The 115,343-nt window shown below is 64.5% G+C and carries 95 protein-coding genes and 1 pseudogene (1 of these 96 running past the window's edge); 41 read left to right on the top strand and 55 right to left on the bottom strand.

The window, feature by feature from the left end; genetic code table 11:
- The first annotated feature begins 475 nt into the window (after positions 1-475).
- Positions 476-1,306, top strand: coding sequence for a posphoenolpyruvate synthetase regulatory kinase/phosphorylase PpsR (ppsR, locus tag ACP2WS_RS03730; RefSeq protein WP_426459588.1), 831 nt, complete (start codon positions 476-478; stop codon positions 1,304-1,306).
- An 86-nt stretch (positions 1,307-1,392) separates the two neighbouring features.
- On the opposite strand, the gene ACP2WS_RS03735 is transcribed toward ppsR, so the two are convergent.
- Positions 1,393-2,514 (bottom strand): patatin-like phospholipase family protein, encoded by a 1,122-nt coding sequence (locus ACP2WS_RS03735; RefSeq protein WP_426459589.1) that lies wholly within the window; start codon positions 2,512-2,514, stop codon positions 1,393-1,395.
- 282 nt (positions 2,515-2,796) lie between these two features.
- Between ACP2WS_RS03735 and ACP2WS_RS03740 the strand changes: the two genes are divergently transcribed.
- Positions 2,797-3,210, top strand: a complete 414-nt coding sequence (locus ACP2WS_RS03740) for an RNA-binding S4 domain-containing protein (RefSeq protein WP_426459590.1) — start codon at positions 2,797-2,799, stop codon at positions 3,208-3,210.
- An 18-nt stretch (positions 3,211-3,228) separates the two neighbouring features.
- Positions 3,229-3,912: a Smr/MutS family protein gene (locus ACP2WS_RS03745; RefSeq protein ID WP_426459591.1), complete on the top strand. Its 684-nt coding sequence runs from the start codon at positions 3,229-3,231 to the stop codon at positions 3,910-3,912.
- A 36-nt stretch (positions 3,913-3,948) separates the two neighbouring features.
- Here the strand turns inward: ACP2WS_RS03745 and ACP2WS_RS03750 are convergent, their stop codons facing one another.
- The 6 genes from ACP2WS_RS03750 to hisB form a co-directional block, all read right to left on the bottom strand.
- Complete coding sequence (locus ACP2WS_RS03750) at positions 3,949-4,410, bottom strand: group II truncated hemoglobin (RefSeq protein WP_426459592.1); 462 nt, start codon at positions 4,408-4,410, stop codon at positions 3,949-3,951.
- A gap of 48 nt (positions 4,411-4,458) precedes the next feature.
- A complete protein-coding gene (locus ACP2WS_RS03755; protein ID WP_426459772.1) occupies positions 4,459-6,981 on the bottom strand; it encodes an ABC transporter permease in 2,523 nt (840 codons plus the stop codon).
- 156 nt (positions 6,982-7,137) lie between these two features.
- On the bottom strand, positions 7,138-8,022 hold the full coding sequence (locus ACP2WS_RS03760) for a D-hexose-6-phosphate mutarotase (protein WP_426459594.1): 885 nt from the start codon (positions 8,020-8,022) through the stop codon (positions 7,138-7,140).
- Between the two features lie 14 nt (positions 8,023-8,036).
- Positions 8,037-8,786 carry a 1-(5-phosphoribosyl)-5-[(5-phosphoribosylamino)methylideneamino]imidazole-4-carboxamide isomerase gene (hisA, locus tag ACP2WS_RS03765; RefSeq protein WP_374493003.1) on the bottom strand — a complete coding sequence of 250 codons (750 nt, stop codon included), beginning with the start codon at positions 8,784-8,786 and terminating at the stop codon, positions 8,037-8,039.
- A gap of 67 nt (positions 8,787-8,853) precedes the next feature.
- Positions 8,854-9,501, bottom strand: a complete 648-nt coding sequence (gene hisH, locus ACP2WS_RS03770) for an imidazole glycerol phosphate synthase subunit HisH (protein ID WP_374493004.1) — start codon at positions 9,499-9,501, stop codon at positions 8,854-8,856.
- Positions 9,501-10,100 (bottom strand): imidazoleglycerol-phosphate dehydratase HisB, encoded by a 600-nt coding sequence (hisB, locus tag ACP2WS_RS03775; RefSeq protein ID WP_374493005.1) that lies wholly within the window; start codon positions 10,098-10,100, stop codon positions 9,501-9,503. The genes hisH and hisB overlap by 1 nt, the downstream gene beginning before the upstream one ends.
- 401 nt (positions 10,101-10,501) lie before the next feature.
- Between hisB and hisC the strand changes: the two genes are divergently transcribed.
- Together hisC and ACP2WS_RS03785 are read left to right on the top strand one after the other, a co-directional pair.
- Complete coding sequence (gene hisC / locus ACP2WS_RS03780; protein ID WP_426459595.1) at positions 10,502-11,584, top strand: histidinol-phosphate transaminase; 1,083 nt, start codon at positions 10,502-10,504, stop codon at positions 11,582-11,584.
- Between the two features lie 143 nt (positions 11,585-11,727).
- Positions 11,728-12,354 (top strand): Spy/CpxP family protein refolding chaperone, encoded by a 627-nt coding sequence (locus ACP2WS_RS03785; RefSeq protein ID WP_374493009.1) that lies wholly within the window; start codon positions 11,728-11,730, stop codon positions 12,352-12,354.
- 301 nt (positions 12,355-12,655) lie between these two features.
- Here the strand turns inward: ACP2WS_RS03785 and ACP2WS_RS03790 are convergent, their stop codons facing one another.
- Positions 12,656-12,958, bottom strand: coding sequence for an SWIB/MDM2 domain-containing protein (locus tag ACP2WS_RS03790; RefSeq protein WP_374493011.1), 303 nt, complete (start codon positions 12,956-12,958; stop codon positions 12,656-12,658).
- A 323-nt stretch (positions 12,959-13,281) separates the two neighbouring features.
- Between ACP2WS_RS03790 and rraA the strand changes: the two genes are divergently transcribed.
- Positions 13,282-13,782, top strand: coding sequence for a ribonuclease E activity regulator RraA (gene rraA / locus ACP2WS_RS03795; RefSeq protein WP_426459596.1), 501 nt, complete (start codon positions 13,282-13,284; stop codon positions 13,780-13,782).
- A 54-nt stretch (positions 13,783-13,836) separates the two neighbouring features.
- Here the strand turns inward: rraA and ACP2WS_RS03800 are convergent, their stop codons facing one another.
- From ACP2WS_RS03800 to smc, 7 genes are all read right to left on the bottom strand, one after another.
- A complete protein-coding gene (locus tag ACP2WS_RS03800; RefSeq protein WP_426459597.1) occupies positions 13,837-14,811 on the bottom strand; it encodes a DMT family transporter in 975 nt (324 codons plus the stop codon).
- 211 nt (positions 14,812-15,022) lie between these two features.
- Positions 15,023-15,616 (bottom strand): class I SAM-dependent methyltransferase, encoded by a 594-nt coding sequence (locus ACP2WS_RS03805; RefSeq protein ID WP_426459598.1) that lies wholly within the window; start codon positions 15,614-15,616, stop codon positions 15,023-15,025.
- Between the two features lie 14 nt (positions 15,617-15,630).
- On the bottom strand, positions 15,631-16,410 hold the full coding sequence (locus ACP2WS_RS03810) for a patatin-like phospholipase family protein (protein WP_426459600.1): 780 nt from the start codon (positions 16,408-16,410) through the stop codon (positions 15,631-15,633).
- Between the two features lie 272 nt (positions 16,411-16,682).
- Entirely contained in the window at positions 16,683-18,188 is a 1,506-nt protein-coding gene (locus tag ACP2WS_RS03815) for a CYTH and CHAD domain-containing protein (RefSeq protein WP_426459601.1), read from the bottom strand.
- Positions 18,189-18,258: 70 nt separating this feature from the next.
- Positions 18,259-20,367, bottom strand: coding sequence for an NAD-dependent DNA ligase LigA (gene ligA, locus ACP2WS_RS03820; protein ID WP_426459602.1), 2,109 nt, complete (start codon positions 20,365-20,367; stop codon positions 18,259-18,261).
- A 14-nt stretch (positions 20,368-20,381) separates the two neighbouring features.
- Positions 20,382-21,533: a cell division protein ZipA C-terminal FtsZ-binding domain-containing protein gene (locus tag ACP2WS_RS03825; protein ID WP_426459603.1), complete on the bottom strand. Its 1,152-nt coding sequence runs from the start codon at positions 21,531-21,533 to the stop codon at positions 20,382-20,384.
- 84 nt (positions 21,534-21,617) lie between these two features.
- Positions 21,618-25,127: a chromosome segregation protein SMC gene (gene smc, locus ACP2WS_RS03830; RefSeq protein ID WP_426459604.1), complete on the bottom strand. Its 3,510-nt coding sequence runs from the start codon at positions 25,125-25,127 to the stop codon at positions 21,618-21,620.
- Between the two features lie 348 nt (positions 25,128-25,475).
- Between smc and dapC the strand changes: the two genes are divergently transcribed.
- From dapC to ACP2WS_RS03870, 8 genes are all read left to right on the top strand, one after another.
- Positions 25,476-26,696, top strand: coding sequence for a succinyldiaminopimelate transaminase (dapC, locus tag ACP2WS_RS03835; protein ID WP_426459605.1), 1,221 nt, complete (start codon positions 25,476-25,478; stop codon positions 26,694-26,696).
- A 95-nt stretch (positions 26,697-26,791) separates the two neighbouring features.
- On the top strand, positions 26,792-27,616 hold the full coding sequence (gene dapD, locus ACP2WS_RS03840; RefSeq protein ID WP_374493028.1) for a 2,3,4,5-tetrahydropyridine-2,6-dicarboxylate N-succinyltransferase: 825 nt from the start codon (positions 26,792-26,794) through the stop codon (positions 27,614-27,616).
- Positions 27,617-27,928: 312 nt separating this feature from the next.
- Positions 27,929-29,074, top strand: coding sequence for a PilT/PilU family type 4a pilus ATPase (locus ACP2WS_RS03845; protein ID WP_426459607.1), 1,146 nt, complete (start codon positions 27,929-27,931; stop codon positions 29,072-29,074).
- A 301-nt stretch (positions 29,075-29,375) separates the two neighbouring features.
- Entirely contained in the window at positions 29,376-30,548 is a 1,173-nt protein-coding gene (gene dapE / locus ACP2WS_RS03850; RefSeq protein ID WP_426459773.1) for a succinyl-diaminopimelate desuccinylase, read from the top strand.
- Positions 30,549-30,566: 18 nt separating this feature from the next.
- Complete coding sequence (prmB, locus tag ACP2WS_RS03855) at positions 30,567-31,478, top strand: 50S ribosomal protein L3 N(5)-glutamine methyltransferase (protein ID WP_426459608.1); 912 nt, start codon at positions 30,567-30,569, stop codon at positions 31,476-31,478.
- Positions 31,475-33,586 carry an ABC-F family ATP-binding cassette domain-containing protein gene (locus tag ACP2WS_RS03860; protein ID WP_426459609.1) on the top strand — a complete coding sequence of 704 codons (2,112 nt, stop codon included), beginning with the start codon at positions 31,475-31,477 and terminating at the stop codon, positions 33,584-33,586. The genes prmB and ACP2WS_RS03860 overlap by 4 nt, the downstream gene beginning before the upstream one ends.
- Before the next feature lie 86 nt (positions 33,587-33,672).
- Positions 33,673-33,921, top strand: a complete 249-nt coding sequence (locus ACP2WS_RS03865; RefSeq protein WP_426459610.1) for a GlsB/YeaQ/YmgE family stress response membrane protein — start codon at positions 33,673-33,675, stop codon at positions 33,919-33,921.
- Positions 33,922-34,008: 87 nt separating this feature from the next.
- Positions 34,009-34,566, top strand: coding sequence for a hypothetical protein (locus ACP2WS_RS03870; protein ID WP_426459611.1), 558 nt, complete (start codon positions 34,009-34,011; stop codon positions 34,564-34,566).
- A gap of 303 nt (positions 34,567-34,869) precedes the next feature.
- On the opposite strand, the gene ACP2WS_RS03875 is transcribed toward ACP2WS_RS03870, so the two are convergent.
- Complete coding sequence (locus ACP2WS_RS03875; protein WP_374493039.1) at positions 34,870-36,051, bottom strand: branched-chain amino acid ABC transporter substrate-binding protein; 1,182 nt, start codon at positions 36,049-36,051, stop codon at positions 34,870-34,872.
- A gap of 717 nt (positions 36,052-36,768) precedes the next feature.
- Between ACP2WS_RS03875 and ubiM the strand changes: the two genes are divergently transcribed.
- The 6 genes from ubiM to dnaJ all read left to right on the top strand — a co-directional run bounded on the left by ubiM (position 36,769) and on the right by dnaJ (position 45,705).
- Positions 36,769-37,986: a 5-demethoxyubiquinol-8 5-hydroxylase UbiM gene (gene ubiM, locus ACP2WS_RS03880; protein WP_426459613.1), complete on the top strand. Its 1,218-nt coding sequence runs from the start codon at positions 36,769-36,771 to the stop codon at positions 37,984-37,986.
- A 635-nt stretch (positions 37,987-38,621) separates the two neighbouring features.
- The gene (gene rpoD / locus ACP2WS_RS03885; protein WP_426459774.1) at positions 38,622-40,946 is read left to right on the top strand and encodes an RNA polymerase sigma factor RpoD; all 2,325 of its coding nucleotides are present in this window, start codon (positions 38,622-38,624) and stop codon (positions 40,944-40,946) included.
- Positions 40,947-41,070: 124 nt separating this feature from the next.
- A complete protein-coding gene (locus tag ACP2WS_RS03890) occupies positions 41,071-41,436 on the top strand; it encodes an FKBP-type peptidyl-prolyl cis-trans isomerase (protein ID WP_426459614.1) in 366 nt (121 codons plus the stop codon).
- A gap of 295 nt (positions 41,437-41,731) precedes the next feature.
- Positions 41,732-42,292: a nucleotide exchange factor GrpE gene (gene grpE / locus ACP2WS_RS03895; RefSeq protein ID WP_374493046.1), complete on the top strand. Its 561-nt coding sequence runs from the start codon at positions 41,732-41,734 to the stop codon at positions 42,290-42,292.
- Between the two features lie 148 nt (positions 42,293-42,440).
- Positions 42,441-44,372: a molecular chaperone DnaK gene (gene dnaK / locus ACP2WS_RS03900; RefSeq protein ID WP_426459615.1), complete on the top strand. Its 1,932-nt coding sequence runs from the start codon at positions 42,441-42,443 to the stop codon at positions 44,370-44,372.
- Between the two features lie 199 nt (positions 44,373-44,571).
- Positions 44,572-45,705, top strand: a complete 1,134-nt coding sequence (gene dnaJ / locus ACP2WS_RS03905; RefSeq protein ID WP_426459617.1) for a molecular chaperone DnaJ — start codon at positions 44,572-44,574, stop codon at positions 45,703-45,705.
- 234 nt (positions 45,706-45,939) lie between these two features.
- Here the strand turns inward: dnaJ and ACP2WS_RS03910 are convergent, their stop codons facing one another.
- The 7 genes from ACP2WS_RS03910 to ACP2WS_RS03940 all read right to left on the bottom strand — a co-directional run bounded on the left by ACP2WS_RS03910 (position 45,940) and on the right by ACP2WS_RS03940 (position 55,242).
- Complete coding sequence (locus tag ACP2WS_RS03910; protein WP_426459618.1) at positions 45,940-46,626, bottom strand: enoyl-CoA hydratase-related protein; 687 nt, start codon at positions 46,624-46,626, stop codon at positions 45,940-45,942.
- Positions 46,627-46,734: 108 nt separating this feature from the next.
- Positions 46,735-47,199, bottom strand: a complete 465-nt coding sequence (locus tag ACP2WS_RS03915) for a hypothetical protein (protein WP_426459619.1) — start codon at positions 47,197-47,199, stop codon at positions 46,735-46,737.
- 10 nt (positions 47,200-47,209) lie between these two features.
- The gene (gene zapE, locus ACP2WS_RS03920; protein WP_426459620.1) at positions 47,210-48,331 is read right to left on the bottom strand and encodes a cell division protein ZapE; all 1,122 of its coding nucleotides are present in this window, start codon (positions 48,329-48,331) and stop codon (positions 47,210-47,212) included.
- Positions 48,331-49,758 (bottom strand): dihydrolipoyl dehydrogenase, encoded by a 1,428-nt coding sequence (gene lpdA / locus ACP2WS_RS03925; protein WP_426459621.1) that lies wholly within the window; start codon positions 49,756-49,758, stop codon positions 48,331-48,333. Before lpdA (ACP2WS_RS03925) ends, zapE begins: the two co-directional genes overlap by 1 nt.
- Before the next feature lie 67 nt (positions 49,759-49,825).
- A complete protein-coding gene (gene odhB / locus ACP2WS_RS03930) occupies positions 49,826-51,055 on the bottom strand; it encodes a 2-oxoglutarate dehydrogenase complex dihydrolipoyllysine-residue succinyltransferase (protein WP_426459623.1) in 1,230 nt (409 codons plus the stop codon).
- An 86-nt stretch (positions 51,056-51,141) separates the two neighbouring features.
- Positions 51,142-54,018: a 2-oxoglutarate dehydrogenase E1 component gene (locus ACP2WS_RS03935; RefSeq protein WP_374493060.1), complete on the bottom strand. Its 2,877-nt coding sequence runs from the start codon at positions 54,016-54,018 to the stop codon at positions 51,142-51,144.
- A 618-nt stretch (positions 54,019-54,636) separates the two neighbouring features.
- Entirely contained in the window at positions 54,637-55,242 is a 606-nt protein-coding gene (locus tag ACP2WS_RS03940; RefSeq protein WP_426459624.1) for an isochorismatase family protein, read from the bottom strand.
- Between the two features lie 247 nt (positions 55,243-55,489).
- Between ACP2WS_RS03940 and ACP2WS_RS03945 the strand changes: the two genes are divergently transcribed.
- Positions 55,490-56,071, top strand: coding sequence for a C40 family peptidase (locus ACP2WS_RS03945; protein WP_374493064.1), 582 nt, complete (start codon positions 55,490-55,492; stop codon positions 56,069-56,071).
- A gap of 191 nt (positions 56,072-56,262) precedes the next feature.
- Here the strand turns inward: ACP2WS_RS03945 and lpdA (ACP2WS_RS03950) are convergent, their stop codons facing one another.
- Genes lpdA (ACP2WS_RS03950) through aceE form a run of 3 tightly spaced genes read right to left on the bottom strand, consistent with a single transcriptional unit; the run spans position 56,263 to position 62,582 of the window.
- Positions 56,263-58,098, bottom strand: a complete 1,836-nt coding sequence (gene lpdA, locus ACP2WS_RS03950) for a dihydrolipoyl dehydrogenase (protein ID WP_426459625.1) — start codon at positions 58,096-58,098, stop codon at positions 56,263-56,265.
- Between the two features lie 14 nt (positions 58,099-58,112).
- Positions 58,113-59,846 (bottom strand): dihydrolipoyllysine-residue acetyltransferase, encoded by a 1,734-nt coding sequence (gene aceF, locus ACP2WS_RS03955; protein ID WP_426459626.1) that lies wholly within the window; start codon positions 59,844-59,846, stop codon positions 58,113-58,115.
- 24 nt (positions 59,847-59,870) lie between these two features.
- Positions 59,871-62,582 carry a pyruvate dehydrogenase (acetyl-transferring), homodimeric type gene (gene aceE / locus ACP2WS_RS03960; protein ID WP_426459628.1) on the bottom strand — a complete coding sequence of 904 codons (2,712 nt, stop codon included), beginning with the start codon at positions 62,580-62,582 and terminating at the stop codon, positions 59,871-59,873.
- 348 nt (positions 62,583-62,930) lie between these two features.
- Here aceE and ACP2WS_RS03965 point away from each other — a divergent pair, with 348 nt between their 5' ends.
- From ACP2WS_RS03965 to ACP2WS_RS03980, 4 genes are all read left to right on the top strand, one after another.
- Complete coding sequence (locus ACP2WS_RS03965) at positions 62,931-65,426, top strand: PAS domain S-box protein (RefSeq protein WP_426459629.1); 2,496 nt, start codon at positions 62,931-62,933, stop codon at positions 65,424-65,426.
- Positions 65,427-65,484: 58 nt separating this feature from the next.
- A complete protein-coding gene (locus tag ACP2WS_RS03970) occupies positions 65,485-66,111 on the top strand; it encodes a response regulator transcription factor (RefSeq protein WP_374493073.1) in 627 nt (208 codons plus the stop codon).
- 82 nt (positions 66,112-66,193) lie between these two features.
- Positions 66,194-67,057: a bifunctional methylenetetrahydrofolate dehydrogenase/methenyltetrahydrofolate cyclohydrolase FolD gene (gene folD / locus ACP2WS_RS03975; protein WP_426459630.1), complete on the top strand. Its 864-nt coding sequence runs from the start codon at positions 66,194-66,196 to the stop codon at positions 67,055-67,057.
- An 89-nt stretch (positions 67,058-67,146) separates the two neighbouring features.
- Complete coding sequence (locus ACP2WS_RS03980; RefSeq protein ID WP_426459631.1) at positions 67,147-69,234, top strand: M3 family metallopeptidase; 2,088 nt, start codon at positions 67,147-67,149, stop codon at positions 69,232-69,234.
- Between the two features lie 156 nt (positions 69,235-69,390).
- Here the strand turns inward: ACP2WS_RS03980 and hisD are convergent, their stop codons facing one another.
- The 7 genes from hisD to apbC all read right to left on the bottom strand — a co-directional run bounded on the left by hisD (position 69,391) and on the right by apbC (position 76,067).
- Positions 69,391-70,707 carry a histidinol dehydrogenase gene (gene hisD, locus ACP2WS_RS03985; protein ID WP_426459632.1) on the bottom strand — a complete coding sequence of 439 codons (1,317 nt, stop codon included), beginning with the start codon at positions 70,705-70,707 and terminating at the stop codon, positions 69,391-69,393.
- A gap of 111 nt (positions 70,708-70,818) precedes the next feature.
- Positions 70,819-71,484, bottom strand: coding sequence for an ATP phosphoribosyltransferase (gene hisG / locus ACP2WS_RS03990; protein ID WP_374493081.1), 666 nt, complete (start codon positions 71,482-71,484; stop codon positions 70,819-70,821).
- Positions 71,481-72,764 carry a UDP-N-acetylglucosamine 1-carboxyvinyltransferase gene (gene murA / locus ACP2WS_RS03995; RefSeq protein ID WP_426459633.1) on the bottom strand — a complete coding sequence of 428 codons (1,284 nt, stop codon included), beginning with the start codon at positions 72,762-72,764 and terminating at the stop codon, positions 71,481-71,483. Before murA ends, hisG begins: the two co-directional genes overlap by 4 nt.
- A 26-nt stretch (positions 72,765-72,790) precedes the next feature.
- Positions 72,791-73,033, bottom strand: coding sequence for a BolA family protein (locus ACP2WS_RS04000; protein ID WP_374493085.1), 243 nt, complete (start codon positions 73,031-73,033; stop codon positions 72,791-72,793).
- Positions 73,034-73,118: 85 nt separating this feature from the next.
- Positions 73,119-73,859, bottom strand: coding sequence for an ABC transporter permease (locus ACP2WS_RS04005; protein ID WP_374493185.1), 741 nt, complete (start codon positions 73,857-73,859; stop codon positions 73,119-73,121).
- A 104-nt stretch (positions 73,860-73,963) separates the two neighbouring features.
- Positions 73,964-74,905 carry an ABC transporter ATP-binding protein gene (locus ACP2WS_RS04010; RefSeq protein WP_374493086.1) on the bottom strand — a complete coding sequence of 314 codons (942 nt, stop codon included), beginning with the start codon at positions 74,903-74,905 and terminating at the stop codon, positions 73,964-73,966.
- A 61-nt stretch (positions 74,906-74,966) separates the two neighbouring features.
- On the bottom strand, positions 74,967-76,067 hold the full coding sequence (gene apbC / locus ACP2WS_RS04015) for an iron-sulfur cluster carrier protein ApbC (protein ID WP_374493087.1): 1,101 nt from the start codon (positions 76,065-76,067) through the stop codon (positions 74,967-74,969).
- Positions 76,068-76,436: 369 nt separating this feature from the next.
- Here apbC and metG point away from each other — a divergent pair, with 369 nt between their 5' ends.
- Positions 76,437-78,575 (top strand): methionine--tRNA ligase, encoded by a 2,139-nt coding sequence (gene metG, locus ACP2WS_RS04020; RefSeq protein WP_426459775.1) that lies wholly within the window; start codon positions 76,437-76,439, stop codon positions 78,573-78,575.
- Between the two features lie 52 nt (positions 78,576-78,627).
- Entirely contained in the window at positions 78,628-79,410 is a 783-nt protein-coding gene (locus ACP2WS_RS04025; protein WP_374493089.1) for a YoaK family protein, read from the top strand.
- A gap of 99 nt (positions 79,411-79,509) precedes the next feature.
- On the opposite strand, the gene bamE is transcribed toward ACP2WS_RS04025, so the two are convergent.
- Positions 79,510-80,046 (bottom strand): outer membrane protein assembly factor BamE domain-containing protein, encoded by a 537-nt coding sequence (gene bamE, locus ACP2WS_RS04030; protein WP_426459634.1) that lies wholly within the window; start codon positions 80,044-80,046, stop codon positions 79,510-79,512.
- 227 nt (positions 80,047-80,273) lie between these two features.
- Between bamE and ACP2WS_RS04035 the strand changes: the two genes are divergently transcribed.
- Together ACP2WS_RS04035 and ACP2WS_RS04040 are read left to right on the top strand one after the other, a co-directional pair.
- Positions 80,274-80,480, top strand: a complete 207-nt coding sequence (locus tag ACP2WS_RS04035; RefSeq protein WP_374493093.1) for a DUF3460 family protein — start codon at positions 80,274-80,276, stop codon at positions 80,478-80,480.
- Positions 80,481-80,587: 107 nt separating this feature from the next.
- Positions 80,588-81,385, top strand: coding sequence for a segregation and condensation protein A (locus ACP2WS_RS04040; protein ID WP_426459776.1), 798 nt, complete (start codon positions 80,588-80,590; stop codon positions 81,383-81,385).
- Between the two features lie 96 nt (positions 81,386-81,481).
- Here ACP2WS_RS04040 and ACP2WS_RS04045 read toward each other — a convergent pair whose 3' ends face one another.
- The 4 genes from ACP2WS_RS04045 to ACP2WS_RS04060 all read right to left on the bottom strand — a co-directional run bounded on the left by ACP2WS_RS04045 (position 81,482) and on the right by ACP2WS_RS04060 (position 84,046).
- Positions 81,482-82,519: an NAD(P)H-dependent glycerol-3-phosphate dehydrogenase gene (locus tag ACP2WS_RS04045; protein ID WP_426459777.1), complete on the bottom strand. Its 1,038-nt coding sequence runs from the start codon at positions 82,517-82,519 to the stop codon at positions 81,482-81,484.
- A 186-nt stretch (positions 82,520-82,705) separates the two neighbouring features.
- A complete protein-coding gene (secB, locus tag ACP2WS_RS04050) occupies positions 82,706-83,173 on the bottom strand; it encodes a protein-export chaperone SecB (protein ID WP_374493096.1) in 468 nt (155 codons plus the stop codon).
- A 135-nt stretch (positions 83,174-83,308) separates the two neighbouring features.
- Positions 83,309-83,572, bottom strand: coding sequence for a glutaredoxin 3 (gene grxC, locus ACP2WS_RS04055; protein WP_426459635.1), 264 nt, complete (start codon positions 83,570-83,572; stop codon positions 83,309-83,311).
- Positions 83,573-83,647: 75 nt separating this feature from the next.
- Positions 83,648-84,046, bottom strand: a complete 399-nt coding sequence (locus ACP2WS_RS04060) for a rhodanese-like domain-containing protein (RefSeq protein WP_426459636.1) — start codon at positions 84,044-84,046, stop codon at positions 83,648-83,650.
- A 180-nt stretch (positions 84,047-84,226) separates the two neighbouring features.
- Here ACP2WS_RS04060 and gpmA point away from each other — a divergent pair, with 180 nt between their 5' ends.
- From gpmA to ACP2WS_RS04075, 3 genes are all read left to right on the top strand, one after another.
- Positions 84,227-84,970 carry a 2,3-diphosphoglycerate-dependent phosphoglycerate mutase gene (gene gpmA, locus ACP2WS_RS04065; protein ID WP_374493101.1) on the top strand — a complete coding sequence of 248 codons (744 nt, stop codon included), beginning with the start codon at positions 84,227-84,229 and terminating at the stop codon, positions 84,968-84,970.
- A 324-nt stretch (positions 84,971-85,294) separates the two neighbouring features.
- Positions 85,295-86,851 (top strand): S41 family peptidase, encoded by a 1,557-nt coding sequence (locus tag ACP2WS_RS04070; protein WP_374493103.1) that lies wholly within the window; start codon positions 85,295-85,297, stop codon positions 86,849-86,851.
- Positions 86,852-87,000: 149 nt separating this feature from the next.
- Positions 87,001-87,762: a HesA/MoeB/ThiF family protein gene (locus tag ACP2WS_RS04075; protein ID WP_426459639.1), complete on the top strand. Its 762-nt coding sequence runs from the start codon at positions 87,001-87,003 to the stop codon at positions 87,760-87,762.
- Positions 87,763-87,786: 24 nt separating this feature from the next.
- On the opposite strand, the gene ACP2WS_RS04080 is transcribed toward ACP2WS_RS04075, so the two are convergent.
- A complete protein-coding gene (locus ACP2WS_RS04080; RefSeq protein ID WP_426459641.1) occupies positions 87,787-88,236 on the bottom strand; it encodes a DUF4124 domain-containing protein in 450 nt (149 codons plus the stop codon).
- Positions 88,237-88,450: 214 nt separating this feature from the next.
- Here ACP2WS_RS04080 and ACP2WS_RS04085 point away from each other — a divergent pair, with 214 nt between their 5' ends.
- The 3 genes from ACP2WS_RS04085 to ACP2WS_RS04095 all read left to right on the top strand — a co-directional run bounded on the left by ACP2WS_RS04085 (position 88,451) and on the right by ACP2WS_RS04095 (position 92,116).
- Positions 88,451-88,705: a type B 50S ribosomal protein L31 gene (locus ACP2WS_RS04085; RefSeq protein WP_374493108.1), complete on the top strand. Its 255-nt coding sequence runs from the start codon at positions 88,451-88,453 to the stop codon at positions 88,703-88,705.
- Positions 88,706-88,900: 195 nt separating this feature from the next.
- On the top strand, positions 88,901-90,682 hold the full coding sequence (locus ACP2WS_RS04090; RefSeq protein WP_374493110.1) for a hypothetical protein: 1,782 nt from the start codon (positions 88,901-88,903) through the stop codon (positions 90,680-90,682).
- Positions 90,683-90,736: 54 nt separating this feature from the next.
- A complete protein-coding gene (locus tag ACP2WS_RS04095; RefSeq protein WP_426459642.1) occupies positions 90,737-92,116 on the top strand; it encodes an MATE family efflux transporter in 1,380 nt (459 codons plus the stop codon).
- Between the two features lie 66 nt (positions 92,117-92,182).
- On the opposite strand, the gene phoR is transcribed toward ACP2WS_RS04095, so the two are convergent.
- The 8 genes and pseudogenes from phoR to pstS (ACP2WS_RS04135) form a co-directional block, all read right to left on the bottom strand.
- Positions 92,183-93,571, bottom strand: a complete 1,389-nt coding sequence (phoR, locus tag ACP2WS_RS04100) for a phosphate regulon sensor histidine kinase PhoR (protein ID WP_426459644.1) — start codon at positions 93,569-93,571, stop codon at positions 92,183-92,185.
- A 189-nt stretch (positions 93,572-93,760) separates the two neighbouring features.
- Positions 93,761-94,468: a phosphate regulon transcriptional regulator PhoB gene (phoB, locus tag ACP2WS_RS04105; RefSeq protein WP_426459645.1), complete on the bottom strand. Its 708-nt coding sequence runs from the start codon at positions 94,466-94,468 to the stop codon at positions 93,761-93,763.
- 6 nt (positions 94,469-94,474) lie between these two features.
- The gene (gene phoU / locus ACP2WS_RS04110) at positions 94,475-95,176 is read right to left on the bottom strand and encodes a phosphate signaling complex protein PhoU (RefSeq protein ID WP_374493116.1); all 702 of its coding nucleotides are present in this window, start codon (positions 95,174-95,176) and stop codon (positions 94,475-94,477) included.
- Between the two features lie 21 nt (positions 95,177-95,197).
- The gene (gene pstB / locus ACP2WS_RS04115) at positions 95,198-95,995 is read right to left on the bottom strand and encodes a phosphate ABC transporter ATP-binding protein PstB (protein ID WP_374493191.1); all 798 of its coding nucleotides are present in this window, start codon (positions 95,993-95,995) and stop codon (positions 95,198-95,200) included.
- Between the two features lie 28 nt (positions 95,996-96,023).
- The gene (pstA, locus tag ACP2WS_RS04120) at positions 96,024-96,890 is read right to left on the bottom strand and encodes a phosphate ABC transporter permease PstA (protein WP_426459647.1); all 867 of its coding nucleotides are present in this window, start codon (positions 96,888-96,890) and stop codon (positions 96,024-96,026) included.
- Positions 96,887-97,891, bottom strand: coding sequence for a phosphate ABC transporter permease subunit PstC (gene pstC, locus ACP2WS_RS04125; RefSeq protein ID WP_374493120.1), 1,005 nt, complete (start codon positions 97,889-97,891; stop codon positions 96,887-96,889). The genes pstA and pstC overlap by 4 nt, the downstream gene beginning before the upstream one ends.
- Before the next feature lie 111 nt (positions 97,892-98,002).
- Complete coding sequence (gene pstS / locus ACP2WS_RS04130) at positions 98,003-99,115, bottom strand: phosphate ABC transporter substrate-binding protein PstS (protein ID WP_426459648.1); 1,113 nt, start codon at positions 99,113-99,115, stop codon at positions 98,003-98,005.
- Between the two features lie 304 nt (positions 99,116-99,419).
- A pseudogene (pstS, locus tag ACP2WS_RS04135) lies at positions 99,420-100,463 on the bottom strand (phosphate ABC transporter substrate-binding protein PstS).
- Positions 100,464-100,837: 374 nt separating this feature from the next.
- Between pstS (ACP2WS_RS04135) and ACP2WS_RS04140 the strand changes: the two are divergent.
- Positions 100,838-102,337: a Ppx/GppA phosphatase family protein gene (locus tag ACP2WS_RS04140; RefSeq protein ID WP_374493124.1), complete on the top strand. Its 1,500-nt coding sequence runs from the start codon at positions 100,838-100,840 to the stop codon at positions 102,335-102,337.
- A gap of 104 nt (positions 102,338-102,441) precedes the next feature.
- On the opposite strand, the gene ACP2WS_RS04145 is transcribed toward ACP2WS_RS04140, so the two are convergent.
- The 6 genes from ACP2WS_RS04145 to erpA form a co-directional block, all read right to left on the bottom strand.
- Positions 102,442-102,903 carry a SixA phosphatase family protein gene (locus ACP2WS_RS04145; RefSeq protein ID WP_374493126.1) on the bottom strand — a complete coding sequence of 154 codons (462 nt, stop codon included), beginning with the start codon at positions 102,901-102,903 and terminating at the stop codon, positions 102,442-102,444.
- Between the two features lie 124 nt (positions 102,904-103,027).
- On the bottom strand, positions 103,028-105,124 hold the full coding sequence (gene ppk1 / locus ACP2WS_RS04150) for a polyphosphate kinase 1 (protein ID WP_426459649.1): 2,097 nt from the start codon (positions 105,122-105,124) through the stop codon (positions 103,028-103,030).
- A gap of 240 nt (positions 105,125-105,364) precedes the next feature.
- Positions 105,365-106,276, bottom strand: a complete 912-nt coding sequence (locus ACP2WS_RS04155; RefSeq protein WP_426459650.1) for a GNAT family N-acetyltransferase — start codon at positions 106,274-106,276, stop codon at positions 105,365-105,367.
- 219 nt (positions 106,277-106,495) lie between these two features.
- On the bottom strand, positions 106,496-107,440 hold the full coding sequence (locus ACP2WS_RS04160; protein WP_374493131.1) for a cation diffusion facilitator family transporter: 945 nt from the start codon (positions 107,438-107,440) through the stop codon (positions 106,496-106,498).
- Between the two features lie 139 nt (positions 107,441-107,579).
- Positions 107,580-109,019: a multidrug transporter subunit MdtD gene (gene mdtD / locus ACP2WS_RS04165; RefSeq protein WP_426459651.1), complete on the bottom strand. Its 1,440-nt coding sequence runs from the start codon at positions 109,017-109,019 to the stop codon at positions 107,580-107,582.
- A gap of 294 nt (positions 109,020-109,313) precedes the next feature.
- Positions 109,314-109,709: an iron-sulfur cluster insertion protein ErpA gene (gene erpA / locus ACP2WS_RS04170; RefSeq protein ID WP_374493134.1), complete on the bottom strand. Its 396-nt coding sequence runs from the start codon at positions 109,707-109,709 to the stop codon at positions 109,314-109,316.
- 435 nt (positions 109,710-110,144) lie between these two features.
- Here erpA and ACP2WS_RS04175 point away from each other — a divergent pair, with 435 nt between their 5' ends.
- From ACP2WS_RS04175 to ACP2WS_RS04195, 5 genes are all read left to right on the top strand, one after another.
- Entirely contained in the window at positions 110,145-111,461 is a 1,317-nt protein-coding gene (locus ACP2WS_RS04175) for an ammonium transporter (RefSeq protein WP_374493136.1), read from the top strand.
- Between the two features lie 3 nt (positions 111,462-111,464).
- The gene (locus ACP2WS_RS04180) at positions 111,465-111,773 is read left to right on the top strand and encodes a hypothetical protein (protein ID WP_374493138.1); all 309 of its coding nucleotides are present in this window, start codon (positions 111,465-111,467) and stop codon (positions 111,771-111,773) included.
- A gap of 134 nt (positions 111,774-111,907) precedes the next feature.
- Positions 111,908-113,104, top strand: coding sequence for an aspartate aminotransferase family protein (locus ACP2WS_RS04185; protein ID WP_426459652.1), 1,197 nt, complete (start codon positions 111,908-111,910; stop codon positions 113,102-113,104).
- Between the two features lie 59 nt (positions 113,105-113,163).
- Positions 113,164-114,081, top strand: coding sequence for an ornithine carbamoyltransferase (argF, locus tag ACP2WS_RS04190; protein ID WP_374493141.1), 918 nt, complete (start codon positions 113,164-113,166; stop codon positions 114,079-114,081).
- A 27-nt stretch (positions 114,082-114,108) separates the two neighbouring features.
- A complete protein-coding gene (locus ACP2WS_RS04195) occupies positions 114,109-114,426 on the top strand; it encodes a YkgJ family cysteine cluster protein (RefSeq protein ID WP_426459653.1) in 318 nt (105 codons plus the stop codon).
- Positions 114,427-114,503: 77 nt separating this feature from the next.
- On the opposite strand, the gene ACP2WS_RS04200 is transcribed toward ACP2WS_RS04195, so the two are convergent.
- Together ACP2WS_RS04200 and ACP2WS_RS04205 are read right to left on the bottom strand one after the other, a co-directional pair.
- Positions 114,504-114,908: a COG4315 family predicted lipoprotein gene (locus tag ACP2WS_RS04200; protein ID WP_426459654.1), complete on the bottom strand. Its 405-nt coding sequence runs from the start codon at positions 114,906-114,908 to the stop codon at positions 114,504-114,506.
- 69 nt (positions 114,909-114,977) lie between these two features.
- On the bottom strand, positions 114,978-115,343 hold the 3' portion of the coding sequence (locus ACP2WS_RS04205) for an FAD-dependent monooxygenase (protein ID WP_426459655.1). It continues 882 nt past the right edge of the window; the window shows 366 of its 1,248 coding nt (coding positions 883-1,248); the start codon falls outside the window, past its right edge — the gene reads right to left on this strand; the stop codon is at positions 114,978-114,980.

Raw genomic sequence — 115,343 nt, forward strand, 5'->3', positions numbered from 1 at the left:
TCGACGCGAGATGGAAGCAGAGAACTTGCCGTTTCCAAGTGGGTGTGCGTGGCAGAGCCATAAAATGGAACACGCCTGCGACTGATAACTATGAAGGTGGTTGCAGCCGTGTTCATGCCACTGTGACTGGCGTGTCTAGGTCATGAGTGCAGCATGAAACCCACCGAATGATACTACTTAGTAAGTAAGTACATATAAGAAATGCACTTTTATTACCAACATGTACCTGGCAATAAAAGAAATTGCTTCTCATTCAATGTCTAAGGCGACGTATGACCGTGCTGCCCGAACTGTGACGGTCTATCCGCCTATGCAGCCTGGATGCGGGATTCCCTGACCTCGACTTGGTGAATAGCCGAACTGCACTCCCCCGCAGCATTTGACATTCCGGTAGCCCTGCCGGAGGCCTTCGCAGGCTCTACACTTGCTGATTCGATCCCTTCGTTTTCCTCTTTCCTGTCCAGACGAGTCTTCCATGCAGTCCACCGGCCTTGTGCGCACCGTGTTTTTCGTGTCCGACAGCACCGGCACCACTGCCGAAACCTTCGGCAATTCCATCCTGGCCCAGTTCGATCTCACGATCAAGCGGGTCCGCAAGCCCTTTGTCAACGACCTGCAGAAGGCCGAGGAGCTGATCGACGAGATCAACCGCATCTCGGCCAACGGGGCAGACCGTCCCATCGTGTTTTCCACGCTGGTCAATCTGGAAATCGGCCGCGTCATCAACGAGAAGGCCCATGCGCTCGTGCTGGACATGTTTGCGATGTTCCTCAATCCACTCGAAAAGGAGCTGGGGATCAAGTCACACCACCGGGTGGGCCGCTACTCGGACATCAGCCAGAACAAGGCCTATGCCGACCGGATCGAGGCCATCAACTACAGCCTGTCGCACGACGACGGCCAGACCAACCGCGATCTGGCGCAGTCGGATGTGATCCTGATTGGTGTGAGCCGCAGCGGCAAGACGCCCACCTCGCTGTATCTGGCCATGCAGCATGGGCTCAAGGTATCGAACTACCCGCTCATTCCCGAGGACTTCGAGCGCATGCAGCTGCCTCCGGCTCTGGTGCCCTACAAGCACAAGCTGTTCGGACTCACCATTGATCCCGCCCGCCTGAGCCAGATCCGCAACGAACGCCGGCCGCATTCCCATTACGCCAGCCTGGAGAACTGCCGCAAGGAAGTGGCAGCTGCCGAATCGATGATGCGACGCTCGGGCGTGCGCTGGCTCTCCACCACCCACAAGTCCATCGAGGAAATCTCGGCCACGATCCTGCAGGAGATCAAGCCCGAGAAGCTGAACTGACCCCATGTGGTGCCGGCGCCAGCGTCGACCCAGCCAGGCAGCCGGCCTGGCGCCGTCTCCTGCAGTGCGTTCCTCCCCGACGGGCTTCAGGCGTTGATCACCATGTCGTCTGCATAGTCCTTGCGCAGATTCACGCTGCTGCGTTCGCCCACGGCTGCAAAGTTGCGCGACAGCCAGCGCTTGGCCTGACGACGGCCATGCTCGAAGAGCTGCTCGATCATGCCGGCATCCGTGGAAACCCGGCTGGCTGCAGACATGTCCTTGAGCATGTCACCTCCGTCGATGCGGTGCATGCGTACCTGCTTGAAGTCGGGCTCATGCAGCTTGCCCTCCTCGATGAGGCGGTTGATGAGGCCGATCACCTGCATCTGGGACAGCAGGTTGGAGTTGAAACCGATCTCGTTGATGCGGTCGCTGATCTCGGACTGGGTCGTGGGCACCCCTTCGCGGACGAGCGGATTGATCTGCACCAGCAGGATATCGGGCGTATCGCACAGGGAAATCAGCGGCGTGAGCGGCGGATTGGCCACATACCCCCCATCCCAGTACGCCTTGCCATGGATCTCGACCGCCTGGAAAATCTGCGGCAGACAGGCCGAAGCCATGACGGCCTGCAGAGTGACCTCCTTGCCGGTGAAGATTTCAGCCTTGCCCGAATTGACGTGCGTGGCTGAAATGAACAGCGGATGCCCCTTGAGCGCAGCGATGGCATCGAAATCGATTTCCCGCTTGAGCATGCTGCGCAGCGGATTGAGGTCGAGCGGATTGAGGTTGTAGGGCGAGGTCCACTGCCTCAGCACCGTGCTGGCAATGCGCATCGGGTTGGGCAGGAGCGAATAATACGGCAGCATGCTCGCCAGGTTCTCGTTGAGCGAATTGAGAGTGCCGGCCGCCATCACGCCATGCCAGATCGACGAGAGCTTGTCGCGAGCCAGGGCATAGCCATCACCACCGTCGCGCTGTGCAAGCGCCAGCCCGTGTGCCACGGCCACCGTGTTGACGGCACCGGCACTGGCACCGCTGATGCCGTTGATGTCGAGTCTTCCGTCTTCGAGAAGCGCGTCGAGCACACCCCAGGTGAAGGCCCCGTGCGAGCCCCCACCCTGCAGGGCCAGATTGACGCGCTTGCGTGGCGCAGGAGCAGGCAATGCCGCCTGCGCAGGTGCCGCCGGCTCGGTTCCGGACTTGGTATTCTGGCTGTGGTTCATGAACATTGCTCCTGAAGTGCGCCCATGTGGTCATGGGCATTCCATTTATGCTGCAGTGCAGCATCGAGGCCATATGGTAAGCGAATCGACAGGTTGCTGTCCGTGACATGGTGTGACGGGACAGGCAAATTTATACTTCAGGCGTGACGCATTTCCGTTTTGACAGAGGGAATGTGCCGTCTGCCCTGTCGTGTCCGTCCGACAGAAAGTGCCAGATTCTCGAATCCCAATTCCATGATGACAATACGGTCTTCAGACACTCCCACCTCCTCCGATGCGCGCATGCGCATTGACAAATGGCTATGGGCCGCGCGCTTTTTCAAGACACGAGCCCTGGCAGTCGACGAGATCCAGAAGGGACGCGTGCAGGTCAACGGAATCGACTGCAAGCCTGCCCGCGAGATCCGGGTCGGGGATCGCATTGCCATGCGGCAGGGCCAGATGCCCCGCACGGTGGTGGTGGAAGGTCTGTCACCCCAACGGGGACCGGCACCGGTGGCGCAGCAGCTGTACCGGGAAACCGAAGAAAGCGTAGCGCTGCGCCAGTCGATTGCCGAACGCAACCGCATGGCCCCCGAACCGGCTCAGGCCATTGCGCACGGCCGCCCCACCAAGCGCGACCGCCGCCTGCTCGAACAGGCACGCGAGGACTCCGGCGACTGGGGCTCGCGCTGGAGCGCCAGCCTGCCGGACTGACGCCGAGGGTGCTCCACCATGTCCGCCAAGCCCCTGCCGCCTCCCCTGGCCCGCTCCCTGCAGGACCTGCGCCACCTCAAGCAGGCTCTGGCCCAGGCACGTGCCGACGAACAGGCCCGCCTGCGCGCTGCCCGGGAACTGGCCGAGAAAACCGAAACCGCACGCCATGTGTTTGCACATGCCGTGGGCAAGGTCCGTCCATTGGCCGGGGCCCATCAGTCACGGGTGATGCTGGCGCCTGCCCCGGTGCTGCCTCGCCCCCTGCAGCGCGAGCGCGACCAGGAAGCCGTGCTGCGCGAAGCATTGAGCGACGCGTTCGATTTCAGCACCCTGCTCGAAACAGACGAAAGCCTGAGCTACCGTCAGCCCGGCATCGGGATGGATGTGGTGCGCAAGTTGCGGCAGGGGCACTGGAGCATCCAGCACCAGCTCGATCTGCATGGTCTGCGGCGCGACGATGCGCGCGAGGCGCTGGGGTGCTACGTGCGTGAATGCCAGCGCCGTGGCCTGCGCTGCGTACGGGTCATCACTGGCAAGGGACTGGGCTCGCCGGGCAAGACCCCCGTTCTCAAGAACAAGGTGTATGGCTGGCTGATCCAGAAGAAGGAAGTGCTGGCCTTCGTGCAGGCCCGCCCCACCGAAGGCGGTGCGGGTGCCCTCGTGGTGCTGCTCGCACCGGCTTCGCGCGGCCGGCGTGCCTGAGGTGCTCTTCCTGCACCACCGCTGCCCAGGTCCGATTCAGCGGTTGCGCATCCAGTCCGCAGTCTGCATGAAGCTCTGGTTGAGTCGCTCGATCAGAGCGTCTGGCACGCCCTCTTCGGACATCGCCTGATCCATGCAGGCCACCCACTGGTCCCGCTCCTTGATGCCGATGGAAAAGGGCATGTGGCGCGCCTTGAGCCGAGGATGGCCGAAGCGCTCGACAAAGTGATCGGGCCCCCCTGTCCATCCGCACAGGAACCAGAACAGATGCTGCCGGGCGCGATCGAGCTCCGGGCCGTGGGCCGCGCGCAATTCAGTGTAGACAGGCTCAAGATCCATCAGATCGTAGAAGCGATCCACCATGCGCTGAATGCCGGGCTCGCCGCCCAGCAGATCGAACACCGTCACCTGCTTGTCCTGCACTTCCTCCTGCCCGGCAGAACCGTGCGGAGCCGTGGTGGACGAGGTGGAACGTTCTGGGGTCATGGAATCGGTCATGGCTGCAGCTCTCCTTGCACGCGAGGATACAAAATATAAAATGATAAACTATTCTGCCGTCATCGCGCGCAGGGTCTGAACCACCGGCTGCCGGAGCAGCTCCCGCAAACTCCACCACCCTGCCAGCCAGGCCAGCAGGGCTCCGGCGAACGCCCCTGCCGGAACAATCCACCAGGCAGGAAGCCATGCAAAATCGAAGACCTGCCGTGCCAGCACCCAGGCCAGTCCCAGCGCCACCAGCCCTGCCAGGCTGCCAGCCACGGCCCCCACGAGCAGAAGCTCTGCAGCCTGCATGCGGGCCAGCAGGCCAGAACCGGCTCCCAGTGCCCGCATGAGCGCAAGGTCGCGCGCCCGGCTCTCCCGCGTGGCGTTGAGCGTGGCGAACAGCACGACCAGACCGGCCACCAACCCAAACGAAAACAGCAGCTCCACCGCCCCGATGACCTGATTGAGCACCTGCTGGATCTGCGTGATAGCACTGGTCATGTCGATCTGGGTCACATTGGGAAAGGTCTGCAGCACACGCCGATCGAGACTTGCGCCCCTGCTGTCATTCGGTGGGCTGCGGTAGGCCGTGATCCAGGTGACGCCTACCTCATCGCCGAGGCCGGCCACCGGGTACATGGCAAAGAAATTCACATGCATGGAGCTCCAGTCCACCTTGCGCACCGAGGTGACAGTGCTCTCGCGCAGCACCCCTCCCATGTCGAAGCGCAGGCGATCGCCCACATGCAGGCCCAGCGTCTTCATGATGCCGGCCTCCATGCTGATGGCCCGGGAATCTCCACTGCGCCAGCTGCCCTGCTCGACTGGTGAATACGACGGCGGCTGCACACTGAAGCTCAGGTTGAACTCCCGATCCACCAGACGGCGGGCCTGCTCGTCCTGGTAGCTGTCAGGCTGGATATCCCGACCATTGACGGCCACGAGCCGGCCCCGCACCATGGGATACCAGTCATAGCGCCGCACTCCGGCCTCCCGCAGCAGCGTCTGGAAGGCATGGGCCTGGTCAGGCAGGATGTTGATGACGAACCGGTTGGGCGCATCGACGGGAGATGCCTGACGCCAGCTCTGCACCAGGTCGGTACGCAGCAGAAACAGCAGCAGGAGTGCCAGCATGCCCACGGCCAGACTGCCGATCTGCACGGCCGCCACGAGAGGGCGTGCCGTGAGCTGCCGTATCGCCAGCACCAGCCAGCGCGGCCACATTCCGCCCTGTCGTCCCTGGGTGATGGCTCGCAGCAGGGCCAGCATGAGCCGGGCCAGCGCCAGAAACACCACGGTCGCCAGAGCGAAGCCCCCGACAGCAATGCTGCCGAGCCTGAGATCGTGGCTGGCAGCCAGCAGCAGCCCGGCGAATCCCGCCAGCCCCGCCACGATGGTCACGACCGCACCGACCCGCAGGGGCATGGCCTCGCGCCGAATCACCCGCATGGGCGGTGTGCCGGCCAGCTGCAGCACGGGCGGCAGCCCGAAGGTCGCCAGCAGCAGCATGCCCACGCCCAGTCCAAATCCCACGGGCTGCAGGCCCGGCTGGGGCAATCCTCCCTGCACCAGTCCGCCGAGCAGTTCGACGAACCCGTAGTGCGCCCCATAACCCACCGCGAGGCCCACCAGACTGCCCGCGAGCCCCAGAAGCAGGAATTCGATGGCATAGGCCCAGGCGATGGTGCGCTGTCCCATACCCAGCACGCGCAGCAGTGCGCAGTCATCCAGATGCCGGGAAGCAAATCCACGCGCTGCGAGGGCCACGGCCACGGCACTGAGAAAGGCCGCCAGCAGCGCCACCAGATTCAGGAAGCTCTCTGCCCGACCCAGCGTCTTCTGCATCTGGGGGTTGCCGGCATCCAGGGTGTCGATCGTGAGGCCCCGCACATGCAGTCGCTGCACCTCGGTGCGCGCCCATTGCAGATACCGCTGCACAGCGGCAGGGGTGCCCGTCATGGCCAGCCGGTAATGCACCCGGCTGGCAGGCTGCACCAGACCGGTCGCCGGCAGGTCGGACAGATTCATCAGTACACGGGGGGCAAAGTTGACCAGACTGTTGCCCCGGTCTGGTTCCTGTACCAGCACCTTGGCAATGCGAAAACTCTCATCGCCCAGCAGCAGCGTCTGCCCCACATGCAGCCCAAGGGTATCGAGCAGCGCATTCTCCACCCACACTTCGCCCGGAGCAGGAGGGCCGCGCAGCGACTGTTGCCCCGCCGGATCGATTCCGCCCTGGTCAGCCACCCGCACGAGCCCCCGCAGCGGATAGCCTGCGGCTACAGCCTTGAGCATGACCAGTCTGCCCTCTCCCCCCTGCCCCTGGGCACTGCGAGCCATGGTGGGAAAGGTCTGGGTGCTGGTCGTGGTGAGCCCCAGCGAGGCCGCCCTGACGGTGAATTCGACCGGGGTGGGAAGATCGCTGCTCAGCACGATGTCTCCCCCCAGCAGCTGAGCGGCATCGCGCTCCAGCCCCCCCTGCAGCCGTGCCGAGAAAAAGGCCACTGCCGACAGTGCAGCCACCGCCAGCATCACGGCAAAGCCGAGCAGGCGCAGTTCCCCTGCGCGCACATCGCGCCACAGCATGCGCCATCCGAGTTTCCAGGAAGAAATCACCGCCGCCGTCCCCTGTTGCAAGACCCCTCGCTCATGTCCGGATCATACTGGGTGCCCCCTGCCATCGCTGCCCAGGGGACTCTGGAAACTGCCGCGCACAGGCGCTGCACAGGAGTCCCCTGCAGATCAGGCTTCCTCCGAAGGCGCAACGGACAGAACCTGTCCCCCCTGCCAGCATCCCCCGGGAGGCACAGTGATCTCGTCATCGATGTGTGCTGCTTCCACACACACGAACTGCGCATATCCATGGGGCGGCAGATCGGCCAACGCAGCTCCCAGCGTCGGGCCGGGATTCCAGACCACGGACTCCGTCATGGAAGGCGACTGGTGAATGTCGAGCACAGCGGCCGGCTCCTGCAGGCGCCATGCAGCCGGAGCCGGATAGACGCGGTCCACCTCCTGGCCAAAGACGATGTCTCCCTGCTGAACCGGATGCGCCGGGTCTGCTCCGGCCACCGCGTCCCAGTAGCGGACGCCATCGGCGCCCTGCAGACGCAGGGCTGCCAGATCCTGCACGGCCAGATAGCTGTGCAGGGCCGTGGTGAAAGCCCAGGATGCGCTTCCCGTGTTGTGCACGGACAGAGTCACGGATAATGCCCCCGGCTGCAGAACGACATCGAGCTCCAGCCTGAACGGATGGTTCCAGACCACTTCTCCCGCATCGTCGCAGAGCCAGTGCGCAGTCACATCCTCCTGCGTCAGCACCAGCCGGGCTGTGCCAGTGCCCTGGGCAGCTACCCGCCAGCGGCACATGCGCGCAAACCCATGCTTGGCCAGGGGGCCCCGCCGGTTGAACTGTGGCCAGCACACCGGAATGCCCCCGCGAATGGAGGCGCTGCCATCCCACAGGGCTCGGGGACTCAGATACAGCCGCTCGCGTCCATCGGCTGCATGCCAGGACACCACCTGTCCACCGAGCAGCGACACGATGGCCTGGCTGCCGTCCTCCGCCTGCAGGTGCACCATCCCCGTCGGAGAGGCTGCTGCAGGAAAAGCCGTCGGCTGCGTCATGCTCGGTCCATCAGTCAGTCAGCCGGCTGGCCCAGCTCGTCGGCCCGCACCTGAGCGGCGGCAAAGTCCAGATCTCCGCTGTAGATGGCACGGCCCGCGATGACGCCAATGACGCCCTCGTCCTCCACCTCGCAGAGGTGCTCGATGTCGTCCATGTTGCTCAGCCCCCCGGAGGCAATCACCGGGATGCTGGAAGCCTGTGCCAGCCGCACCGTGGCCTCGATGTTGATGCCGCTGAGCATGCCGTCACGGCCGATGTCGGTGTAGATGATGCTTTCGACGCCGAGATCCTCGTACTTGCGTGCCAGCGTGGTCACCTCATGGCCGGTGAGCTTGCTCCAGCCGTCGGTGGCCACCTTGCCGTCCTTGGCGTCGAGCCCCACGATGATGTGCCCCCCGAAGGCGCTGCAGGCATCAGCCAGAAAGCCCGGGTTCTTGACGGCGGCCGTGCCGATGATGACGTAGCGCAGGCCAGCGTCGATGTAACGCTCGATGGTGTCGAGATCACGGATGCCCCCGCCGAGCTGTACCGGAATCTCGCCGTCGATCTCCTGCAGGATCTCCTTGACCACGCCCAGATTGCGGGGCTTGCCCGCAAAGGCGCCGTTGAGATCCACCAGATGCAGGCGGCGTGCACCCTGTTCGAGCCAGTGCAGTGCCTGCTCCACGGGGTCGGTGTTGAACGTGGTGACGCGGTTCATGTCGCCCTGTTGAAGGCGCACGCATTGACCGTCCTTGAGGTCGATGGCTGGAATCAGCAGCATGGCAATGGATCTCGAAAATCAGAGGGAGGGATGGAAAAAGACGGCAGCCCGGAGCATGCAGCAGGAATCAGGGCTTCCACGAAAGGAAATTGCGATACAGCGCCAAACCCCAGTCCGCACTCTTTTCGGGGTGGAACTGCGTGGCGAAGATATTGTCCCGTGCGATGGCAGCCGTGTAACGAGCGCCATAGTCCGCTTCACCGACGCTGTGCGCGGCATCGAGCGGCTGCGCGTAGTAGCTATGCAGGAAGTAGAACCAGCTCTGGTCCGGAATGCCGGCCCACACCGGATGCGAACGGGTGATGGAAACCTGGTTCCACCCCATCTGCGGCACCTTGAAGCGGCTGCCGTCGGGCTGCAGGCGCCCTTCGAGGTGAAAGCGCCGCACCTGCCCCGGAATGAGGTCGAGCGAGGGGGTATCCCCTTCTTCGCTGCGGGTCAGCAGCATCTGCATGCCCACACACACACCAAACAGCGGCTTGCTGGCAGCGGCTTCCAGCACCGCCTCCATCATGCCGCTGCCGGCAAGGTGGCGCATGCAGTCGCGCATGGCCCCCTGTCCGGGCAGCACCACCCGCTCGGCCGAACGGATGGTGTCAGGATCGTGGGCAATGACCACCTCATGCTGGTCGGAGGCCACATGCACGAGCGCCTGAGCCACCGAGCGCAGATTGCCCATTCCGTAATCGACGACGGCCACACGGGATTTGGACATCAGAGGCTGCCTTTCGTGGAGGGAATCATGCCGGCGGCACGGGGATCGAGCTCCAGGGCCATGCGCAGGGCACGGCCAAAGGCCTTGAACACCGTTTCACACTGGTGGTGCGCGTTGACTCCACGCAGATTGTCGATGTGCAGTGTGACGCCCGCATGGTTGACAAAGCCCTGGAAGAACTCATACACCAGCTGTGTGTCGAGGGCTCCGATGGCCCCCGCCGTGAATGGCACCTCGAAGGTGAGCCCCGGCCGGCCGGAAAAGTCCACCACCACCCTGCTCAGGGCTTCGTCGAGCGGCACATAGGCATGGCCATAACGGCGGATGCCCTTCTTGTCGCCCACGGCAAGACGCACGGCCTGGCCGAGGGTGATGCCGATGTCTTCGACCGTATGGTGGCCGTCGATATGCAGATCACCACGGCACTGGATGTCGAGGTCGATCAGTCCGTGACGGGCAATCTGGTCCAGCATGTGGTCCAGAAAGCCGATGCCGCTGTGCAGGCTGGCCTGGCCGCTGCCGTCCAGGTTGAGAGAGACCGAAATGTCGGTTTCGGCAGTGGTACGCGATACCTCGGCGATGCGGGCAACTATGGTCATGGCTTCGATGGTTCCGATTCAGCCCTTGCGGCATGTCCGCGCGCGGATACCCCGAAGACCGAAAGACTTCCGGCAAGGTCGCGCATGCGGGCTGACAAAGGCGCATTGTAGAAAAATTATCGCATTGCCTTTCCCCATGAACCGACTTGTTCCTGGGATTTTCTGCAGCGCCCCCCATGGAGCCGCTCCGCTGCACGCCCCGGCATGCAGCGGAGCGATGCCTGAGGCACAATTGACAGCTCCCGCCCTTTCCTGCCCCATGCCCGGCAGAGGAGCGCTGCCAGCCGATGGAATGCGCCTGCTGCGCGACGCACCCCGGCGCCACGACAGCAGGGAGGCCGCATTTTCCCTGCGATCTGCGCCCCGCAGCCAGATCGACATGCCTTTCCGAAAGCCGCGTCATGAGCAATCGCTACTGGAGCCCCCTGGTCCGCACTCTGAGTCCCTACGTCCCGGGCGAACAGCCCAAGCTGGACAACCTGGTCAAACTCAACACCAACGAGAACCCCTACGGTCCGTCCCCCCTGGCGCTGGCCGCCATTCGCAACGCCGCCGCAGACAGCCTGCGCCTGTATCCCGACCCGAATGCCGACCTGCTCCGCTCGGCGCTGGCACAGCGCTTTGGGCTCACGCCGGCCCAGGTCTTTGTGGGCAACGGCTCGGACGAGGTGCTGGCCCATGTGTTCATGGCCCTGCTGAAGCACGACCTCCCGCTGTGGATGCCCGACATCAGCTACAGCTTCTACCCCACCTACTGTGGCCTGTATGGCATCGCCAGCCGCCTAATTCCGCTGGCCGATGACTTCTCGATCCGCGCCGACGACTATCTGCCCCGCGACGGCGAGCGCGCCGGCGCCATCGTGTTTGCCAACCCCAATGCCCCCACAGGCCGCCCGCTGCCGCTGGCCGAAGTGGAGCGCATCGTGGCCGGCAACCCGGATGCGGTGGTGGTGATCGACGAAGCCTATGTCGATTTCGGGGGCGAGAGCGCCGTCACGCTCATCGACCGCTACCCCAATGTGCTCGTGGTGCACACCTACAGCAAGAGCCGCTCGCTGGCCGGCCTGCGCGTAGGCTATGCGCTGGGGGATGCCGGACTCATCGAGGGCATCGAGCGCATCAAGAACAGCTTCAACTCCTACCCGCTCGACCGGCTGGCCCTGGCCGGTGCCGTGGCATCCCTGCAGGACGAAACCCACTTCCAGAGCTGCTGCCAGCGGATCATCGCCTCCCGCGAGCGTCTTGTGGCCGGACTGGAAGCCCTGGGCTTCGAAGTTCTGCCTTCGGCAGCCAACTTCATCTTCGCCCGCCACCCGGACCATGAAGGTGCCGAGCTGGCTGCCGCGCTGCGCACGCGTGCCATCATCGTGCGTCAATTCCAGAAGCCGCGCATTCATGCGTTCCTGCGCATCTCGATCGGCACCGATGCACAGTGCGAAACGCTGCTGGCCGCCCTGCGCGAGATTCTGGGCACCCGCCCCTGAACCCATGCCCCATGCCGGCCTTTCCGTGTGTGCACCACGGAAAGGCACGGCGCTTACAAAATGAAACATGCATACTGGGAACCAAGCCCCGATCATCTGAATCTACCAAAACAGATAACGTCGCTTTTCAAGGAGACCTTTCCATGCAAATGAAATTCGCACTTGCCCTTGCTGCCGTGGGTGCCTCTCTGGCTTTCGGCAGTCAGGCTCAGACACCTGCTGCCGCGACGGGAGCTGCTCCCGCCAGCGCTTCTGTACCTCCCTGGGGTCCTGGCATGGGCCGTGGCCCCATGATGGAAGGACGTCGCGGAGGTCCACGCCATGCGCCTCTGACAGCAGAACAGCGCAAGGCCCTGTTTGCCGAACGCATGCAGCATGAAGCTGAAGCGCTCAAGATCACTCCCGCACAGAAATCCCACTGGATGGCCTATGTGCATGCCCGTGAGCGCATGCAGCAGGATCGTCCCATGATGTCGCCGGAAGACCGTGATGCCCGCTTCAAGCAGATGCAAGCCATGACGCCTGACCAGCGGCTGGAATTCCATGCGGCTCAGATGCGTGAGCACGCCAAGCAGATGGACAGCGTGGCAGCGGCATCCCGCAAGCTGCGTGCGGCTCTTTCGCCCGAACAGCGCAAGACCTTCGATGCCATGTATGCACGCCACGATGGTGCACGCGGGCCGCAGGGTCGTGGAGAATGGCGAGGTCGCGGCATGCCGCCCGTGCCGCCTGCTTCTGCCGGCATGATGCCGCCTCCTGCAGCGCAGTAAAGCGCATTGCACCGGATCTTCACCAGATCCGGTGAACAGCGCAGTCCTTTCCGTCGCCTCCCCAAAAGGGGGGAACGCTGCGAAGTTGCAAAGGCGCCATTCCTTCAGGGAATGGCGCCTTTTGCTTTTGGCATCTGTGCATGCGAACTTGAACCGCCGACAGGAGTTTGACATGCAGCGAGAGAGGCTCCTCTCCCAGCGACGCCCCACCGACAGCCCACAACAAAAAACCGGCTTGGGATGAAGCCGGTTTCCTGTGCATGCTGCGCACGGACAACCCCGTGCGTGCGTATGTTCTGACTCAGCTCAGATGCTTGCCGATGAGGCCTGCCATTTCGAACATGGTGACCTGCTTCTTGCCGAAGACGGCGGCGAGCTTGGCATCGGCATTGATGTTGCGCTTGTTGTTTTCGTCCTGCAGCTTCTGTGCCTTGATGTAGTCCCACAGCTTCTTGATGACTTCGGTGCGGGGCAAGGGCTTGCTGCCGACCACCGCTGCCAGCTCTGCGCTGGGCGTCAGGGGTTTCATGAAAGCTGCGTTCGGCTCACGCTTCTTGGGAGCGGGGGCGGCTTTGGTCGCGGCAGGTTTTTTTGCAGTTGCCATGGTACTGTCTTTCTTTCGGTGACACACAAAGGCAATTTCCACTACATCGTGGATTGCCACCAGTAAGGTATCCTAAAGGAGATTCCCGGTCGATTGGATGCTTGTGCCTGTGCAGATTGTGAAAATTTGCAGGCTTGCGGGCAGTGCGTGCATCCGGCGGCGTCCAGGTTCCGGCAGGACATTGTGCTCCTGCCTGCCGGGGCTGACTCTCTCCTGCATACCCATGGGGGCAGTATAGTCCTCCGCATGCAGACACGGATTCTGCCCTTCCCCGGGAAAGGATCGTGCCGTCCCCCGTTTTCCATCCCTTTGCGAGTGCTTCCATGTCCACCTCCTCCTTCTCCACCTGCGACCTGTGCGATCCGCACCGTGACACCGTCACGCCCGACTTTGTCGTGCTGCCTCCCGTGTTCCGCGATTTCGGCAGCCCTGCTCCTTTTTGCGGGCAGGTGGTGACCGTTCGCTGCTACGAGGACAATACGTCCGTGCGCGCCGTGCTGGAAACCGAGGGCCACGGCCGTGTGCTGGTGGTGGCCGGAGGCGGATCGCTGCGTACCGCACTGGTAGGAGGCAACATCGGCCAGCTGGCTGCCCGCAACCATTGGGCCGGTGTGGTGGTGGATGGCTGCGTGCGCGATGTGGCCGAGCTTGCCCCCCTGCCGGTAGGCATCCGCGCACTGGGCAGCATGCCCATGCCGCCGCGCAAGAACCACGCTGGTCTGGTGGATGTGCCGGTGCATGTGCAGGGGGTACTGGTCCGCCCCGGCAGCTGGCTGTATGCCGACGCAGACGGCATGGTGGTCAGCGATACACCTCTGGCATAACGGCAGCGCCATCTGGAACCTGCCCTGCCCCACACAGGACGCACAGAGTTGCCGTCAGGTGGAGATGTCCCCGTCCTGACGGTCCATCCTGCGTCCGGGCAGGGGCGAAGTGGCGATCAGCACTCCCGCCACAGCCAGCCCCAGGGCAAGCAGCTGCATGCCGGCAAGCCGCTCACCGAGCACGAGCACGCCAGTGAGTGCCGTGCCTGCAGGCAGAAACACAGTAAAGACGCCTGCCTGCGAAGCGGGCACCACACGGAGCCCCGTCATCCACAGGCTGATCGACCAGACACAGGCAGCCAGGGCATAGAAAACCAGCAGTGCCCAGAGCTGCCACGACACGGCGGCGAACCCGAACCGGCTGGCAGCATACAGTCCGAGCGGCGTGGCCAGCACCAGTCCCCAGAGATTGACGATGCTGGTAATGCGCCGTGCGGAGAGGCTGGATGTGAGGCATTTTCCGATCACCGAGTAGGCCGCTTCGCAGCACACGGCCCCCATGAGGAGCAATTGCCCCAGCCAGGCCTTGTCGGCAGCGGGAATGGCTGCCGCTGCAGCGCCGTGCGGTCGGGACAGGGCCAGCAGCGACACTCCGGCCACGGCACACACGATGGAGGCCAGGATGCGCGGCGTGAGCCGCTCCCCCAGGAACACCCGTCCCAGCAGAGCCACCACGGCCGGAATGCAGGCCATGATGACGCTGGCCGAGACGGCCGAGCTCAGGTGCATGCCCGCCATCACGAGCAGGGTGAACAGAAAGTTGCCGATAAAGGCTTCAAGAAACAGGAGCAGGCGGGTGCGGCCTGTCTGGGGCGGTTCATCAGGCGGCCTGCGCAGCCAGCCCACCATGGCGACGCCACCGATGCCGAAGCGCAGCCAGGCGAGCAGGAATACCGGAAACACCGCCACCAGCGGCTTGGACAGCGCCACATAGCATCCCACCAGCGTCATGCTCAGGGCAAGTGCCCCATAGGCCAGGGGGCGGGACGGCAATGCTGCCGCCGTCAGGGAGGAAGAAGACTCGGACATGGCTCACGGACAGGAGACAGGAAGGGAACCGATGGCTCCACGGTCCTGCGCGATGTGCATACAGGGGGGAACCCTGCAGCGGATTGTCATCGATCCGGCGCTTCCCCCTGCTGTGATCGGGAATGTCTGCCCCCTTGCCGAGGGCTGGCAGGAACATATTCCCACAGGGCCACGGAGACTCTGTGCAGCCCCGGGAGGCTGGCTCGGCGCATCAGGCCGGAAGGCGCATCAGCTCCAGCGGGAGATCGGCAGGTTCGATCCCAGCCGGCATGCGTCGTGCGGCCAGGCGCTGCATGACGCGCCGGCCTTCGGGCTCCAGACCGTCCTCGTAGGCCAGCACGCGCCAGTGCTGCGCCTCCCCCGCCAGCATCTGCAAGAGCTCGCCCGGGCGCAGCAGGAACTCAGGACGGGCAGGACGACCGATCCGGCCATGCCCGGCCGCAAAGGTTTCGTACAGCAGCATGCCTCCCGGACGCACCGAGGCCAGCAGATGCGGAAACAGCGGCCGCCACAGGTAATGCGTGACCAGCACTGCATCGTAAACCTGCCCTGTCAGGGGCCATGGGCTGCCGTCTTCGAGATCGGCCTGCACGACGGAGCCATGATGCGCCGCCTGGGCCAGGACTGAAGCATCACGATCCACGCCGGTCACCCGGCAGCCGCGGGCCGCCAGCCAGGCCATGTGCCGCCCCGTCCCGCAGGCCACATCCAGCACCGAAGCCCCGGGTGCGAGAGAGGCGGCAAAGCGGCAGATCCACGATGACGGTGCGTCGCTCCACGAGGGGGACTGCAGGGCCGAAGGCATGGCAGGATCGGGGCTCATCGGACGCGTGCAAGCAGCGCACGAATGCGCGGCAGGGCGCGCTGCATGGCTGCACGGCCGGCGGCGATGGCGCGGGAACGGTTGTTCAGGTCGACACTCGACATGCCCCCGAGGGCAGGACGCAGCACCACATCGGCCTGCTTGAGCTCATAGCGGTTGATGCTCTGCCCCATGATGGTGAAGGTCTGCAGCAGAATGTCGAGCTGGCCATGTGTGGCTGCGGAGCGGGGCGAGCTGCTGATGTCGATGGCCACGACGATGTCGGCTCCCATTTGCCGCGCATAGTTCACGGGCACCGGCGCCACCAGGCCGCCGTCCACATAGTCGCGCGAACCGATGCGCACCGGCTCGAACACGCCGGGGACCGAACTCGATGCCCGCACGGCCTGCCCGGTGTTGCCACTGCGGAACAGGATACCGTCGCCCGTCTGCAAGTCGGTGGCCACGATGCCCAGCGGCAGAGGCATGGACTGGATGGGCCGCTGTCCCACCTTCTGGTTGATGAAGCGCTCCAGCGCACTACCCCTCAACAACCCACGGTTGAAGAAGGGGAGCATCCAGTCGGTGATGGCATTCTGGTCGAGCGACTGTGCCGCATCCTCCAGATGGCGCCCGCGGATGCCGCTGGCATACAGGGCGGCCACTACACTGCCGGCCGAGGTGCCCACCACCATGTCGGGATGAATGCCAGCCTCGTCGAGCACTTCCAGCGCCCCGACATGTGCAAACCCTCGGGCGGCTCCTCCGCCGAGCGCCACGGCCAGACGCGGATGCATGGATGCAGAGGCACTCCCGTGGCTGACAGCATGGGCTGGTGCATGCAGCGATGGCAAGCCCGGCATGCTGCCACAGCCTGTCAACAGAACGGCCAGGCCCAGCCCCCCTGCCCCGCTCCACCGCCGGAACGGGACACGGTGCAGCAAGGACAGGCAGTATGCAAGACAGAAACGAAGGAACATGACAAGAACAGCAACGAGAACGAGAACGAGAACGAGAACGACAGCGGAAACGAAGTGGCCGGGTACGGCACCCCGGGACAGGAAGGCCCTCATCGGGACCAGAAGCGCGACGGCGGCATTCTGTCGCGACACCATGTGGCCAGCCGGTGGACAGCCGCATCGGACTGGCAACGACTCCAGCCGCACAGCAGCCCTGCCGCATAGGCCGCATCGGGATGCCGGGGATACAAGGTGGACAGCAGGGCATCGGCCACGGCGGCATCATTGAGAATCCCCAGCTCTTCCTGCAGCCGCTGCAGGACGGCCCGGTAGGTCGCCACCCTGCGGCGCGGATACAGGGCTGCCAGGAACTCCACCTCGTAGCGCAGGCGCTTGGTACGCTTGCGCAGGGTGTGGCGCGCGGGGACATCGAGTGTGGGCCAGAGACGGGCCAGTCGTGCCACGGCACGGTGCGCCCGGGTCAGGGCACGATCTCCCACCTTGCGGGCAGCGAGGCTGGAGAGCGCCTGGCCCCCATCCAGATGCAGCCAGCGCAGCCCCTGCAGCAGAACCTGGCCTGTGGCCGGCTGTTGCAGCAGCTGCTGCACGTCCAGACGAGCCTGTGTGGCGGCCTGATCGACGGCAGTTCGCAGGGCGGCAATCGATTCGGGAGATGCAGGGCCCTGCAGCACGGGGACGGTGTGCACCGTCTGGGCCAGCACCTGCCAGTCCCGTGCCGCTCCGAGCGCGGTTCCCAGCCGACGCAGCCCATCCAGCCATTCGCGCAGCGGCCCCTGTGCCTGCAGATCGAGCAGAGCCCATGCAGATCGCAGCCGCCGCAGGGCTACCCGGGACTGGTGGAGAAACTCGGGTTGTGCGCCGTCTGCGGCCCACGGCAGATTGGCATGCAGGTGGCGCAGACATTCCCCCACCAGTGCCTGGGCCAACGCATGGCCCGTGGCATCGGGCGGCAGGACAGGAGCCTGTGCCCCGGAAGGCTGAACGGCCTTGTGCACGCACAGCCGATAGCCGCGTTCCGCCTTGCTGCAGGGCTGCGGCAGGAGGGCCACACGCTGTGCCAGCCGCTGTGCCACATCGAACACCAGGGGCAGAGCGCCCTGCTTGAGTTCAATTTCGAGCTCATGCACGGGCTCCGTGCATCCCTGTGCCTCGATGACGCCCACATCGAGCGCCAGCTCGACCTGACCGCCCTGCGCGTCGGCCACGTTCCAGAGCGTGCGCGTGATGCGGGTGACGAATACCGGAGCGAGACGGGGTGCCACGTCGCTGCCGCCCAGAAAAGCCTGCACCTCGGGATCGTCAATGTGCTGCAGCTCCAGCGTCTGGCCCCGGGTGACGTGTTCGAGCTCGCGGCGCGCGCTGAGGCCGTCATCCGACATCTGGCCGAATTTGACGGTCTGAATCCACTGCTCTCCCGCCCGACGCAGCCGCAGCCCCATGCGCCGACGCGCGAGCAGCAGATCGGGCGTGTCGTAATACACGCTCACGAGTTCGCGCGTGCGTGGCGCCACCCCATAGGCCAGAGCCACCTCGTCGACCAGCAGCGGGGCGGCCTCGGGCCACAGGCTCAGACAGAGTTCGATTTCGGTAGCCATGACGTGAGTATCCCTGCAGATGGCGGCTGGAGCGAGGTTTTTTCTGTCTCGATGCCGTTCCGCTGCCGCATCATGCCGGGGGTTGCCCCAGCAGGGCCAGCATGCCGGCTTCGTCCAGAATGGGAACGCCGAGCTTCTGTGCCTTCTCGAACTTGGTGCCCGGTTCGGCCCCGGCCACCACGTAGTGGGTGCGGGCACTGACGCTGCCGGAGACCTTGGCTCCTGCCGCTTCCAGCATGTCCTTGGCAGCATCCCGGCCCAGATGGGGCAGTGTGCCGGTGAGGACGAAGGTCTTGCCGGCCAGCGGCAAGGCCTGAGAGGCGGCGATGCGGCCGGCAGTCTCGGGCCATGTGATGCCGGCAGCCCGCAGGCGGGCGATGACCTCGCGGTTGTGCGGCTCACCCAGAAAGTGCAGGATGCTCTGTGCCACCACCGGCCCGATGTCGGGCACCTGCAGCAGCGCTTCCTCGTCGGCCTGCATCAGGGCGTCGAGGCTGCCGAAATGGCGCGCCAGATCCTTGGCCGTGGTTTCGCCGACATGGCGGATGCCCAGCCCGTAGATGAAGCGTGCGAGCGTGGTGTGCCGACTGCTGTCGAGCGCATCGAGCAGATTGCGCGCCGATTTCTCGGCCATGCGGTCGAGGCCTGCAAGCTGGTCCAGGGAGAGGTGGTACAGATCGGGCAGCGAGTGGACCAACCCCCCATCGACAAGCTGGTCGACGAGCTTTTCACCAAGGCTGTCGATATCGAGCGCCCGGCGCTGGGCAAAGTGCAGAATGGACTGCTTGCGCTGCGCGCTGCAAAAGAGTCCGGCCGTGCAGCGCACGTCGACCTCGCCCTCCTCGCGCTCGACCGCGCTGCCGCAGACGGGACAGTGGGCAGGCATGTGAAACACCCGGGTATGTGCAGGGCGCCGGTCCGGCACTACCCCCACCACCTCGGGGATCACGTCGCCCGCGCGGCGGACGATGACCGTGTCGCCCACCCGCACGTCCTTGCGGTGCACCTCATCCTCGTTGTGGAGGGTGGCGTTGGTCACGGTGACGCCACTCACAAAGACCGGTGCGAGCTTGGCCACGGGGGTGAGCTTGCCCGTACGCCCCACCTGCACGTCGATGGCCTCGACGGTGGTGAGCTCCTCCTGAGGCGGATACTTGTGCGCCACCGCCCAGCGGGGTTCGCGGCTCACGAAGCCGAGGCGCCGCTGGAGTGCCAGCGAGTTGACCTTGTAGACGACTCCGTCGATGTCGAACGGCAGGCTATCGCGCCGGGCAGCGATGCGGCCATGGAAGGCCACCAGCTCCGCCGGGTCGCGCGTGACCTCGCGGTCGGGCGACACCGGAAAGCCCATGTCCGCAAAGGCATCGAGCACCTCGGACTGGGTGGCGGGCATGTCGTCCCAGCCCCGCACCTCGCCCCAGGCATACGCAAAGAAGCTCAGGCGCCGCTCGCGGGCGATGGCCGGATCGAGCTGCCGCAGTGTGCCGGCAGCCGCATTGCGGGGATTGGCAAAGGTGCGCTCGTTCCTGTGACCCTGGGCGATGCGCTGGCGCTGGCGCTCGTTGAGCGCGTCGAACACATCGCGGCGCATGTACACCTCGCCGCGCACTTCCAGTACCTCGGGCGGATGGGGCATGCGCAGCCGCAGGGGAATCTGCCAGATGGTGCGGATGTTCTGGGTCACGTCCTCGCCGATCTCGCCGTCTCCGCGCGTGGCTGCCAGCACGAGCACGCCGTGCTCGTAGCGCAGGTTGATGGCCAAGCCGTCGAACTTGAGTTCTGCCTCGTACTCCACCGCCGGATCCTGGGGCGAGAGCCCGAGCTCGCGGCGCACGCGCGCATCGAAGGCCAGCGCACCGGTGGCCTCGGTGTCGGTCTCGGTGTGAATCGAGAGCATGGGCACCGCATGGCGCACCGTGCCAAAGCCCGGCAGCACCTGCCCCATGACCCGCTGGGTGGGCGAATCGGGTGTGCGCAGGGCGGGGTAGGCAGTTTCGAGCGCATCGAGCTCGCGGAACAGACGGTCGTATTCGGCGTCGGGAATTTCCGGAGCGTCGAGGGTGTAGTACAGGTAGGCGTGATGCTGCAGCAGCTCGCGCAGCTCCGCCGCACGCTGGACCTGGGCCGTGGTGGGCGCAACGCCCTCCCCTGCGGCCTCGAACAGGTCGGGTGTGGTCATGGCAGCGGAAATCCTCAGGAGAACAGGCGGCGCGCCAGATCGGAACCGGCGGCGAAGTCGTGCTGTTCAAGTGTCTGGTAGAGGCCCTGCAGGTCGCGGTCGATGGTCTCCATGGCATCGGTGCTGATGCGGTAGCCGTTGCCGTCGACGATCTGCCCTTCCATTTCGCTGGCGAGCTGGAGCGCGGTTTCACACATGCGCGCAAAGGGGCGCTCGCTCTGGCGCACATGGGTCACTTCGAGCCCGAGCAGCACCTCGTAGATGGCCGAGTTCTCGATCGTGTCGGCCATGGCTGCACGGCCGTCGAACTCCAGGCTGACCACAGGAGGCACGCCTTCGACCGAGGCAGGCAGCACCATGCGGCCCGGCAGCACACCGGGCACGAAGCCCTGGCGGCCGGCGGCCTGCTGCAGGTAGCCCATGCTCCACGCAGCGCCCCGTGCGCGCAGCACGAAGGTCAGCCGCGCATCATGGGCGCTGGCAAACTGGTCGAGCTCGCGGGCGCGGGCCACCTCGTTGAGCATGTCGGGGAAATGGGGCGTGCCGTTGACGGCATCGGCAAAGGCCTGCGCCTTGAGCGTGAACTCAGAGAAGCCGATCTCGTTGAGCGGGCCGGTGCGGTTGGCAAGCTGTACCCCGGCCTGGAAGGCGTCGTACAGGTGCCCCGGAGTGAGTGGCTCCCATTGCTGGGTGTTGCGGTTGCGGCCTTCGATGAAGAAGGGCTTGTTGTCCACCCGGCGGGTGGCAGGCAGCGCTGCAAGGGCGACTTCGGCCGGAACCACAGCGCCTGCATCGAGCTCGATGGGCGCCATGGCGTCGAGCAGGGCATCCATGAGAAAGCGGCGTTCGGGCACGGGAGCCACAGGCAGGGGCACGCCGTCATCGGCAGCCTCTGCAGCCGGAACGGAGACCGCAGCGGCCACGCCCACGGCACTGTCGGCGGGGACTGCGGTCTGAGCGTCGGGCACGGCCGCCACGCCTTCAGGGGTGCCTGCGACTGCGTCAGTCAGCCCGGGTTCAAGGGCATGGGCTCCGCCTTCGGGGCCAAGGGAGGGATCGGGCTGACGGGGCCGGTTCTTGCGCGCCTGCCAGGCGTTGTGCGCCACCAGAGCGGCGAGCAGCACGCCCCCCGTTGCGGCCAGTCCGATTTGCAAGGTAGTACTCATGGATTTTTCTGCATCGATGTGCGCATATCTTAGCCTAGCCGCCCGTGTCTCCGGCGGCAGGACGGGCAGCCGTGCGATTCGGACTCAGGATTCGGCCATGGAAAGGGCCGCCTCCATGTCCACGGCCACGATGCGCGAGACGCCCTGCTCCTGCATGGTGACGCCGATGAGCTGTCTGGCCATTTCCATGGCGATCTTGTTGTGGCTGATGAACAGGAACTGTGTGTCGCGCCCCATGCTCGCCACAAGGCGTGCATAGCGCTCGGTGTTGGCGTCGTCGAGCGGTGCATCCACCTCATCGAGCAGACAGAACGGCGCCGGATTGAGCTGGAAGATGGCAAACACCAGGGCAATGGCCGTGAGGGCCTTCTCGCCGCCCGAGAGCAGATGGATGGTCTGGTTCTTCTTGCCCGGCGGCTGGGCCATGACCTGCACCCCGGCATCGAGGATTTCGTCGCCGGTCATGATGAGCCGTGCCTGTCCGCCCCCGAAAAGTTCCGGGAACATGCGCCCGAAATGCCCGTTGACTGTCTCGAAGGTGCTGGAGAGCAGCTCGCGGGTTTCGCCGTCGATCTTGCGGATGGCGGCTTCGAGGGTGTCGATGGCGTCGAGCAGGTCGGCGGACTGCTCGTCGAGGAAGCGCTTGCGCTCGGTGGCTGCATCGAGCTCCTGCATGGCGGCGAGGTTGACTGCGCCCAGAGCTGCGATCTCGCGCTGCAGGCGGTCGATCTCGGACTGGAGCCCCTGCAGGCGTACGCCTTCTTCGGCGATGCTGGCGGCGAGTGCGGCCTCGTCGGTCTGCGCTTCGGCCAGCGACTGGGCGAACTGTTCCACACCGATGCGCACGGCCTGCTCCTTGAGCTGCAGCTCGGTGATGCGCTGGCGCAGCGGTTCGAGCTCGCGCTCCAGCACCAGGCGGCGTTCGTCGCTTGCACGCAGGCGGGCGGTCAGGTCTTCATAGGCGCTGCGGCGCGCGCCCAGCTCCTGCTCGCAGGCCAGTTTGCGCGCCAGCGCCTCCTGCAGTCCATCCTGCGCCGTGGCGGCCGTGAGGGCCTCGACTTCCTGGCGGAGCTGGGCCTCTTCGGCCTGCAGGGCCTGCACCTGCGTATCGGCGGTGGCCAGCATGCGCTGCAGCTCGGCGGTGCGTGCCTGGGCCGATCGGCGGCCAAAGGCTGCTTCCTGTGCGGCGCGTTCGAGCGTGCGCTGCTGCTCGCGACCTGCGGCCAGCCGGCGCTCGGCTTCCAGCACCCGGTCTTCGAACTGCGTCTCGCGTTCCTGGGCATCGGCGAGCTGCATGTCCAGCTCCTCGAAGCGGGCCTCGGCCAGCACGGCCCGCTCCTGCAGCTCTTCCAGCGTCGCATCGACCTCGGCGAGATCGGCGCCGATCTGTTCGCCGCGCTGGCGGCTCTGCTCGCTCTGCTGCGTGAGGCGCAGCACCTCGACCTGCAGGGCGTGGTGCGCGGACTGGGTGTCGGCCAGCTCCCGCCGCAGCGCGGTCAGGGCCTCGCCGGCATGGGTGCAGGTTGCCTCGGCCCGCACCAGGGCATGGCGCGATTCCTCCAGGATCAGCTGCTGGGCCCGCAGTTCCCTGTCCAGATGGGCGATTTCCTGGGCCCGCGCCAGCATGCCTTCCTGGGCACTGCCCTGCGCGTGAAAATCGACCGCATGGGCGCTGACCGCATGGCCCGTGGGCACGTACACGGTTTCGCCGGGCCCAAGCCGGTCGCGCAGGGCCAGCGCCTCGCCCAGCGTGGTGGCGGTGTAGCAGCCCTGCAGCCAGGTATCCATGAGCGCGAGCAGACCTGCATCGTGCAGGCGGAGCCGGTCTACCAGCCGCGGCAGTGGCGCTGCGGCGGGGGCCTTCGGCTGCGGCAGCGCATAGAAGCTGAGTCTGGCCGGCGGTGCATCGGCCGCAAAGGCGGCCACAGTGTCGAGTCGCCCCACTTCGAGCGCACCCATGCGCTGCCGCAGGGCGGCCTCCAGCGCCTGCTCCCAGCCTTCCTCGATCTGGAGCCGGGTCCACAGCTGGGGCAATCCGTCGAGTCCCTGGCGTTCGAGCCAGGGGGCAAGTGCGCCTTCGGTGCGCACCTTGTCCTGCAGGGCCCTGAGGGCGTCCATGCGCGCAGCCAGATCGGCCTGCCGGCGCATGTCGTCATTGAGCTGACGCTGGGCCTCCCGGCGCTGGGCCTCGTGCTGTGGCTGCTCGTCCTGCCGCATGGCAAGCTGCTCCTGCAGGCTGGCGAGCCTCTGCTGCAGGGAGACGAGCTGGCCCTGCTGTGCCTCCAGCCGGTCCGTCTCTGGCATGGCCAGTGCCTTGCGGTCGGCCAAGAGCCGCTCGCGGCGCTGTTCCTGCTGGCGGCGCTGCTCGCCCACGCTGCGCTGCTCGGCAGCCAGCACCTGGATCTGCTGCTGGACCTGGGTTGCCGCCGCACGGTATTCGGAGGCCTTGTGCTGGGCACGGCGCAGGGCGTCTTCGAGTTCGGGGAGCTGCTGGGCCTGCTCCTCGACCTGCGCTTCGAGCATGGCGGCCTGCTCCTCGGACTCCAGATCACGCGCGGCCAGGGTTTCGGCCTCCTGTTCGGCCTCCTCGCGGCGCGCCTGCCACTGCGCCATCTGCTCGGCGAGTTGAATCTGCCGCCGCGCGGCGCGGTCCCGGTTGTCGATCACGTGGCGAATCTCGGCTTCGAGCCGCCCCACTTCGGCGGTTGCCTCGTACAGCTGTCCCTGCGCCTGGTTGACCTGGTCTCCGGCAGCATAGTGGGCCTGCCGAATGCCCTCGACATCGCCCTCGACCTGGCGCATTTCGGCCATGCGGCCTTCGAGCGCAGCGCGGGCCTGCTCGACATCTGCCTGCACACGTCCCTGGCTGGTGGCGGCCTCCTCCCGCTTGAGAAACCACAGCTGATGCAGCCGCCGGGTGCCAAGCTCCTGGAGCCCCTGGTATCTGCGTGCCACCTCCGCCTGTTTCTCGAGCCGTTCGAGATTGCCGTTGAGCTCTCGCAGGATGTCCTCGACGCGGGTCAGATTCTCGCGGGTATCCTGCAGGCGGTTGCCTGTCTCGCGCCGCCGCTCCTTGTACTTGCTGACTCCGGCCGCCTCCTCAAGGAACAGGCGCAGCTCCTCGGGGCGGCTCTCGATGATGCGGCTGATCGTGCCCTGTCCGATGATGGCGTAGGCGCGTGGCCCCAGACCCGTACCCAGAAACACGTCCTGCACATCCCGGCGCCGCACGGTCTGGTTGTTGATGAAATAGCTGCTGCCGCCTTCGCGCGTGAGCACCCGCTTGACGGCAATCTCGGCATACTGGTTCCACTGCCCGCCGGCGCGGTGGTCGGCATTGTCGAACACCAGCTCCACACTGGCCCGGCTGGCAGGCTTGCGCGTGGTGGTGCCGTTGAAGATCACGTCCTGCATCGACTCGCCGCGCAGCTCGCTCGCCTTGCTCTCGCCCAGCACCCAGCGCACCGCATCCATGATGTTGGACTTGCCGCATCCATTGGGGCCCACCACCCCCACGAGCTGCCCCGGGAGCTGGAAGAGGGTGGGTTCGGCAAAGGACTTGAAGCCCGAGAGCTTGATGGACTGAAGACGCACGTCGGAAAACCAATCAACGGAGTCCGCCTGCCCTGCGCAGGGACAGACCCATACACTAGAATCGAATGCCTGAGGCGTGCCCGCACGTGCCGGCGTACCGCATGCGACCCGATACGATGCCACACCCCGCAGGAGGCGGGTAGCAAGGGCAGCGGGTCAGGCTGTGTGCGATGCCCCTGCAGCGCACGGCAGACATGGAGGCTGCACTCACGCCACACCACGCACGGCATGGCATGGCCCGTCACCGCCCCGGCTCCTCCCAGGCGGCTACATCATACCCGGCAGCCACCCTGGCACGCCCCCCTTTCAAAGCCCTATCAGAGCCATCCGTCCCGGTTTTCACCCATCATGAATCCCCGTCTAGACCTGCTGCAACCGTACCCCTTCGAGCGTCTGCGCGCACTGTTTGCCGACGTCACTCCCAATCCCGCCCTGCGCCCCATCAGCCTCGGCATCGGCGAGCCCCGGCACGCCACCCCTGCCTTCATCCCCGAAACCCTGGGCCAGGCTGCCATGGGCGTGCCCGGGCTGGCCACCTACCCTGCCACTCCCGGCGAACCGGCCCTGCGCACCAGCTGCGCACAGTGGCTGCAGCGGCGCTATGGAGTGGAGGTCGACCCGCTCCGGCAGGTTCTGAGCGTCAACGGCTCGCGCGAGGCCCTGTTCGCCTTTGCACAGACCGTGATCGATCCCGATGCCGACGCCGTGGTGGTCTGCCCCAATCCGTTCTACCAGATCTACGAAGGAGCCGCCCTGCTGGCCGGAGCCACGCCGTTCTACGCGCCCACCGATCCGGCACGCAACTTCGCCGTGGACTGGGCCAGCGTCCCAGAATCGACCTGGCAGCGCACCCAGCTCGTGTATGTGTGCTCCCCCGGGAACCCCACAGGCGCCGTCATGCCGCTCGACGAATGGCGCATGCTCTTCGCGCTCTCGGACCGGTATGGCTTCGTCATCGCCTCCGACGAGTGCTACAGCGAAATCTATTTCCGCGACGAGCCCCCGCTCGGCGGACTGGAAGCCGCCGCGCGCCTTGGCCGCACCGACCTGCGCAACCTGATGATGTTCACCAGCCTGTCCAAGCGCAGCAATGTGCCCGGTCTGCGCAGTGGATTCGTCGCGGGCGATGCCGAACTGATCCGCAAGTTCCTTCTCTACCGCACCTATCACGGCAGTGCCATGAGCCCGGTCGTCCAGCGCGCCAGCATGGCCGCCTGGGGCGATGAGGAACACGTGATCGAGAACCGGCGCCTCTATCGCGAGAAGTTTGCCCAGGTTACTCCGGTGCTCGCCGACGTGCTGGACGTCAGGCTGCCCGACGCAGGCTTCTACCTGTGGGCAGGCATTGGCAACCTGTGCGGCAGCTCCGACACCGCCTTCGCACGTGCCCTGCTGGAACAATACAATGTCACGGTTCTGGCAGGCAGCTATCTGGGACGCGCCGCACACGGACACAATCCCGGCAGTGGCCGGCTGCGCCTCGCACTGGTGGCCGACACCGGCGAATGCCTCGAAGCGGCCCATCGCATCCGCGAATTCGTCCTGCGCCTGCGTGCCTCCACCCCCTGAGGCATCCCATGCGGGCACCCAGGCCCCGTGACGCCCTGCCCTTTTTCAGACTGCGGGCTCCCACCTGCCCGCCCCTCGTTTCATCAAGGACTCCCATGACCACCCAACTCCAGACCATCATCGAAAACGCCTGGGACAACCGTGCCGAACTCTCCGCAGCCAGCGCGCCCAAGGAAATCGCCGACGCTGTCGAACACGTCATCGCCGAACTCGACCAGGGCCGCCTGCGCGTGGCCACCCGCGAAGGCGTGGGCCAGTGGACCGTGCACCAGTGGATCAAGAAGGCCGTGCTGCTCTCCTTCCGCCTCAAGGACAACGTGCTCATGCACGCCGGCGACCTCGCCTTCTACGACAAGGTACCCACCAAGTTCGGCACCATGAGCGCCAACGAGCTCCAGTCCAGCGGCGTGCGCGTGGTGCCCCCCGCCGTGGCCCGCCGTGGCAGCTACATCGCCCGCGGTGCCATCCTGATGCCGTCCTACGTCAACATCGGTGCCTACGTCGATGAAGGCACCATGGTCGACACCTGGGCCACCGTCGGCAGCTGCGCACAGGTCGGCAAGCACGTACACCTTTCCGGCGGCGTGGGTCTGGGCGGCGTGCTCGAACCCCTGCAGGCCGGCCCCACCATCATCGAGGACAACTGCTTCATCGGTGCCCGCAGCGAAATCGTCGAAGGCGTCATCGTCGAGGAAAACTCCGTCATCAGCATGGGCGTCTACATCGGCCAGAGCACCCCCATCTACGACCGCACCACCGGCGAAATCTCCTACGGCCGCATCCCCTCCGGCTCCGTCGTGATCAGCGGCAGCCTGCCCAAGAACGACGGCAAGTACAGCCTCTATGCCGCCATCATCGTCAAGCGCGTCGACGCACAGACCCGCGCCAAGACCAGCCTGAACGATCTGCTGCGCAGCTGATCCCTCTCCGCACGCAGCTCCCCCTCAAAACCGCCCCCGCCTGTGCGTGGGCGGTTTTTTTGATGCCGTGAAAAAGTATTGTCACCTCATCCCTTTGCATCCCCCGCTGATTGCATGGCCTTCCCCACACGCTCTGCCCTGCATGATCAGGAGCACGCATCCCCTCTCTCGCCCTTCATGCCCGCCACAGCAGCGTCCCCCCGGCGTCTACAATGAACCCACACAATCGCACCACGGGCGGGCGGGGCTGTGGCGGGATGTCCCGTCCCAGGGGATCCTGCGGTTCCGCCCCAATGACCAAGGGAATTCCGCATGGGAAACATGGAGCGCATCCTGCGTCTGATGGCTGACAAGAATGCCTCGGACATCTTCATTTCGGCCAATGCCCCGGTCCTCATCAAGATCAACGGCAATGTGCTGCCGGTCAACCCGCAGCAGCTCACGGCCGACATGTGCCTCAACCTGCTGCGCGAGATCCTGCAGGAAGAGCAGCTCGAAGAGCTGCAGCGGCATGGCGAGCTCAACACCTCGTTCGCCATTCCGGGCATCGGCAACTACCGTGTCAACGTGATGCGCCAGCGGGGCACGTATGCAGCGGTCATCCGCTACATTCCTGCTCAGGTGCCGGCACTCGAAGGTCTGGGCCTGCCCACCGACACGCTGACCCGGCTCGTGATGCGTCCGCGCGGGCTGGTGCTGATGGTGGGAGCCACAGGCTCGGGCAAGAGCACCTCGCTGGCAGCCATGCTCGATCTGCGCAATGCCCGGCAGGCGGGGCACATCCTCACCATCGAGGACCCGATCGAGTTCATCTTCACCAACAAGCGCTGCATCATCAACCAGCGCGAGATTGGCACCGATACCGCCAACCGCCAGACCGCACTCAAGAACGCCATGCGGCAGGCGCCCGACGTGATTCTGGTGGGCGAAATCCGCGATCGCGAGACCATGTCCGCCGCGCTGGCCTATGCGCAATCCGGCCACCTGTGCCTGGCCACCATGCACGCCAGCAACAGCTACCAGGCCCTCAACCGGATCCTGAACTTCTACCCCGAGGAAGTGCGCCCCACGCTGCTGGGCGATCTGTCCTCGGCCATGGCCGCCATCATCGCCCAGCGCCTGCTGCGCACCACCGATGGCCTGCGTGCCCCTGCCTGCGAGATCCTGCTCAACAGCAAGCTGGTGTCCGAGCTCATCGAAAAGGGCGATTTCATGGGTGTCAAGGACGCCCTGGCCCAATCCATGACCGAAGGCTCCCAGTCCTTCGAGGAAGACATTGCCCGTCTCATCCGCAGCCAGCGCGTGTCGCGCGAGGAAGGCCTGCAGGCAGCCGACTCTCCCACCAACCTGCTCTGGCGGCTCCAGAACGAACAGACCGCCACCAAGAAAGCAGCCGAGGAAACCCCGGCGGCCGAGGAGGCCTCCTTCGCCGAGTTCACCATCGACATGGCGAACTGAGAACTGAGCCCATCCTCTCCATAGAGCGGTACATCCCCCTGCCGCGCCAGAGTCAGCCCGCCGCCAAAGCCTCGGGCTGACCTGGAGCGCCGAGTCACGATGCCAGGACACGGCACCGGCCAAATCAAATCGCGGACAATACGGCCTTTGGACCCTGCCAGTGCCGGGGCACCATGACCCAGCCCCGCCAGAGGCGCCTGTCCTGCGCCCCCGACGTGCCTGAAGGCGCACCTCCATTCAGCCCAGAACGCTGCCATGCCATTGCGCGTGGCAGCTCTCTTTTCCGTAGATTGCCATGTCGATGATTTCCACCCAAACCCTGGCCGAGCAGCTCGTTGCCATCGGCTCGGTCACCCCGCAGGATGCCGGCTGCCTGCCGCTCCTGACCAGCCATCTGGAGCCGCTCGGCTTCCGCTGTGAACGGCTCGATCGCGGTCCCGACGATTTTCACGTCAGCAATCTGTGGGCATTGCGCACAGGCAGCCGGGGGCCGGCCAGCCCCTCGCTCGTGTTCGCGGGGCATACCGATGTGGTGCCCACCGGGCCGGTCGCGCAGTGGCGCTTCCCCCCCTTCACGCCCACCGTCCATGACGGCCATCTCTATGGCCGTGGCACCAGCGACATGAAGACGTCGCTGGCAGCCATGGTGGTAGCCGTGCAGGAGCATGTGACCGAACATCCCGACACTCCGCTGTCGATCGCCTTTCTGCTCACCAGCGACGAGGAAGGCCCCGCCCGCGACGGCACGGTCGCCGTCTGCGACGCCCTGCGCACCCGCGGCACCCGCCTCGATTACTGCGTGGTAGGCGAGCCCACCGCAGTGCACCGCACCGGCGACATGATCAAGAACGGCCGCCGCGGCACCATGAGTGGCCGGCTGACCGTCAAGGGCATCCAGGGACACATCGCCTACCCGCACCTGGCCCGCAACCCCATTCACCAGGTGGCTCCGGCTCTGGCAGAGCTGGTCGGGATCGCATGGGACCAGGGCAACGAGTTCTTCCCGCCCACAAGCTGGCAGATCAGCAACATCCACGGCGGCACCGGCGCGAGCAACATCATCCCCGGCGAAGTGGTGATCGACTTCAATTTCCGCTTCTGCACCGAATCCACTCCCCAAAGCCTGCAGGAGCGGCTCGAATCCGTGCTGCACCGCCACGGACTCGACTACACCCTCGACTGGACCATCGGCGGTCTGCCCTTTCTCACCCGCCCCGGCAGCCTGGTGCATGCAGCCCAGCAGGCCATTGCCGAGGTGACGGGACTGACCCCCGAACTCTCCACCAGCGGCGGCACGAGCGATGGCCGCTTCATCGCGCAGCTCTGCCCGCAAGTGGTGGAAATCGGCCCGCCCAACAGCAGCATCCACAAGATCGACGAGCGCATCGCGCTGGCCGACATCGAGCCGCTCAAGGACATCTACCGTCGCCTGCTCGACCATCTGGCTGCCGAGGCCGCTTCTGCCTCTGTCTGACGAGAGAATGCACCGCCCATGACTGCTCCCGCTGCTCCCTCAACCCTTCCTTCTGCCCTGCACCGGCTCGTGCAGGCCCAGGCCCAGCGCCTGCAGGATGCCCACGTGAGCCTGGGGCATGGCACATCCAATGCTTTCGACGAAGCAGCCTGGCTCACCCTGTGGCGCCTGGGCCTGCCGCTCGACACCGACCTGGACGACCCTGCCCTGCCTGCTCCCACGGAGCCCCAGCGCGACGCCGTAGAGGCCCTGATTGCCGAACGCATCAGCACCCGCAAGCCTGCGGCCTACCTCACCCGCGAAGCCTGGCTGCAGGGCGTGTCGTTCTATGTGGACGAACGCGCCATCGTGCCCCGCAGCCTCATTGCCGAACCGCTGGCCGACGGCTCCATCGATGCCTTTCTGCATCCAGCCACCCACCGGGTGCTGGACCTGTGCACGGGCAATGGCAGCCTGGCCGTGCTGGCTGCGCTCGCATGGCCGGACGTGGTCGTGGATGCAGCCGACATCAGCCCCGATGCACTGGCCGTGGCCCGCATCAACGTCGCCCGCCACGATCTGTCCGACCGCATCCGGCTCCTGCGCAGCGACGGACTGGCACAGTGCGAAGGCCCTTATGACCTCGTGCTGTGCAACCCCCCCTACGTCAACAGCGCCAGCATGCAGGCCCTGCCGGCCGAATACCGCGCCGAACCCGAACTCGCCCTGGCCGGTGGCGAGGACGGCATGGACTTCATTCGCCCGCTGCTGGCCCGGCTGCCCGACTTCCTGAGCGAACGTGGCGTACTCGTGCTGGAAATCGGCCACGAGGCCGCCTATTTCGAGACGGCATTCCCGCACCTCAATCCCGTGTGGCTCGACACCAGCGCCGGCGACCGCCAGGTGCTCCTGCTCACCCGCGAAGCCCTGAAAGACACCCCTGCACCATGATCGTCCTGCAAGACGTCACCCTCCAGCGCGGCACCAAGGTCCTGCTCGACCACGCCTCCGTCACCATCAACCCCGGCGAGCACGCTGCCCTCATCGGCCGCAACGGCGCTGGCAAATCCAGCCTGTTCGGCCTGCTCAACGGCACCCTGCACGAAGACGGCGGCGAGGTCCTCTTTCCCGCCAGCTGGCGCCTCGCCCAGGTAGCGCAGGACATGCCGGAAACCACCGCAAGCGCCACGGCCTTCGTGCTCGAAGGCGACTCGCGCCTGCAGGAGGCAGAGGCCGCCCTGCGCGAAGCCGACGCCGCCAACGACGGCATCGCCATTGCCAACGCGCACGCCCTGCTGACCGATGCCGGGGCCCACGACGCCACGGCTCGCGCACAGGCCCTGATCCTGGGCCTCGGCTTCCAGGTCGATGAACTCGACCGGCCGGTCAACAGCTTCTCGGGAGGCTGGCGCATGCGTCTGCAGCTCGCGCGTGCCCTCATGTGCCCCAGCGACCTGCTGCTGCTCGACGAGCCCACCAACCACCTCGACCTCGACGCCCTCGTCTGGCTCGAAGGTTGGCTCCGGCGCTATGCCGGCACCCTGCTCATCATCAGCCATGACCGCGAGTTCCTGGATGCCGTCACCCAGGTCACCATCCAGATCGAGCACGGCAAGCTCACGCGCTACGGTGGCAACTACAGCACCTTCGAGGAACTGCGCGCCCAGCAGCTCACGCTGCAGCAGGCCGCCTACCACCGCCAGCAGGAAAAAATCGCCCACCTCCAGAAATTCATCGACCGCTTCAAGGCCAAGGCCACCAAGGCCCGCCAGGCCCAGAGCCGCGTCAAGGCCCTCGAACGCATGGAGCGGCTCGCCCCCGTCCTGACGAGTGCCGACTTCACCTTCACCTTCGAGGAGCCCCCGCAGCTTCCCAACCCCATGCTGGTCATCCGGCAGGCCGCCTTCGGCTACCGGGGCGCGACACCGGCCACGCACGCCCCTGCCACCCCGCTGCATGAGCCTGCCGACTTCACCACCAGCGATGCACTGCACCAGCATCAGCTGCAGACCGGCGAAGCCCTGCCACCCATCGGCACGCAGGACACCGTCATCCTGCATGACGTCAGCCGCTCCGTGCTGGCCGGACAGCGCCTAGGCATCCTGGGCGCCAACGGGCAGGGCAAATCCACCTTCGTGAAGACCATCGCCCATGTCCTGCCCCTGCTGGCCGGCCACCTCACCGAAGGCAAGGGCCTGCGGCTCGGCTATTTCGCGCAGCAGGAGCTCGACATGCTCATGGCCGACGATACCCCCCTCGGCCACATGGTGCGGCTCGCCAAAGCCCACCCGGACATCGCCGCCACCTGCGGCCGCGAGCAGGAACTGCGCAACTTTCTGGGCAGCTTCCAGTTTGCCGGCGACATGGTGCACCAGGCCGTCGGCACCATGAGCGGTGGAGAAAAGGCACGCCTCGCCCTGGCCATGATCGTATGGCAGCGACCCAACCTGCTGCTGCTCGACGAACCCACCAACCACCTCGACCTGGTCACCCGCGAGGCCCTGGCCATGGCGCTCAACAGCTTCGACGGCACCGTCATGCTCGTGAGCCACGACCGTGCCCTGCTGCGCGCCGTCTGCGACGACTTCTGGCTCGTCGCACACGGCACGGTGGCGCCCTTCGAGGGCGATCTCGACGACTACCAGCGCCACCTCATCGACATGGCCCGCCAGAAGCGCGAAGCCCTGCAGACGGCACGTGCCTCGGAGTCACCGGCAGCAGACAGCCCCCCACTGGCAGACAGCCCCGTCGCCTCCCCGGCAGCCAGCGGAGCCGAGCTGCGCCGGCAGCAGGCCGCCCTGCGCCAGCAGTTTCTCGAAAAGAAACGCCCCCTGGCCAAGCGGCAGCAGCAGCTCGACGCACGCCTCGAAACGCTGGGTGCCCAAAAAACCACGCTGGAGGCCCGGCTGTGCGAACCCATGCCCCCTGATCAGATCGCAGACACAGGACGGGAACTCAAGCAGGTGACCGACGCGCTCGAAGAAGCCGAGCTCGAATGGCTCGATGTCTCCGCCGCACTGGAAGCCCTGGTGCAGGAAGCAGGCGCTCACGCACGATAAGTCACACATTCGCCGGTCTCCCTCACGGCATTTGCACCTACCATAACAAAGCTTCACTCATCCCTTCGTTCCCAAGGAGCCTGTCCATGTGGTCCATTCTTTCCACCATCATCGTCGGATTCATCGTCGGCCTCATTGCACGTGCCATCAAGCCGGGCAGCGACTCCATGGGCTGGGTCATGACCACGATTCTGGGCATTGTGGGCGCGGCCCTGGCCAATTTCGTGGGAGCCAGCATCGGCTGGTACAAATCCGGTGAAGTGGCTGGCTGGATCGCCTCTGTCATCGGGGCCATGGCGGTTCTGGCCATCTATGGCATGATTGCCAAGAAATAAGCCTCGCCGTCCCTGCCACAGCAGGGATACAGGCATGCTGCAAGGGGGCCTTGACGGGCCCCCTTCTTTGTTCCACAGGTCCTTCCCATGAGATATCTGCCCGCCCTGCTGGCCAGCCTGGGCACCGCCTGCTGGCTGATGAGCGCCACGGGCTGCCACTCTGCAGCCGACTCCTCGTCCGATGCCAGTGCGGCCATGTCGGCCGCCTCTGCCGTGGCGGCTGCAGATGCAGACGCCCAGAACAGTTCCTCTGCCCCACTGCCCCCCCTGCCTGCCGCACCGGCATCGGGGCCTTCCGTGGCCTATCGCGGACTTTTCGTGTGGGGCCCCGAGGTCGAAACCTTCACCCCCTGCAACTCGGACCGAACCTACTGGCTCGACGGCCCGGACGAACTGCTCGGCCGCCTCGAAGACCTTGCCATCGACAGGGCCGACAAGGCCGGAGAAGCCTACCAGCCCATCTATGTCGAGCTCCATGCCAGTGACGAAGGCAAGGCCACCGACGGCCAGGCCGTGGATTACGACGGCATTTTCATGCTCCGGAGCATCGATCGCACCCAGTCCAGCCTGCCGGCCGACTGTCGCCCCCTTCCTCCGTCCGTCAGCAAGCCAGCCGCCTCGGCCCCCCACAAAACGCACTCCTGAGCGACGATGGTCCAGGCCCTGCATCCGCACAAGGGTGTGGCCTGTACCTCGCGCCGCCTCACCATGGCCGGCCTATCCGCTGGCTCCACTCTGCCGTGTACGGGCAGACACGCAGGGATGGTCTCTCCAGCGCTTGCCGACCTCAGTCTCATCTTCCTGCATGCCCGGCACTCCCAAGGCAAAAAAAGAGCCTGAGTCCGGTCGCTGCCGGGCTCAGGCTCCTCATCAGATCAACAGGCTGCAAGCCCTATGGGCCTGGCGCCATGACATGCCTCGGGCACGCCATGGCCGGCCGACAGGAAATTACAGTTCCTGCTTCTTGTTGTCGGGGTAGTGGAACAGCGTGGTGGCTGCGTCCTTGACTTCACCCTTGTCGTCGAAGGTGATCTTGCCCGTCACGCCTTGATAGTCTTCGGCAGCCAGCTTGGGCAGGTAGACCTTGGGATCGACGGAATCGGCCTTCTTCATGGCGTCGATCAGCAGCATGGTGGCGTCGTAGGTGTACGGGCTGTAGACCTGGAACTGGTTGGGGAACTTGGCGTCATAGCTCTTGCGCCACTCGGCTCCGCCCTTCATCTTGGTAAGCGATGCTCCACCCACGCCGCAGATCACGTTGCCCAGCGGCTTGGCACCACCGGAGAGCTTGACCAGCTCGTTCGTGCAGATGCCGTCACCACCGAAGAACTTGGCCTTGTCCAGACCCAGCTGGGCCATCTGGCGCAGCATCGGGCCGGCTTGTGCATCCATGCCGCCGTAGAAGACGGCATCGGGAGTCTGGGCCTTCACGGCCGTCAGGATGGCCATGAAGTCGGTCGCCTTGTCGTTGGTGAACTGGGTGCTCACCACTTCCATGCCATTCTTCTTGGCCGTCTGCGTGAAGATCTCGGCGATGCCCTGGCCATAGGCCGTGCGGTCGTCGATCACAGCCACGCGCTTGAGGCCGAGCTTCTTGGCTTCATCGGCCAGCGCAGCGCCGAGCACGTTGTCGTTGGCGATGATCCGGAAGACATTCTTGTACCCGGGCTTGGTCAGCGCAGGGTTGGTGGCAGCACCGGTGACCATGGGCAGGCCACAGTCGTTGTAGATCTTGGATGCGGGGATCGTGGTGCCGGAGTTCAGGTGACCGACGACGCCGGCCACCTTGGCATCACAGAGCTTCTGTGCCACGGCCGTACCCTGCTTGGGGTCGGCAGCATCGTCTTCGAGCACGGCCACAAAGTGCACCTTCTTGCCCCCGATGGTCACGCCCTGCTTGTTGGCTTCATCGACGGCCATCTGCACGCCGTTGGCGTTGTCCTTGCCATAGTGGGCCTGGCTGCCGGACATGGGCGCCACGGAGGCGATCTTCACGACCAGCTCACCGGGAGCAGCCCCAGCGTCACCGGAAGCAGACGAAGAGGCCGTCTGATCCTTCTTGCCGCAGGAAGCCAGCATGGAAGCCAGCACCATGGTAGCGACCACGCTCATACGCAGTTTGAATTGCATGTTTTACTCTCCATCGATAGACAAAAACGGGCTTTGAAACCCACCGCAAGAAACTATGCGTGCCGTTACAAGCACAAACCGGGCCAATTCTTTCGATTCGCCGTACAGACTTCCAGCCACTCGTCGAAATTGAACATTTCGTGGCATGTCACAGGCCATCGGCGATGCTTTTGCATGGACATGTCCTCGTGCAGAAGCCCGAGACATCCGGCCTCTTTTCGGCCAGTCACACCAGACTGGTGCAACCCTGCAATCCCACCGCCATGCCCGACCCCGACACGCACCATCAAAAGGCAATGATACGGAACGAATGCGCCATTCCCCCATGACCGGACTCGGTAAAAACCCGCATCCGTCCTCCATACCTCTCCCCGCATGGGTCTTCTTGCAACGCCCCCTTGCCTGCCATCCCCCGGCAACGGCTTGGGAATGCCGTCACTGCCCCCTGCCCCGTCTGAACCTCCATTCATCTGTCCACCGACCGCGCCGAAGCGATAAGTTGCACCTTTGCATGACCCCCATGACCTCACGTCCGCATGGGTTGCACCTACAGACATCAAGGCCCACCCAGACCGCCCTGCGCCATGGCCGCGCCCCTCACGCAACGCCGTGCACCATAAATGTGCCACCGCCTCCGGCGGAGAGAGGCCCGATAGGCGGCTGTGCGATTGACCGGCATCAAGCACTCCGCCCGGGCAAGTCGCTAGACTGCCTGCCATGACCCAAGACTTCGACATCCTGATCGTGGGCGCCGGCCCTGCCGGCCTGACCCTGGCCCGAGCCCTTTCCGGACAGGGACTTCACATCGGAGTGCTCGAACAGCAGCCGCAGTCGGCCGTGGCGCATCCTGCCTTCGATGGCCGCGAGATTGCCCTCACCCAGCGCTCAGCCCACGCCATGCAGGAATGGGGGCTGTGGCAGCGCATCGAGGAACTGGAACCCACCGCCTTTTCGGCTTTGCGCGATGCCCAGGTGCTCAACGGCAGTCACCCCTTTGCAATGGTCATCGGACACGAGCTGTCCTCGCGCAGCGAACTGGGATGGCTGGTCTCCAACCATCTGATCCGGCAGGCTGCCTGGGACACGGTTCAGCATGCCATCGAGGCCCATCACGACATCGAGCTCTTCTGCGAATGCCGCATCTCGAGGGTACGCTCGAACGATACCCACGCCGAGGTCACCTGCGAGGATGGGCGCGTCCTCCGTTCCCGTCTTCTGATTGCCGCAGACAGCCGCTTCTCCCAGACGCGCCGTGCCATGGGCATTGCCGCCGATATGCACGATTTCGGGCGAACCATGCTGGTGTGCAACATGACACACGAGCGCGCGCACGAGCACGTCGCCTGGGAATGGTTCGACTACGGTCAGACTCTGGCGCTGCTGCCCATGAACGACGATCCCGTCACCGGCATGCACCGGTCCTCGGTGGTGCTGACGCTGCCCAGCCGCGACATGGATGGCGTGCTCGACATGGAGGACAACGTCTTCAACTCCGACATGACACGCCGCTTTGCGGGCCGGCTGGGTGCCATGACTCTCACAAGCACACGCCATGCCTATCCTCTGGTCGGCGTCTATCCACGCCATCTGGTGGCGCAACGCTTTGCCTGCATCGGCGATGCAGCAGTGGGCATGCATCCAGTCACCGCCCATGGATTCAACTTTGGGCTGCTGGGCATCGAAACCCTGAGCCAGGCCCTGATCCAGGCACATGCCCAGGGACGGGACATCGGCCACCCCGCGCTGCTTGCGCGCTATGAACGCACCCACATGCTGTCCACTCGCCCGCTGTATCTGGCCACACAGGCGATCGTGAAGCTCTATACCTTCGAGCACCCCGTGGCCCGGCTGGTGAGAGACGGCATGCTCCGCCTGGGGCAGCGCATCACCCCGTTCCGCCGCGCCATTGCCGCACAGCTCACCGGCCTGCACTGAGGCGCAGTCCTGGGTGGTTCGCCGCCCATCCATACACACCCCCTCCTTCCTCTGCCCCTGCCTGTTTTGTCGGCAGATGGGCAGGGAAGGGTATAATTGTCAGCTTGCAGACAAGCGCGACAGCAGTACCTCCGATCCCGGCCATCCGCGAACACCATCTCCGTTCCGGCCACCTTCGCAAGGGCTGTATCCCAAATGTTCGCCCATCCCACTTGTCTCACCGGCCTGCAGGCCCTGCAGGTCCTCGGCATGGACAGCCTGATGTGCCCTTCCGGCCTCTCCTGTCCGCTCCTCCAATTTTTCTCCATCTGGAAATCGGCGCCCACGCCCCCATGTGGCAAGGCACGTACACGGGTATCTGCCCCGTTCCGAACTGATGTGTGGAAGGGATAGTCATGGCAACCTCCAAAAAAGACAGCACCGCGGATTCATCCGTTTCTTCTCCGTCTGTTGAAGCCAAGGTCAAAAAGACCCGCAAATCTCCCGCCGCTGAGCCAGGAACTCCGGTCGTGAAGACCCGCAGCAGAAAAGCCGCAGGCGACAAGATCGCCGATGCCTCGCCCGAGAGCGTGACGACTCCTCCCGAAGACTCCCCCACCGTTGCCAAGACAGCGCGTGGCAGCAAAACAAAAACCATGTCCTCGACGACCAGCTCCTCCACTCCCGCACCCCGCATCTTCCGCGTCAAGGCGGCCAAGGCCAGCCCGGAAACCGAAGATCAGCCTGCCAAGGCCACCACCGCCCGCAAGTCCCGCACGACCGCAGCCAAGGTAGCCACCGAAACCGAGGCGGCTGCAGCCACACCTGATACCGACACGCCGGCCAAGGCTACCAAGACGCGGACCACCAAGACCGCCACCAAGACCGCCGCCAAGGCTCCACGCAAGGCCGCAGCCTCCAAGACCACGGCCAAGAAGGGCCGCAAGGCAGCCTCCGAAGAGGACGAGGACTTTTCCGACATCGACGCCGACCTGTCCGACGACCATGCGGAAGAGGAAGAGGCTCCCGCTGCCGCGCCGACAGCTGCGGCCGTGCCCGAAAAGGTCAAGCCGCTGCGCATGAAGCTGTCCAAGGCCAAGGAACGCGCTCTCATGAAGGAGTTCGGCCTTGACGAGACCATCCTGTCCGAAGAGGAAGTCTCCACCCGCCGCCAGCGCCTCAAGGAGCTCATCAAGCTCGGCAAGACCCGCGGCTACCTCACCAATGCGGAAATCTCCGACCACCTGCCCGACAAGCTCGTCGACAGCGAAACGCTCGAAGTGGTCGTCTCGATGCTGGGTGACATGGGCGTGGCCGTCTACGAACAGACCCCCGATGCCGAGACCCTGCTGCTCGCCAATACCAGCGGGTCGGCCACGACCGAGGAAGAAGCCGAGGAAGAAGCCGAGGCCGCTCTGTCGAACGTCGACAACGAATTTGGCCGCACCACCGACCCGGTGCGCATGTACATGCGCGAAATGGGCACGGTAGAGCTGCTGACCCGCGAGGGTGAGATCGAGATTGCCAAGCGCATCGAAGGCGGTCTCATGGACATGATGGAGGCCATCTCCGGCTCTCCCGCAACCATCGAGGAAATCCTGGCCATGGCCGAGGAAATCCGCGAGGGCAAGGCCGTCATCTCCACCATCGTCGACGGCTTCGCAGACAACAACGAAGCCGACGACTACGTGGCCGAGGAAGACTTCGACGAATACGACGACGATGACGACGACGGTGGCACCAAGGCGCTCACCAAGAAGATGGAAGAGCTCAAGAACGAGGCCCTGCGTCGCTTCGACCTGCTGCGCAAGCACTTCGACACCATGCGCAAGTCCTTCGACAAGGAAGGCTACGGCACGCCGACCTACATGAAGGCGCAGCAAAAGCTCAGCCAGGAGCTCATGACCATCCGCTTCACGGCCAAGACCATCGAGAAGCTGTGCGACACCGTGCGCGGACAGGTCGAACAGATCCGCCAGAACGAACGCAAGCTGCGCCAGATCATCGTCGACAAGTGCCGCATGCCCCAGGAAACCTTCATTGCCCAGTTTCCGCCCAACCTGCTCAACCTGCAGTGGGTCGAGGAGCAGGCTGCAGCCGGCAAGCCGTGGAGCAGCACCATGGCGCGCAACATCCCGCCCATCCAGGAACTGCAGCAGAACCTGATCAACCTCCAGACCCAGGTCTATGTGCCGCTGGAAGAGCTCAAGGCCATCAACAAGCGCATGAACGACGGCGAACGCCGCTCGCGCAACGCCAAGAAGGAAATGATCGAGGCCAACCTGCGTCTCGTGATCTCCATCGCCAAGAAGTACACCAACCGTGGCCTGCAGTTCCTCGACCTGATCCAGGAAGGCAACATCGGCCTCATGAAGGCCGTCGACAAGTTCGAATACCGTCGTGGCTACAAGTTCTCGACCTACGCCACATGGTGGATTCGCCAGGCCATCACGCGTTCCATCGCCGACCAGGCCCGCACCATCCGCATCCCGGTGCACATGATCGAGACCATCAACAAGATGAACCGCATCTCGCGCCAGCACCTGCAGGAATTCGGCTTCGAGCCGGACGCCTCCATCCTGGCCGAGAAGATGGACATCCCCGAGGACAAGATCCGCAAGATCATGAAGATCGCCAAGGAGCCGATCAGCATGGAAACCCCGATCGGGGACGACGATGATTCGCACTTGGGCGACTTCATCGAGGACAGTGTCAACACCGCTCCGGTGGAAGCCGCCATGCAGGCCGGCCTGCGCGACGTGGTCAAGGACATCCTCGACGGCCTCACCCCCCGCGAAGCCAAGGTGCTGCGCATGCGCTTCGGCATCGAAATGGACAACGACCACACCCTGGAGGAAGTCGGCAAGCAGTTCGACGTGACCCGCGAGCGCATCCGCCAGATCGAGCACAAGGCCCTGCGCAAGCTCAAGCACCCGAGCCGCAGCGACAAGCTGCGCACCTTCCTGGGAGGTGGCGACTGATTCTGCCGGCCGGATCCTGTCCAGCCTGCTCCATCGGCATCCTCTCTCTATTACCCATCCGCTGTCTCAGCCTGCAGCCCGCAGGCGGAGACAGGCTTGTTCTCCCCTTACCCGCATTCTTCCCATGAGCACCTCTTCTTCCGTCACGACGGCCAGCGGCCTGCAGTACATCGACACCGAAATCGGCACCGGCGCCGAAGCCCAGCCTGGCCAGCAGGTCATGGTGCACTACACCGGCTGGCTCTATGACAATGGCGCACAGGGCGCCAAGTTCGACTCCAGCAAGGATCGCGGTCAGCCCTTCGTATTCGGTCTGGGCCAGCGCATGGTGATCGCAGGCTGGGACGAAGGCGTTGCCGGCATGAAGGTCGGTGGCCGTCGCACGCTCATCATTCCCCCCCAGCTCGGCTACGGCGCACGTGGCGCAGGCGGTGTCATTCCTCCCCATGCCACCCTGAAATTCGACGTCGAACTGCTCGACCTGCGCTGATCTGACCCGCGCATTCCTTCGGGATCGCCAGAAACGGCAGGGCACTCCTGCCCCTTCCAGGCACATCCGGCCACTCTGCCGCATGTGCCTTTTCTATGGCTGGAGGACAAAATCCCCCTCAATGGAAGGGTTTTGTCCCATTCCCTCTTGAAAACCCCGGCACGGACTTCAGATACCTATCAGACATCCATGCATGGCATGGAAGGAGCAGAAGATGCCGATTCAAGCAGAGGTATCTCTTCATCGGTTTTCTGCATCCGCAGCCCGTTTTCATTCACTGATTCTCGGATAGTCCATGAACCCTACTTCATCCGCACCCCAGACCCCCGCAGAAGAGTCCGCCCCGGCTGCTGCCTCCGCCGCGTCTGAACCCACGGCCGCATCCACCGATCTGCAGGCACAGCTCGCAGCCCTGCAGGCCAAGTACGACGAACTCAACGACCACTATCTGCGCTCCCAGGCAGAAGTGCAGAACGCACGTCGCCGGGCCGATGAGGAAGTGCAAAAGGCCCGCAAGTTCGGTATCGAAAGCTTTGCGGAAAGTCTTCTGCCTGCTCTCGACAGCCTCGAAGCCGGCCTGGCCCACACCAACGGATCAGCCGAACAGATCCGCGAAGGCACCGAAGCCACGCTGCGCCAGCTGCAAAGCGCCCTGGAGCGCAACAAGGTCAAGGTAGTCGACCCCGCTCCCGGCACACCCTTCGATCCGCACCAGCACCAGGCCATCAGCATGGTCCCTGCCCCCGAAGGCAGCACCCAGGCACCCAACACCGTGGTGACCGTGCTCCAGAAGGGCTACACCATTGCCGATCGCGTGCTGCGCCCTGCACTGGTGACGGTCTGCGCAGGCGCATGACCCTCAAAAAGGTGCTTGCCGGCGCTTGAAAAGCTTTTCGGGACACCTCACCTATTCAGCAAGGGATCGTTCGATGCATGCATCCGCATCACCGGGCGCTCCACCCCCTCATTGACATCACGGATTACAGAAACAGGAGTTCCTACAAATGGGAAAAATCATCGGCATCGACCTCGGCACCACCAACTCGTGCGTGGCCATCATGGAAGGCAACAACACCCGCGTGATCGAGAACAGCGAAGGTGCGCGCACCACGCCGTCGATCGTGGCCTATCAGGAAGATGGTGAAGTGCTGGTTGGCGCTCCCGCCAAGCGTCAGGCTGTCACCAACCCCAAGAACACGCTCTTTGCCATCAAGCGCCTGATCGGCCGCAAGTTCGAGGACAAGGAAGTGCAGAAGGACATCAACCTGATGCCCTTCCAGATCATCAAGGCCGACAACGGCGATGCCTGGGTGCAGGTACGCGACAAAAAGCTGGCCCCCCCGCAGATCAGCGCAGAAGTGCTGCGCAAGATGAAGAAGACCGCCGAAGACTATCTCGGCGAACCCGTGACCGAAGCGGTCATCACCGTACCGGCCTACTTCAACGACGCCCAGCGCCAGGCCACCAAGGACGCAGGCCGCATTGCGGGCCTGGAAGTCAAGCGCATCATCAACGAACCGACGGCCGCCGCACTGGCCTTCGGCCTGGACAAGCAGGACCGCAACGACCGCAAGATCGTGGTGTATGACCTCGGCGGCGGCACGTTCGACGTTTCCGTGATCGAGATCGCCGACGTCGATGGCGAAAAGCAGTTCGAGGTGCTGTCCACCAACGGCGACACCTTCCTGGGTGGCGAGGATTTCGACCAGCGCATCATCGACTACATCATCACCGAGTTCAAGAAGGAACAGGGTGTGGATCTGAGCAAGGACGTGCTCGCCCTGCAGCGTCTCAAGGAAGCTGCCGAAAAGGCCAAGATCGAGCTCTCCAACAGCAGCCAGACCGACATCAACCTGCCCTACATCACGGCCGATGCCTCGGGGCCCAAGCACCTGAACGTCAAGCTCACCCGTGCCAAGCTCGAAGCCCTGGTCGAAGACCTGATCGAACGCACCATTGCTCCCTGCAAGACCGCCATCAAGGATGCCGGCATCAGCGTGGGTGAAGTGAGCGACGTCATCCTGGTTGGCGGCATGACCCGCATGCCCAAGGTGCAGGAAAAGGTGCGCGAGTTCTTTGGCAAGGAACCCCGCAAGGACGTGAACCCGGACGAAGCCGTGGCTGTCGGTGCCGCCATCCAGGGCCAGGTGCTCTCCGGCGACCGCAAGGATGTGCTGCTGCTCGACGTCACCCCGCTGTCCCTGGGCATTGAGACCATGGGCAACGTGATGACCAAGATGATCCAGAAGAACACCACGATCCCGACCAAGTTCTCGCAGACCTTCTCCACGGCAGAGGACAACCAGCCGGCCGTGACCATCAAGGTGTTCCAGGGCGAGCGTGAGGTCACCAGCGGCAACAAGCTGCTCGGCGAGTTCAACCTCGAAGGCATCGCTCCGGCTCCGCGTGGCCTGCCCCAGATCGAAGTGACCTTCGACATCGACGCCAACGGCATCCTGCACGTCAGCGCCAAGGACAAGGGCACTGGCAAGGAAAACAAGATCACCATCAAGGCCAACTCCGGTCTGTCCGAGGATGAAATCCAGAAGATGGTGAAGGACGCCGAGCTCAACGCAGCCGAAGACCACAAGAAGGTAGAGCTGGTCAATGCCCGCAACCAGGCTGATGCCCTGGCCCACAGCGTCCGCAAATCCATGACCGAACTCGGCGACAAGCTCGAAGCCGACGAAAAGGCCAAGATCGAAGCTGCCCTCAAGGAAGTGGACGAAGCTCTGAAGGGCGACGACAAGGAAGCCATCGAAGCCAAGTCCAACGCCCTGATGGAAGCCAGCCAGAAGCTCGGCGAAAAGGTCTACGCCCAGCAGGCTGCCGCCGCTGGGGGTGCCGGTCAGGCAGAAGCCGGCGCCGCTGCGGGTGCAGCACCGGCCGATGACGATGTCGTGGACGCCGAAGTCAAGGAAGTCAAGAAGGACTGACGCCCACGCCGACCGGATGGCGCTTTTTCCCTCAGGGAGGACCGTCCGGTCGGGGATTGCCCATATTCCTTGTTTTTCCGCCGCGTGCAGCTCTGAAAAGGCCCACGCGGCGTTTCGCATGTTTTTCCTGGCGCTTTCGCGGAAAGAACGCATCGGGACCATGCTCCATTTTTGACCGCAGCATCGCTCGGATTTGTCCATGTCAAAACGCGATTACTACGAAGTACTGGGTGTCAATCGCAACGCCAGTGACGACGAAATCAAGAAGGCCTATCGCAAGCTCGCGATGAAATACCACCCTGACCGCAATCAGGGAGACAAGGCCGCCGAGGCCGAGGCCAAGTTCAAGGAGGTCAAGGAAGCATACGGAATGCTCTGCGACCATGAAAAGCGCTCTGCCTACGACCAGTATGGCCACGCCGGAGTGGACCCCAACATGGGTGGGGGAGGTTTTGGAGGCGGCTTCGGCGGCTTCGAGAGCTTCAGCGACATCTTCGGAGACCTCTTTGGACAGGCACGCGGTGGTGCGCGCGGCGGCCGTCAGGTGCATCGCGGCAATGACCTGAACTACGCCATGGACATCACGCTGGAGGAAGCTGCCTCCGGCAAGGATGCCCAGATCCGCATCCCCGGCTGGGATGAGTGCGACACCTGCCACGGCTCCGGAGCCAAGCCCGGCACGAGTGCCAAGACCTGTCCGACCTGCCATGGCAGCGGCGTCGTCCAGATCCGCCAGGGATTCTTCAGCGTGCAGCAGACCTGCCCGCACTGCCACGGCACCGGAAAGATCATTCCCGAACCCTGCCCCAGCTGTCATGGCGAAGGGCGCATCCAGCGTCAGAAGACTCTGGAAGTGCACATTCCCGCCGGCATCGACGACGGCATGCGCATCCGCAGCGCAGGCAACGGAGAACCCAGCCCCAACGGCGGCCCGCCTGGGGACCTCTACATCGAGATCCGGCTGCGCAAGCACGAGATCTTCGAGCGCGATGGCGATGATCTGCACTGCGTGGTGCCGATCAGCTTCACCAAGGCGGCGCTGGGCGGAGAAATCGATGTTCCCACGCTGCTCGACGGCAAAGCAGTCATCGACATTCCCGAAGGAACCCAGCACGGCAAGCAGTTCCGGCTGCGCGGCAAGGGCATCAAGGGGGTACGCTCCTCCACGCCCGGAGACCTGTACTGCCACATCACGGTCGAGACCCCGGTCAAGCTCACGGAGCACCAGCGCAAGCTGCTGCGCCAGCTCGACGAGTCTCTGGTCAAAGGTGGAGGCAAGCACAGCCCCAGCGAAAAGAGCTGGTTCGACAAGGCCAAGGCCTTCTTCTCCTGAAGCCTTCGGGCTTTGCCATCAAAAAAGGATGCCTCGAGGCATCCTTTTTTTCGTCTCATGGCATCTCGTCTCGCCTCGTTGCGTATCACCTGGCTCCCATGCGGTGCAAGGCCCTGATGCCCGTGCCGCATGGCGTCAGAAGTGTCTCCCCCGCCTCTCCCTCTCACGCTGCACAGAGCACGCAAGAAAGAAGAGAGGCATGCCTGAAGGCACTCGCGTTCGGGCTTTGCAAGATTACAGAGAGCGGACCAGAAGACGTGCCTCCTGCAGGAGGGCTGCATGATAGGCACTCCCCTCCTCTTCCCGCAGCAGCGTCTTGGTCGCCTGCAGGGCACCGGGCGGAAGGCGGTTGTAGGTCGCCGCCATACGGAGCGTGGCCTCCATGCGCTGTTCCTGCTCGACGGGTCGCCCACACAGGCCCCACTGAGACAGCATGGCAGCTTCGATGGTGTCTCCTGCCAGCACGCGCAGCACGGCAGGCGCAGGCAGCATGCGCGACAGATGCCAGCTCAGTGCCCCCATGGGCGTGCGCCCCATCGCGATGTGCCGCAGCCGGATGCGCGTGTGTCCCGTCACCACCCAGCCGTCGCAATTGCAGGCTGTCGCCAGGCCCAGCTCACCCAGATCACCGCAGAGGCTGGCCACCACGGGCTTGGGAAAGGTCATGAGGGTTTCCAGAAAGGCATGGAACTGCTCCAGCCACCGATCCAGCCGCTGCTGGGTGGATCGTTCGCCGACCGGCAAGGGCTGTGAACCGAAATAGCCTTCGTCGCTGAGCACCAGACTCAGGGTGTCGGGGTCCCGCTCGGCTTCGTTGAGAATCTCGATGGCGCTCACGAAGAGGGCTTCATCCAGCGTTCCCGGGCTGCCCATGTGCAGAAAGAGGGTCTGGTCACGAAAGGTGGTGCGAATTTCAGCCATGGGGAAAATGACGGGCTGCCTCTGACAGCCATGCAGGCAAGAGAAGAATGTGAAAGGCCGCGCTCCCATGGAACCCGCAGACTCCGGAATGCACGGCCCAGTCGCGCGTCACGGCGCTGTGGAAGAAGAAGCTGCCTGTGCGGCCGCCTGTGCTGCCTTGTGCTGAAGACGCAGCTGGGTGTCGATGTCCTTGAGGGCACGTTCCTGCCGGTTCAGTTCGATGTCTTGCAGCTGGTAGACATGGTCGCGCTGCGTGAACGCATCCTGATGCTGGCGCAGGCAGCGGTTGACCAGAAAACGTGCATAGCACGCTGCCTTGTCCTGCGCGAGCTCCTGCCGCAGGGTGGCCCTGGAAGCAGCCACCTCTGCGCGACGGGTGCTGATCTGCTCCTGGGTCATCTGCTGGCCCAGAAACGGCACCTCCTGCACGGTGGGACGGCTGTCCGGCAAGGTGGGGAAGCTGCATGCAGCCAGCAGCAGGGGCATGCACAGCCCCGGCAGCCGGCACAGACGCCCTGCTGTGCGCACGATGCGGACGACACCGGTCGAGTCGAGGTTCAGGTTCAATGGCATGCCCGCTCCTTCAGGTGATGCTGATGTCGACATGGCGGTGCTCCAGCGCCAGATATTCGGCGGACTGCATCTCGTCGAGGCGGGAGACGGTCCGCACGAACTCATGTGCCAGCATGCCCCGTGTATAGAGCTCTTCGGGCGGCACGGCGGCCGACACGACCAGCTTGACACGGCGGTCATACAGCACGTCGACCAGCAGGGTGAAGCGACGCGCCACCGACGCCATGGTTTCGGGCATTTGCGGCACGTGCGACACCATCACGGTATGGAAGGTGGTGGCGATTTCGAGATAGTCGTTCTGCGAACGGGGCTCGATGCACAGCTCCCGGAAATCGAACCAGATCACGCCTCCGGCCCGTCGGATGGCCGGGATCTGTCGTGAGGTGAGCGCAAAGACCGGATCTGCCTCGTCTCCGTCGGCCAGGTTGTCGAAGTCGGCCTGCATCTCTGCATCGGTCTGCGCGTCGAGCGGCGTCAGATACAGCCGCAGCTTCTCCAGCTCGCGCTGACGGTAGTCGGTGCCGTTGTCGACATTGATGACTTCAAGCCGCTCATTGAGCAGGGCAATGGCCGGCAGAATGCGGTCGCGGTGCAGCCCGTTGGGGTACAGATCATCGGGCCGGAAGTTGGAAGTGGTGACGAAACCCACCCCGTTGTCGAACAGAGACTCCAGCAGGCGGTGCAGGATCATGGCGTCTGTCACGTCGGCCACATGGAACTCATCGAAGCAGATCAGCTTGAAGCGCTTGGCCATCTGGACCCCCAGCGCCTGCAGGGGATTCTGGGTGCCCTGCAGCCGGGCCAGCTCGCGGTGCACTTCACGCATGAATTCGTGGAAGTGCAGCCGCGTCTTGCGCTTGATGGGCACTGCCTCGAAGAAACAGTCCATGAGAAAGCTCTTGCCTCGCCCCACGCCGCCGTACATGTACACGCCGCGCGGAATGGGAGGACGGTTGATGAGCTTCTTGAGCTTGCTCGAACGCTGGCTCTTGTACTGGGACCAGTCCTGCGCGCAGCGTTCAAGCGCAGCGATGGCGCGCAGCTGCGCCGGATCGCTGCGGAAGCCGCGCGCCGCGAGCTCACGCTCGTAGATGCGCGCGACCGGCCCAGAGGGAACTGCCGTCGTGGCCATCAGAAGTTGAGCGCACGCTTTTCGACGGCGAGCGCAGCTTCCTTGGTCGCCTCGGACAGCGTCGGATGCGCATGGCAGGTCCGTGCGATGTCCTCGCTGCTGGCACGGAACTCCATGGCCAGAACAGCTTCGGAGATCAGCTCGGAAGCCATCGGCCCGACGATGTGCACACCAAGAACCTCATCGGTCTTGGCGTCGGCCAGAATCTTCACCATGCCGGTGGTATCCCCCAGCGCACGGGCACGCCCGTTGGCCATGAAGGGGAAGGAACCCGCCTTGTAGGCCACGCCTTCGGCCTTCAGTGCCTGTTCGGTACGGCCCACCCAGGCGATTTCCGGGCTGGTATAGATGACCCAGGGAATGGTGTTGAAGTTGACATGCCCATGCTGCCCCGCGATACGCTCGGCCACGGCCACGCCCTCTTCCTCCGCCTTGTGCGCCAGCATCGGGCCACGCACCACGTCACCCACTGCCCACACATTGGGCAGGCTGGTGCGGCAGTCTGCGTCCACCACGATGGCGCCACGCTCGTCGAGCGGCAGGCCCACGGCTTCGGGGTTCAGGCCCTGGGTATTGGGCACCCGGCCGATGGAGACGATGAGCTTGTCGGCATCGATCTTCTGTTCGGCACCCTTGGCATCGGTGTAGGCCACGGACACGCCCTTCTTGCCCTTCTTGATCTCGCCGACCTTGACGCCCAGCTCGATGCGCAGGCCCTGCTTGTCGAAGGCCTTCTTGGCTTCCTTGGCGATCTGCTCATCCACGGCACCGAGGAAAGTCGGCAGACCTTCCAGAATCGTGACCTCGGCTCCCAGACGATGCCATACGGACCCCATTTCGAGACCGATCACGCCGGACCCGATGAGCACGAGCTTCTTGGGCACGGAACCGATGCGCAGGGCGCCGTCGTTGGAAAGGATGGTCTCCTCGTCGAACGGAGCCTGAGGCAGTGCGCGTGCAGTCGATCCCGTGGCCACGATGACATGCTGTCCCACCAGGGTTTCGGGCTTGTCCCCGGTGACCTGGATTTCATAGCCGCCATCGACCGCCTTGACGAACGAACCACGGCCATGGAAGAAGCTGACCTTGTTCTTCTTGAACAGGTACAGGATGCCGTCGTTGTTCTGCTTGACCACCTCATCCTTGCGGGCCACCATCTGGCCCACGTCCATCTTGAGGTTGGAAAGGCTGATGCCGTGCTCGCCAAAGTGATGCTGCGCCTGCTCGAAGTGCTCCGAGCTCTGCAGCAGCGCCTTGGAGGGAATGCAGCCCACGTTGGTGCAGGTGCCACCGGGGGCAGCGCCGCCCTTGGCATTCTTCCATTCGTCGATGCAGGCCACCTTCTTGCCGAGCTGGGCTGCACGGATCGCGGCGATGTAGCCGCCAGGACCGGCACCGATCACGATGACGTCGAATTGTTGGGACATGATGCAAAAATCCTTTTTCTGAAAAAACGGGCGGCCCAAGCCACCCGTCCAATGGCCAGAGCCTGGTTTAGATGTCGAACAGCAGGCGAGCCGGATCTTCCAGCGCTTCCTTCATGGCCACCAGGGCCAGCACGGCTTCACGGCCATCGATGATGCGGTGGTCATAGCTCATGGCAAGGTAGTTCATGGGACGCACCACCACCTGGCCGTTTTCGACCACGGCACGGTCCTTGGTGGCGTGCACGCCCAGAATGGCAGACTGGGGCGGGTTGATGATGGGGGTGGACATCATGGAACCGAACACGCCGCCATTGCTGATGGAGAAAGTGCCGCCGCTCAGGTCCTCGATGCTCAGCTTGCCGTCCTTGGCCTTCTTGCCGAACTCGGCGATCTTTTTCTCGATGTCGGCGAAGCTCAGCTGATCGGCGTTGCGCAGGATCGGCACGACCAGGCCACGGGGGCTGCCCACGGCAATGCCGATGTCGAAGTAGCCGTGATAGATGATGTCGGTGCCATCGACGCTGGCATTGACGACGGGGTACTTCTTGAGGGCGTGCACGGCAGCCTTGACAAAGAAGCTCATGAAGCCCAGACGGACGCCATGTTCCTTCTCGAACTTTTCCTGGAAGCGCTTGCGCATTTCCATGACGGGAGCCATGTTGACCTCGTTGAAGGTCGTGAGGATGGCGTTGGTGGACTGGGACTGCAGCAGGCGTTCGGCCACGCGGGCGCGCAGACGGGTCATGGGCACGCGCTGCTCGGGACGATCCCCCAGCGGAATGTCGGCCACGGGTGCAGGGGCGGCTGCAGCGGCAGGCTTGGCGCCTCCTTCGACGGCGGCAAGCACATCGCCCTTGGTCACGCGGCCATCCTTGCCGGTACCGGCAACGGAGCCGGCAGGCAGGCTGTTGTCAGCCATGAGCTTGGCGGCAGCGGGCATGGGCACGCCGGCCATGGTGGAGCTTGCCGGAGCAGCGGCTGCGGGTGCGGCGGCAGCAGGAGCTGCTGCAGGTGCGGGAGCCGCAGCGGCAGCAGGGGCAGCGGCGGCAGCCTGAGCCTCGGTGTCGATCTTGGCGATGACCTGATCGGCCACCACGGTGGCGCCGTCGGCCTCGATGATCTCGGCGAGCACGCCGGCAGCGGGAGCCGGCACTTCGAGCACGACCTTGTCGGTCTCGATCTCGATCAGGATTTCATCGATGGCGACGGCCTCGCCGGGTTTTTTCTTCCACTGCAGCAGAGTGGCCTCTGCAACGGATTCGGAGAGCTGGGGAACTTTGACATCTACGATAGCCATGGTGATGTTCTTTCAGAGTGAAGAGGAGTCAACGGGAGAAATGAACGGTGCGCCCCGCGCGGCGGCGGAACGCACCCGGGGAACGGTCAGCGCGTGAGCAAGAAGCCCTTGAGGCGCCCGAAGGCTCCTTCGACCAGTGCCTTCTGCTGCTCCTGGTGCAGGTGGGCGTATCCCACTGCAGGAGAAGCCGAGGCGGCACGGCCCGAATAGCCGAGCTTCTGGCCCGGCGTCATGTTCTCGTAGATGGAATGCTGGACGAAGAACCAGGCACCCTGGTTCTGCGGCTCGTCCTGGCACCACACCACTTCCTGCAGGTTGGGGAACTTCTTGAGTTCGTTGGCCAGAGCCTTGTGCGGGAAGGGATACAGCTGCTCGACGCGGGCAATGGCCACCGTGTCGTCCTGCAGCTCCTCGCGCTTCTTGGCCAGGTCGTAGTAGACCTTGCCAGAGCACAGCAGCAGACGCCTGACCTTGTCGGCCGCCTTGAGCACGGATTCCTTGTGCTCGGGGATGATCGTCTGGAAGCTGCCCTTGGTGAATTCGGACAGCGGAGAGGTGGCGTCCTTGTTGCGCAGCAGCGACTTGGGCGTGAAGATGATCAGCGGCTTGCGCAGATCGCGCACCATCTGGCGGCGCAGCACATGGAAGATCTGGCTGGCCGTGGTCGGCTGCACGATCTGCATGTTGGCGTCGGCAGCGAGCTGCATGAAGCGTTCGATGCGCGCGGAGCTGTGCTCAGGCCCCTGGCCTTCGTAGCCGTGGGGCAGCATGAGCGTGATGCCGTTGACACGGCCCCACTTCACTTCACCGGAGGCGATGAACTGGTCGATCACCACCTGGGCCCCGTTGGCGAAGTCGCCGAACTGGGCTTCCCAGATCACCAGGGTGTGGGGATCGTTGGAGGCATAGCCGTATTCGAAACCCAGCACGGCTTCTTCGGACAGGATCGAGTCGATCACGGTGAAGGGTGCCTGCGCCTCGGCCACATGCTCAAGCGGCACGTAGATGCCTTCGTCGGACTTCTCGCGCTTCTGGTCATGCAGCACGGCATGGCGGTGCGTGAAAGTGCCACGGCCGCAGTCCTCACCGGAGAGGCGCACCGGGAAACCTGCAGCCACCAGGGAGGCGAAGGCCATGTGCTCGCCCATGCCCCAGTCCACCGGAATGTCACCCCGGCCCATGGCGGCTCGGTCGTCGAGCACCTTCTTGACGAGCGAGTGCACCGCGAAATTCTCGGGCACGGTCGTGACGCGCTCGGACAGGCGCTTCCACTCGGTCATGGAAATGGAGGTGTCGCCTGCATCGGTCCACTTCTTGCCCAGGTAGGGGCTCCAGTCGACGGCGTACTTGCTCTTGAAGTTGTTGAGCACCGGATCGATGGTGTGACGGCCTTCGTCCATGGCAGCGCGGTAGGCCTTGACCATGTCGTCACCCAGCGTGGCACCAAAGCCCTGCGCTGCCAGCTTGTCGGCGTAGAGCTTGCGCGTACCCGGATGCTTGGCGATCTTCTTGTACATCAGCGGCTGGGTGAGCATGGGGGTGTCCTGCTCGTTGTGGCCCAGCTTGCGGTAGCAGATGATGTCGACCACCACGTCCTTGTGGAACTCGGCACGGTAGTCGATGGCCCATTGGGTGCACAGGGCCACGGCTTCGGGATCGTCGCCGTTGACGTGCAGCACGGGGGCTTCCATCATCTTGACCACGTCAGTGCAATACAGCGTGGAGCGGCTGTCGCGCGGATCGGAGGTGGTGAAGCCGATCTGGTTGTTGATGACGATGTGCAGCGTGCCGCCGGTGTGGTAGCCACGGGTTTCGGCAAGTGCCAGCGTTTCCATGACCACGCCCTGCCCGGCAAAGGCGGCATCGCCGTGCACCAGCACGGGCAGCACCTGACGGCCTTCGGCGTCGTGGCGGCGATCCATGCGCGAACGCACGGACCCTTCCACCACGGGGTTGACGATTTCGAGGTGGGACGGGTTGAAGGCCAGGCTCAGGTGAACCGGCCTGCCGTCGGAGGACACGTCGGAGCTGAAGCCCTTGTGGTACTTCACGTCCCCGCTGGGCAGGTCTTCGGGCGCAGTGTGATCGAATTCGGCGAACAGGTCGCGCGGGAGCTTGCCCAGCGTGTTCACGAGCACGTTCAGACGGCCGCGGTGGGCCATGCCGATCACGATTTCCTCGACGCCCTTGTCGCCCCCCTGACGGATGATTTCATCCATGGCCACGATGAAGCTCTCGCCTCCTTCGAGCGAGAAGCGCTTCTGCCCCACATACTTGGTGTGCAGGAAGCGTTCGAGCCCTTCGGCGGCCGTCAGGCGCTCCAGGATGCGCTGCTTGCGGTTGCCCTCGAAATGGGGTTTGGCCAGCGAGGATTCGAGCTTCTGCTGCCACCAGCGCTTCTCGTTGAAGTCGCTGGTATGCATGAATTCGGCACCGATGGTGCCGCTGTAGGTTTCACGCAGAGCATTCAGCAACTCGCGCAGAGACATGCGCTCCTTGCCGAAGAAGGTGTTGCTGGTGTTGAAGACGGTTTCGAGATCGGCGTCAGAGAATCCGTAGAAGGACAGGTCGAGCTCGGGAATCTCGGGACGCGGATTGCGCTGGAGCGGGTCGAGATTGGCCCAGCGGGCACCGGAATTGCGGTAGGCGGCGATGAGCTGCTGAGCGGCAGTGCGCTTGCGGCCGATGTCGACGTCGGCGTTGGCGAACACGACCTGGGTGCCGCCCTGCTTGGCACGCTCTGCAAAGGCGTTGACCACGGGGAGGTGCGGGACGTCCCGGTTCTGGGTGCCGTTGCCAGCCGGCAGATGCTGCAGGTTGTCAAAGTAGACCCGCCAGTCGTCAGGGACGCTGCCTGGGTTGGCCAGGTAGTTCTCGTACATCTCCTCGACGTACGGAGCATCCCCACCGAAAAGGTAGGTATTGGATTGGTAGGTTTTGAAAACCTGCGATGAATCGCTCATCTTGCGCTTACCTCCGCGTTCCTTGAGAACGCATTAGCTGGTTGGTAGAAACCTTCCGCGACACGGCTGAACCGGTTGGCGGATGCGACTGTGACTTGGAAGGAAATTCGGGCGTTATCCCGCTGGTACTAGGCTGAACTGCAAATAGCACGCCCTTAAGTCAGGCTCGCTATTCTGCCACTGTTTGAGAAACTGCATGGCTCCGTCATGTCCTTCTGACAAAAGGGAAAATCCCTCCGGGCATGGAACATGGGAATTGTCGGTCCATGCGCACTAGCATGGTGCATGGGGTGGCATTGAACTTCTGATGCGATCGAACCCGTCTCCTCTGTGGCTATGGACAGCATGCAGCCCGGGATGGTGGCCGGAGCGATGGCGCGTGCACCGATCCGGCGAACGCTCGGTGTACCGGGTATGCACAACAATTGCGCACGGTGTTTCAGTTCTCTTGTGGCGCATGGATGCCACAGATTATGGAAAGCGCTGTCTTGCGCAGGACTGACGCACTCCCTCGGGAAAGTCCCCTACTCTCCAGATTCACACGATCTGGACAACTCGGTGCAGCCTCTTGAAGGGAAGGGACTGCACCGAAGCTGGACTCGTGAAATTCGGCGAATATCAGCGGATCAGAGGGAGCACTTCCTTGAAATGGGGGTCAGCCGCACTGCGCAGCCACTCGAAGGCCACCATTTCCACAGTCACCAGTTCGGCACCGGCTCCAGCCAGTCGATCGAAGGCAGCATCACGGTCGCGCTCCCGGCGGGAACCACAGGCATCCGTGACCACGCAGACATCGAATTCCTCGTCAAGCAGATCCAGAGCCGTCTGGAGCAGGCAGACATGGGTCTCGCACCCCGCCACCAGGATGGTGTTGCGCTCCTGACGGGCCGGCTGCGGCTTTTGCAGGTGCTTGGGAAGACTCCGCGCATTGCCGGCCGGGCGGGCAGGCGCGGGCGGACGCAGCAGGGACAGCAGCTCATCGTCGACACCGCTGAAACTCATCTTGGGAAGGGTACGGCTGCACAGCGCGCGCAGTGCCTCGTCGTTGGAACCGAGGCGGTCGGGATTCTGCTCGGTCGCCCAGACCGGCACCTGCAGCAGCGAGGCGATGTGTGCCAGCGTGGTGGCACGCTGCAGCACGTCGGTGCCCTCATGGATGGCGGGCATGAGCCGGGCCTGGTAATCGATCAGCAGAAGCTGGGATTCGAGTTTCTCGATCAGCATGGTGATATGTCTTTCGCGGGGAGAGAGAAAACAGAGGCAGGGGAAAATGTAACGGCGCCCGTCGAAGCGCAGCACTTCGCGCGGATTCGTACCGGACTGTCACGGGAATGGAAAGGGTTTTCTGACGAAGTTGTCAGCCATTCTTCAGTTTTTAGGGGCTTTTTGAAACAAAAAAGTGAAAGATCACCCCCAGAAAAGGGTAAGCACGTGTTTGAGCGCTCTTACATGTCGTTTACACTCGAACCCCATGAAGAAGTTGATCGCCTTAGTCCTCGCCTGCGTGGCTGTCGCAGCACAGGCAGCGCCACAATCCGATGATCTGGACCGCTTCATCAGCGGACAGAAGATTGTCTCCCAGATTCAGCACGTGGGCCGCAACGTGCGCGACACGGCCACCGATCTCGTCAGCACTGCGATGGGCTTCATCGGCGTGCCGTACCGGTATGGCGGCAATTCCGCCGATACGGGGTTTGACTGCAGCGGCTTTGTGCGCGCCACTTTCGAGAAGACGCTCGGCCGGGTTCTGCCCCGCCGCGCTGTCGACCAGGCCGCAGCCACCCAGACGATCAGCCGCTCCGAGTTGCGCCCGGGTGATCTGGTGTTCTTCAACACCATGCGCAGTGCCTTCAGCCATGTGGGCATCTATGTGGGCGAGGGCAAATTCATTCATGCCCCGCGCACGGGTGCCCAGGTTCGCATCGAGAACATGGACGTACAGTACTGGAACAGCCGCTTCGATGGGGCCCGCAGGGTGCTCGACAGCAACGGCGCTCCCATGCGCATGAGTGCCAAGAGCCTCATGAACAGCCTGAACAGCGGCGAAGAATAAGCGGTTTTCTGCCCCCTTCCCTTCTGCTTTCGGCAGTCCCTTGCGGAGCTTCCGAGGCGAAAGGGTTACAGGCACCTGCCAAGCAAAGGCCCTCTGCATGCAGAGGGCCTTGTGTTTTTCTGTGCACCGGAGCCCCCGAACTGGCCACTGGCATGGTGGCCATGGTTCGGTCCGAGGGTGCTCCGGGCAGATCAGCGGCGTCGCGTGGGCGGCAGGTCGGTGCAGCTGCCTTCGGCAACCTCGGCGGCCATGCCGATGCTTTCCCCCAGCGTGGGATGGGGGTGCACGGTCGCTCCGATATCGACGGCATCGGCTCCCATTTCGATGGCCAGGGCGATCTCTCCGATCATGTCCCCTGCATGGGTTCCGACGATGCCCCCCCCGACGATGCGGTGCGTCTCGGCATCGAACAGCAGCTTGGTGAAGCCTTCGTCACGGCCGTTGGCGATGGCACGTCCAGAGGCTGTCCACGGGAACAGTCCCTTGGTGATGGCAATGCCCTGAGCGCGTGCCTGTTCCTCGGTCAGGCCCACCCAGGCCACCTCGGGATCGGTATAGGCCACGCTGGGGATGACCCGGGCATCCATGACCCGGGTGGCCAGCTCACGCTTGCCCTGCAGCTCGCCCGCAATGACTTCTGCGGCCACATGCCCTTCATGCACGGCCTTGTGCGCCAGCATGGGCTGGCCCACGATGTCGCCGATGGCGAAGATGTGCGACATGTTGGTGCGCAGCTGCTGGTCGACGGGAATGAACCCGCGCTCGCCCACCTGCACTCCGGCCCTGTCGGCGCCGATCTTGTTGCCGTTCGGCGTGCGCCCGACGGCCTGGAGCACGAGGTCGTAGGTCTGGGGCTCCGGAGCATCCTGGCCCTCGAAGGTGACTTCAATGCCGGCGTCCGTCGCACGCGCGGCGACGGTACGGGTCTTGAGCATGATGCGGTCGAAGCGGGGGGCATTCATCTTCTGCCACACCTTGACCAGATCGCGGTCGGCCCCCTGCATGAGTCCGTCCAGCATTTCGACCACATCCAGGCGTGCGCCCAGGGTGCTGTAGACGGTCCCCATTTCAAGACCGATGATGCCGCCCCCCAGAATCAGCATGCGCCGGGGCACTTCACGCAGGGACAGGGCCCCGGTGCTGTCGACAATGCGCGGATCGTCGGGCAGGAAGGGCAAGTGCACCGCCTGGCTGCCGGCCGCGATGATGCAGGTGCGGAAGGCGAGCACGTGCGTGGCACCGGTCTTGTCCTGGCCTGTGCCGGTGGTTTCCTCGACGCGCACATGATGGGCATCGACAAAGCTGCCATAGCCTCGCACGAGGGTCACCTTGCGCATCTTGGCCATGGCCCCGAGTCCGCCCGTGAGCTTGTCCACGACCTTCTGCTTGTGGGCGCGCAGGCCATCGAGCTGCACCTCGGGCTCGCCAAAGGCGATGCCTGCCGTTGCAAGATGGCGTGCCTCGTCCATGACGGCCGTCACATGCAGCAAGGCCTTGGAAGGAATGCAGCCAACATTGAGACAGACTCCTCCCAGGGTGGCATAGCGCTCGACGAGCACCACCCGCAGGCCCAGGTCAGCGGCACGGAAGGCGGCGCTGTATCCACCAGGCCCTCCGCCCAGCACCAGAACGTCGTAGGCGTCTTCACCCGCATCAAGTGCAGGCGCGACGCCGGGCGCGGAAGCGGCGACAGGAGCTGGCGAGGGGGGGGATATGGGCGCCGTCTGCGTCGCCTGACCGGAAGCCAGGGCCGCGGGAGCCTCGGGAGACGGCGCAGCAGCACCGTCTGACTGGGTTTCCAGCACGACCAGGGGCGATCCCTCGCTCACCCGGTCTCCCAGCTGTACCAGCACCTGCCTGACGATGCCTGCTTGGCTGCAGGGGATTTCCATGCTGGCCTTGTCGCTTTCCACCGTGACCAGGCTCTGCTCTTCCTGCACGGCATCGCCGGGCTTGACGAGGAGCTCGATGACGGCCACATCCTTGAAGTCCCCGATATCGGGGACCTTGATCTGCACTTCGCTCATGATGGGCTCCCCTTTCACAGCAGCACGCGGCGGAAGTCCGCCAGAACCTGAGCCAGATAGGCGTTGAAGCGCGCAGCTGAGGCTCCGTCGATGACGCGGTGGTCCGCGCTGAGCGACAGGGGCAGCATGAGGCGCGGCTCGAAGGTGGTCCCGTTCCAGCGTGGCTTCATCTCGCTGCGGCAGACGCCCAGAATGGCCACTTCGGGCGCATTGATGATGGGACTGAAATACGTCCCGCCGATGCCGCCGAGGCTGCTGATGGTGAAGGAGGCACCGGTCATGTCGGCCGGGCCGATCTTGCCGTCGCGTGCCTTCTTGCTGAGTTCGGCCAGCTCGCGGCTGATTTCCAGGATGCCCTTCTGGTCCGCATTCCTGATGACGGGCACGACGAGGCCGTTGGGCGTATCGGCAGCAAAGCCGATGTGGTAGTAGTGCTTGCGGATCAGGCTGTCGCCGTCGAGCGAGGCGTTGAAATCGGGAAACTCCTTGAGGGCAGAGACACAGGCCTTGATGAGGAACGACAGCATGGTGACCTTGATGCCTGCCTGCTGATTCTTCTTTTCGGCATTGAGCTGCACGCGCAGGGCTTCGAGGTCGGTGATATCGGCGTCCTCGCAATAGGTGACGTGCGGAATCATGACCCAGTTGCGGCTCAGGTTGGCTCCGCTGAGTTTCTTGATGCGCGACAGCGGCTGCGATTCGATGGCCCCGAACTTGGTGAAATCCACCTTGGGCCAGGGCAACAGGTCGAGTCCGGCTCCACCACCTGCTGGCGCAGTGGGCGCGGGCGCTGCAGCCTGCTGGGCCTGGGTGCGGGTAGCCCCGGTCATGACAGCCTTGGTAAAGGCCTGCACATCCTCCTGCAGGATGCGCCCCTTGGCGCCGGAACCCCGCACCTCGGCAAGCGGAACTCCCAGCTCGCGGGCGAACTTGCGCACGGTGGGAGAGGCATGCGGCTGCCCCACAGCGCCTGCGGCGGCCACATAGGGTGCCACCGGCACCACGGCCGGCGCCGCCTGGACAGACGGTGCGGGCATCGGGGCCAGTGCCGGCTGCCCGGAAACCACCGCCGGAGCCGCTTCCTGCCCGGACGCCACGGCTGCAGGCGCTGCAGCTCCTGTGGCTCCCTGCAGGGTGAGCACCAGATCCCCCTGGTTGACCCTGTCGCCCAGGGCGACCTTGATGTCCTGCACGATGCCTGCCGCAGAAGAGGGAATCTCCATGCTGGCCTTGTCGCTCTCGACGGTAATGAGACTTTGCTCAGCCTCCACCCGGTCGCCTGGCTTGACCAGCACCTCGATCACCGCAACGTCGTGAAAGTCTCCGATGTCCGGCACCCGCACTTCGATGGGCCCCACCGGCGGCACTGCAGTGGCAACAGCGGCAGCAGCAACGGTCGCCGTGACTGCTGCAGGAACGGCTGCCTGGGGCACCGAAGGTTCGGTGTCCGGCACGGCCGGGGCCGCAGGAGCAGGTGCACCAGATGCAGGAGCAGGAGCAGCCGCCTCTGCTGCCGTTTCGAGCAGCAGGAGGGTGGAGCCTTCGCTCACCTTGTCGCCGAGGCCGACCTTGAGCTCCCGAACGATGCCGGAAGCCGACGACGGGATTTCCATGCTGGCCTTGTCGCTCTCTACCGTGACCAGGCTCTGTTCGGTGCGCACGGTATCACCCGGCTTGACGAGCAGCTCGATGATGGCCACGTCCTTGAAGTCCCCGATGTCGGGGACCTTGACTTCGATGATTGCCATGGGTTGTCTCCTTGTGCTCGCACGTCAGGCGTTGAGCGGATTGATCTTGTCGGCATCGAGACCGTATTTCTCGATGGCCTCCTGCGCCTTGGAAGCAGGCAGCGAGCCTTCGTCCGCCAGCGACTTGAGCGCAGCCACGACGATGTAGTGGCGATCGATCTCGAAGTGACGACGCAGGCGGGAACGGAAATCGCTGCGACCGAAACCATCGGTGCCCAGCACGCGGTAGCCCCGGCCGGCCGGAATGAACGGGCGGATCTGCTCGGCATAGGCCTTGATGTAGTCGGTCGATGCCACCACCGGGCCGATGGTCTGTCCGAGCTGGGACTCGACAAACGACGGACGGCGCTCCTCCAGCGGATGCAGCAGGTTCCAGCGCTCGGTGGCCTGGCCGTCGCGGGCCAGTTCGTTGAAGCTCGGGCAGCTCCACACATCGGCGGCCACGCCCCAGTCCTGAGCCAGCAGCGCCTGGGCGGCAATGCTCTCGCGCAGGATGGAGCCGGAGCCGAGCAGCTGCACCCGCAGCAGCGGCTGCCCCTCGACCCCGTGCCGGCACAGGTACATGCCCTTGATGATCTGCTCCTCGGTTCCGGCCTGCAGGCCGGGCATGGCGTAGTTCTCGTTGAGCAGCGTGAGGTAGAAGAACACGTTGTCCTGTTTCTCGACCATGCGCTTGAGGCCATGGTGCAGGATCACGGCCACCTCATGGGCGAAGGTGGGGTCGTAGGTGACACAGTTGGGAATCGTGCCCGCCAGAATGTGGCTGTGGCCATCCTCATGCTGCAGCCCCTCGCCGTTGAGAGTGGTCCGACCGCTCGTGCCACCGAGCAGGAAGCCGCGCGCCTGCATGTCGCCTGCGGCCCATGCCAGATCGCCCACCCGCTGGAAGCCGAACATCGAGTAGTACACATAGAACGGGATCATGATCCGGTTGCTCGTGCTGTAGCTCGTGGCGGCTGCCATCCAGCTGGCCATGCCGCCGGCCTCGTTGATCCCTTCCTGGAGGATCTGGCCGTTTTCCTGCTCCTTGTAGTACATCACCTGGTCCCGGTCGACCGGCGTGTAGAGCTGGCCCTTGGGGTTGTAGATGCCGATCTGGCGGAACAGCCCTTCCATGCCGAAGGTACGGGCCTCGTCGACCAGAATGGGCACCACACGGGGGCCCATCGCCTTGTCGCGCAGCAGCTGGGTGAGAAAGCGCACATAGGCCTGGGTGGTGCTGATCTCGCGCCCCTCGGCCGTGGGATCGAGCACGGCCTGGAAGGTGTCGAGCGCAGGCACGGTGAAGCTCTCGTCGCTGCGCACGCGGCGATGCGGCAGGTAGCCGCCCAGCGCCTTGCGGTGCGCGTGCAGGTACTGGATCTCGGGTGTGTCGTCAGCGGGCTTGAAGTACGGAATCTTGTGCAGCTCGCCGTCGGGAATCGGTACGTTGAAGCGGTCGCGGATGTACTTCACATCCTCGTCGCTGAGCTTTTTGGTCTGGTGCACGGTGTTCTTGCCCTCGCCGGCCTTGCCCATGCCATAGCCCTTGATGGTCTTGACCAGCAGCACGCTCGGCTGCCCACGGTGGGCATTGGCCGCATGGAAGGCGGCGTACACCTTCTGGGGATCATGGCCGCCGCGGCGCAGATCCCAGATTTCCTCGTCCGTCATGTGCTCCACGAGCCTGGCGGTCTCGGGGTACTTGCCAAAGAAGTGCTTGCGCACATAGGCCCCGTCGTTGGCCTTGAGCGCCTGGTAGTCGCCGTCGAGCGTTTCCATCATCAGCTGGCGCAGCCTGCCTGTGGTGTCGCGGGCGAGCAGCGGATCCCAGTTGCTGCCCCAGATGAGCTTGATCACGTTCCAGCCCGAGCCACGGAATTCGCCTTCGAGCTCCTGGATGATCTTGCCGTTGCCACGCACCGGGCCATCGAGCCGCTGGAGGTTGCAGTTGATGACGAAGATGAGGTTGTCCAGCCCCTCGCGCGCTGCCAGACCGATGGCTCCCAGGCTCTCCGGCTCGTCCATCTCGCCGTCGCCGCAGAAAACCCACACCTTGCGGTTGGCCGTGTCGGCAATGCCGCGTGCATGCAGGTACTTCAGGAACCGTGCCTGGTAGATGGCCATCAGCGGCCCGAGGCCCATGCTGACCGTGGGAAACTGCCAGAAGTCATGCATCAGCTTGGGATGCGGGTAGCTCGACAGACCATGCCCACCCACTTCCTGCCGGAAGTTGTCGAGCTGCTCCTCGGTCAGGCGTCCCTCCAGAAAGGCCCGCGCATAGATGCCCGGTGCGCTGTGCCCCTGAATGTAGATGCAGTCGCCGCCATGGGACTCGCTCTCGGCGTGCCAGAAATGGTTGAAGCCCGCCCCCAGCATGGACGCCAGCGAGGCAAAGGACCCGATATGTCCCCCCAGATCCCCGCCATCTTCAGGATGCAGGCGGTTGGCCCGCACCACCATGGCCATGGCGTTCCAGCGCATGTAGGCACGCAGCCGCTTTTCGATGGCGATATTGCCGGGGCAACGCGCCTCCTGCTCCGGTTCGAGCGTGTTGACGTAGCCGGTCGTGGCGGAGAACGGCATGTCGATGCTGTTCTGGCGCGCGTGTTCGAGCAGCTGTTCGAGCAGGAAATGTGCCCGGTCCTTGCCCTCGTTCTGGATCACGCTTGAGAGCGCATCCATCCACTCGCGGGTTTCCTCGTGATCGACATCGCCCGGCACCTGGCCGGGGTACGGTTGCTGTGCAGAGGACATGTCTTGTCTCCTTGTCTCTGGGTGTCTGGTATGTGGGCGCCCGGCCATGTGGCATAGGCATGTTCCGGGTGCCTGTGCAAGAGTTTGCCAGCGAAGTATCCCATAAGAAAGTCAAATTCCAAATTGCGATTATTGATTTCTTACTGTGAAATAAAATCACAGCACTGCAAGGTACTGGAAAGAAAAATCCTTGAAAATCCAATGCATACACCGTTCCCTCATGTCACATAACTGTCCTGAGACGGGTGTCATCCACCCTTTTTTCCCCTCTCCTGCCCTGTCCATACGGGAATATCCTGATCTGATCCATGCCACGCGTGCCGTGTCGTGGCCTGCCTGCGCACAACCATGTTGAACACCGTCCTGCCCAGCCCCTGGCGCGCCGCCTTCCAGCGGTGGTGGGGCACCCTGCCCGCCCATCGGCAGGACCGCGTCGCCAGCCTGCTGCCACTGCTGGCAGTGGCCATGTTCGCCATGGCTGTCGTGAGCGCCATCGGCTACCTGCGCATGGAGGAATGGCACACCGAGAACCAGACCCTCCAGCGCGACGGCGAATACTCCCGCCAGCGCATCTCGGTGCGCCTGGCCGAACGGCTCGAACTGCTGCAGAAGTTCGGCCATGAGCTGACCCTGCCGGCTGGGGCGCTGATGCACTTCAACCGGAAGGCCGATCTTCTGCTGGCCGACAATCCCGAAATCCGCGATCTCACCTGGCTCGACGCACAGGGACGCGTGGTGGCAAGCCGCGACCTCATGGGCGCCATGGCGAGCCAGCCGCTGCCCGACGGCGAAGGTGCCGCCCCTGCCCTGCATCCCGATCCGGCCCTGCTGGCCCGGGCCGGCAGCGAAAAGCGCGCGCTCTACCAGGTCACGCGTGCGTCGCAGGGCAACGACGCCGTGCTCGGCATGGTGGTGCCGCTGTATGCACACGGCAAACTCTCGGGCTATCTCTATGCCCGCCAGCTGCTGAGTTCGCTGCTGTACTACGCAGTTCCCTCGGACATCTACGCCCGCTACACCGTGGCGCTGGTCAATTCCGCCCGGCAGGTGCTGGCGGGACAGGTGGCCACGCAGCACGCGGCAGCGCCCTCCTCGTGGCCCGTATGGCTGTCGCAGTCCGGCAATGCCTACAGCGCTCCCATTGCACCGCTCGGCGGCGACATTGCCCTGCACCTGCAGTCCTACCGTGCCGATGACCGCATGGTCAACCGTTCCATGCTCCTGGTGCTGCTGGCCATGAGCGTGCTGACCGCCTGGGCGCTGCTCGCCAACTGGCGGCACCTGCGGCGGCGCCAGCGCTCCCAGCATGCCCTGGAACAGGAAACCAGCTTCCGCCGCGCCATGGAGGAATCCATGGTGGTGGGCATGCGCGCGCTGGACATGGAAGGCCGCATCCAGTACGTCAATGCCGCCTTCTGCCACATGACAGGCTGGTCGCCCGAGGAACTCATCGGCGAGGCCCCGCCCTACAGCTTCTGGCACCGGGACGACTACGAGCGCAACACCCGCATCCTGCAGAAGACCCTCGACGCCCAGATTCCCCAGGGCGGCTACGAAATGCGCGCCCTGCGCAAGAACGGCACCACCTTCGACGCCCGCATGTACATGGCGCCTCTCATCGGAGCCGACGGCGTGCAGACCGGGTGGATGTCCTCCATGACCGACATCACCGAGCCCAACCGCATCAAGCGGCAGCTCTCCAGTGCCCACGAACGGTTCGCCCGCGTGCTCAACTCGCTCGACGCCACGGTCTCGGTCGCCCCGCTGGGCGGCAAGGAACTGCTGTTCGCCAACAACGTCTACCGGCAATGGTTCGGAGACGACGGAGCCTCCGGCCATCTCCAGATGCTCACCGAGGCCGCCACCCAGATCCCCGCCCACGTCGAGGCCGATGCCTCCTCTTCGGAAGGACTGCACCCCAGCATGCTGCCCGGCATCTCCAGCAACAACACCGAGGTCTTCATCCCCGAGCTCGACCGCTGGGTGGAAGTGCGCTCGCGCTATCTGGAATGGGTCGATGGCAGCCTGGCCCAGCTCGTCATCGCCACCGACATCACCGCCCGTCGCCACGCAGAGGAACTCAGCCAGCAGCAGGAAGCCCGTGCCCAGGCTGCGAGCCGGCTCATCACCATGGGAGAAATGGCCTCCAGCGTGGCCCACGAGCTCAACCAGCCCCTGACCGCCATCACCAACTACTGCAACGGCATGACCAGCCGCATCCGGGCCGGCACCATGGACGACGACGCCCTGCTCGACGCCCTGGCCAAGACCAGCCGCCAGGCCCAGCGCGCCGGCCAGATCATTCAGCGCATCCGCTCCTTCGTCAAGCGCAGCACCCCCAACTACGCCGAGGCAGGCGTGGCCGGCATGGTCACCGAGGCCGTGGAGCTGGCCGAGATCGAAATGCGCCGCCGCCACGTCCGCCTGCGCTCGCGCATCACCCCCGGCCTGCCGCTGCTGCATGTCGACCGCATCCTCATCGAACAGGTGCTGGTCAACCTCATGAAGAACGCGGCAGAAGCCATCGACACGGCAGGCATGCCCACCGACCGGCGCCTGATCGACCTGGATGTGGGACTGGCCATGCGCGAGCAGAGAACGGTGGTCGAATTCCGCATCACCGACACCGGCAAGGGCCTCTCGCCCGACACCCAGCAACACCTCTTCGAGGCCTTCTTCACCACCAAGACCGAGGGCATGGGCATCGGGCTCAACCTCTGCCGCAGCATCGTGGAATCCCACCATGGCCGGCTGCGCGCGGAGAACCTCTACAATGAAGGCCAGGTGACAGGGTGCTGCTTCAGCTTCTGGCTGCCCGTGCCGGAAACTGGTCATGCCGGGTGATGGCAGGCGGCATCCTCCGTCTTTTTCCTAGTGCTTCTTCCCGAATGGCGTTGCAACGATGAGCTTGATTCCCGACAAAGGCACCCTGTATGTGATCGATGACGACGAGGCCGTGCGCGACTCGCTCCAATGGCTGCTCGAAGGCAAGGGCTACCGGGTGCGCTGCTTCGACTCGGCCGAATCGTTCCTGTCGCGCTACGATCCCCGCGAAGTGGCCTGTGCCTTCGTCGACATCCGCATGGAAGGCATGAGCGGACTGGAACTGCAGGATCGCCTGATCGAACAGAAGTCCCCGCTGCCCATCGTCTTCATCACTGGTCATGGCGACGTCCCCATGGCCGTGGACACCATGAAGAAGGGCGCACTCGACTTCATCCAGAAGCCCTTCCGCGAGGAAGACGTCGAAGTGCTGGCCGAGCGCATGCTGGCCCGGGCCCGCACCGCCTTCGTCGAGCACCAGCAGGCCAGCACGCGCGAAAGCCTCCTCGGCAAGCTCACCAACCGCGAATCCCAGGTGCTCGAACGCATCGTGGCCGGCCGCCTCAACAAGCAGATCGCAGACGACCTCAACATCAGCATCAAGACTGTGGAGGCCCACCGCGCCAACATCATGGAAAAACTCCATGCCAACACCGTGGCCGACCTGCTCAAGGTGGCCCTGGGCTCCGGCACACCCAAGGCGTGACGCCGCAGGCGCTCCACCTTCCGCATTCCCGCTTCCGGCGGGAATGTTTTTTTGAACCATCCCTTCCGCCCATTTCACTCCCATGACCGCCCAACTCATCAACGGCAACGAACTCTCCAAGCAACTGCGCACCGAAGTGGCCCAGCGCACCACGGCCCTGCGCGCGCGCGGAATCACCCCAGGCCTCGCCGTCATCCTGGTGGGAGACAACCCCGCCAGCCAGGTCTATGTGCGCAACAAAGTCAAGGCCTGCGAGGAAGCCGGTCTGCACTCCGTGCTCGAAAAGTACGACGCCTCCATGACCGAAGCCGAACTGCTGGCCCGCGTCGAGGCCCTCAATGCCGATCCGTCCATCCACGGCATCCTCGTGCAGCTGCCTCTGCCGGACCATATCCATGCCCAGCGCGTGATCGAGGCCATCAGCCCCGCCAAGGATGTCGACGGCTTCCACGTGGCCAGCGCAGGCGCCCTCATGACGGGCATGCCCGGCTTCTGGCCCTGCACGCCCTACGGCTGCATGAAGATGCTCGAATCCATCCACTATGATCTGCGCGGCAAGCATGCCGTGGTCATCGGACGCAGCAACATCGTGGGCAAGCCCATGGCACTCATGCTGCTGGCCAAGGACGCCACCGTCACCATCTGCCACAGCCGCACCGCCGACCTCAAGGCACAGACCCTGCAGGCCGACGTGATCGTGGCAGCCGTGGGGCGCCGCAACACCGTCACGGCCGACATGGTCAAGCCCGGTGCCGTGGTGATCGACGTCGGCATGAACCGCAACGATGCCGGCAAGCTCTGCGGCGATGTCGACTTCGATGCCGTCAAGGAGGTGGCCGGCTACATCACCCCCGTGCCGGGCGGTGTCGGCCCCATGACCATCACCATGCTTCTGGTCAACACCCTGGAATCAGCCGAACGCGCCGCCCAGGCCGCAGGCGTCTGAGCCCCATCCGGCCGGCACACAGAAAAGCCACGGGGAACGTCAGGCGGCTCACCGCTTGAAGCCGGGAGTTTTGCCCATAAACTCCCCACATGAACCTCACGACCACTTCCCCCTCCCTCTCGGCCGATCTCGCGTCCAATCCGCTGCTGCAGGACAGCGCGCTGCCCCTGTTCGACCGCATCCGCCCCGAGCATGTCGGCCCTGCCATTCAGTACCTGCTGCAGGCCTGTGAACAGGCCCTTGCCCAGGTCACTGCACCCGACTTTCCGGCCGACTGGCACCAGCTGGCCCTGGTGCTCGACGTGGCCACCGAACGGCTGGGCCGTGCCTGGGGGGCAGTGGGACACCTCAAGAGCGTATGCGACACGCCGGAGCTGCGTGAAGCCTACAACGCCATGCTTCCGGCGGTCTCCGACTTCTTCACCCGCCTCGGGGCAGATGAACAGCTCTACGCCAAGTACAAGGCCATTGATCCGTCGGGACTCGACTCTGACCAGCGGCAGGCCCTGCACAATGCCCTGCGGGACTTCAGGCTCGGCGGCGCCGAGCTCCAGGGGGATGCCCGCGAGCGCTACGCCGCCATCCAGGACCGCCTGGCTGCCCTGACCCAGAAATTCAGCGAAAACGCGCTCGACGCCACCGACGTCTGGTCCCTCTACGTCGAGGAATCCGACCTGGCAGGCGTGCCGGCCGATGTGGTGGCAGCCGCCCGTGCAGCTGCGCAGGCCGATGCGCATGCAGGCTACAAGCTCACGCTCAAGCTGCCGTGCTATCTGCCCGTCATGCAATTTGCCCAGAGCAGCTCCCTGCGTGAAACGCTCTACCGCGCCTATACCACCCGCGCAAGCGAACAGGCACAAGGAGATGGCCGCCGCTTCGACAACAGTGCCGTCATTGCCGAAATCCTGGCCCTGCGCGACGAAGAGGCCCACCTCCTCGGCTACCCCAACTACGCAGCCATGTCGCTCGTGCCCAAAATGGCGGAAAGCCCCGAGCAGGTCATCGCCTTCCTGCGCGACCTGGCCGCCAGGGCACGCCCCTTTGCCCAACAGGACATGGCCGATCTGCGTGCCTATGCTCAGGAGCATCTCGGCCTGCAGGATCCGCAGCCCTGGGACTGGACCTATGTGGGCGAAAAACTCAAGGAAGCCCGCTACGCCTTCAGCGAGCAGGAGGTGAAACAGTATTTCCCGGCACCGCGTGTGCTCGCCGGTCTGTTCCGCATCGTCGAACAGCTCTTCGACGTCCAGGTGCTGCCCGACCAGGCCCCCGTGTGGAACGAAGGGGTCACGTTCTACCGCCTCGAACGCCAGGGCCAGCTGGTCGGCCAGTTCTATCTCGATCCTGCTGCACGCAAGGGCAAGCGCGGTGGCGCCTGGATGGACGACGTGCGTGCCCGCTGGCTGCGCCCGGACACCGGCACCCTCCAGACTCCCGTGGCCCAGCTCGTGTGCAACTTCGCCAGTGGCGTGGACGGCAAGCCTGCCCTGCTCACCCACGACGATGTCATTACCCTCTTCCACGAAACCGGACACGGACTCCACCACATGCTCACCCGGATCAACGAGCACGATGTCTCCGGCATCAGTGGCGTGGAATGGGATGCCGTGGAGCTTCCGAGCCAGTTCATGGAAAACTTCTGCTGGGAATGGAAGGTGCTCGAAGGCATGACGGCGCATGTCGACACTGGCGCGCCCCTGCCACGCACCCTGTACGAACGCATGCTCGCTGCACGCAACTTCCAGAGCGGCCTGCAGACCGTGCGCCAGATCGAGTTTGCCCTGTTCGACATGCTGCTGCACAGCCAGCCGGTCCCTCCCTCGGACATCATGCCCCTGCTGGAGGAAGTGCGCCGTGAAGTGGCCGTGATCCAGCCCCCTGCCTACAACCGCATGGCACACACCTTCAGCCATATCTTTGCCGGAGGCTATGCGGCCGGCTACTACAGCTACAAGTGGGCCGAGGTGCTGAGCGCCGATGCCTATGCCGCCTTCGAGGAAACGGCCGCCGCCGACGGCAGCGCAGACCCGCAGACCGCCCTGCGCTATCGCCAGGAAATCCTGGAACGCGGTGGCAGCAGACCCGCACTCGAATCGTTCGTGGCCTTCCGTGGCCGCAAGCCTACGGTCGATGCCCTGCTGCGGCACAGCGGCATGGCAACCTCATCGGCCCAATGACCCATGCGGGAGGCCTCGGGCCCGCGCCTTTCCTGACGCCCCAAGGACAAGGCGCATCCCCTGCTGCCCCCTGCAGTCGGGAGTGACAGGCAGCAGCAGGGCTGCCTGCCTGCGTGGTGATGCCGGCAGCTTGCTGCGACAGCGGAGGCCTTGGGCTTACTTGAGCCGGAACTCGGCTGCACGGGCGTGGGACTGCAGTCCTTCCCCGTGGGCAAGCACACTGGCGATGCGTCCCAGCGTCTGAGCTCCGGCTTCGCTCACCTCGATCAGGCTGCTGCGCTTCTGGAAGTCATACACGCCGAGCGGCGAGGAAAACCGGGCCGTCCCGCTTGTGGGCAGCACATGGTTGGGGCCTGCGCAGTAATCCCCCAGGCTTTCGCTCGTATAGGCCCCCAGGAAGATGGCACCCGCGTGCCGCAAGAGCGGCTCCCAGCGGTGCGGCTCGCGGCTGCTCACCTCCAGGTGCTCGGGCGCGATGCGGTTGCTGATGTCGCAGGCTTCTTCCATGCTGCGGGTATGAATCAGGGCACCGCGTCCTTCCAAACTCTTGGCGATGATGGCGGCGCGGGGCATTTCGGGCAGCATGCGCTCCATGGCCTCGGCCACAGCGTCGATATAAGCAGCATCGGGACACAGCAGGATGCTCTGCGCCAGCTCGTCGTGCTCGGCCTGACTGAACAGATCCATGGCGACCCATTCGGCGGGCGTGCTGCCATCGGCCAGTACGAGGATCTCGCTGGGCCCCGCAATCATGTCGATACCGACCGTGCCGAACACACGGCGCTTGGCGCTGGCCACATAGGCATTGCCGGGCCCGGTGATCTTGTCGACCTTGGGAATGGTGGCCGTGCCGTAAGCCAGCGCTCCCACAGCCTGTGCACCGCCCACCGTGAAGGCGCGTGTGACACCGGCCACATGGGCTGCCGCCAGCACGAGCGGATTACGCTCGCCCCGGGGCGTGGGCACCACCATGAGAATTTCGGGCACCCCGGCCACATGGGCCGGAATCGCGTTCATGAGCACACTGCTCGGATAGGCGGCCTTGCCGCCGGGGACGTAGATGCCCACCCGATCCAGTGGAGTGACCTTCTGTCCCAGCAGGGTGCCGTCCGCGTCGCGGTAGGTCCAGCTTTCACCGCTGGCCTTCTTCTGTGCCTCGTGGTAGCTGTGCACGCGCCGGGCCGCTGCCTGCAGAGCGTCGCGCTGATCGGTGGGCAGTCCTTCGAAGGCCACCCGAAGGGTATCGGCTCCGAGTTCGAGCTCGGCCATGGACTGCACACCCAGACCGTCGAAGCGCTGGGTATAGTCCATCACCGCCGCGTCACCCCGCGTCTGCACATCCGCCAGGATGTCCGCCACGCGCTGCTCGATCTCGGCGTTGGTATCCGCACTCCAGTGCAGCCGCGCCTGAAAGGCGGCATCGAAATCTGCCTGTGCAGTAGACAGGCGCAGGGGACGGGCGTGCAGGGTCATCTTGGTATACCTTCGGGGCAGATGCGAAATGAAGACACGGCCCTCCCCCACCGCCTTTTCTTCAGAAAGGCTGCGGGGGACGAGACCGCAGGCAGAAAACCGGCAGCAGGATCAGGCTGCTTCCTTCTGATGCTGAACCGCCTGTGCAAAGGTGTCAATCAGGCGGCGGATGGGCTGCTGCTTGAGCTTGAGCGCAGCCTGGTTGACCACCAGGTGGGAGCTGATCGGCATGACATGCTCCACTTCCACCAGGTTGTTGGCGCGCAGGGTGTTGCCGGTCGAAACCAGATCGACGATCGCATCGGCCAGTCCCGTGAGCGGAGCCAGCTCCATGCTGCCGTAGAGCTTGATGATGTCCACATGCACCCCCTTGCCGGCAAAGAAGTCACGGGCGATGTTGACATACTTGGTGGCCACGCGCAGGCGGGCGCCCTGCTTGACCTTGCTGGCATAGTCGAACCCGGCAGGCACGGCCACACTCATGCGGCACTTGGCGATGCGGAGATCCAGCGGCTGGTACAGTCCCGTCTCGCCCCACTCGGCACAGTGCTCGATCAGGGTGTCGCGTCCCACCACACCCATGTCCGCCCCGCCGTACTGGACATACGTCGGCACGTCGGTGGCGCGCACCATCACCACCCGCATGTCGGGCTGGTTGGTGGGCAGAATGAGCTTGCGGGACTTCTCGGGGTCTTCCAGCACCTCGATGCCGGCTGCTGCCAGAAAGGGCAGCGTTTCCTCGAAGATGCGACCTTTGGAAAGGGCTAGGGTAATCATTCGGATACTCGTTCAATGTCAGCCCCGAGCGCGCGGAGCTTGACTTCCATCTGGTCATAGCCGCGGTCGAGGTGGTAAATGCGATCGATGGTCGTCTGGCCTTCGGCCACCAGGCCGGCAATCACCAGGCCGGCAGAGGCACGCAGGTCGGTGGCCATGACAGTGGCACCGGAGAGCTTGCCCACGCCTTCGACCATGGCGTTCTTGCCGTCGATCTGGATGTTGGCACCCAGGCGAGCCAGCTCGCTGACGTGCATGAACCGGTTCTCGAAAATGGTTTCGGTCACCATGCTGCTGCCCTGGCTCACGGCATCGAGTGCCATGAACTGGGCCTGCATGTCGGTGGGAAATCCGGGGTACTCGGTGGTGCGGAAGCTCTGGGCCTTCAGATGCTGCCAGGCCGGGCCGGACGACTGCACGCGCAGGCCCTCCGGCACTTCGGTGATGTCCACTCCGGCGTCGCGCAGCTTGTCGATGACGGCATCGAGGTGGTCACGCCGTCCGTGCCGCAGCACCACGTCGCCCCCCGTGGCGGCCACCGCGCACAGGAAGGTGCCGCACTCGATGCGATCCGCCACCACCGCATGCTCGCAGCCGTGCAGCCGCTCCACGCCCTCGATGACGATGCGACGGGTGCCGTGCCCCTGGATGCGCGCCCCCATGCGGATGAGCATGTCGGCCAGGTCGGTGATCTCGGGCTCCTGTGCCGCGTTCTCCAGCACGGTGGTGCCCTCGGCGAGCGATGCCGCCATCAGGAAATTCTCGGTGCCGGTGACCGTGATCATGTCGGTGGTGATGCGCGCGCCGCGCAGGCGGGACTGTCCCTCCGGCAGTCGGGCCACCATGTAGCCCTGCTCCACATCGATGATGGCCCCCATGGCCTGCAGCCCCTTGATGTGCTGCTCGACGGGACGCGCACCGATGGCGCAGCCTCCGGGCAACGACACCCGTGCCCTGCCGCAGCGGGCAAGCAGCGGCCCCAGGGCCAGCACGGAAGCCCGCATGGTCTTGACCAGCTCGTAGGGGGCTTCGGGATGGATGGGATCGGGAGCATGAAAACTCATGCCGCCGCGTTCGCCATGCGTCTCGATGGTCATGCCCATGTTTTCAAGCAGGCGCCGCATGGTCGCGACATCGCGCAGGCGGGGCACGTTCGTGAGCTTGACGGGCTCATCGGTCAGCAGGGTGGCGCACATCTCGGGCAGGGCGGCATTCTTGGCCCCGGAAATGTCGATGGCGCCATGCAGGGAGCGGCCGCCCCGGATCAGGAGTTTGTCCATACGCGTCGTTTCCTTTGTTGGTTCTACTAGTCTTGGAGCTGTGCCCACTCCGTGGGAGTGTAGGTCTTCATGGACAGGGCATGGACCTCGTCGGTGTGCATACGTGCACCGAGGGTGGCATACACCTGCTGGTGGCGGGCCACGGCACGCCTGCCCTCGAAGGCAGGCGACACGATGGTCGCAAACCAGTGCCGGCCATCCCCTTCCAGGGTGATGTGGTCACACGGCAGTCCGGCGGAGATGAGTTGTCGCAGTTCGTCAGCAGTCATGGTGCGAGAGGAAAAAGAAGGAGATGCGATGTGCGTCCACCATCGGAGAACAGCGCACGGGGCGGCACACGCACGCCCCGGCGCGTCAGCCGCGCAGCTTGTATCCCGTGCGCAGCAGATGCATGCACAGAGCCGACAGCAGAAGCAGCGTGGTTCCCGACACGCCCAGACTCCACCAGGGCGACACGTCGCTCACCCCGAAGAAGCCGTAGCGGAAGCCATCGATCATGTAGAAGAAGGGATTGAAGTGGCTCAGTACCTGCCAGATGCCCGGCAGCGAATGGATCGAGTAGAACACCCCTGCCAGGAAGGTCATGGGCATCACCACGAAGTTCTGGAACATGGCCATCTGGTCGAACTTGTCCGACCACAGTCCGGCGAGCAGTCCCAGGGTTCCCATGAGCCCATTGCCGATCAGGGCAAACACCGCGATCCAGAGCAGCGAGGCGGCCTGGGCAGGCGCATACAGCAGAGTGACCAGATACACCCCGATGCCCACAAGAAGCCCCCGGGCCATGGCAGCCCCCACATAGGCCACGAACCAGTTGCCCGCCGACAGCGGCGTGAGCAGGATGAAGACGAGGTTGCCCATGATCTTGCTCTGCACCAGGCTGGAAGCGCTGTTGGCGAAGGCATTCTGGAGCATGCTCATCATGACCAGGCCGGGCACGAGGAAGGCGATGTAGCTCACGCCCGGGTACACCTGCACCCGGTTGCTGAGCACCTGCCCAAAGATGAGCAGATAGAGCACGGCCGTCAGCACGGGCGCAGCGATGGTCTGGAAGGCGACGCGCCAGAAGCGCAGGACTTCCTTGTAGAGCAGCATCTTCCAGCCGTCGGTGGCGGCCGGAGGAACCTGCAGGCCGGCAAAACCGCTGCCGCCGATGGTGGTCGTGGCCGGTGCGTCATGGGGAATTCGGTCGAGGGCGCTCATGGCTTCTCCGTGGCGTGCGCTGCAGGAGGCGCTGGCTCGTGCATGAGATGGATGAAGACATCCTCCAGATCCGGCTTGCGGATCTCGATGTCTTCCACGGTCACTCCTGCCTCGCGCAGCACGGCCAGATCGTGCTCGATCTCTGCAGGGGTCTGGGCTGGCAGCTCCACCGAGCGCCCGGTCTTGCGGGCACGGGCCGCCAGTTCGGGCGGAAGGCTGCCATCGGTCTTGAAATGCAGCATGGTCGAGGTCGCGCTCGCCAGCAGGGTGCTGGTTTTTTCCAGGGCGATGACGCGCCCGTTCTTGAGCATGGCAAGGCGGTGGCACAGGGCCTCAGCCTCCTCGAGATAATGCGTGGTCAGCAAGACGGTATGGCCCTTGCGGTTGAGGTCGGCCACGAACTGCCACAGTGTCTGGCGCAGTTCGACGTCGACGCCTGCCGTGGGCTCGTCGAGCACGATCACGGGAGGACGATGCACCAGCGCCTGGGCCACCAGCACCCGCCGCTTCATGCCGCCCGAGAGCTGGCGCATGTTGGCGTCCGCCTTGTCTGCGAGACCCAGCCCTTCGAGCAGGGTATCGATCCAGGTGTCATTGTGGTGCAGGCCGAAATAGCCCGACTGGAAGCGCAGCGCCTCGCGCACCGTGAAGAACGGGTCGAACACCAGCTCCTGCGGCACGATGCCCAGATGCCGACGGGCCTGGGCGTAGTCGGTGCGCACATCAAAGCCGTGCACCCGCACGGTTCCGGAGGTGGCCTGTGCAAGGCCCGCCAGAATGGAGATCAGTGTGGTCTTGCCTGCACCATTCGGCCCCAAGAGGCCAAAGAACTCTCCGTGGGCAATGTCGAAGCTCACATGATCGAGCGCCGCCACGGCAGGCACATGTCCGCGTGGCGGATAGGTCTTGGTGAGCGATTGAAGGGAGACAGCAGGCATAAGGCAGCAATTGTAGCTTTCCGGCGCCCTGCCCACCGTCCACCCCACGCATCGCGGCAGATCAGGTCTGCTGCGAGACCTTGATGGTGGGGAACTTGTGCGTATAGTCACGCCCCGATCCGGCAATCTCGGCCGCGACGCGGCGCGCGATGTCGCGGTAGATGCCGGCTTCCGCACTCGCGGGGGCAGCCACCACAGTGGGCTGTCCGCCATCGGCCTGCTCTCGAATCTGCAGCGACAAGGGCAGCGCACCCAGATATTCAAGACCCTGTGCCTGCGCCAGGCGCTTGCCGCCTTCCTGACCGAAGATGTGCTCCGCATGACCACACTGGCTGCAGATGTGCACGGCCATGTTCTCCACGATCCCCAGAATGGGCACTCCCACCTTCTGGAACATGTTGATGCCCTTCTTGACGTCGAGCAGCGCAATGTCCTGCGGGGTAGTGACCATCACCGCCCCCGTCACCGGCACCCGCTGGCTCAGGCTGAGCTGGATGTCGCCCGTGCCGGGAGGCATGTCCACCACCAGATAGTCGAGCTCGTCGTCCGGTGCCGTGCCCCAGTGGGTCTGGTGCAGCAGCTGGTCGAGCGCCTGGCTCGCCATGGGGCCACGCCAGATCATGGCCTGGTCGCCCTCGATCAGGAAGCCAATGGACATCACCCGCAGGCCATGGGCCACCAGAGGCTCCATGAGCTTGCCGTCCAGGCTCTCGGGACGGCCCTGCACGCCCAGCATCATGGGCATGCTGGGGCCGTAGATGTCGGCGTCGAGCACGCCCACGCGTGCGCCCTCCGCCGCAAGCGCCAGGGCCAGGTTGGCCGCAGTGGTGCTTTTGCCCACCCCGCCCTTGCCGGAGGCCACCGCCACCACATTGCGCACGCCTTTGATGAGCTGGATGCCGGACTGCACCACATGGGGCACGACCTCGGTGCGGATGTCGACCGCCACCTCCCGCACGTCCGGCAGAGTGCGGGCCGCCGCCTCCAGTTCGGCCCGGATGCGGGCATGCTGGCTCGCGGCCGGATACCCCATGACCAAGGTGAAAGACAACCGGCCCTGCGTCCAGACAAGATCCCGGATCGTGCGTTCATTGACCAGGCTCTGGCCACATTCGTCCCTGACACCAGCCAGTGCCTGCAGAAGAGGAGCGGGTATGCTCATTGCGAATATCCTATGCGGTGAAAATCAGAACGACGGCCAGCTTGCCCCGGGAGAGACGCCCGTTCGCACAGAAGGACTCCATGCCCCTGCGCGACCGACCTCCTCCGCGATCACTGCCGTCCCGACTGCCCCGCAGTGTAGCCAATGCCACCATGTCCCCACACCGATGCGGTCATGGAAAGGGCCGCCGGGGGTGTCCTGCAGCCAAAGGGGCGCCGCCCCATGCCGGGCCACGGCACCCCGTTTAGAATCGGAACCCTGGGCCCGGACATCCGAGGATGCCGCTGCCCCACGCATGCCATGGCCCTGCCGGAACCAGGTTGCCCATCATTGCCCATTTCCGTTCCGTCGATCGATTCTCCCTTCCGCATCATGTCGCGCAAACTCTTCGTCACCACTGCCCTGCCCTATGCCAACGGCACCTTTCACATCGGCCACATCATGGAGTACATCCAGGCTGACATCTGGGTGCGCTTCCAGCGCATGCAGGGCAACGAGGTCAAGTTCGTGGGCGCGGACGATGCCCATGGCGCCCCCATCATGATCGCCGCCGAAAAGGCCGGCATCACCCCACAGCAGTTCGTGGCCAACATCGCGGCGGGCCGCCGCCAGTACCTCGAAGGCTTCTACATCAGCCACGATCACTGGTACAGCACCGACAGCCCCGAGAACACCGAGCTCGCCCAGGCCATCTACCGCAGCATCAAGCAGGCCGGTCTCATCGCCACACGCACCATCGAACAGTTCTACGATCCCGAGAAGGGCATGTTCCTTCCGGACCGCTTCATCAAGGGCGAGTGCCCGAACTGCGGTGCCCATGACCAGTACGGCGACAACTGCGAGGTCTGCGGCGCCGTGTACGCCCCCACAGAGCTGCGCAACCCCTACTCGGCCCTGAGCGGCGCCACCCCCGTGATGCGGACGAGCGAACACTACTTCTTCCGCCTGTCCGATCCGCGCGCCGTCGCCTTCCTGCAGGAATGGACCGCCAGCCAGAGCCGTCCGGGCGTGCCCCATGTGCAGCCCGAAGTGCTCAACAAGATCCGCGAATGGTTCACCCCCGACGAGAACGGCCACACCCAGCTTGGCGACTGGGACATCTCGCGCGATGCCCCGTATTTCGGCATCGAGATTCCCGACGCTCCGGGCAAGTACTTCTACGTCTGGCTCGATGCCCCCATCGGCTATCTGGCCAGCCTCAAGCATCTGCTGGGGCAGCAGGGCATCGACTATGACACCTACGTCAACGACCCTGCGGTGGAGCAGTACCACTTCATCGGCAAGGACATCATCACCTTCCACACCCTGTTCTGGCCGGCCATGCTGCATTTCAGCGGCCGCAAGACGCCCACCGGGGTGTTCGTGCATGGGTTCCTGACCGTCAACAACGGCGAGAAGATGAGCAAGAGCCGCGGCACCGGCCTGGATCCGCTCAAGTACCTGAGCCTGGGAATGAATCCCGAGTGGCTGCGCTACTACCTCGCTGCCAAGCTCAATGGCCGCAACGAGGACATCGACTTCAATGCCGACGACTTCATGGCCCGCGTCAACAGCGACCTCATCGGCAAGTTCGTCAACATAGCCAGCCGCTCGGCGGGTTTCCTGAGCAAGCGCTTCGGGGGGCGGCTCGGCACGCTCGACGCCTCCGGCAGCGCGCTGCTTGCGGACCTGCAGCAGGCCGGCGCAACCCTGGCCGACCTCTACGAAAAGCGCGACTATGCCCGCGCCGTGCGCGAGATCATGGCCCTGGCAGACCGCGTCAATGCCTATGTCGACCAGAACAAGCCCTGGGAGCTGGCCAAGTCGCCCGAGCAGTCCGAGCGCCTGCATCAGGCCTGCAGCCTGTGCATCGAGGCCTTCCGCGTGCTGGCCATCTACCTCAAGCCCATCCTGCCGCAACTGGCGGCCGAAGTGGCACAGTTCCTCATCGTGCCACCCGAGAACTTCGCCGATGCGGCGCGGGCACTCGGCGCAGAGCACCAGCTTGGTGACTTCAGGCACCTGATGCAGCGCGTCGACGCCAAACAGCTAGACGCCCTGTTCGGCGTGGCCGAGCCTCAGGCAGCCCCTGCCAAAAAGGCCGCCCAGACCGCAGCCCCTGCTGCCTCCGCCTCCGATCCGTCAGCTCCAGGTGGCGAGCCCATTGCAGACACCATCGGCATCGACGACTTCGCCCGCATCGACCTGCGCATCGCGCGCATCGTCGCCTGTCAGGCCGTGGAAGGCTCCAGGAAGCTGCTGCAGCTCACACTCGACGTGGGCGAAAAGGACGATGCCGGACAGCCCCGCACCCGCAATGTGTTCAGCGGCATCGCCAGCATGTATGCGCCCGAACAGCTGGTGGGCAAGCTCACCGTCCTCGTCGCCAACCTCGCTCCGCGCAAGATGAAATTCGGCCTCTCCGAAGGCATGGTGCTGGCCGCCAGCCATGCCGACGAGAAGGCCCACCCAGGCATCTACGTGCTCGAGCCCTGGGAAGGCGCGCAGCCCGGCATGCGCATCCACTGATCCACTGCTCCCCTTGCCGGTCAGCCCTGGCCGCCCGGCAAGGCTCCGTCCCATGTACCGTGTGTGGTTCCGTCCCTTTGCCGATCTGGTCAGCCTGCAGCGCACACCGCAAAAGGATCTGCGCCTGGGCATCGTGCTGACCTTCATTGCAGGAGCCACCAACGCCGGTGGCTTCCTGGCCGTGGGGCAATACACCTCCCACATGACAGGCATCATCTCGCATGTGGGGGATGAATGGGTGCTGGGCCATTGGCGACCTGTCATCATCGGCCTGCTGGCCTTTGTCTTCTTCGTGCTGGGCAGCATGTTCTCCACCTGGTGCATCCAGTGGTCGCTGCGCCGCCGGCTGCGGAGCGCCTATGGGCTGCCCTTCCTGTTCCAGGCGGCGTCCATGGTGGTGTTCGGATTCTTCGGAGCGGCCATCACCCGTACCGGCCATCTGCTGGTGCCCCTGACCGTGCTGCAGCTGTGCTTTCTCATGGGCATGCAGAATGCAGCCTACGGCCAGATCACCCTCAACAACGCACGCAGCACCCACATCACTGGCATGACCACCGATCTGGGCATCGAGCTCGGACGCCTGACCTACCGCAACCGCATGCCCGGTCCCCACAGGGTGCTGGCGCACCGCTTCAGACTCTGGTCGCAGGTCTGGATGCTGGCGGCCTTTCTTGCCGGCGCCATCGTCGGCTCATGGGGATTCAACCGGGTGGGCTACATCACCATCCTGCCCTTTGCCTATGCGCTGGTCCTGTTCTCTGCCGCCACCCTGCAGGACGATCTGCGCAAGCTGCGGCGTCTGTACCGGCTGGCTCACCGTCAGCGCCAGACCTGACAGAAAGAAGAAGGAGCCAGCCAGATCCGTCGCCTGTCACCTGTTGCATCCCGGTTTTTGAGGCGCGAGAGCCCCTCCATGAACGGCCCTTTCTTCTCGTCAGGGCTTGCCGGCCGTGGAGCTCATGTCCTGGGGATCCTCGCCGATTGCGGTCGACACCACAGCCAGATCCGCATCGAACGTGGCCGTGAACAGGCTCGCGGCACCGTGCCCCTCACGGAAACGCCATGTGTAGACCGTCTGATGCTGCAGCGGATATGGCGTCACCCTGGCAGGCTGTCCCAGCAGTTTGCGCACATCCTCCATGGGCATGCCCGGCTGAACCCGGGCAAAGTTCTCGCGTGTGAGCACCTGTCGCAGCGCCGTCACCTTGCCATCCTGGCCGATGGTGATCATGTAGTTGGTGGTGCCCTGGGGCTGCCGGTTGTATTCGAACACCCGGGCGCCATCCGGCCCATCCCAGATGTTGGCAGGCTTGCCCCAGCGCGCCAGCACTTCGCTCTCGGTCGTCACATCCTCCTCCGTGCCAGCCACGCGGTCGTTGTCGCACCCTGCCAGCACCAGCATGACCCCCATGCCGGCTGCAAGCAGAAACCGGCGCCCGATACCCTCGCGAACCGCAAAAAATCCACCCATGCATACGCTCCATTCGCCACGCCCCTCGGCGCCGCACGAAGACAGCCTACCATGCGCCCCATCCGCTAAAATGGCGACAACTGTAAGAATATGGACGTCCATGCTTCCTCCGGGAGTCGATGAGGGAGTTTTCCAACCATCCGCGCTGAGTCCCATGCGCCCGGCGCCCTCATCTCTTGCTCTGTTCCACCGGCAGCCCGTCCGCTTCCCTTTTCTGTATCTTCATCATGAGCATCTTCCGCCGCCCCGACTACCAGTCTGACGCCACCCGTTTCCTCAAGGAACTCCACAAGGAACGCCCCGGGCTGGATGAGCGCCAAATGGCAGGCCGTGCCCTGCTGTGGGACAAGGACATCAACCGCGAACTGCAGTCCGAATTCAAGGCCGGTCGCGTGCCCCAGAAGCCCTACGTCTACCAGACCAGCGGAGAGTGACCACCAGGTCCCTGTCTGCCGATACAGCGGCATCCCCGCCCCCTGGCCTGGCGTCCTCCTCAAGAACAGCCGTGCCTGCTCTTCCCTGTGCTCCGGACGAAGCAGATATGCCCGAGGCGGTTGACCATGTGGCCGTGGCGCGTCTGTACGGGGAACCGCTGTTCAACGTCCCGCAGGATCTCTACATCCCGCCGGAAGCTCTGGAGATCTTCCTCGAAGCCTTCGAGGGGCCCCTCGATCTGCTGCTCTATCTGATCCGGCGGCAGAACTTCAACATTCTCGACATTCCCATGGCTGCCGTGACGCGGCAGTATCTCGAATACGTCGAGGAAATCCGCAACCGCAATCTCGAACTTGCCGCCGAATACCTGCTCATGGCGGCCATGCTCATCGAGATCAAGTCGCGCATGCTGCTTCCCCCACGCCGCACACCCGAAGGCGAGGAGCCGGAGGACCCACGCGCAGAACTCGTCCGGCGCCTGCAGGAGTACGAACGCATCAAGCTGGCTGCCGCACAGCTCGCCACCCATCCACAGCAGGGGCGCGACTTTCTCCCCGCCCACGCCACCAGGTCGCAAGCCCCCGAGCTGCTGCGGCCCAGCGTGGGCCTGCAGGAACTCCGCACCGCCCTGTCTGACATCTTTCGGCGGGCTCGTCTTGTGCAGACCCACCGCATCACGCGCGAGGAACTCAGCGTGCGTGAACACATGACGCTGGTGCTCAGAACGCTGCAGGGACGACGTTTCGTGGCCTTCGAGGATCTGTTCGACCTCACCCGTGGAGTGCCCGTGCTGGTCGTCACCTTCGTGGCGTTGCTGGAACTGGCCAAGGAGTCGCTGGTCGACATCACCCAGGCGGCAGCCTACGCTCCTATCTATGTGCGCCTGGCGTACATCCCCGCCTGAGTCCCGCATTCCGATACGGACTGCTTTCTGCTGCCGCGATCCAGCCGGCAAGGCAGAAGCCGCTGTTCCGTTCGGCCACCCATGGCCGTCGCACACTCATCCGTGTTCACTGCGGGCATCACGCTCCATCAGCATGACCGCCGTCTCCACGGGGCTGATGCTCCCGTCGAGCAGCGCCACCACGCACCGGGTGATGGGCATATCCACCCCGAGCGACTCGGCACGCGCCAGCACCGTGCGCGCGCAATACACCCCCTCGGCCACATGGCCCAGGCTGCGCACAGCCGCATCGGCATCGAGCCCCTGCGCCAGCAGCAGCCCCACCCGGCGATTCCGGCTGAGGTCGCCGGTCGCCGTCAGCACCAGATCGCCCATGCCACTCAACCCCATGAAGGTGGTCTCGTCCGCCCCCAGCGCCACCCCCAGACGTGTCATCTCGGCCAGCCCACGGGTCAGCAGCGCTGCCCGGGCATTCTGGCCGGGCATGATGCGCGCGGATGCCAGCTGCGCCTGCTGGGCAGCCAGACCATCGAGCACGCCGGTGGCGATGGCCAGCACGTTCTTGACGGCACCGCCAACCTCCACCCCCATCCAGTCCCGGCTGCTGTAGACACGCATGTCCCGTCCGTGCATGGCGCGAACGGCAGCACGGCAGACGGCTTCATGCGGGCTGGCCGCCACCAGTGCCGTGGGCTGGCGACGCGCCACCTCCTGTGCAAAGCTCGGCCCACTCAGCACGCCTGCCACCAGATCGGGAACCACCTCGGCCATGACCTCATGCGGCAGCAACCCCCAGGGTGCGCCCGGACGCGCCTGCTCGAAGCCCTTGCACAGCCAGACCACCGGAACGGGTGAACCGCGCAGGGCCGTCAGCTGCGCACGCAATCCCGCAACAGGGCAGGCAATGACCACCAGGTCACAGGCTGCCACCTCGACAGCCCCCGCCAGCCCAGCCCGGGTCTGCAGCCCTTCAGGGAAATCAGCACCGGGCAGATAGCGCGCATTGGTGCGCTGGAGCTGCATGGCTGCGGCATGGTCCTCATGACGCGCCCACAGCGTCACCTCGTGATGCCGCGCCATCTGGATGGCCACCGCCGTACCCCAGGCCCCGGCCCCCAGCACGGCAATCTGCATGGGGCGGGAAGAAGGAGAAGGAAGCGTCGTCATGGGAAGCTCCGGACAGCGTGTCTGGAAAAGAGAGGAAAACCGGAACCTGCCTCCTCATGCAAGGAGACAGAAAGACAGGGGGCACAGAAAAAACCCCGCGCAGCGATTGCCTGTCGCCCACGGGGTCGGAAGCAGCGCTGCATGCGCTCCTTTTTACTGCATCGACGTGGCGCCGTCTGCAGCGGCCGCAGCCTGTTGCTGCTCGTACATGGCCTGGAAATTGATCTCGGCCAGATGCACGGGCGGGAAGCCGGCACGCTGCACCAGATCGGCCACATTGCCGCGCAGGTAGGGGAACACGATCTGCGGGCAGGCCACGCTCAGAATGCCGCCCATCTGTTCTTCGGGAATGTTGCGAATCTCGAAGATACCCGCCTGCTTGGCTTCCACCAGGAACACGGTACGGTCATCGGAAAGCTTGGTCTGCACCGTGGCCATCACCGTCACTTCGTAGACGCCTTCGGCGATCTCCTCTGCTCCCAGAGAGAGCTGGATCTCGACGTTGGGCGTTTCCTGCTCCAGCAGGATGGCCGGCGAATTGGGCTGTTCGAGCGATGCCTCCTTGAGGTACATGCGCTGGATGCTGAACACGGGATCTGCAATCTGGGAATCGTCGGCCATGATGGAAATACACCTTGTGTGTGGAAAGCATCCATTATGGCAGGGTGCCAATGCAGTCCCCGAGCCCTGCAGGTGCAAGGACTGAACAGGATCAAGAAACGTCCCGTCCCTGCCGCCCCGCTCCCAATCCGTCCGTCAGTGTCCCTGCTGCAGGAGAGGCATGAGCCCTCCCTGCTGATCGAGCGCAATCAGATCATCGCAGCCACCGACATGCCGGTCACCGATGAAGATCTGCGGCACCGTTCTGCGCCCGGTGATTTCCATCATGCGCGCGCGCTGGGCAGCATCCTGGTCGACGCGGATCTCCTGAATGTCCTCCACCCCCCTGTTCTTGAGCAGCTGCTTGGCCCGAACGCAATAAGGGCAGAACGCGGTGGTGTACATCGTGACTTGTGACATGGCAGAACCTTCTGGAATCTCCGGTGGGACTTTCCTGTCCCCTGTGCAGGCAGAAAACGGTCCGCATTCACCGCCTCAGCGGGACGCGGCTCCCTTGACGACCGGCATGTTCGCATTTTTCCAGCCGCCCATGCCGCCAGCCACGGAAAAGGCCTGCTCATAGCCCAGTTTTCGGGCGACCTGCATGGCACGGGAAGAGCGCACGCCCGATGTGCAGATGAACATCACCGGCACATTCTTGTTTTTCACCATCTGCGGAAGGCGGGCTTCCACTTCAGCCAGGGGCAGGTGCCTGGCCTGTGCAATGTGCTCGGCCGCGTAATCGGCGGCATCCCGCACGTCGATGAGCACGCCCTTCTCGCGATTGAGCTTCTGTACCGCCTCCGAGACCGCAATGCCGGCCTGCCCCATGCTTCCGGAAAGCGTCTGCCAGAGCAGCATGGCTCCGGAACCGACGGCAACCAAGATCAACATCCAGTTATGAACAACGAAATCCACCACAATTTTCTCCAAACGGCTGCCCGGAATTTCAGGCGTCAGCGGGAGATTCTAAAATAGACAGATTGCCCACCGGGGCCCACCCCGGCACCTGCCGCGTTTCAGGCGGCAGAAAAGGCCTTCTTTCGCAGTTTTCTCATCAACGACACGCACACCATGTACCAACTCGTTCTGATCCGCCATGGCGAATCCACCTGGAACCTCGACAACCGTTTTACCGGCTGGATGGATGTCGATCTCACGCCCACGGGCATTGCCCAGGCCCAGCAGGCCGGCAAGCTGCTGACCGAGGCCGGTTTCGAATTCGACCAGGCCTATACGAGCGTGCTCAAGCGTGCCATCCACACCCTCTGGCACTGCCTCGATTCCATGGATCGCCCCTGGCTGCCGACGCAGTGCTCCTGGCGCCTCAACGAGCGTCACTACGGAGGACTGCAGGGACTCGACAAGGCCGAGACCGCCCGCAAGTACGGAGATGATCAGGTGCTGGTCTGGCGCCGCAGCTACGACGTGCCGCCGCCCGCGCTCGAGGCCGACGATCCGCGCTCGCAACGCAGCGACATCCGCTATGCCGGCCTGCCCACCGAAGACATTCCCCTGACCGAATGCCTCAAGGACACCATTGCGCGGGTGCTGCCCTTCTGGAACGACACCATTGCCCCTGCCATCCTGTCCGGCAAGCGCGTGCTGGTCGCCGCCCATGGCAACTCGATCCGTGCCCTCATCAAGTACCTGGACGGCGTTTCCGACTCCGACATCGTGGGACTGAACATTCCCAACGGCATCCCGCTCGTGTATGAGCTCGATGCCGACCTCAAGCCGATCCGCCACTACTACCTCGGCGACAGCGCGGCGGCCGAAGCCGCAGCCAAGGCAGTGGCGCAGCAGGGCAAGCAGTAAGCAGGTGCCATGAACCGGCTGCGCCCCCACTGCGCAGCCGTTGCACTGGCTGGCATAGGTGGCACTGGCCCAATGCCAGCCTGCCCACGGCGCCTCTGGCGCCGTTTTGCATGGCCGCTGACTTCGCGTTACACATGATTCGCCCCTGTGCTCCCATGGGGCTGACGTGCAGCGTGTATAGTCTTCCGTGTCCCTGTGGGCAGGAGCCGGCTCGAGGAGCCTGCTGGTGTCTTCGTGCAGATCGACCTCCATGGCCCCCGGACACTTTCCACACAGATTGAGATGGCCACCTCTCGCACGGCCAGGCAGCAGAAGGGTTGATTCATGGGTTCCAAGTTGAAAGCGGCAGGGTGGGTATCGATCGGAGTGCTCACGGGGGCCCTGGCCACCGTGTCGGTCCAGACCGCCGCGCGCAGCACCACGACCCCGCTTCCGCTCGACGAGCTCCAGCAGTTTGCCGCTGTGTACGGCATGATCAAGAGCAACTACGTCGAGCCGGTTGACGACAAGAAGCTCATCACCGATGCCATCTCCGGCATGGTGTCCGGCCTCGATCCGCATTCCCAGTATTTCGACAAGCAGTCGTTCAAGGAATTCAAGGAAAGCACGAGCGGCAAGTTCGTCGGGGTAGGCATCGAGATCAGCCAGGAAGACGGCCTCATCAAGGTCGTGTCCCCCATCGAGGGGTCTCCTGCCGACAAGGCGGGCATCAAGGCCGGCGATCTCATCACCCGCATCGACGACAGGCCCGTGCGCGGCATGTCCATCAACGATGCGGTCAAGCGCATGCGCGGCAAGGCCAACACCAAGGTCACGCTGCTGATCTTCCGCAAGGCAGAGAACCGCACCTTCCCGGTCACCATCACCCGTGCCGAGATCCGCACCCAGTCGGTGCGCGCCAAGATGATCGAGCCCGGCTATGGCTGGATCCGCATCACCCAGTTCCAGGAACGCACCACCGAGGACTTCGTCAAGAAGGTGGAGGATCTGTACCGCCAGAACCCCGACATGAAGGGGCTGGTGCTCGACCTCCGCAACGATCCTGGTGGCCTGCTCGAATCGGCCGTGGCCGTGTCCTCGGCCTTCCTGCCTGCCGACAGCGTGGTGGTATCCACCAAGGGCCAGATTCCCGAAAGCAACACCGTCTACCGCGCCACCCCGCGCGACTATGTGCGCTCCTTCCTGGGCAGCGACCCGCTGCAGGGTCTGCCCCCCGCACTCAAGAAGGTGCCGCTCGTCGTGCTGGTCAACGAAGGCTCTGCCTCTGCAAGCGAGATCGTGGCTGGCGCCCTCAAGGACCACAAGCGCGCCATCATCATGGGCAACCAGACCTTCGGCAAGGGCTCCGTGCAGACGGTGCGCCCGCTGGGTCCGGATACCGGACTCAAGATCACCACGGCGCGCTACTACACCCCAAGCGGCAAGTCGATCCAGGCCACCGGCATCGTGCCCGACATCCTGGTCGATGAAACCCCCGAGGGCAGTCCCTACGCCATCCTGCGCACGCGGGAAGCCGACCTCGACCACCACATCACCAACGGCACAGGGGCTGGCAAGCCCGATGCCGCGGCGGACAAGGCCCGTGAAAAGGCCCGCGACGAAGCCCTGCAAAAACTCGAGAGCGAAGCCAAGAAGAAGCCCGAAGACCTCAAGCTGCCCGAATACGGCAGCGACAAGGACTTCCCGCTGATCCAGGCCCTGCGCAAGCTCAAGGGCGAAACGGTCGTGGTCAGCAAGACCCTCACGGTCCGCACGCTCGATGCCAGCGACAAGACCTCGAATGCCGACCACACGGCCAAGGCCGCACGCAAGCCGGCCTCCGCCCCCAGCCAGGTGGCTCCTGCTCCCGTGCATCGTCCGTCCCAGCCTGCCTCGCACTGAGACGGGGATCTGATGGCGCCTCCTCGCGGCGGTGTGCTCCACGGAGCTGCCACCACCGGAGGGGGCGCACGGGCTTTCCCTTCTTCCACGAAGGCATGAGGCCCGGCCCCCTGCCTTCTCTCCTGGCCCTGAATCTGCCTGCACTGTCCATGAACGACGCACAGCTCCTGCGATACTCCCGGCATCTCATGCTCAATGAAATCGACGTGGAGGGGCAGGAGCGCCTGCTTGCCGCCCGTGCACTCATCGTGGGTGCGGGCGGGCTCGGTTCTCCCGCCGCGCTGTACCTGGGAAGCGCAGGGGTGGGGCACCTGACCATCGTGGATGACGACACGGTGGACGCCACCAACCTGCAACGCCAGATCGCCCATACGCAGTCGCGCATCGGCCTGGAGAAGGCCCTGTCGATCCGTGAGGCCGTGCAGGCCATCAATCCCGACGTCGTGGTCGAGCCAGTGATCGCCCGTGCCGATGAAGCCCTGCTGGCGAAGCTGGTGCCTGCGGCCGATGTCGTGCTGGACTGCACGGACAACTTCCTCACACGGCAGCGTGTCAACCGTGCCTGCGTCGAGGCAGGCAGGCCCCTGGTGTGGGGAGCCGCCATCCGTTTCGATGCCCAGCTCGGTGTCTATGATCCCAGGCAGAAGGACAGTCCCTGCTACGCATGCACCTTCGATCCCGCCTCAGCACCCACCGAAGAGCGCTGCGCCACGATGGGTGTCTTTGCCCCGCTGGTGGGCATGATCGGAAGCATGCAGGCCGCCGAGGCCATCAAGCTGATCTGCGGCATGGCAAGCGATCTCACCCGCTCCATGCTGCTCGTCGATGCCAGAGGCATGCGCTTCATGCCCATCGGGCTGTCATGCCGCAGCGACTGCCCCGTCTGCGGGAATCCGGCTCACGGTCACTGAGCCGGCGACGAGCCCTCCCCTTCCTCAGTCACACTGCGGCATGGGTACGGCCTGACAGTGCTGGAAGGCATCGGCACGGGTCTTGCCGCCTTCGATCTTGTAGCGTCCAAAGCAGGCCTCGCTCTCCTGGTAGGCGCGCATCTGGCGCTCGCAGGCTTCCCGGTTGGTGACCTGGCGTTCCGTGGAGGCATCCGACATGGCGGATCCGCCAGTCGAGCCTTTCTGCGCACTGCTCGCCGGAGTGGACGCGGCATGCGCCGGTCGGGCAGCAACCTTGGGCGATACGGCAAAACCGCCGTTCTGCACCTGGACATGCAGCAGTCTGGCCTTTTTGCGATAGGCAGGAGGCACCACATCGCCTATATGCACCGCGCCGCGGGAATCGGTCCAGCGGTAGATATCGCCGGCATGAGTGAGGGCGGCAGCCCCCATGGCGGCCGCGGCCATGAAACCGATACGGAAAAATCGTGACATCACAGGGTCTCCAGGGCATTTCCATGCGCCCAATGACGCATTGTAGGCAGCTGCTTCCGATTTTGCGGCAGAGAGATGCAAGGGCATGGCACGTGCAGCAGCGCCTGCATTGGACGTGGCTGAATATTCATGGGATAATCAAAAGCTTTGATGCGGAAAGTACAACTGGAATAGGCCGGTTGCGGCTACCGCAGCGACACTGAGGAAAATCCCCATGAAAGAAGGCATCCACCCCGAATATCGCGAAGTGTGCTTCGTCGACCTGTCCAACGGCTTCCAGTTCGTGACCCATTCCTGCGTGAACACCAAGGAAACCGTCAAGCTCGACGATGGCCGTGAACTGCCCCTCTTCAAGCTCGATACCTCCAGCGAATCCCATCCCTTCTACACCGGCACCCAGAAGTCGGTGGACAGCATGGGTGGCCGCGTCGAGAAGTTCCGCAACCGCTACGCCAAGAAGCGCGCCTGATCCTGTTGCTGTGCAACGCGCATCCCTGGCTCCTGGCCGGTGCGCGTTTTGCAGTGGCTCGATCCAGAGCTTCCCGAAGCAGCCTCCGGCTGCTTTTTTTGTTTCCATGCCATACCGGCACGGTCGGCACACAGGCTCCCATCGCACATGGGGCACGCTACACTGCCCGCACTCCTCCCTTTCCCTGCCCGACAAGTGAACCTTCCCACTCCTGCCATCGTGAGCCAGGCTGGCGTGCGACGCCTCCCGCGCCTGGGGCTGCTGCTTTTCTGTGCTGTCTATGTGATGGCAGGATTCGTGGGTCGCGCGCCCTGGAAGCGTGTCGACATCACCAGCTTCGGCTACATGCTGGAGCTGGCGCATGGCCATGGCGCATGGCTGCGTCCCGGGCTGCTGGGAGAATCCGCCTACTTCGATGCCCTGCTGCCTTATTGGCTTGGAGCCGGGGTGATCCGCCTGACTCCTGCTGGCATCGACCCGTTTCTGGCCGTGCGCGTGCTGTTCATGGGGCTGCTGGCCCTGACGCTGCTGGCTGTGTGGTTCGGCATTTACTATCTGGCCCGCACACCCCAGGCGCAGCCCGTTTCCTTCGCCTTCGGGGGAGAGGCCAGACCGAGCGACTATGCACGGGCACTGGCCGATGGCGGGCTGCTTGCCTTCGTGGCCTGCCTGGGACTGGCACAGAGCGCACACGAGGTGGGACCGGGGCTGGTACAGCTCTGCGCGAGCGCCCTGCTGCTCTACGCCCTGGCGGCACTGCCGTACCACGTCTTCGGCCCCATTCTGGCCGGTGTGCTGGGCATGGTGGGACTGACGCTTTCGGGGGCTCCGGTTCTGGCGGTGGCCTTTGGCCTGCTGGGGGCCCTGATCCATGCCCGGCGCGGCACCGAATGGGCCGAACAGGCGCGGCAGGGACTGGAATACGAACAGCATCCGGAAGAACTGGCACGGGTGCAGCGCAGCCGCTGGTACTGGGTGGCCGGTCTGTTGCTGCTGGCTGTGGGCTGTGCAGTCACGAGTACGCTGCTGGATCTGTGGCGCTGGCGCCTGCAGCCTCTCTCGGCCCAATGGGTGCCGTGGCGCAATCTGCTGCGCACCTACCTGTGGTTCACCTGGCCGACCTGGCCCTTTGCCATCTGGACCCTGTGGCGGTGGCGTCAGATGTGGCGCCACCAGGTGCTGAGCCGCCATATTGCGCTGCCCCTGGCTGTCATTGTGCTGTGCACGATCAGCCAGGTGATCTCGGAGCGCAGCGACACCATTCTGGTGATGTCCCTGCCCAGCTACGCGGCGCTCGCGGCCTTTGCACTGCCGACGTTCAGACGCAGCGCGGGAGCCTTCATCGACTGGTTCAGCCTCATGTTCTTCACCTTTGCCGGAGTCATGCTGTGGTATCTGTGGAGCGCCATGCTGACAGGACACCCGGCAGGACTCGCTGCCGGCATCGATCGCAAGCTCTCCGGCTATGTCCCGGGGTTCCTGTGGCTGCCTTTCCTGGCGGGGCTGGGGGTGACGCTGGGCTGGGTGGCACTGGCACGCTGGCGTACGCGCAGGCTGCCTCCGGCCATCTGGAAAAGCATGATCCTGCCTTCAGGCGGTGTGGTGCTGTGCTGGGCACTGGCCATGACCATCTGGCTCCCGCCGCTGGACTTTGCTCGCAGCTATGTGCCCATGGTGCAGGAAATCCAGCGCGTGATGCAGCAGGCATCCCCACTGCCGAACCACCGTGAAAGCGGCAATATTGCCGGTTGTGCGCAGGAATACGGTCTTGATGACGCCCAGATCACTGCGCTGCAATACCATGCTCGCTTGACCGTGACGCGCGACCGCAGCAGCACCTGCCGCTGGCTGATGGTGGGAGAAGGATCGATGCCGATTCTGGCCCATGCCTTGCCCATTGCCCCTTGGAAGATGCTGGGGATTGCGCGACGGCCTACCGACCCTGCTGAAGCCATCTACGTGTTCGTGCGTCGCTGACGAACGACCGCCGGGGAAAATGTCCAGCAGGGGCGATTTTCCAGATAGTGCCCCATGCCATCACGTCTCTTCGCCCTGCCCCGCCTGTTCGATCTGCGTGCCATGCTGCAGCATGCCACCACCATCTGGATCGGGCAATTGGCGGTCATGGCCTTCGCGATTGCCGATACGCTCATTGCGGGCCGATACGCCACCGAGGCCCTGGCCGCCCTGTCGGTGGGCACGGCCATCTATTTCAGCGTGTACATCGGCCTGCAGGGGTTCATCCAGTCACTGCTGCCGCTGTGGGCGCGGATGCATGGGGCGCGGAAGCTGGAGGAACTGGGGTTCAGCGTGCGGCAGACGGTCTACATTCAGGCAGGCTGCACGCTGCTGGGGGCCATGGCGCTGCTCTTTCCCGATCCGGTGCTGCGTCTGGCCGGAGTGCCGGGCACAGTCCAGCCGCTGGTGCGTGACTACCTGGCCGTGCAGGCCCTGACGCTGCCACTTGCCCTGGTGGCCCGCAGCTTCAACACCTTCAGCCAGAGCATCGGTCGGCCGGAATGGGTCACCCGCCTGCAGGCTGGGGGGCTGATGGTCAAGCTCCCGCTGTCACTGTGGTTCACGTTCGGTGGGCTGGGGCTGTCACCCGCAGGGCTGGTGGGCTGTGCCTGGGCCACCTTTGTCACCCAGGCGCTGATGGCAGGGGTGATCGGTCGACTGGTAAGCCACCATCCCCACTATCTGCCCTATGCCCTCTGGCGCCGCCCCGAAAGGCCGCATGGCCCGACGCTGCGCGCCTTTGTCCATCTGGGATTGCCGGGCAGCGTGGCGATCTGGGTGGAAGTGACTTCGTTCACCACCATGGCACTTCTGGTGGCGCCCATGGGAACGGTGGCCTCGGGCGCGCAACAGATTGCCAGCAACATGGCGGCCGTGCTGTACATGTGGCCCCTGTCGCTGGCCATTGCCGCCAGCATGCGCGTGAGCTACTGGCGCGGCGCCCGACGCCATGCCTGCTCGATTGCAGCCTTGCGCACGGGGCTGTGGGTGGCTGCAGGCAGTGCCGTGATGGCCTCTGCCCTGACCCTGGTGTTTCGCAGCGTGATCGTGCACTGGTATTCGGATGCACCGGATGTCACGCGCATTGCTGCTTCGCTGCTGATCTTCGTGGCTGCCTACCATCTGGCCGATGCCATGCAGACCATGGGACTGTTTCTGCTGCGCTGCTTCGAGGTGGTACGTACCCCGGCCTTCATCTATACCCTGCTGCTGTGGGGGATCGGACTCGGGGCAGGCCACTGGCTGGCCTATGGGGTACGGTCGGCAGGGGGCATGGATCTGCACAGCCCCGATGCTTTCTGGATGACCACCGTGGTGGCGCTGAGCGGTGTGGCGCTGCTGTTCATGCTCCTGCTGAGGATGCAGATCCGCCGCACACCTGCCCTGGCCTGAACCCCATCACAGGGATCAGACAGCCCACCTGACTGAGCAGCGGTATGGTCCGCCCCAGCAGGCCCCTCACTCGACTGCGGCCAGAATCGGTCTGTCGTGCAGCGGAGCGGCATCGACATGGCAGACCCGCTGCGCCGGAAACTCCAGCGCAAAGCATGACCCCATGCCCAGGTCGCTCGTGATCTGCAGCTCGGCCCCATGACGCTGGGCCACGTGCTTGACGATGGCAAGCCCCAGCCCCGTGCCACCGGTTTCGCGCGACCGGCTGTGGTCGATGCGGTAGAAGCGCTCGGTCAGGCGGGGCAGATGTTCGCGGGCGATGCCCGGACCGCTGTCGCGCACTTCGAGGCGCACCCCCCCCTCGGGCAGCATGCGTGCCGAGGCGATGATCGTTCCTCCGAAGGGGGTATAGCGCACGGCATTGCCAAGCAAATTCCCGAAGGCGCTTTCCAGCTCGGTCCGGCTGCCGAGCACGCATAGAGAGTCGTCCACCTGCACGTCGGCCTGCACCTGGTGTTCGGGGTGTTCTCCATTGGCCAGCACGCCGGACAGGGCCTGCGCGTTGGCACAGCTCTGCGCGAGCAGATCGCGCACGACGATGCGTTCGCTGAGGTCGGGAGGTGGACTGCCCTCCAGCCGCGACAGGGCCAGCAGATCCTGCACCAGTGCCTGCATGCGGCCTGCCTGCTGCGCCATGAGGGCCAGATAGTGGGCCTGTTCCTCGGAGCTGAGCTCCACGCTCTGCATGGTTTCGATGAATCCCGAGAGAACGGTGAGCGGGGTGCGGATCTCGTGGGAGACGTTGGCCACGAAGTCACGGCGCATGCGGTCCGCCTGTTCAATGGCGGTGATGTCACGCGACAGCAGCAGGCGCTTGCCCTCCCCATAGGGAAAGAACTGCACCGACAGGCGCACCGGACGCTGCGTCGTGTGCTTGCGGCCCACGATGACCACGCCCGTGCCGCTCAGCGGCTGCACCCAGTAGCGCACGAAATCCGGATTGCGCACGAGGTGGATGATGTGCTGGCCCAGGTCATGCGGATTCTGGAATCCGAAGTGTTCGGCCGCGATGAAGTTGAACCATTCCATGCGCCCGACCTCGTCGAGCAGCACCACGCCCATGGGCGAGGCCTGCATGGCATCGAGAAAGACATCGAGCTTGTCTTCGGCCGCCAGGGTGTTGCGCAGGTGGCGGCGATGCTGCACGTCTGCGGCTTCGGACATTTCGCCCCACATCAGCGGCAGACCCGGTGCGGGAGTGGACAGACCGCGCCGCACCCACAGCAGGTAGCGCCAGCCCAGCCAGCTGTCCCATGCCAGCCAGGCCATGTCGAACAGCACCAGCCACAGCAGCACCATGCGCGAATCGAAGGCATCCTGCCGAAGGTCCAGCCACCAGGCCAGCCCCAGCGAGATGACATGCACGATCATCAACCAGGTCAGACGCCAACTCATGTTCGTATACCCACCTTGTGTTCTAATGTGGCATCTCCCGCAGGCCCGGAAACGATGCGGAGAAGGTGCGGAAAGGTTTTTTAGCGCGGCAGGCCCGATGAGAAGATGTGCTCCGCCCCGCACGCCAGCAGGAATCGGCTGCGGGCCGCACGGCCGCATCCATCGCCTGCAGCAGTGCGCCTCCTGCGCTCAGCGTGCCGTGGCGACGGGGACGTGGGCCGTGATGCGGTATCCGGCTCCGCGCACGGTTTCGATCATGGGGGCCGCAGGCCCCATCGACTCGCGCAGGCGCTTGACATGCACGTCCACGGTCCTCTCCTCGATGAACACATGGTCGCCCCATACCCGATCGAGCAGCTGCGCACGGGTGTGCACCCGCTCTGCATTGCGCATGAGGTAGTGCAGCAGCTTGAACTCCGTCGGCCCCAGCTTGATGGGCTGATCGCCGAAATGCACGCGATAGGTTCCCGTGTCGAGCGTGAGCCGGCCCAGCTCCAGCAGGGTTGTCTCGGGTTCCGGGGCACGGCGCCGCAGCACGGCACGGATGCGCGCGAGCAGTTCCTTGGTCGAAAAGGGCTTGGTGATGTAGTCATCGGCCCCTACGTCGAGCCCTGCCACGCGGTCGTTCTCGTCACCTCGTGCCGTGAGCAGGATGATGGGCACCTGGCGGGTGCGCGCATCGGCCCGCCAGCGCCGCGCCAGCTGCAGTCCGCTTTCGCCAGGCAGCATCCAGTCCAGCAGGACCAGGTCGGGGAGCTGGGCATCGAGCTCCCGCTGGGCCACTGCCCCATCCGTGGCCCAGGTGATCTGGTACCCGTTGTGGCGCAGGTTGACCGCGATCAGCTCGGCAATGGGGGCTTCGTCCTCGACGACAAGAATTCTCGGCTGAATCTTCATGACCCGTCAGTTCAGTTGCGATTCAATGGTCTGCAGGGGGGTGTGGCGCACATCGAGGCCATTGACGATGTAGATCACGCTTTCCGCAATGTTCTTGGCATGGTCACCGATGCGCTCGATGGACTTGGCCAGGAACATCAGGTCCAGGCTGGCGGTGATGGTGCGCGGATCTTCCATCATGTAGGTCACGAGCTTGCGCATGAAGCCGTCGTATTCGGCATCGATCATGTTGTCCTCGCGCAGGATGTCGAGGGCAATGCGCACATCGAGACGCGCAAAGGCGTCGAGCGACTTGCGCAGCAGATCGCTGGCCAGGCTCGCGCCGACCCGCAGCTCGGAAGAAGGCAGCGACCGGGCAAAGCCCGACTGGATGACGCCCTGCACGGTGCGGGCGATCTTGGCAGCCTCGTCGCCGGCCCGCTCCAGGTTGGCCGTGGTGCGCGAGATGGCGATGAGCAGGCGCAGATCGCGCGCCGTGGGCTGCCGGCGGCCGATGATGGAGGTCATCTCGTGATCGATCTCCATTTCCATGGCGTTGACCTGGGGCTCGTTCTTGAGCACGGACTGGGCCACATCGGCGTCGTAGTCGATCATGGCCTCGACCGCCTGGCGCATTTGCTGCTCCACGAGGCCTCCCATTTCCATCACCATGCTCGACACGTGGTTGAGCTCGGCGTCGAACTGGCTGGACAGATGCTTTTCAGGCATGGCTATTTCTCCCTCTGTACATCAGCCGAAACGGCCGGTGATGTAGTCTTCGGTCTCCTGCCGCTTGGGCTTGAAGAACATTTCCTTGGTATCGCCGAATTCGATCAGGTTGCCCAGATACATATAGGCGGTGTTGTCGCTGCAGCGTGCGGCCTGCTGCATGTTGTGGGTGACGATGACCACGGTGTATTCGCTCTTGAGCTCGGCAATGAGCTCTTCGACCTTGCTGGTGGAAATCGGGTCGAGGGCGGAGCACGGCTCGTCGAGCAGGAGCACCTCCGGCTTGATGGCGATCCCACGCGCAATGCACAGGCGCTGCTGCTGGCCGCCGGAAAGGCCCGAGCCACTCTGCCCGAGCTTGTCCTTCACTTCGTTCCAGAGGGCGGCCTTGCGCAGGGCCCATTCGACTCGTTCTTCCATCTCGGCCTTGCCCAGATTCTCGAACAGGCGCACACCGAAGGCAATGTTGTCATGGATGGACATGGGGAACGGCGTGGGCTTCTGGAAGACCATGCCGATCTTGGCGCGAATGAGCGCCACGTCCTTCTTGCGGTCGAGCAGGTCCTCGCCGTCGAGCGTGACCGAACCCTCGGCCCGCTGATCGGGATAGAGCTCATACATGCGGTTGAAGATGCGCAGCAGCGTGGACTTGCCACACCCGGAAGGGCCGATGAAGGCAGTGACCTGCTTCTCGGGAATGTCCAGGTTGATGCCCTTGAGCGCATGGAACTTGCCATAGTAGAAGTTCAGGTTGCGCACCGACAGCTTGGCAGGCGACAGGAAGGGAGCAGAAGCAGTAGCGGGAACGGCACTCACGATGGATGTCCTCGGAATGGATGATGGGAGGTCAGGCGGACTTGCGGGTCAGCAGGCGCGCGAGGATGTTGAGGCCCAGCACGGCCACGGTGATGACGAACACGCCCACCCATGCCAGCTGCTGCCAGTTCTGATAGGGGCTCATCGCGAACTTGTAGATCATGGTCGGCAGGCTTGCCATGGGTTGGTTCATGTCGCTCGTCCAGAACTGGTTGTTGAGCGCAGTGAACAGCAGGGGAGCCGTCTCGCCGGCGATGCGCGCCACGGCCAGCAGCACACCGGTCACGACGCCAGCCCGTGCGGCCTTGAGCGTGATGGAGGAAATCACCTTCCACTTGGGTGTGCCGAGCGCATAGGCGGCTTCGCGCAGGCTGCTGGGAACGAGATTGAGCATGTTCTCGGTCGTGCGGATGACCACCGGGATCACCAGCAGGGCCAGAGCCACGGAGCCGGCCCAGCCAGAGAAGGTCTTGAAGGGCACCACCAGGATGGCCGACACGAACATGCCGATCACGATGGAGGGGGCAGACAGCAGGATGTCGTTGACGAACCGGGTGAGGTTGGCAAGCCAGCCGGTGCGGTTGTATTCGGACAGATAGATGCCTGCCATGACGCCGATGGGCGTACCCACCAGCGCAGCCACCAGCACCATCAGGAACGAACCCCAGATCGCGTTGGCGATGCCACCCGCATCATCGGGAGCCGGAGTCATCTGCATGAACACGCTCAGGCTCAGTCCGCCGATGCCCAGACGCAGGGTGTCCAGCAGGATCCAGAACAGCCAGAACACGCCAAATGCCATGGCCAGAACCGACAGCACGAGCGCCACGCGGTTGACCAGCTTGCGCCGCTCGAAGCGGGCGACGCGGAAATCGGGGTGCGGAAGAACGGCACTCATGACTTGCTTCCTTCGTTGCGCTGCAGACGGTTGAGCAGCAGTTTGGACAGGCTCAGCACCACGAAGGTGATGAAGAAGAGTACCAGCCCCAGATAGATCAGGGAAGCACGGTGCAGACCATCCCCTGCCTCGGCAAACTCGTTGGCCAGGGTGGCAGTGATGCTGCTTGCAGGCTCGAACAGGCTCAGGCTCGCGAGCTGGTTCATGTTGCCAATGACGAAGGTCACCGCCATGGTCTCGCCCAGCGCACGCCCCAGACCCAGCATGATTCCGCCGATCACGCCGGCCTTGGTGTAGGGCAGCACCACCTTGTAGACGACTTCCCAGGTAGTGGCTCCGAGACCATAGGCAGATTCCTTGAGCAGGCCCGGAGTCACCTCGAAGACATCCCGCATCACCGACGCGATGAAGGGAATGATCATGATGGCCAGAATGATGCCTGCCGACAGGATGCCGATGCCCACCGGGGGACCTTCAAGCAGCGTAGAGAGCACGGGCACATTGCCGAACACCTTCTGGAGCGGCTGCTGTACCCAGGTGGCCAGAATGGGCCCGAACACCAGGAGCCCCCACATGCCGTACACGATGGAGGGGATGGCCGCCAGCAGCTCAATGGCAGTCCCGAGCGGACGCTTGAGCCATGCCGGCGACAGCTCGGTCAGGAACAGGGCGATGCCGAAGCTCACCGGCACGGCAATCACCAAGGCGATGAACGAAGTGGCCAGCGTGCCATAGATCATGACCCAGCCGCCGAAGTCCTCGGATACGGGATCCCAGGCGCTGGTCACGAGGAACTTGAGGCCGAATTTCTGAATGGCAGGCCATGCTCCCCATACGAGGGACAGCAGAATGCCCAGAAGCAGGCCCAGGGTGATGTACACAGCCAGCCGGGCCCCGCCCGCAAAGAGCATGTCCGCCAGCGCTCCCCGGTGCCGGGTGTCGGGCGGAGGGTTGTTCGCCGGCCGGGAGACGGCAGGCTGATCGGTGCGTGTAGGGGTCATGGCAGGAAGGGAAGGAGCTACGGTAGACATGGCAAAGCATCCGGGAAAAAGTTCTGCAGGGCAAGAGGCCTGCCGCATGCGCGACCCCCCTTCCCTGCAGTCAAACACCGCTTACTTGTAGGCGATGGGCTTGCCGGAGCCGTCCTTGATGTTGGCCCAGGATTGCTGGATCACGGTCTTGACCTCGGCGGGCATGGGCACGTAGTCCAGATCGCCAGCCATCTTGTCGCCACCGGTGTAGACCCAGTCGAAGAACTTCAGCACGGCAGCTGCCTTTTCGGGCTTGTCCTGCTTGGACTGCATCATGATGAAGGTGGCTGCGGTGATGGGCCAGGCTTCCTTGGCAGGCTGGTTGGTCAGGATCTGGTAGAAGCTCTTGCTCCAGTCGGCAGCGGCAGCGGCGGCCTTGAAGCTGGCTTCCTCAGGAGCAACCACGGCGCCTGCGGCGTTCTTCATCTTGACGAAGGCCATCTTGTTTTGCTTGACGTAGGCGTACTCGACATAGCCGATCGAGTTGGGCAGGCGGCCAACGAATGCGGCCACCCCTTCATTGCCCTTGCCGCCGGTGCCGACCGGCCAGTTCACGGCCTTGCCTTCGCCGACCTTGGTCTTCCAGTCGGGGCTGACCTTGCTGAGGTAGTTGGTGAAGTTGAAGCTGGTGCCCGAGCCATCGGCGCGACGCACGGGCGCAATGGCGGCATCAGGCAGGGTCAGACCGGGGTTGAGGGCCTTGATGGCCGGATCGCTCCACTTGGTGATCTTGCCCAGATAGATGTTCGCCAGCGTGGGGCCGTCGAGCACCATGGCACCGGCAGCCACGCCCTGGATGTTGACCACGGGCACCACACCGCCCACCACGGTGGGGAACTGCACCAGGCCCTTGGCCTTGAGATCGTCGTCCTTGAGCGGCTCGTCGGAAGCGCCGAAGTCGACCGTCTTGGCCTCGATCTGCTTCATGCCGGCGCCGGAGCCCACGGACTGGTAGTTGACCTTGACGCCAGCCGTCTTGGCGTATTCGGAAGCCCACTTCGCATACAGCGGAGCGGGGAAGGAAGCGCCGGCACCGGTCAGTGCGCCATCGCTGGCGGCAGCCGTGGTGGCGGCAGGGCCAGAGGCACCGTTGGCGCCAGCGGTCTTCTGTTCACCTTGCTTGCTGCAGGCGGACAGGCCGGCCATCAGGATGACGGCCATGCTGGCCAGGGCGATTCTGCGTTGCTTTTCCATTGTGAGCCTTTCGAGCTGGAATGAGGGAGAGGGAGGGATCGTGGTTCGGAGCCTGCCCCAGGACAGGGACTCGTGACACGGAATGGGCAGACTGTAAGAAATGTTTGTGTCAACCATGTGACACATTCATGAGATTTGCAAGACGTTCGCACTTTTATGGTGCATGCATGCGCTGCGTGCGAGGGAAAGGCCTGCTCCGCCGGGGCTGCGTCCCCAGAAAAAACGGCCCCACCACAGAGGCAGGGCCGCAAGCATGAAGCGCGCTGCATGGACCGCGCTCCACCATGCCTGTCACGGCATTCGATCAGTGCATGGCGATGGGCTTGCCGGATGCATCCTTGATCTGGCTCCAGGAGTGGGCGATGACCGCCTTCACGTCCTTGGGCATGGGTACATAGTCCAGATGCAGCGCGGCCGCATCTCCCTGGGTATAGGCCCAGTTGAAGAACTTGAGCGCAGCAGCAGCCTTCTGCGGCTTGTCCTGGCGCGTGTGCATCATGATGTAGGTCGCTGCCGTGATGGGCCAGGCATTGCGGGCATGCTGGTTGGTCAGGATCTGGTAGAACGACTTCTTCCAGTTGGCAGCACCTGCGGCAGCACGGAAGGTGATGTCGTTGGGCGCCACGACCACGCCGGCGGCGTTCTTCATGCGCACATAGGTGAGATGGTTCTGCTTCACATAGGCGTATTCGACATAGCCGATGGAGTTGGGCAGACGGCCCACAAAGGCGGCCACGCCCTCATTGCCCTTGCCACCCACGCCCACCGGCCAGTTCACGGCCTTGCCTTCGCCGACCTTGGCCTTCCAGTCATGGTTGACCTTGCTGAGGTAGTTGGTGAAGTTGAAGCTGGTACCGGATGCGTCGGCACGGCGCACGGGAGAGATGGCGGCCTCGGGCAGATGCAGCGAGGGATTGAGTGCCTTGATGGCCGGATCATTTCACTTGGTGATCTTGCCCAGGTAGATGTCGCCCAGGGTCTTGCCGTCGAGCACCATGGCGCCCGGGGCAATGCCGCGGATGTTCACCACCGGCACCACGCCCCCCACCACGGTGGGGAACTGCACCAGGCCCTTGGCACGCAGGGCGGCGTCCTGAAGGGGTTCGTCAGAAGCGCCGAAGTCGACCGTCTTGGCCTCGATCTGCTTCATGCCGGCACCGGAGCCCACGGACTGGTAGTTGACCTTGGAGCCGGTGGCACGGGCGTAATCCGAAGCCCACTTGGCATACAGCGGAGCGGGAAACGAGGCGCCGGCGCCGGTGATGTCTTCGGCCTGTACGGCCGATGCGGCGCCGAGGCCCAGAGTGATGGCCAGACCCAGAAGCGTGAAACGGTGGTTGGATTGCATGCTGGTGATTCCTCCTGTGGATGCAAGCGTCATGAATGGACATGTCGGCCGCCGGAAAACGGCACCGGCCGTGTGCTGACACGGGCGGGACTGTAAAAGAGGCCTGTGTCATCCTCGTGACACCCGAGAGCCTTCAGGCGACGGCTGTCCACCGCAACATCCCCAGAGAGTGCAGGGGTAAAGGGGCTATCATCCGAAGAGGGCATGTGTCCTCTGTTTCTCTTCTTTTCCCTGTGTCAGGACATGGGTTCCCCACCAGGGTGGAAAGTTGCGCGAGGCATTGCCCCCAGACCCGCCTCTATGGTCGGCCTCTGCTCCCCGCAAGGGCATGGCCTGCTGCAGCGGTGGCTCCTGCCCCTGATTCCTGGAACATCATGCGAAATGGCACCCGACTGGCCGCACTTGATCTCGGCTCCAACAGTTTCCGTCTCGAAATCGGCAAATACGACCGAGGCCAGATCCACCGGGTCGAATACCTGAAAGAAGCCGTGCGCCAGGGCGCCGGACTTGATGAGAACAACAACCTCTCGCTGGAGGCCATGCAGCGCGGCTGGGACTGCCTCGCACGCTTCAGCGAGCGACTCGCCGGCATCCGCACGAGCCAGATCCGTGCCGTGGCCACCCAGACGCTGCGGGAAGCTGCCAACCGGGATGTATTCCTGTCCAAGGCACACCAGATCCTCGGGTTTCCCATCGACGTGGTATCGGGACGCGAGGAGGCCCGCCTGATCTATCAGGGGGTGTCGAACCTGCTCCCACGTTCGACCGACCGCCGGCTGGTGGTGGACATCGGCGGGCGTTCGACCGAAATGATTCTGGGCCGGAACCTGGAAGCCCAGCAGCTCGAATCATTCCAGGTCGGCAGCGTGACGTGGTCGATCCGCTACTTTCCAGACGGGAAGTACACCGAGGGAGCTTTCCGCAAGGCGGTCATTGCCGCACGCGCGATGCTCGACGAGGCGGCCATGACCTTTCGTGCCGGCAAATGGGACGTGGCCTACGGCTCGTCAGGCACCATTGGGGCCGTGACGGACATCCTGGCTGCCGGAGGCTTTCCGCCCGGTATGGTCACCATGGAAGGCCTGCTGTGGCTGCGGCAGCGGCTGATCAAGGCACGCGACCTGACCAGCTTCACCATCGCCGGCCTCAAGGACGAGCGCAAGCCCGTGCTGGCAGGTGGCCTGTGCGTGCTCATGGCCGTGTTCGAGGTGCTGCAGATCCGTGAGATGGCTGCGGCGCAGGGTGCCCTGCGCCAGGGGGTGCTCTATGACCTGATCGACCGTGAACAGTCCACCACCGATCTCCGCGCCGAATCGGTGGCCCTGCTCATGGAAAAGTTCTGTGTGGATCACAAGCAGGCCACGCGCGTCGAGCGCACAGCCATGAGCCTCTACCGCCAGATGCCCCATCTCGACGACTCGGTGCTGGCCGAACGGCGCGAACGCAAGCTGCGCTGGGCGGCACGCCTGCATGAAATCGGCGCCCACATCTCGCACAGCAACTACCACCGCCATGGCGCCTACATCCTCGACCACGCCGAGGCTCCCGGCTTTGCCCTGCCCGAGCTGCACTACCTGAGCCTGCTGGTGCTGGGCCACCGGGGCAAGCTGCACAAGCTCGACACCGACTTCAGCGACGCCGTGTTCGTCTCGCTGCTGTTGAGCCTGCGGCTCGCCGTCATCTTCTGCCATGCCCGGCGCACGCCGGTACTCGACGACATGCGTCTCGCACGGCGTGTGGCACCATCCCTGGGTTTCACCCTGAGCGTCTCCAGGGACTGGGCCGCCAGCTACCCGCAGTCCATGTACCTTCTGCGGCAGGAAACCGACGCCTGGGACCGGATCGGCCTGAGCTTCAAGGTGGTGGTGAAATAAACACGGCAGGGCCGTGCCGGCCTTGCTGCCTCAGAAGGAACGCCCGGATCAAGGTCAGGCAGGTGTCTGCTGCCCGCCAGGGGTGCGGCATCCCTGGGGATGCATCACAGCAGGCGCGGACTCTGCACCGCACGCAGAATGATCTGCGACTCTCCCTCACGCTCGCGCGACTGCAGCCACCATACGGATCCCTTCTTGATCGCGCAGGGCATCTGCATGCCCAGCAGACGCTGGGCGGCAAGGCCGAGGGTGGGCTGGTGCCCGACCACCAGAGCAGCAGTTCCGGCATCCGGCCATCCGACCACACGCAAGAGGTCATCGACCTGGCCGTTCGGCGCCAGTTCCTGGCAGATGGTGTAGCCGTTCTTGGTCAGGCGCAGTGCAGTCTGGCGCGTGCGCAGTGCCGGGCTTACCAGCACGCGCGTATCGGCGGGCAGATGCCGCCGCAGCCAGACCGCCATTTCCTTGGCCTGTTCCTCGCCTTCGCGCGTGAGGGGACGCTTGAGGTCGTCGATATGGTCATCGGCATCCACCGCCTGGGCGTGCCGCCAGAGTATCAGATCCATGCCAGGGCTCCTTGTCACATGAGGCCGGCCAGTGTCCTGGCGAGGACGCCGGTCCGGTGCCAGTCCGAAAAAACGTCCCGCCCCTGCCGCGAAGGCCCGCCTGTCCCAGGAAAGCCAGGACCGGTCAACGCGCCTTGCGCGCCACCTTGCGCCCGGTCTTGCCGGAAGGCTTGCTGCCATTGCCGCGATACCGGTCCATCAGCGCACGCTGCACGTTGCGCGGTGCATCAAGCGGTGCCGAAGGCGGCGCATAGCTGCCATCGGGGCGCATCTGCCAGGACAGGGCCTCGTCGTAGAGATAGGCGAGCAGACACTCGTCGATGATACGGGCCTTGAGTTGCGGCTCCGTGACAGGCCAGGCCAGCTCGATGCGGCGCAGCATGTTGCGGTTCATCCAGTCGGCGCTTGACAGGTAGAGATGCTCGGCCTCGTCGATGCCGAAGTAGAACACGCGCGAATGCTCCAGAAAGCGGCCGATGATGGAGCGCACGCGAATATGGTCGCTCACGCCTTCGAGCTGCGCCGGCAGCATGCAGGCACCCCGCACGATGAGGTCGATCTGCGCGCCCTTGCGCCCCGCATCGAGCAGCGCCTGGATCAGCACCTCGTCGGTGAGCGCGTTCATCTTGGCCACGATACGGCCACGCTTGCCGGCTGCGGCTGCCCTGCCCGCCTGGGCAATGCGCTGCACCATGTGCTGCTGCAGCCGGTAGGGGGCCATGACCATGCGCGACAGCGCAGGAATCTCGCTCTGGCTTGCCAGATGGACGAACACCTTCTGCATGTCGCCGGTGAGCGCATCGTCGGCCGTGAAATAGCTCAGGTCGGTATAGAGCCGGGCCGTGCGCGGGTTGTAGTTGCCGGTGGAGAGGTGCCCATAGCGCTTGAGCTTGCGTCCTTCTCGACGGGTGATGAGCAGCATCTTGGCATGGGTCTTCATGCCCACGACACCGTACACCACCTGCGCCCCGACGGATTCGAGCTTTTCCGCCCAGTTGATGTTGGCTTCTTCGTCGAAGCGCGCCTTGAGCTCGACCAGTGCCGTAACCTCCTTGCCCCGCCGGACCGCATCGCGCAGCAGCGTCATGAGCTCGGAATCGGAGCCCGTACGGTAGATGGTCTGCTTGATGGCCAGCACGTTGGGATCGTTGACAGCCTCGCGCAGCAGGTCAAGAACCGCATCGAAACTCTCGAAGGGCTGATGCACCAGCACATCGCCTTCACGGATGCGGTCGAACATCGACTCGCTCCCGCGCAGGGCCTTGGGATAGCTCGGCACATAGGGCGGAAAGAGAAACTGCGGCTTGTTGACCAGATCGATGAGCATGCCCATGCGCACCAGATTCACGGGGCCATGCACCCGATAGAGCGACTCGGCCGGCAGATTGAACTGGTGACACAGAAGCTGTGCAAGTTCGGGCGGACAGTTGGACGACACCTCCGCCCGCACAGCCTTGCCGAAGTGCCGCTGCTGCAGCCCCTCGCGCAGCGCCATGCGCAGGTTGTTCATGTCGTCCTCGTCCACGGCGAGGTCGGAATGCCGCGTGATGCGGAATTGCGAGAGCTGCTCGACCACCCGGTTGGGAAACAATGAATCGAGGTGCGCACGGATGATGCTGGGCAGCGACACCAGCAGGTCCTGTCCGCCGCACAGCTGCGGCGGCATGTGAATGAGCCGGGGAATGGTGCGCGGCACCTTGAGAATGGCAATGCTGTTGGAGCGCCCGAGCGCGTCCTGGCCGCCGAGCTTGACGATGAAGTTGAGCGACTTGTTGGCCACCTGAGGAAAGGGGTGGGCCGGATCGAGGCTGACCGGCAGCAGGAGCGGCTTGACCTGCGACTCGAAGAACTGCTTCACCCAGGTACGCTGTTCGGGTGTGCGACGCGCATGGGAGACGATGGAGATGCCGTGCGCCTCCAGCGCGGGCGAGAGCTGGTCACGCAGGATGTCGTACTGTCGCGCCACCAGATCATGGGCCTTGGCCGATACCTGGCGATACTGCTGCTCGGTGAAATCGCCCTCGATGATGTGGTTCTGCGCAGCGTCGAGCAGCTCGGCCATGCGCACCTCGAAAAACTCGTCGAGATTGGACGACACGATGGTCAGGAAGCGGATGCGCTCCAGGAGCGGAACCTCGTCCCGCGCCGCCCAGTCCAGCACGCGGGCATTGAATTCAAGAATACTTTCGTCGCGGTCGAGCAGGACGAGGGAGGAGGACATAGACGGAATGCAGATCCGGCCATGCACCGGAAACCTCCGGCGATGGCCATGAAGACGAAAAGAAGCGGTACGGAGCAGAGCACACTGCCCTGCCGACCCAGTGAAAAGAAAGCAGCTGGAAGCAGAAGTGTGCACCTTCTGCGTGCATGGGCCGACTATACCGCAGCCCTGTTCGCACGGGGCGCGGATCATCGCGCACGGGAGCCTGATCCGCCCCTGCACCGGCGGGGGGTTGGAAATTCAGCCCTGCGGCAGATCGAACAGGCGACGATAGCGCGGCGGGAGCTCGTGCACCCGCATCAGCAGGGGCAGATCGGCCGTGTTGAAGTCGGGATCCCAGGCCGGAGCCCCCAGTACCTTGGCTCCCATGCGCAGATACCCCTTGACCAGTGCCGGAGGCTCCACGGCGACTTCACACCGCAGCTCGTCGACGGGCAGAGGCAGGCGGGGCGTCACGCGGTATTCGATGGGCGCCAGATGGGTGGTGCGGACCTGTTCCCAGATGCTCGCAGCCGCATGCCCGCCCGGCAGGCCCTGGTGCTGCATGGGGATGCTGGCGCAGCCCACCATGGTGTCTAGGCGGTTGCGTGCCATGAACTCGGCCAGCGCCCCCCACAGGGCAAGAATGACGCCACCGTGGCGGTGGTCGGCGTGCACGCAGCTGCGCCCCAGCTCCACCATGTTGGCGCGCAGATGCCGCAGACGCACCAGATCGAATTCGGTATCGCTGTAGATGCCGCCGATGCGGCGCGCCTGGGCCGGCGTCAGCACACGGTAGGTGCCCACCACCATGCCAGTTTCCTGATCGCGCACGAGCAGGTGCTCGCAGTAATCGTCGAAGATGTCGACATCGTGCCCGGGCAGCTCGCAGGGAAGCCGGGCTCCCATTTCCACCGCAAATACCTCGTGCCGCAGCCGCTGAGCCTCGCGCACCTCGTCCAGATGGCGTGCCCAGTGGGCCTCCAGGCCCGCCTTGCCGGCGCGGCGCGCAGGGGCTTCCACGGTGGAGATGGGGGTCGGCGCCGTGCTGCAGACGGGCACATCCGAGAGCACATGCACAGCCGCAGAGGCCCGCAGCGGTTTGCGCAGCAGCGCGGGCAGGCCCCGCTGTGCGGGAGAGAGATCGAAGGTCGGGGTCGGGAGCTCTTTCATGGATGGCGTACTCTTGGTCATGCGGTCATGCAACTTGAAGTTCAACGCGCCCAGTGTCGGGGCCGCACATGACGGTTTGACTGCGAGCGCATGAAAGTTGCATGACACTCCCTGCTCTTTCCACTTTCCCTCGGTGGCCCTCCCCTCCTTGCGCCGAATCTCCCTGCCGCAGGCCCCATCCGCTGTCGTTCTCGTGTCGACCAGAGCTGCTGCTCCGATTCACTCCGGCACGGCAGTGCGCGGCATGACCGCATCGACTCCCGGCAAAGGCTGCACGGGCTCCACATCGACCGGCATCATCTCGATGGTGGCATGCAGCCCCTGCACGGCATCCACCAGCTGCTGCTCGACGGCATTGCGCAGCGCCGCCGCCTGCCCGAGGCTGAGTCCGGCAGGCAGGTGCATGTGCATCGACACGAAACAGCGCTGGCCGGCCTGGCGCGTGACCACGTGGTCGAACCGCAGCGGCACGCCCTGGCACGCATCCTGCCGGGCACAGCGGTCGAGCACCTGCTGGATGCGCTGGGCCGTTTCCCCGTCGACGGCGCTGTCCATGAGACCGTTGCTCGAATTGCGGATCAGGTGCCAGCCCTCGCGCAGGATGTTGAGCGCCACCCCCATGGCCACCAGCGGGTCGAGCCAGAGCCAGCCGGTGACTTCCACCATCAGCACCCCGGCGATCACGCCGATGGAGGTGTATACGTCGGTGCGCAGATGCCGGCCGTCGGCTTCGAGCGCGATCGACTGGTGCACCCGCGACGCCTTGATCAGCACCCACGCCCCCACCCCATTGAGCACAGTGCTGGCCACCGAAAAGGCCATGCCCCAGTCCAGCCGCTCCAGTTCCGCAGGGTGCAGCAGGCGGTCGACCGACGTCCACAGAATGCCGAGCGCAGCCCCGAAAATCAGCATGCCCTCGAAGCCGGAAGAGAAATATTCCGCCTTGTTGTGTCCGTGCGGATGCCCGGCATCCGCCGGCTGCTCGGCCAGCGACACCATCATCAGCGCAAAGAGGGCTCCCGCCAGATTGACGAAAGACTCCATAGCATCCGACAGCAGCCCCACCGAGCCGGTCACATACCAGGCCAGCGTCTTGAGCACGATGGTGGTCACCGCCGCGGCGGCCGACAGCTTCAGGAGGGTACGGGGACTTGGGAAATGCATGGCGACAACGGACCCAAGGTGCATGAATCGAGGACAGGTCTCCGCCCCAGGGACAGGGATCGATCCGGCGGCGTCCTGCCAGTGTACGCGCCCCAACCCTGCCGCTGCGGCACATCCCCCGGCAGAAAGTCGGGCGCGATCAGTCCGGACCGATGTCGTGCACCATGCGCCGGACCCAGGCGGACTGCGGCGACAGCTGCCAGAAGATCCAGGCCGAGGCCAGCGTCATGCCCCCCATGCAGATGAAGGTGGCATGGAACACCGTCAGCATCCGGTCGGCATGCCCTTCCGCCCCGAGCCAGTTGGTGAACCCGGCCAGCACCGTGCTGGCCAGCGCCACCCCGAGGCTGATGGCCAGCATCTGCACCATCGACAGCAGACTGTTGCCACTGCTGGCCTGCGCGGAGTCGAGGTCACGCAGCGTCAGCGTGTTCATGGCCGTGAACTGAAGCGAATTGCAGGCCCCGAAGCAGGCGAAATGCACCAGCAGCAGCCACATGGGCTCAGCACGCCCCACCAGCGCAAAGCTGGCAATCAGCCCCCCCACCAGCATGGTGTTGATGACCAGCACCCTGCGGTAGCCATAGCGGGTAATCGACCAGGTGGCAAAGCGCTTGACGGCCATGCCGGCTGCGGCGATCGGCAGCATCATCATGCCGGCCTGTGCAGGCGTGAACCCCAGGCTGAGCTGCAGCATCAGCGGAATCAGGAAAGGCACTGCGCTGCTGCCCAGCCGCGAGAACAGATTGCCCGTGAGCCCGATGGACAGCGCAGGCACCCGGAACAGCATGGGCGAAAACAGCGGATGCTCCTGCCCCGACGCCCGCAGCCAGTACGCCACCATGCAAGCCAGCCCCGTGATCAGCCCCACCAGCGCAATGGCCGAAGGCATGCCGAACTCGGACATGCCGTCCACCGACAGAGACACCAGCACCATGCCCAGGGCCAGGAGCCCGTAGCCGGCCAGATCCAGCGGCTGGTGCGTCACGCCTCGGAAGTCGGGCATCAGCTGCCGGGCTGCCACCCACCCCAGCAGCCCCACCGGCACATTGACCAGAAACACCCAGTGCCACGAGGCCATCTGCACGAGCCAGCCCCCGAGCGTGGGGCCCAGCAGCGGGCCGATCAGCCCCGGAATGGCAACGAAGCTCATGGCTGCCAGGAATTCGCCGCGCGGATAGGCTCGCAGCACCGCAAGACGCCCCACCGGCAGCAGCAGGGCTCCGCCCGCTCCCTGCACGATGCGGGCCATCACCAGATGCGACAGCGACGTGGACATGCCGCAGGCCAGCGACCCCGCCGCAAACACCAGAATCGCCCCCATGAACACGCGCCGCGTCCCCAGATGGTCCGCCAGCCATCCCGAGAGGGGAATGAACATGGCCATGGTCAGCGAATACGCCACCAGCACCGACTGCATCCGCAGCGGACTCTCATGCAGGCCATCGGCCATGGCCGGCAGGGCCGTGTTGACGATGGTGGCATCCAGCGTCTGCATGAAAAACCCGATCGCCACGAGCCAGAGCATGCGCTTGCGATGGGCCTGCTCCGCCGCTGAGGCAGGCACGCCAGCGGCCATGGCTACAGCCTCCGTCTCACCGGCAGCAGTGGCGTCAGCCGGGAACCCTGCCGGCGGGACAGACCGACTGGAAGCATCGGAGGAAGAAGACGCTGGAGACGCGGGAGACGTGGAAGACATGCAGAAAACTAGCGAGGAAAGAGCACAGGCCCCAATGGGGCTGACCATGATGCCACAGGCCTCCCGCCGACACCGGACGCCCACCCAACACCCCTGCGCCCATGAAAAACGCTCCCCGAAGGGAGCGTAACGGCAGGACCAAACAGGGCAGCGCAGGGCTGCCCAGAGTGTGTCTTACACGCTGAAGCTCGAACCGCAGCCGCAGGTGGTGGTGGCGTTCGGATTGCGAATCACGAACTGCGCTCCCTGGAGGTCTTCCTTGTAGTCGATCTCGGCGCCCACCAGATACTGGAAGCTCATGGGATCGATCAGCAGCGACACCCCGTTCTTCGTCATGATGGTGTCGTCGTCGTTGGCGATCTCGTCGAACGTGAAACCGTACTGGAAGCCAGAGCAGCCTCCACCCTGCACGAAAACGCGCAGCTTGAGTTCGGGATTGCCTTCTTCGGCGATCAGATCGGCCACCTTGGCGGCGGCGCTCTCGGTAAAGATGATGGGGTCGCTGGAAGCGGTTTCTGCAGCGGCAGAAGCGGCCTCGACAGGAGCTGCGTTGTCTACGGCAGTGGTCATGATCGGAATGCTCTCATGTGGTCAATGGGCGCAATAGTACACGTATTTTCTCGGGATTTTCCCCAACATCCCTATCGGCATTGGGGTCGCCGAACGGCTCCGCCCACCCACGGATTCCGTGCCCGCACCCCCTCCTGGCCTCCCCTCGCACAGTCCGTGCGTGCTCCCGTGCGGCTCCTGCCTGCGCACCGGTCCTCACCCTCCGGTGGCACCCGCTTCAAATGATGTAAAACTTTTGAATCTATTGAGTGGCACGGGTTTTGCTTTTTGCCCCCCGTTTGCGTCCTTTCGATCGCGGACGATCTGCCCGGCCGGTTCCACCTTCCAACCACGAGTTGTCCTGTGTGTCTGCCCCGGTGGCACCTCGCCCCCATCCCGGGCCCGAACGCATACCAGCGACATCGCATCGCATTTGTCTTTTCAGGGGGAATCTCCATGCATTCACATCTCCGTACCTGTTGCTCCTGGGCAACCGGTCTCGCGCTTCTGGTGGCCAGTCAGGCTTCCTCGGCCCATCCCCATCTCGCGCCTGTCGCCGACATCCACGCGGGAGACACGGCCTGGCTGCTGACAAGCACCGCATTGGTGCTTCTGATGACACTTCCTGGCGTAGCGCTGTTCTACGGGGGCATGGTACGCACCAAAAACGTGCTCAACACCATGGCCTGCGTGCTGGCCATCTCGGCCCTGGTGACGGTGGAATGGTGGCTGCTGGGTTACTCCCTGGCCTTCACGCCGGGCTCGGGCTGGCTCGGCGGCACCGAGCGCTTCTGGTTTGCGGGGCTCGACTTCATCCAGCACAGCGGCCAGGTGGCGGTGAGCCACATCGCCCCCCATGTGCCCGAATCGGTATACGGCATGTTCCAGCTCGCATTCGGCGTCATCACCACGGCGCTGATCGTCGGCGCCTTCGTGGAGCGCATGCGCTTTGGCCCCATGCTCGTGCTCATGGGACTGTGGTTCCTGCTGGTCTACGCGCCCGTGGCGCATTGGGTCTGGGAACCCGGTGGCTGGCTCGCCCAGCTCGGCGTGCTGGACTTCGCCGGCGGATCTGTGGTGCACATCAACGCGGGCATTTCGGGGCTGGTCATCGCCGCCATCCTGGGCCGCCGCGAAGGGTACGGCAAGGAGCCCTTCCGCCCCTTCAACCTCGGCCTCACCATGACGGGCGCCTGCCTGCTGTGGATCGGCTGGTTCGGCTTCAATGCCGGTTCTGCGCTGGCTGCCGACGGACGCGCGGGGCTGGCCATGGCCGCCACCCACACGGCAGCAGCCTGTGGCGTGCTCGGCTGGATGCTCGCCGAATGGCTGGTCAAGAAAACCCCCACCCTGCTGGGCATGAGTTCCGGCGCCATTGCCGGGCTGGTGGCCATCACCCCGGCATCGGGTTATGTGGGCATCGGCTCGGCTGCAGCCATCGGCGCCATCGGCGGAGTGGCCTGCTTCTGGGGCGCGACCTGGCTCAAGCACAAGCTGGGCGTAGATGATTCGCTCGATGTGTTTGGCGTGCATGGCATCGGCGGGCTCGCAGGCTCGCTGCTCACCGGCGTTTTCAACGATCCGGCCATCAGCGGACAGCACACCGATCTGGCCACCCAGGCCATGGGCGCAGGCGCAGTCCTGGCCTACAGCGCCTGCGTGACGGCCCTGCTGACCTGGATCGTGCAGTTCGGCTTCGGGCTGCGCGTGAGCGCCGGGCAGGAGCACTACGGTCTCGACCTCACGACCCATCATGAACGCATAGGAGATTGAACCATGTCCGACAGCGAACGCCTCGCCACCGCCGCCCGCCTGCACGTGCTGCTGCGCCGCAAGACAGGGCGTGTGACCGACGTCGAATGGATGGCGGCCCACCCCGATTACGCCGAAGCCATGATTGTCTTCTCCCGCCAGAAGGCCCAGGAACTGGGCGATGTCGAACTGGCCGAATGGGCCGGCAAGTTCGAGCAGCTTATGCCGCGTGCCCCCCAGGAGCAGCGCGCCCCGAAGCGCGGGCTGTTCGACCGTCTCAAGGGCCATGCCGACGACGGCGAGGACCACCAGTACGTAGGCGGATTGCGCTGACCTCCTCTCCCGCGTGCAGCGGCTCCCGGACACGGAACCCTGCATCGCGGGAGTGCATGTTCTACAATGAAAACACCCTTTTTCCGCACACGCCTCTTGCGGGCCTGTGCGGATGCTTTTTTATGGAGCCGCCCATGTCCGATCCTGTGTCTTCCCTGTCCCCCCATGTCATGAACACCTATGGCCGCCTGCCGATTGCCATGTCGCATGGCAAGGGCTGCCGCGTGTGGGACACCGAGGGGCGAGAATACCTGGACGCCCTGGGCGGCATTGCCGTCAACACCCTGGGCCATGCCCATCCCGAGCTGGTGAGCGCCCTGCAGGACCAGGTGGCCAAGCTCATCCACTGCTCGAACTACTACCACGTGCCCGGTCAGGAACAGCTTGCCTCCGCGCTGGTGCGTCTGTCGGGGCTGACCAACGCCTTCTTCTGCAATTCCGGTCTGGAAGCCAACGAGGCCGCCCTCAAGATTGCCCGCAAGTACGGGCACCAGAAAGGCATCGACCGGGCCGAAGTGGTCGTGTTCGAGAACGCCTTCCATGGTCGCAGCATCGCCACGCTGAGTGCCACCGGCAACCCCAAGGTGCACGCCGGCTTCGAGCCGCTGGTCGAAGGCTTCATCCGCGTGCCCCGCAACGACATGGAGGCCCTGCGCCGCGCCACCGAAGGCAATCCCAACGTGGTGGCCGTGCTGCTCGAACCCATTCAGGGCGAAGGCGGCATCCGCCCCATGCACGTGGAATTCCTCCAGCAGCTGCGCCGCTACTGCGACGAACAGGGCTGGCTGCTGATGCTCGACGAAATCCAGTGTGGTCTGGGCCGCACCGGCAAGTGGTTCGCATTCCAGTGGGCCGACATCCACCCCGACGTGATGAGTCTTGCCAAGGGGCTCGGCTCTGGCGTGCCCATCGGCGCCGTGGTGGCCGGGCCCAAGGCGGCCGAAGTGCTGCAGCCGGGCAACCACGGCACCACCTTCGGCGGCAACCCGCTCGCCATGCGTGCGGGAGTCGAGACGCTGCGCATCATGGAAGAGCAGCACCTGCTCGACAACGCGGCCGAGGTGGGCGAGCATCTCAAGCACGCCCTGGAGAAGGGATTCGAGGGTGTGGCCGGCGTGATCGAAGTCCGTGGCCACGGCCTGATGCTGGGCATCGAGCTGGCCAAGCCCTGCTCCGAGCTGCTGCAGCGTGGCGCCGAAAACGGCCTGCTGTTCAGCGTCACGGCCAACAGCGTCATCCGCCTGGTGCCTCCCCTGATCCTCACCAAGGCCGAGGCCGACGAGATCGTCGCCATCCTCGTCCCCCTGGTCAAGCAGTTCCTGGCCGAGTGAGGTCGGGGCGTCCGCCCTGCGCTCCTCTTTTGCCCCTGCCCACGCAACCGACACCCATCATGATCAAGCACTACCTCCAGTTCACCGATCTCTCCGCTGCCGACTACACCTACCTGATAGACCGCGCAGGCTTCATCAAGCGCAAGTTCAAGGCCTATGAAAAGCACATGACGCTGGTGGATCGTACCCTCGCCATGATCTTCGAGAAGGCCAGCACGCGCACGCGCGTGAGCTTCGAGGCAGGCATGTACCAGCTCGGCGGCAATGTGGTGCACCTCACCAGCGGCGACAGCCAGCTCGGCCGTGCAGAGCCCATCGAAGACAGTGCCCGTGTCATCAGCCGCATGACGGACATCGTCATGATCCGCACCTTCGAGCAAAGCAAGATCGAGCGCTTCGCTGCCCATTCGCGCGTGCCCGTCATCAACGGTCTGACCAACGAGTTCCATCCGTGCCAGATCCTGGCCGACATCTTCACCTACATCGAACATCGCGGCTCGATCCAGGGCAAGGTCGTCGCCTGGGTGGGCGATGGCAACAACATGGCCAACACCTGGCTGCAGGCCGCCAAGCTGCTCGGCTTCACCGTGCATGTGAGCACCCCGAGCGGATACGGCATCGACAGCAGCATACCCGGCGTCGAACTCGGCGACCATGTGCGGCTCTTCAAGGACCCGCGCGAGGCCTGCGTCAACGCCGATCTGGTCACCACCGATGTCTGGACCAGCATGGGCTACGAGGCGGAGAACGAAGCACGCCGCACGGCCTTTGCCAACTGGTGCGTCGATGCCCCGATGATGGCCCTGGCCAAGAAGGATGCCCTGTTCATGCACTGTCTGCCTGCCCATCGAGGCGAGGAAGTCATGGCCGACGTGATCGACGGCCCGCAGTCCGTCGTCTGGGACGAGGCCGAGAACCGCATGCATGTGCAGAAAGCCCTGATGGAATACCTGCTGCTCGGACGCCTGCAGGGCTGATGCGCCTTGGCGTCACACACTGTCTGCATGACCACGTTCTGCACCACATGCGGCGCCTGCTGTGCCGCATTCCGGGTCGATTTCGCGCGTGAGGAGCTGCTTTCGGAAGGCGGCCCGGTTCCCGATGGGCTCACGGTTCCCGTCACCGGCAGGGTGATGCGCATGCGCGGCACCGACCATACACCTCCTCGCTGTGCCGCGCTGGTCGGCACCATCGGTACCGAGGCGCGCTGTGGCATCTACGAATGGCGTTCCAGCCCCTGCCGGGAGCTCGAACCCGGCAGCGATGGATGTCTCCGTGCCCGACGGTGCCACGGACTGCCGGCCCTGCCTGAATCCTTCTGAGCCCCCCTCCTCTGCAGGAGGAGCTGAAGAAGGCACGTTTCCCCTATCCTCCTCACGCTCGCACTTTGCTGCCCGGCTCAGGGTGCAACCCGAAATGCATGCCAGCCCGGCTGCTGCTCCCCTGCCGCCTCGCCGGGGCGGTTTTCCTGGCTCCAGAAATAGAGGGGGCGCCCCATCAGTGCCCATTGCCGACGCCCATCGGCCCGGGACAGCACACTGAAATCGCCCCGATCCCGATCCTTCTCCGATGCCAGCAGAGGGGGCCATTCCTGGGCACATGGCCCATTGCAACGCGAAACCTGCGGCGCATCCGCATCGGAGACATAAAGCGTCATCCGGCTCGAAGTCCCCACCATGAGCCCATCGACCTGAATGGCAGGCGGCATTTCTCCGGCATTGGGGGTAAAAACCCCCTGCCCCATGCCGCACCCGGTCAATGTCGCTGCGCCCAGCAGCACAGCCAGTCCCCCAAGTATCCGCATGTCATGATCCTCCCGCATGGGCCGCCCATTCCGTCACCGTGCGCCCCGGTGCACACGGCAGTTTCGACCTCAGGCATGCTGCCGTACCGGCACTTCGTGCCCATAGAGCCAGGGCACATCAAGCAGGTGCTCCCCGCCGAGGCGCATGGCCCAGTCACGTCCCCAGCGCATCAGGCCCGTGCAATGGAATATCTCCCCATTCCGGATGGATCGCTGCTGCACACGCGCACAGCGCTGCCAGCGCAGCGCTGCGTAGTGCTGCAGAAGGTCGGGAATCGCTCCGTCCGGGCGCGTCGCCACACAGAACGCCAGTGTCGCCGCATCCTCGATGGCCATGCAGGCTCCCTGTGCCATGAACGGACGCATGGGATGCGCGGCATCCCCGAGCAACGCCACCCGCCCCCGCGCCATCTGGTCGGCCGAAGCCACCGGCGG

It is taken from the genome of Brachymonas moutaii (nom. illeg.), from assembly GCF_049977365.1.
Taxonomy (GTDB): Bacteria; Pseudomonadota; Gammaproteobacteria; order Burkholderiales; family Burkholderiaceae_C; genus Brachymonas.

Excerpts from the sequence above, each read along its gene's own strand:
- ppsR (WP_426459588.1), top strand. The coding sequence starts at position 476 with ATGCAGTCCACCGGCCTTGTGCGCACCGTGTTTTTCGTGTCCGACAGC.
- ACP2WS_RS03735 (WP_426459589.1), bottom strand. The coding sequence starts at position 2,514 with ATGAACCACAGCCAGAATACCAAGTCCGGAACCGAGCCGGCGGCACCT.
- ACP2WS_RS03740 (WP_426459590.1), top strand. The coding sequence starts at position 2,797 with ATGCGCATTGACAAATGGCTATGGGCCGCGCGCTTTTTCAAGACACGA.
- ACP2WS_RS03745 (WP_426459591.1), top strand. The coding sequence starts at position 3,229 with ATGTCCGCCAAGCCCCTGCCGCCTCCCCTGGCCCGCTCCCTGCAGGAC.
- ACP2WS_RS03750 (WP_426459592.1), bottom strand. The coding sequence starts at position 4,410 with ATGACCGATTCCATGACCCCAGAACGTTCCACCTCGTCCACCACGGCT.
- ACP2WS_RS03755 (WP_426459772.1), bottom strand. The coding sequence starts at position 6,981 with ATGCTGTGGCGCGATGTGCGCGCAGGGGAACTGCGCCTGCTCGGCTTT.
- ACP2WS_RS03760 (WP_426459594.1), bottom strand. The coding sequence starts at position 8,022 with ATGACGCAGCCGACGGCTTTTCCTGCAGCAGCCTCTCCGACGGGGATG.
- hisA (WP_374493003.1), bottom strand. The coding sequence starts at position 8,786 with ATGCTGCTGATTCCAGCCATCGACCTCAAGGACGGTCAATGCGTGCGC.
- hisH (WP_374493004.1), bottom strand. The coding sequence starts at position 9,501 with ATGTCCAAATCCCGTGTGGCCGTCGTCGATTACGGAATGGGCAATCTG.
- hisB (WP_374493005.1), bottom strand. The coding sequence starts at position 10,100 with ATGACCATAGTTGCCCGCATCGCCGAGGTATCGCGTACCACTGCCGAA.
- hisC (WP_426459595.1), top strand. The coding sequence starts at position 10,502 with ATGAGCAATCGCTACTGGAGCCCCCTGGTCCGCACTCTGAGTCCCTAC.
- ACP2WS_RS03785 (WP_374493009.1), top strand. The coding sequence starts at position 11,728 with ATGCAAATGAAATTCGCACTTGCCCTTGCTGCCGTGGGTGCCTCTCTG.
- ACP2WS_RS03790 (WP_374493011.1), bottom strand. The coding sequence starts at position 12,958 with ATGGCAACTGCAAAAAAACCTGCCGCGACCAAAGCCGCCCCCGCTCCC.
- rraA (WP_426459596.1), top strand. The coding sequence starts at position 13,282 with ATGTCCACCTCCTCCTTCTCCACCTGCGACCTGTGCGATCCGCACCGT.
- ACP2WS_RS03800 (WP_426459597.1), bottom strand. The coding sequence starts at position 14,811 with ATGTCCGAGTCTTCTTCCTCCCTGACGGCGGCAGCATTGCCGTCCCGC.
- ACP2WS_RS03805 (WP_426459598.1), bottom strand. The coding sequence starts at position 15,616 with ATGCCTTCGGCCCTGCAGTCCCCCTCGTGGAGCGACGCACCGTCATCG.
- ACP2WS_RS03810 (WP_426459600.1), bottom strand. The coding sequence starts at position 16,410 with ATGCATCCGCGTCTGGCCGTGGCGCTCGGCGGAGGAGCCGCCCGAGGG.
- ACP2WS_RS03815 (WP_426459601.1), bottom strand. The coding sequence starts at position 18,188 with ATGGCTACCGAAATCGAACTCTGTCTGAGCCTGTGGCCCGAGGCCGCC.
- ligA (WP_426459602.1), bottom strand. The coding sequence starts at position 20,367 with ATGACCACACCCGACCTGTTCGAGGCCGCAGGGGAGGGCGTTGCGCCC.
- ACP2WS_RS03825 (WP_426459603.1), bottom strand. The coding sequence starts at position 21,533 with ATGAGTACTACCTTGCAAATCGGACTGGCCGCAACGGGGGGCGTGCTG.
- dapC (WP_426459605.1), top strand. The coding sequence starts at position 25,476 with ATGAATCCCCGTCTAGACCTGCTGCAACCGTACCCCTTCGAGCGTCTG.
- dapD (WP_374493028.1), top strand. The coding sequence starts at position 26,792 with ATGACCACCCAACTCCAGACCATCATCGAAAACGCCTGGGACAACCGT.
- ACP2WS_RS03845 (WP_426459607.1), top strand. The coding sequence starts at position 27,929 with ATGGGAAACATGGAGCGCATCCTGCGTCTGATGGCTGACAAGAATGCC.
- dapE (WP_426459773.1), top strand. The coding sequence starts at position 29,376 with ATGATTTCCACCCAAACCCTGGCCGAGCAGCTCGTTGCCATCGGCTCG.
- prmB (WP_426459608.1), top strand. The coding sequence starts at position 30,567 with ATGACTGCTCCCGCTGCTCCCTCAACCCTTCCTTCTGCCCTGCACCGG.
- ACP2WS_RS03860 (WP_426459609.1), top strand. The coding sequence starts at position 31,475 with ATGATCGTCCTGCAAGACGTCACCCTCCAGCGCGGCACCAAGGTCCTG.
- ACP2WS_RS03865 (WP_426459610.1), top strand. The coding sequence starts at position 33,673 with ATGTGGTCCATTCTTTCCACCATCATCGTCGGATTCATCGTCGGCCTC.
- ACP2WS_RS03870 (WP_426459611.1), top strand. The coding sequence starts at position 34,009 with ATGAGATATCTGCCCGCCCTGCTGGCCAGCCTGGGCACCGCCTGCTGG.
- ACP2WS_RS03875 (WP_374493039.1), bottom strand. The coding sequence starts at position 36,051 with ATGCAATTCAAACTGCGTATGAGCGTGGTCGCTACCATGGTGCTGGCT.
- ubiM (WP_426459613.1), top strand. The coding sequence starts at position 36,769 with ATGACCCAAGACTTCGACATCCTGATCGTGGGCGCCGGCCCTGCCGGC.
- rpoD (WP_426459774.1), top strand. The coding sequence starts at position 38,622 with ATGTCCTCGACGACCAGCTCCTCCACTCCCGCACCCCGCATCTTCCGC.
- ACP2WS_RS03890 (WP_426459614.1), top strand. The coding sequence starts at position 41,071 with ATGAGCACCTCTTCTTCCGTCACGACGGCCAGCGGCCTGCAGTACATC.
- grpE (WP_374493046.1), top strand. The coding sequence starts at position 41,732 with ATGAACCCTACTTCATCCGCACCCCAGACCCCCGCAGAAGAGTCCGCC.
- dnaK (WP_426459615.1), top strand. The coding sequence starts at position 42,441 with ATGGGAAAAATCATCGGCATCGACCTCGGCACCACCAACTCGTGCGTG.
- dnaJ (WP_426459617.1), top strand. The coding sequence starts at position 44,572 with ATGTCAAAACGCGATTACTACGAAGTACTGGGTGTCAATCGCAACGCC.
- ACP2WS_RS03910 (WP_426459618.1), bottom strand. The coding sequence starts at position 46,626 with ATGGCTGAAATTCGCACCACCTTTCGTGACCAGACCCTCTTTCTGCAC.
- ACP2WS_RS03915 (WP_426459619.1), bottom strand. The coding sequence starts at position 47,199 with ATGCCATTGAACCTGAACCTCGACTCGACCGGTGTCGTCCGCATCGTG.
- zapE (WP_426459620.1), bottom strand. The coding sequence starts at position 48,331 with ATGGCCACGACGGCAGTTCCCTCTGGGCCGGTCGCGCGCATCTACGAG.
- lpdA (WP_426459621.1), bottom strand. The coding sequence starts at position 49,758 with ATGTCCCAACAATTCGACGTCATCGTGATCGGTGCCGGTCCTGGCGGC.
- odhB (WP_426459623.1), bottom strand. The coding sequence starts at position 51,055 with ATGGCTATCGTAGATGTCAAAGTTCCCCAGCTCTCCGAATCCGTTGCA.
- ACP2WS_RS03935 (WP_374493060.1), bottom strand. The coding sequence starts at position 54,018 with ATGAGCGATTCATCGCAGGTTTTCAAAACCTACCAATCCAATACCTAC.
- ACP2WS_RS03940 (WP_426459624.1), bottom strand. The coding sequence starts at position 55,242 with ATGCTGATCGAGAAACTCGAATCCCAGCTTCTGCTGATCGATTACCAG.
- ACP2WS_RS03945 (WP_374493064.1), top strand. The coding sequence starts at position 55,490 with ATGAAGAAGTTGATCGCCTTAGTCCTCGCCTGCGTGGCTGTCGCAGCA.
- lpdA (WP_426459625.1), bottom strand. The coding sequence starts at position 58,098 with ATGAGCGAAGTGCAGATCAAGGTCCCCGATATCGGGGACTTCAAGGAT.
- aceF (WP_426459626.1), bottom strand. The coding sequence starts at position 59,846 with ATGGCAATCATCGAAGTCAAGGTCCCCGACATCGGGGACTTCAAGGAC.
- aceE (WP_426459628.1), bottom strand. The coding sequence starts at position 62,582 with ATGTCCTCTGCACAGCAACCGTACCCCGGCCAGGTGCCGGGCGATGTC.
- ACP2WS_RS03965 (WP_426459629.1), top strand. The coding sequence starts at position 62,931 with ATGTTGAACACCGTCCTGCCCAGCCCCTGGCGCGCCGCCTTCCAGCGG.
- ACP2WS_RS03970 (WP_374493073.1), top strand. The coding sequence starts at position 65,485 with ATGAGCTTGATTCCCGACAAAGGCACCCTGTATGTGATCGATGACGAC.
- folD (WP_426459630.1), top strand. The coding sequence starts at position 66,194 with ATGACCGCCCAACTCATCAACGGCAACGAACTCTCCAAGCAACTGCGC.
- ACP2WS_RS03980 (WP_426459631.1), top strand. The coding sequence starts at position 67,147 with ATGAACCTCACGACCACTTCCCCCTCCCTCTCGGCCGATCTCGCGTCC.
- hisD (WP_426459632.1), bottom strand. The coding sequence starts at position 70,707 with ATGACCCTGCACGCCCGTCCCCTGCGCCTGTCTACTGCACAGGCAGAT.
- hisG (WP_374493081.1), bottom strand. The coding sequence starts at position 71,484 with ATGATTACCCTAGCCCTTTCCAAAGGTCGCATCTTCGAGGAAACGCTG.
- murA (WP_426459633.1), bottom strand. The coding sequence starts at position 72,764 with ATGGACAAACTCCTGATCCGGGGCGGCCGCTCCCTGCATGGCGCCATC.
- ACP2WS_RS04000 (WP_374493085.1), bottom strand. The coding sequence starts at position 73,033 with ATGACTGCTGACGAACTGCGACAACTCATCTCCGCCGGACTGCCGTGT.
- ACP2WS_RS04005 (WP_374493185.1), bottom strand. The coding sequence starts at position 73,859 with ATGCTGCTCTACAAGGAAGTCCTGCGCTTCTGGCGCGTCGCCTTCCAG.
- ACP2WS_RS04010 (WP_374493086.1), bottom strand. The coding sequence starts at position 74,905 with ATGCCTGCTGTCTCCCTTCAATCGCTCACCAAGACCTATCCGCCACGC.
- apbC (WP_374493087.1), bottom strand. The coding sequence starts at position 76,067 with ATGAGCATACCCGCTCCTCTTCTGCAGGCACTGGCTGGTGTCAGGGAC.
- ACP2WS_RS04025 (WP_374493089.1), top strand. The coding sequence starts at position 78,628 with ATGTACCGTGTGTGGTTCCGTCCCTTTGCCGATCTGGTCAGCCTGCAG.
- bamE (WP_426459634.1), bottom strand. The coding sequence starts at position 80,046 with ATGGGTGGATTTTTTGCGGTTCGCGAGGGTATCGGGCGCCGGTTTCTG.
- ACP2WS_RS04035 (WP_374493093.1), top strand. The coding sequence starts at position 80,274 with ATGAGCATCTTCCGCCGCCCCGACTACCAGTCTGACGCCACCCGTTTC.
- ACP2WS_RS04040 (WP_426459776.1), top strand. The coding sequence starts at position 80,588 with ATGCCCGAGGCGGTTGACCATGTGGCCGTGGCGCGTCTGTACGGGGAA.
- ACP2WS_RS04045 (WP_426459777.1), bottom strand. The coding sequence starts at position 82,519 with ATGCAGATTGCCGTGCTGGGGGCCGGGGCCTGGGGTACGGCGGTGGCC.
- secB (WP_374493096.1), bottom strand. The coding sequence starts at position 83,173 with ATGGCCGACGATTCCCAGATTGCAGATCCCGTGTTCAGCATCCAGCGC.
- grxC (WP_426459635.1), bottom strand. The coding sequence starts at position 83,572 with ATGTCACAAGTCACGATGTACACCACCGCGTTCTGCCCTTATTGCGTT.
- ACP2WS_RS04060 (WP_426459636.1), bottom strand. The coding sequence starts at position 84,046 with ATGTTGATCTTGGTTGCCGTCGGTTCCGGAGCCATGCTGCTCTGGCAG.
- gpmA (WP_374493101.1), top strand. The coding sequence starts at position 84,227 with ATGTACCAACTCGTTCTGATCCGCCATGGCGAATCCACCTGGAACCTC.
- ACP2WS_RS04070 (WP_374493103.1), top strand. The coding sequence starts at position 85,295 with ATGGGTTCCAAGTTGAAAGCGGCAGGGTGGGTATCGATCGGAGTGCTC.
- ACP2WS_RS04075 (WP_426459639.1), top strand. The coding sequence starts at position 87,001 with ATGAACGACGCACAGCTCCTGCGATACTCCCGGCATCTCATGCTCAAT.
- ACP2WS_RS04080 (WP_426459641.1), bottom strand. The coding sequence starts at position 88,236 with ATGTCACGATTTTTCCGTATCGGTTTCATGGCCGCGGCCGCCATGGGG.
- ACP2WS_RS04085 (WP_374493108.1), top strand. The coding sequence starts at position 88,451 with ATGAAAGAAGGCATCCACCCCGAATATCGCGAAGTGTGCTTCGTCGAC.
- ACP2WS_RS04095 (WP_426459642.1), top strand. The coding sequence starts at position 90,737 with ATGCCATCACGTCTCTTCGCCCTGCCCCGCCTGTTCGATCTGCGTGCC.
- phoR (WP_426459644.1), bottom strand. The coding sequence starts at position 93,571 with ATGAGTTGGCGTCTGACCTGGTTGATGATCGTGCATGTCATCTCGCTG.
- phoB (WP_426459645.1), bottom strand. The coding sequence starts at position 94,468 with ATGAAGATTCAGCCGAGAATTCTTGTCGTCGAGGACGAAGCCCCCATT.
- phoU (WP_374493116.1), bottom strand. The coding sequence starts at position 95,176 with ATGCCTGAAAAGCATCTGTCCAGCCAGTTCGACGCCGAGCTCAACCAC.
- pstA (WP_426459647.1), bottom strand. The coding sequence starts at position 96,890 with ATGAGTGCCGTTCTTCCGCACCCCGATTTCCGCGTCGCCCGCTTCGAG.
- pstC (WP_374493120.1), bottom strand. The coding sequence starts at position 97,891 with ATGACCCCTACACGCACCGATCAGCCTGCCGTCTCCCGGCCGGCGAAC.
- pstS (WP_426459648.1), bottom strand. The coding sequence starts at position 99,115 with ATGGAAAAGCAACGCAGAATCGCCCTGGCCAGCATGGCCGTCATCCTG.
- ACP2WS_RS04140 (WP_374493124.1), top strand. The coding sequence starts at position 100,838 with ATGCGAAATGGCACCCGACTGGCCGCACTTGATCTCGGCTCCAACAGT.
- ACP2WS_RS04145 (WP_374493126.1), bottom strand. The coding sequence starts at position 102,903 with ATGGATCTGATACTCTGGCGGCACGCCCAGGCGGTGGATGCCGATGAC.
- ppk1 (WP_426459649.1), bottom strand. The coding sequence starts at position 105,124 with ATGTCCTCCTCCCTCGTCCTGCTCGACCGCGACGAAAGTATTCTTGAA.
- ACP2WS_RS04155 (WP_426459650.1), bottom strand. The coding sequence starts at position 106,276 with ATGAAAGAGCTCCCGACCCCGACCTTCGATCTCTCTCCCGCACAGCGG.
- ACP2WS_RS04160 (WP_374493131.1), bottom strand. The coding sequence starts at position 107,440 with ATGCATTTCCCAAGTCCCCGTACCCTCCTGAAGCTGTCGGCCGCCGCG.
- mdtD (WP_426459651.1), bottom strand. The coding sequence starts at position 109,019 with ATGGCCGCTGGCGTGCCTGCCTCAGCGGCGGAGCAGGCCCATCGCAAG.
- erpA (WP_374493134.1), bottom strand. The coding sequence starts at position 109,709 with ATGACCACTGCCGTAGACAACGCAGCTCCTGTCGAGGCCGCTTCTGCC.
- ACP2WS_RS04175 (WP_374493136.1), top strand. The coding sequence starts at position 110,145 with ATGCATTCACATCTCCGTACCTGTTGCTCCTGGGCAACCGGTCTCGCG.
- ACP2WS_RS04180 (WP_374493138.1), top strand. The coding sequence starts at position 111,465 with ATGTCCGACAGCGAACGCCTCGCCACCGCCGCCCGCCTGCACGTGCTG.
- ACP2WS_RS04185 (WP_426459652.1), top strand. The coding sequence starts at position 111,908 with ATGTCCGATCCTGTGTCTTCCCTGTCCCCCCATGTCATGAACACCTAT.
- argF (WP_374493141.1), top strand. The coding sequence starts at position 113,164 with ATGATCAAGCACTACCTCCAGTTCACCGATCTCTCCGCTGCCGACTAC.
- ACP2WS_RS04195 (WP_426459653.1), top strand. The coding sequence starts at position 114,109 with ATGACCACGTTCTGCACCACATGCGGCGCCTGCTGTGCCGCATTCCGG.
- ACP2WS_RS04200 (WP_426459654.1), bottom strand. The coding sequence starts at position 114,908 with ATGCGGATACTTGGGGGACTGGCTGTGCTGCTGGGCGCAGCGACATTG.